Consider the following 115,343-nt stretch of genomic DNA (forward strand, 5'->3'; position numbering starts at 1 on the left):
GAATCAAAAAAGAATAAAACTCAGTCTTGGGGGACTCAGTCCGGTAGAATACCGGACTGAGCATCAAAAAGCCGGTTAACTGAAACTGTCCAGGTTTTGGGGTTCAGTTCAGCAAGCGTCGCATCAGGCATGATGCGCCAATTGCCTACGTTTTTTACTCTTGTGGCCATAACCACGCAGCGCCGCGTACGCCGCTGGAATCACCGTGCTTCGCCTTACGCACCGGTGTTTCACATTCGCCGCCGAAGACAAATTGTTTAATCAACTGCGGAACCGTTTGATATAAACGGTCTACATTGCTCATCCCGCCCCCCAGGACAATCACATCCGGATCGAGAATATTCACGACATGTGCCAGCGATTTTGCCAGCCGCAGCTCGTAGCGACGCAATGCCAGTTCCGCTACCGGATCGCTTTCTTCAACCAGGCGGATAATTTCACTGCCTTTCAGCGCATGTCCGCTCAAACGACGATAATCCGTCGCGAATCCCGTGCCCGAAATAAAGGTTTCAATACAACCTTGTTTACCGCAATAACAAGGGACTTCCTCGCGATAACGCAGTTCGTCTTCGTCCATCCACGGTAGCGGATTGTGTCCCCACTCACCTGCCGTGCCATTGCCGCCGATATGCGCCCGCCCATTGAATGCCACGCCCGCGCCGCATCCCGTGCCGATAATCACGGCAAATACCGTCTGCGCTCCCGCTGCCGCGCCATCTACTGCTTCTGAAACCGCCAGACAGTTGGCGTCATTTGCCAGCCGCACTTCCCGCTGCAACCGCGCGCTTAAGTCTTTATCGAATGGCTGACCGTTGAGCCAGGTTGAATTGGCATTCTTCACCACGCCGGTGTAAGGCGAAATTGAGCCAGGAATGCCCATACCTACCGTTCCGCGCAGCCCTGTCGCCTGCTCCGCCATATCAACCAACGTGGCGATCGTTTCAATAGTCTGCCGGTAATCATCACGCGGCGTGGGCAGACGATGGCGGTACAACTGCTCCCCTGCATCGCCCAGTGCAATCACTTCAGTTTTGGTGCCGCCTAAATCGATACCTATACGCACGGTACTCTCCTTATTTTTTTCAATATCAATAGCGTAGAGACGGACAACTGGATTGGCAATGCAAGGCCGCCGACAATTCGTTATCATGCCCGCTAAATTTAACGACAAGGCCGTGGAAATTATCATGCTGTGGTTCAAAAATTTAATGGTTTACCGTCTTAGCCGCGAGATTTCGTTGCGTGCAGAAGAGATGGAAAAACAGCTAGCCTCGATGGCATTTACCCCATGCGGCAGCCAGGACATGGCGAAGATGGGCTGGGTTCCTCCGATGGGATCGCACAGCGATGCGTTAACGCACGTTGCCAATGGTCAAATTGTTATCTGCGCGCGCAAAGAAGAAAAAATCCTCCCGTCTCCGGTGATTAAACAGGCGCTGGAAGCGAAAATCGCCAAACTGGAAGCGGAACAGGCGCGTAAGCTGAAGAAAACCGAAAAAGATTCGCTGAAAGACGAAGTGCTGCACTCTCTGCTGCCACGTGCTTTCAGCCGTTTTAGCCAGACAATGATGTGGATCGACACGGTTAACGGTTTGATTATGGTGGACTGCGCCAGTGCCAAAAAAGCGGAAGATACGCTGGCATTACTGCGTAAAAGCCTGGGGTCGTTACCGGTTGTACCATTGAGCATGGAAAACCCGATTGAACTGACGCTGACCGAATGGGTACGCTCCGGCAGCGCGGCACAGGGCTTCCAGCTGCTTGATGAAGCCGAGCTGAAATCGCTGCTGGAAGATGGTGGAGTGATCCGCGCGAAGAAACAAGATCTGACCAGCGAAGAGATCACCAATCACATTGAAGCCGGAAAAGTGGTGACTAAACTGGCGCTCGACTGGCAGCAGCGCATTCAGTTTGTGATGTGCGACGATGGTTCGCTCAAGCGTCTGAAGTTCTGCGACGAGCTGCGCGATCAAAACGAAGATATCGACCGTGAAGATTTCGCCCAGCGTTTTGATGCCGATTTCATCCTGATGACTGGTGAACTGGCAGCGTTAATTCAAAACCTGATTGAAGGATTAGGTGGCGAAGCACAACGTTAATTGCTGATTTACCTTTAATGCCGGATGCGACGCCTGCCGCGTCTTATCCGGCGTACGAAGCCACACCAGGCATATAATTATTCGCTACGGCGGGCAATAATTTTTAGCGCAGCAATATTATGCGTTTTACGCTGTAACTTGCTCCATGGGCGTTGTGTCATTGTTTTTCCTCAAGCCGGTGACGCGCTTCACTGCGAATTTTCCGCGTTGCCCCGGTTTTCACTAAATCACGTAACAGCGAAAGATCGGGTTGATCGACAAATAAGAGTAATGATGGATCATCTTTTAACCACATCGTTTTCACATCGGCAGCCAACTGTGGATTATTAATAACCAACGCCCGATCCTGAGGCTCAGTCAATGCCGTTAACAACGACGCCGGGGTATGTGCGTTGCGCAATGCCGTTTGGCGCAAATGATCATTGCGACTTTGCAGCAATGCACGCCACCATTCATCATCTGATTTATCTTTTATCGTCGCCAGTTCCGCAACAATATCTGGAGATCTTCGCTGATATTTATATCAACCTTGATGAATTATGAATATATCGGAAATCGAAAAAATCGCAGCAAAGGAAATATTATTATGGGTTTATGAGAGAACATTTCAGAAAAATGCCCTCCCGTTCAAGGGGAAGGCGAGGAATTACAGATAGCGGCACAGATAAGAGGTGGGTTCGGCAACTTGCAGATGAAACTCACTGTGACCGGGAACATTAAACACCGAACCGGCTTCATACACTTGCCAGTCGGTCGCGTCAGGCAGTAACACATTCAGCGCGCCACTGATTACCGTCATCTCTTCCGGCTCAGCGGTGCTGAAGGTGTATTCGCCTTCAACCATAACACCCACGCTGGCGCGACCAGTGCTGCTGCTGGAAAAGCCGATCGATTTCACTTTGCCGGAAAAGTACTCATTACTTTGAAGCATAAACTGGCCCTGTCTGGTAGTTGAACATCTACTTCACTATAGGGGCCAGAGGCGCTGGCTGTCACGCAAAATTACACCAGTAATTCCGCAGCCAGCCGTGCAATCAATACGTTAGAGAGCAAGACAGGAACATCGAGCTGTTTTTGCAGTAAATCGCGATGACGCTGGTTAAATCCCAAACAATCCAGCATGATGACATCAGCCCCTTTTGCCAGTAATTCTTTCCCGGCATCAATGATTTTTTGTTCTGAATCATGAATGGGGTTACCCAATGAAAATACTGGCGGTTTCTGCAAAATTTGCCATTTTTGCGCCTGAACGGTCAGCAACTCCTCAACCGGTACGATAACCCCCACCTGATGATCTTCAACAATAGAGGAAACCAGCGGTGGCAATATCCGCGACGGCTCAAGAAAGATCGTATTACGCGCGGTCATACTACTAATGTTTGCTGTACTCATTAATATAATGACGTCGTAACCCTGATTATCGAGCACTTCAACCACACCTTGCAGGTCTCGTTCCACTTTACGACGCGAAACATGGGCCAGCTGGTTGTCATTTAATAATGTGAGAATGGTGTCTTCGCCTGCTTCTGGCGCGTACTCCGCCATCACTTCTTCGCGGCTTAACTTCCCCAGCAGGCTATGATGGGAAATATTATCTTCGTCAATGTATTCTGTCAGGAGCGGCAAAACTTCCTGCATAGGTACAATGCCGATGGTTAGAATCGCCAACGACGCACTCATTGTTCTTCCACCTTACTTTTATTTCGTCGTTAATTACCGGGCAAGCGCTAAGCACCACTGCTGACACTTACCTGTGCTACAAATGACAAAAAGCGTAGCAGCAGACCTGCACGGCATAATGTAAAGATTCCAAATGATTCCAGTAATGGATTGTTATTGTTTAATATTCTAATTATTTGAAAAACATGAATTGTGAAAAATGTGACGCAGATCCCTTGTGGTGGCACTCAGAATCCCTTCCGAGCAGTCTGATGCGGTCACTCTTTGTCAGGGTCCTCATAGCGTTTTTTCGCATCCATCGCTTCCTGAGCGGTCGGATGTTCACTGATCAACGAGTCTGGTTTAGGATGATCGGCTCTGAGTTGGTACCAGGTTACCGTCTGTCCTGGCTTTCCTTTTTCAATCGTCACTATATATGCTTCACGAGGATAAGGCGGTTTCGTTGGCATCGTTCTTCCTTATTTCACGGGATGAACGTTAAGTATAGGCGCTCGAAAATCAACAATTGATCGTCTGTGCCAGGGCACTGCGAATTTCAGAAATCACCTGGCTTGGTTCGTTTGTTGCGTCGATGATAATATGCGCAACTTCGCGATATAGCGCATCGCGTTCTTCCAGCACTTCCTGAACTTCTTCGCTCAGCGGTTTCCCCGTTAAGGTTGGCCGTAAATCTTCTTCCGGTGCAGCTTGCAGTCGGTTAACCAGGACTGATACTGGCGCACACAAATAAACCACGATCCCGTTATTTTGCATAAAGTGACGATTAAATTCCGTCAGAATAATGCCGCCGCCCGTGGCGATAACGGTGGATGGCGCAGTTACCGCTTCCAGCGCCGCCGTTTCTCTGGCGCGGAATCCCGCCCACTCTTCCCTTTCGACGATCTCCGCGACCGTCATATTGAGCTGTGATTGCAACCACTGGTCGGTATCGACAAACCGACGGTTAAGCGAATCGGCAAGAGCCATTCCGACCGTTGTTTTACCACAGCCCCGAGGCCCGATCAGAAAAAGAGGTTGTGTCATCGTGGGTTTTCCCCAATAGGTCGCAATGCGGCGAAAGCCGGTGTCATGAGAGTAGCGATCATACCATCAAACTAGTACAATTTCGATTGTAAAGAAAAAATTCCACTTAAAGTGAAAATTTTAATACATCCCTTACTATACCAATAAATTTTCAAGAATGAAGTGTAAATAATAAATTACATTCAGCCACGACTACGTTGCACTTCCAGCCACCACTTCTCCAGCTCCGCGGCAAAGGCCTGGCGGTCACGTTGTGAAAGGCTATCTGGTCCCCCGGTTTGGATCCCACTGGCGCGTAAGGTATCCATAAAATCGCGCATCGTCAGGCGCTCACGAATGGTCGCTGGCGTGTAACGTTCGCCGCGTGGATTAAGCGCCGCCGCGCCTTTCTCGATGGCTTCAGCAGCCAAAGGAATATCTGCGGTGATCACCAAATCGCCAGCTTCACACTGCCGGACAATTTCGTTATCGGCAACGTCGAAACCTGCCGCGACGCGCAGCGTTCGAATAAATCGCGAAGGCGGTACGCGTAAACTCTGGTTTGCTACCAGTACCAGCGGCATCTGCATACGTTCAGCCGCGCGATACAAAATCTCTTTAATTACATTGGGACACGCGTCGGCATCCACCCAAATTGTCATAAAGTCATCCTTTGTTGGGTAATTCTCTATTGTGTCGCGCTTTTGCCTTCCGGCATAGTTCTGTTTATGCTTCTGCCAGCGATTATCAAAACAATGAATTTCACGGCAGGAGTGAGGCAATGGAAAAGAAAATCGGTTTTATTGGCTGCGGCAATATGGGAAAAGCCATTCTCGGCGGTCTGATTGCCAGCGGTCAGGTGCTTCCAGGGCAAATCTGGGTATATACCCCCTCCCCGGATAAAGTCGCCGCCCTGCATGACCAGTTCGGCATCAACGCCGCAGAATCGGCGCAAGAAGTGGCGCAAATCGCTGACATCATTTTTGCCGCCGTTAAACCAGGCATCATGATTAAAGTGCTTAGCGAAATCACCTCCAGCCTGAATAAAGACTCTCTGGTCGTTTCTATTGCAGCAGGTGTCACGCTCGACCAGCTTGCCCGTGCGCTGGGCCATGACCGGAAAATTATCCGCGCCATGCCGAACACTCCCGCGCTGGTTAATGCAGGGATGACCTCCGTAACGCCAAACGCGCTGGTAACCCCAGAAGATACCGCTGATGTGCTGAATATTTTCCGCTGCTTTGGCGAAGCGGAAGTAATTGCCGAGCCGATGATCCACCCGGTGGTCGGTGTGAGCGGTTCTTCCCCAGCCTACGTCTTTATGTTTATCGAAGCGATGGCCGACGCCGCCGTGCTGGGCGGGATGCCTCGCGCCCAGGCGTATAAATTTGCCGCTCAGGCGGTAATGGGTTCCGCAAAAATGGTGCTGGAAACGGGAGAACATCCGGGGGCACTGAAAGATATGGTCTGCTCACCGGGAGGCACCACCATTGAGGCGGTACGCGTACTGGAAGAGAAAGGCTTCCGTGCCGCAGTGATCGAAGCGATGACGAAGTGTATGGAAAAATCAGAAAAACTCAGTAAATCCTGATGACTTTTGCCGGACGTCAGGCCGCCACTTCGGTGCGGTTACGTCCGGCTTTCTTTGCTTTGTAAAGCGCCAAATCTGCCGATTTCAACCACTCACGATAGTGACTCATTTGTGGGTTCAGCGGCGCAACCCCCACACTAATCCGTAAAGTTACCTGTGGCGTATTCGGCAGACGTAATGTATTTAGCCCTTCATGCACTCGTAACATGGCGGTAATGGCGCTCTCAGCTGGCGTACCGGACATGATTACCGCAAACTCATCGCCGCCAAACCGACCAATCACATCGCTACCGCGCAGGGTTATTTGTAACTGTCGGGTAAGCGCCACAATCGCTTCATCGCCCACATCATGGCCCCAGGTATCGTTGATGCTCTTGAAATGGTCGATATCGATAATCAGTAATGTCGCATCGCGGTTATGCCGCCGACAGTTATCAAATTCATTGCGTAACATAGTTTCCCAATGACGTCGGTTATACACGCCCGTCATACCGTCGCGGGTACTCATGACCTGCAACCTGCGTTTATGTTCCGCCAGTTTAGTCGCCGTCTGGTAGCTGACCCAGCCAAACAGCAGAGGATAAATGACGATAATGGGAAGGGAGAGCCACCATTCCAGCGGCGCACTATTGAACGACACGGTGATGCCCGTCAGTTCGAGGGTGACAAGGCAGGAAACCACCATCAACACCAGACCCGCGACAAACAGACGGGGGCCGCCTGCCCCCATCAAATTCAGACACATAATCATCAACATCGCGGTGGAAGGCAGCACGTTTACGCCCATTACGCCTACCCACATTCCCGCTAATACTGCATCGGTTTTTAAGTTGTAAATTTCCCGGCTAAGCGGATCGACGGCCCTGCTCGCTATCTGCCAGGCTAAATGCGGCCAGACGAACGCCCAGCCGACCAACACCAGCCACCACCAGCCCGGCGGCGGGTGCGAAACCAGCGTTGAAGCAATCGGTAAGAACATGCCAGCCAGGCCAACCGCGCGGGGTAGTCTGACGCGACGGGCGAAGCGCAGCCCGGATCGCTGATGATCGTTTTGAGGAGTTAAAGGAGGTTCCTCCCCATGCGCCGCCGCTTTTTTGAAAAAGTTTTCATCATTCATTATTTTTGGGAACATTCAGAAACAATTTTCCCAAATTATAGAGACGGGGCTAAAGGCAGAAGTATGAAATTTCGGGTGAGCCATTTTCGTAGCTCACCCGTTAGCACTATCAGATATCAGGCGGCTTTCTTGAGGCAGGCGCTCATAAACTTATTACGATCATCACCTTTCAGAGATTGTTGCGTTGCTTGATTATTACATTCGCGCATCTTTTGCTGCTGTGGCGTCAAACTTTTTTCACCAGGCGCAGACTTGCTGTTCTTCAGGCAATCACTCATGTAGGTCTTACGAGCATCCCCTTTCAACGCCTGCGCCGTCGCCTGCTGATTACAGGAGGTCATACGCTGTTGTTGCGGGGTTAAGGTTCTCTCGGCAGCGCCGACGGTGGTTAAAAAAACCAGTCCGAAAAGCAAGGTAACCAGTAATGTTATTTTCATAGCACCATCCCTCTTCATGTTTTAACCATGAGCGTTTGCGCCCGTGATCTGCCATTAAGTCTGGTTGCTAACAGCAAAAAAACCACCCGACAGCGAAAATTCACCGCCGGGCGCGGTTTTATTTCAGCCCCAGGGCGGCTTTCATGGTGTAGAAGAGATCGGTCTGGTCGGTCAGTCCAACGACATTGGCAGCATGTGGGCCATACGCCGCAATACGCAACTGACTGCCGGTATGTTCTTGTGAATCCTCTTCGGAGTTCCCGTAACTCATCACCATCACTGCGCCATCTTTGGTATTTAGCGCCTGGGTGAGGCCCGGCGCTTTGGTGTCCGCCGCGACAATCTGGCTGGCGTGGGCGTGATCAGCGGTGACTATGACCAGCGTGTTGCCATCCTTTTTAGCGAATTCCAGCGCACGTTGTACGGCTTCATCGAGATCGACCGTCTCGCCAATTTGCCCACAAGGATTCGCAGCGTGATCCTGTTTATCGATGGATGCACCTTCAACTTGCAGGAAAAAGCCTTTCTCATTTTTACTCAACAATTCAATGGCTTTGTCGGTCATCTGCGCCAGGGTCGGTACACTGTCATTACGTTGCGGATTAGGCGTACAGGTGACTGCGGGCTTATCGATATTGCCGTGGTACGTTGCTTTCGGTCCTAGCCAGCGCACTGGCATATTGCCGTCAGCAAACAGTCCTAGCAGGGGTTTTTGCTGGTTCGCTTCCGTCACCGCATTTAGCGAGGCAGCATCACTCACCAACTGATAACCACGCGCCTGTGCCTGTTCACGCAGCGTTTTTCCCTGCCATTCACCGGCGGTTGCCGTTTCAGCAAAGGTTTTTGCGCCGCCGCCAAGCGTAACATCGGCACGAGCGTTAAGCAGCTGTTCGGTAATCGATCCTTTCCCGCCTTTTTCCAGAGCGTTACCCGTACATTTTTCACTGGTCACGCTCGGACCGTAGCATTTGCGCGAGGTCACATGCGACACCAGCGCAGCGGGCGTAGCATCCTGCAACTCTGCGGTAGAAACGTTACCGGTCGCCAGACCTGCGGCTTTTGCCATTTCCAGAATCGTTGGGTGATCTTTTTCGTGAATATCGACGCCCAGCGCGCCGTTATAGGTTTTGACACCAGTTGACCAGGCGGTTGCTGATGCAGCCGAGTCGGTGACGTAGTCCGGTTTACCGGTTTTTTTATTCAGCGCATAGTGAGTGTATTGCCCGGTAAGCGGTAATGCATCGATACCTTTAAAAAAGCCGCCCGCACCTTCGGCATAATTGCGTGCAGCAGTAATTTCCGAGTCCCCCATCCCATCGCCAATCAGCAAAATAATATTTTTGGCGGGTTTATCGCTAAGAGAATCACGCAGAGCGGCGGTCTGATCACCCGTTAAGCGGCGAGCACCGCCGGGTGCAGTAATATCTCCCTGAGCAGCCCGGTTTTCCAGAACAGGCATTTCTGGTGTCCGGGCTTTTGTCACAGGGGTAAACAGTAACGGTAAGAGTGCCAGTGCAATAGTGCTTTGTTTCACTTTATTTTCTCCATGTACAAATACATTAAAAAATAAAAACAAAGCGACTATAAGTCTCGGCCGTGACAGCTTTATGACAGCTGTTGAAAAGATTAACTTTTTACTGACGAGGATGCTTCAATAACTTCTTTACATAATTGCGCAGCAGCTCCGTATCGTCGTCAGGAATGCTGGCATCGGGCTTTACCTCGTACAGCGCCCCCTCTACCTGATCAATCAACCTTTGTTGGTCATTTTGCGCCATATTGCGAAGCATTGCAGTGACGATAATCTCCAAAGCTTCTACCTGCGCGCACAGTTCTTTCGACTCTTCTTCTTTTTGGGCAAGCTTAAATAACAACTCAGCAATGAGATTTTTCATGTCTGTATTTCCTTATCCAAAGTATGGAGAAGTTAACATTATGTTTCACAACTTCATAGTGTCTGGAAGTATTATTTTTATGACAAAGGAAATACTTTGCGCAAATATTTTTTGTTTGATTACCAGCGAAACGTTTCTCTTATTTTAATAATTACCCACACAAAATATAGGCTTTTAATTATCAACCTTTATTATAAATAAAAGTTATGAAATATATTCTCTTCGTAAACTTATAATTAAGAGAAAAAAACTCACTGCATGGCCATACAAGCCAGGAATAAATTAGCTTCCCGTTCATCATTTTTGTGATCTTGCGCACATCATTGAGATAACGCGCTTTCTTCACCAGTACGTTGCACGCTTTGTCAGCAGAAGATTGCAACATTCTGTCAGAAGGCCGCGAATCCCCCGTTTTGTCGTGGTAATGTATGCACTTTGTGTTAGACGGGATAGGTTTTTAAGATGGAAAAACTGCGGGTAGGAATCGTTTTTGGTGGTAAATCAGCGGAACATGAAGTGTCTCTGCAATCGGCAAAAAACATTGTCGATGCCATTGATAAAAGTCGCTTCGACGTTGTGCTGCTGGGCATTGATAAACAAGGGCAATGGCACGTCAGCGATGCCAGCAATTATCTGCTAAATGCAGACGATCCTGCCCATATTGCGTTGCGCCCTTCGGCGACCAGCCTTGCGCAGGTGCCTGGTAAACATGAACATCAGCTTATCGACGCGCAAAACGGTCAGCCGTTGCCGACGGTGGATGTCATTTTCCCGATTGTCCACGGTACGCTGGGCGAAGATGGTTCCTTGCAGGGAATGCTGCGGGTCGCCAATTTACCGTTTGTAGGTTCTGATGTTCTGGCTTCAGCGGCCTGTATGGATAAAGATGTCACCAAACGTCTGCTGCGCGATGCCGGGCTGAACATTGCGCCATTTATTACCCTGACGCGCGCTAATCGTCACAACATCAGTTTTGCCGAAGTGGAGTCTAAACTGGGGTTACCGCTGTTTGTAAAACCGGCTAATCAGGGCTCTTCTGTTGGTGTCAGCAAAGTAACCAGTGAAGAACAGTACGCAATTGCCGTCGATCTGGCGTTCGAGTTCGACCATAAAGTGATCGTTGAGCAAGGGATCAAAGGTCGTGAGATCGAATGCGCAGTTCTGGGCAACGACAATCCGCAAGCCAGCACCTGTGGCGAGATCGTACTCACCAGCGATTTTTATGCCTACGACACCAAGTACATTGACGAAGATGGCGCGAAAGTGGTAGTTCCGGCAGCCATTGCGCCAGAAATCAACGATAAGATCCGGGCAATTGCCGTTCAGGCTTATCAGACGTTGGGATGCGCAGGCATGGCGCGTGTAGACGTGTTTTTAACCCCAGAGAACGAAGTGGTGATCAACGAGATCAACACACTGCCTGGCTTCACCAACATCAGTATGTATCCGAAGCTGTGGCAAGCCAGCGGTCTGGGTTACACCGACCTGATCACCCGTTTGATTGAGCTGGCGCTGGAGCGTCACGCTGCGGATAACGCATTGAAAACCACAATGTAATATTTAAACGCCCGATAATATTCTTATTGGGCGTTTTCAGTTTCTTCATCGCGACGACGAATAATCAGCCCCGCCAGCCAGAAACTAATCACCCACGTCACCAGACCGACGGCATAGGTCTGCCAACCTTTTGCTTCAAATCCCAGTAACCCCACCACGCCATTAAGAATGAATATAAGGCCAATGGCGAACGCATAGTAGTGCCAGTCACGGCGGATTTTTACAGGCAAGTTCATGGCAGCTCCGTTAACGAAAAACAACATCCTTGCATATTCTGCAACATCCGTCTGTGGCGTAGACAACATTTCCGTAATTGTTAATAAATTTAACTTAAGGTTGTCATTTTGTGACTTACGACGAAGATTCACGCTTCGGGAATATTCCCAACATCAATTTACCATGATTCTGATATTGACAATCTTAATGACCTGTCAGACTTGCCATAAGCCGCTGGTATCACACCAGAAGAGAAGCAGATGACTTCCGGAGGTTTTTATGGCTGATTTCACCCTGTCAAAATCGCTGTTTAGCGGAAAATATCGCAATGCCTCTTCAACGCCTGGCAATATTGCCTATGCGTTGTTTGTGCTGTTTTGCTTTTGGGCTGGGGCGCAATTGCTGAACCTGCTAGTGCATGCGCCCGGCGTCTATGAGCGTTTAATGCAGGTCCAGGAAACAGGTCGCCCACGGGTGGAAATTGGTTTAGGTGTCGGCACCATTTTCGGGCTGATCCCGTTTTTAGTTGGCTGCCTCATTTTTGCAGTAGTGGCGCTATGGCTGCACTGGCGACATCGCCGCCAGTAAGATTTACTTGCCAGATAGGACCTAAAACGCTTTATCTGGCATGACATTCCTGTTTGATCACTGTTTCATACAACGCGCCCGCCGTTCGTCTACGCGCTTCGCAAACCAGGCCGTAGTCAGGTTGCGGGTGATTTTCGGGCTTTCCAGTTGAATGCCAGGCAACATTTCGCGGGGTAGTGATTTACCCGTTTTCGCTTCGGCAAGTTGATAAACTTTCTTGTACAGCGCCGTCTCCTCAAAAGAGAAGCTGTCCCCTTTCTCTAACTGGCGGCGAATTTCACTGTCACTCATCCCCAGTTTTCCCGCCAGTTTGCGCGTTGCCAGTTCGGTTTTCCCGGGCTCTTTACTGTCGTAACGAATTAAATCACCGTCCAGTGCCAGCTTCACGCCGCTGGCTTTACTGACCGCGTTCTGAAACGCGGCATTACGGCTGGCGTACCAGCCAGCGTTAAAATCAGCAAAACGGTATATCGGCGCGCTATAGCTGGCGGGATAATTCAGTAAATGGTAAGTACCAAACCACAACCCGCCGCGACGACTGAAGACTTCCTGACGGACTTTACCGTCCATTTTCCACGGATACCCTTTGGTATGCTGTTCGGCAAAGGCAATGCTGACCTGCATCGGCCCACCGGTGCGCACCGGATTAAGCGAACCAAACAACGTCTGCCCCATTGGCACCATGCTGATCAGATCGTCAAAAATCGCGCTCAATTGCTTTTCTGTACGCACCGAATCTAACCGTTCGCTATAGCTTTTGCCGTTTGGCGATTTGATTTTTAGCGCGGTATGCACCAGAAAAGCAGGAATGTGCATCCGTTCAGCACGACGGTCAATCTCTTGCCAGGCGATCTTGCTTAAGCCCGGAACGGCCGGATCTGCCTGATAATTTGACTCCTGCTGCGCCACCGCCAGCACCGAGCAGACGTTTTCCAGCGTCGGTGCCAGCCCCTGACTTTCAAACGTGGTGGCGAGATCTTTCGCCCAGGCATCGCGGTCTTTCACGCTCGCAGGCATCTTCTGCCGCACGACGCTCGCCACATCTATCGCTTTTTCGCCCTTTTTCAACGGTTGCGGAGCCTGACTACTACACCCCGCTAAAACCAGAACCGCCAACAATGACAGCGAAGATAGATGATTGACGCGCGACATTACTTCTCCTTTTTAGCTCAAGGTATGGGTTACTTCCTGAATTTTGTCACCATCCAGCTCATGTTCAAAGCTGCGCAGACGTTTGTAGATAGACATCAACTCAACCAGTGTGGTCCATGAGTTAATCAGGTACTGGAAAGCTCCGCGAACCTGACCAAAAACGTTGGTAATCTGCGTCATCAGGCCGAGCGTAATCGTACCGGCAACAATTGACGGAAACAGCAAGAACAAACCGAAAACGTTATCGACCTGCAAATAGAGAATGCGGGCGATGTTGAAATACATATAGTGAAAATAGAGGCGGAAATAGTTTTTCCGTACGGCGCTAAACAGCTCGCGTACCGTAGGCGGCGTCGCGCGCGTGGCATCGTCTTCACCATAAACCAGCTCTTTACGGTAGGCAGCCTCTACACGCTGGTTTTTAAACTCCAGCCCCGGCAGTTTGATCCCTACCACTGCCAGCAATCCGGTCCCCATTAGCGACCAGACGATAGCGGCAATCACCAGGCCATACGGAATGTGCCCGACAATCGGCAGCTCCGGCACATGCGCGGAGAGCGTTACCAGCACCGGCAGGAAGGCGATCAACGTCATGATAGCGTTGATAAAGCTGACGCCCATATTCTCCAGCGTTGAAGCAAAACGCATGGTATCTTCCTGCACACGTTGGGCGGCACCTTCGATATGACGCAGTTGTTGCCAGTTCGCCATGTAATATTCGTTCATCGCCGTACGCCAGCGGAACACGTAGTGACTGACAAAGAAGTTGTTCAGCACACTGATCACTACCGCGATCAGCGCAATCCCCAGAAAGACGCCCACTTCGCGGTAAAATTGTTCGATGGTGACTTTATGCGGCGAACTTAGCGCGGTTTGAATCAGATCATAGAACGGCGCATACCAGGCGTTGACGGCGACCCCGACTTCCACCAAAAACCAGGTGACGAAGATGATCAGTGCAGTACCGAGTATTGACCAGTATTGCCAACGATGCGGGCTGTAGATAAACCAGAACAATGCAAAAAGTCCTACACAAACAATGTAGTAAGCGTAAAAAATCAGAAAATCCAACGACCAGAAACGCGCGGCGCTAATCGGGATCTGCCCGGAAGCTCCGGTGATACGCGCCACCCAGTCACCCCCACCTGCTTGCCAGAAGATAACGGCAATCAATGCCCAAACAAAGGCCGAGAGAAAAAACGTTCCCGGCTTTGGGAAAAAAGACTTAAACATATGCACTCCTGCTAACTTCTTATCGTTTTAACAACTGCTGTGTATTAACCGCATGACCGCTACAAAGAGTCAGCCAAATGAAACCGCCCATTGTGACCCATAGCAAGGCGCTTAGTTCGCCAGCCTGAGCATAAGAATTGTTTCGACGGATTTCACAAACCAAAGATTGTTTACATAAGCGGATTAACACGCGCAGGATCACAAATGCAGGCATTGGTGAGCAGGAAAAAGATCGTGTTTACGCGCCGTTACGTTTTTAACACTATTATTGCTCTAATTCGCCCTTTGCAATCCATCAATGAGTAGTATAAATACGCTCAGTTACCTTCATTCAATCTATGGACACCACCGTTGAAACGTAGTCTGCTTTTTTCTGCCGTGCTGTGTGCGGCGTCATTGACCTCCGTCCATGCGGCGCAGCCGATCACTGAACCGGAGTTCGCCTCTGATATTGTCGATCGTTATGCCGATCATATTTTTTACGGCAGCGGTGCCACGGGGATGGCGCTGGTTGTTATCGACGGTAACCAGCGCGTCTTTCGCAGTTATGGCGAAACGCGACCTGGTAATAACGTTCGCCCGCAGCTGGATTCGGTCATACGTATTGCTTCCCTCACCAAGCTAATGACCAGTGAGATGCTGGTGAAATTGCTCGACCAGGGGACCGTGAAGTTAAACGATCCGCTAAGTAAATATGCTCCGCCAGGCGCACGCGTGCCAACCTACAATGGGACGCCCATTACGCTGGTCAATCTGGCAACCCATACCAGCGCCCTGCCCCGTGAACAGCCCGGTGGCGCGGCACATCGTCCGGTGTTTGTCTGGCCAACGCGCGAGCAACGCTGGAAATACCTTTCCACTGCCAAACTAAAAGCCGCGCCGGGCAGCCAGGCCGCGTACTCCAACCTCGCATTCGATCTGCTGGCAGATGCACTGGCGAATGCGTCCGGCAAGCCTTATACCCAGTTGTTTGAAGAGCAGATTACCCGTCCATTGGGGATGAAAGACACCACCTACACCCCCTCGCCGGATCAGTGCCGCCGTTTAATGGTTGCTGAGCGTGGTGCCAGTCCGTGCAATAACACGCTGGCGGCAATTGGCAGCGGCGGCGTCTATTCCACGCCTGGCGATATGATGCGCTGGATGCAGCAGTATTTGTCATCCGATTTTTATCAGCGCAGTAACCAGGCTGATCGCATGCAGACGTTGATTTATCAGCGCGCGCAGTTTACGAAAGTGATTGGCATGGATGTCCCCGGCAAAGCGGATGCGCTTGGTTTAGGCTGGGTATATATGGCCCCGAAAGAGGGTCGTCCGGGGATTATTCAGAAGACAGGTGGTGGTGGCGGTTTCATTACCTATATGGCGATGATCCCGCAGAAGAATATTGGCGCGTTTGTGGTGGTCACTCGTTCGCCGTTGACGCGCTTTAAAAATATGAGCGATGGCATCAATGACCTGGTGACCGAGCTAAGCGGGAATAAACCGTTGGTTATCCCCGCATCCTGATTAATACTCTGAAGGCAAACGGTTGATAGCGACCAGTTTGCCTTTATTCATTTCGATATAGCCGCCTTTACGCAAAGCAGCGAGAACTTCTGCGACGACAGAACGCGATATGCGTGTACGTTGATGGATATAATTCATCACCCCAATACGTGATCGCAATTCTTCATTCCAGTCAATCATTGATAATAACGTCGCGCGGATTTGTTCGTAGGAATTATGCCCAATGAGCTGCACGTCGCGTAATTCCAGAATTCTATTTTGCCAGGCTAACCAGTAAAAAGCATCTCGCCAGAGTTGATTTTGTTCAATAAGGGTAATGGTTTGTTTGGCTGGTAGATGATATCCCGTACAATTTCCTTCTGATATTAATTTGTATGGTATATCGTTTTTCATTAAACCATCAGCCAGTCCCATAATATAAGGAGCCTGGGTAATACCGATAAGTACGTTTTCTTCTCTACGCAGAGAGATAACGCCCTCTAAAATAACGAAAGTATCTTCGCTATTGACATCACTGGAAAATATAACTTGCTTTTCATTATTAAACTCGAAGCGCGTGCCATATCTGGACAAACATTTATCGAGCTTACCAAATTCCTGAAGAGGTTTAACTACAGATAACATTTGCGCGTCCTTTGCAGTAATGCCCGTCAAATCCTTGACGGGCATTATTTAGATTAAATAACCTATTTCTTCAGAGTGAAGAATATTACCAGGTATATTTAACACCCACGTTCGCGGACCAGTCTTGATCTACGTCACCACCACCGAGGTAGTTAGCATCGGTATAGGCGCTGAAGTTCTTGGTGAAGCTGAACTGAGTACCCAGACCAACACGTACCGCAGACCCTTCAGTACCGTTATCGATGGAATCACCGTTCACATCGTTATCGTTGTTAGAGTCGTCGTAGACGTAAGCCAGTTTGAAGTACGGAGTCAGAGCCTGGTCTTCGCTGTAGGTGAAGGTATAACCTGCATCTACACCCAGTTCATAACGCATGCTGTCGTAAGACTGACCGTCAACTTTCATGTTGTTGCTCAGCTGGTAGTCATCACCAGACTGGAACAGACCAGAAATGCTGCCGTAAGGAGTCACGTAACCAGCATCACCCAGTTTGAAGTCGTAACCGGCTTTCAAACCAAAGCCCCAAGCGTCGGAGTTGGTGCTACCGTCAACGTAAGTACCGTTGCTCATGGTTGCAGACAGGTCGTTGTTGAAGTGAGAGTAGCTCAAGCTACCATCAACAAAGACGTTGTTCGCGAAGTGAGCAGAAGAGTAGATGTAGGCAGTCTGGCTGTCTTGATCCACCTGACCAGAACGGTCATTCATGTCACCTTTAGCGAAACCTGCAGCCGCACCGACGATCCACTTAGCGTTGTTACCGTCAATTTTGGTATCAACACCGACCATGATGCCGTTAACATCCTGATCATAGTTGATGGTGCCGTTGTCGCCGTTGAAGTTACCACCGAAGTAGCTTACCCATGCGCCGCCGTTATCAGCCAGGCCATGACGAGAGTTGGTCAGACGAGTACCAACGGTGTCTTGTTCCAGGTTCCAGATATTGGTGTTCGCAGACGGGATGCTCAGCGCCATGTTAGCGTAGTCGGTCAGCTCCATCTGTTGCAGAACAACGGTGTTACCACGCTGCTCAGCCTGATAGGTGTATGCACCCAGGTCAGCTTTGTTAGCAGCAGAGAAGGTCGCGTTGCTGTTTTTGTCGTTAACGTAGATCAGTTCGTTACCGTTGTAGTCAGCGATAGAACCAGCACCAGTAGCGTTGTCGATACGAACTTTGTAGTTACCGGTTGCAGCTGCAACATGGTCACCGTTGTTATCAACTTCGTTCTGACCAGCTTCGATAGAAGCAGTGTTGTCGTTATCGCCGTTACCGTTAATGGTCAGGTGACCATCAGAGTTCATTGCGATTAAACCATAACCGTAGTTTGACTTGGTAGTATCGTTGGTACGGTCGTTGGTCAGGTCGGCATCAAGTACGAAGCGGTTGCTTTCGATGTTGAACACACCAGCGTGAATGTTACCACTGGTATCAGTAGTGCTGGTCAGGTTCAGAGTATCAACCTGCAGAGCATTCGCCGCAGTGTTACCGACATTCAGAATACCGTCGTTAGTCACTTTGATGTTGTTGGCATACAGAGCAGCATCACCTACAGCCCAACCAGCAGAAACTTCATCAGAAATGGTTACGGTACTGTTGTCGACAGTCAGTGAATCAGTTGCAACATGACCATCTTCGTTGATGTTCAGCGCAGAAAGACCTGTCAGAGAGATAGAGTCAGAAATCAGCGTTGAATCAGCAACATTAACCGTTGAACCACTGTTGATGCTCAGAGTATCAATCAGAGAAGTTTTGGTGGTATCCCACTGTGAACCGGTGTTCAGGGTCACATTGAACAGACCGCTCTGGTAAACTTCGTTACCGATGATGTGATCAAATTCGCTGTATTCAGAGTCGCTGTTTTCTACACCAACAGTTGATGAAGGCCACAGGCTGTTAGCTGCGATGTCGATCAGAGTTGCAGTGGCTTCAGTATTGATTCCATATGTATAGGAGTCATTTACACCATCGTCATCAGTATCAACACCAATCTGATGCGCAGACATTGCCGCACCGACCCACTTGCTGCCATTGTTCAGGGTCAGATCCAGGCGATCAGTACCATCCCAACCGTTAGTATCTACATCACCGTCAGCATCACGATAGCTATCACGACCATGCGGGAAGAAGTTCTCATCAAAGTTACTTGAGAAGAATACATCGCCCATCAGTGTGGAATTATCGAATGTTGCAGTGGTTTGCATGGCGTTATCAGCAGCAGGATGTGCAATAACAGCTAATGCGATATCGTCAGCGTTCCAACCTTTACCATTATAATCGCTGGCATTACCTGTATTACCGAACCAACCAGTTGTACCTTCATCAGTCCATGAACCAGAGGTCACGGTTGAATCTTTAACAGTGATGGTGTTATTAAACACTTCGCTGCTGTTTACACCAGTGCTGACAGTGTTGTCGTCGATATCTTCCCACTCATAACCCTGAGTCAGCGTAATACCTGCTACATGAGAGTTATTAGAGATGGACAGATCAACTTCCTGATCCAGAGTGATGGCAGTACCAATGTTAAATACATTTACAACATGAGTGTCAGCGGCATTATTGTAGGTGCCGTTATATGTGTAGTGTTCGTAGTTGTCATCGATCGTTGAATTATCAACGGTCAGCGCCAGACGATCATGGTAGTAGTCATCCGCACGATCAGCACAATCAGTTGTCATGCACTCGGAATAAATCATGCCGTGAATAGTGCTGTTTTTGATTGTCAGGCTATTGGCGTTGGTATTAGTAGAAATACCGTCATCCAGATAGTAGGTAGAAATCACGCCGTTAACGGTAGCGTTATTAATGACCGGATAGATATCGCCGTTGTAATAACTATCAGCGGCATAGTTATTCCAGCCTACATAACCATCATAGTAAACGTCATCAGCATAGGTGGCGTCGTTGTAGTGATGGAAAGTATTGTAAGTTTGACCAGAAATATCGTTGGTCGCTGCATTAGCCTGAGAGGTGATAGCCAGAGTGCAAGCCAATGCTAATTGTGATACTACAAGTTTCTTTTTCCAGGAGTGCATTTGTCATCCCTCCTCAGGGACGTAATAAGTTGATCCATCAATTATCAATGCATAGAAAACATATTATGTTTCGCGTTGACGATTATGCGGCGTTATAGAGGAATGGTTCAATTATTCTTTCCCCTAAGTCCGATTGCGGACATATATAAAGCACGTGAACACACACACAGAAAGAAATAACAAAAACACAATATTTCAATACGTTAATGAAAGCGTTAATTTTAAAACATAGACCATGAAAATATAAAACAACTAAAACAGACAAATAATGTATCAATAAGCAATGAACTTTAAGTTATTCACTTTTTGAAAACGTCACCAAATTCCCAAAAACAATAATCTATGGCTATAAATAAAAATTAAAAATATTTTCAGTGAATATGAAATTATTGCTGCTTCTATTACAAAGATGTCCTGGTCTCTCTTTCATTCTCTTCTTGTCAACATCGCGACAACTTTCGTAAAACATCCCCACCCTGCTTCAGGTATACTATGCCCCTTGATTCCACAAACATCAGGCAGACCATGACAGACTTAATCCAACGCCCTCGTCGCCTGCGCAAAACTCCTGCGCTGCGCGCTATGTTTGAAGAGACAACACTTAGCCTTAACGACCTGGTGTTGCCGATCTTTGTTGAAGAAGAAATTGACGACTACAAAGCCGTTGAAGCCATGCCAGGTGTGATGCGCATTCCAGAGAAACATCTGGCACGCGAAATTGAACGCATCGCCAACGCCGGTATTCGTTCCGTGATGACTTTCGGCATTTCCCACCATACCGATGAAACCGGCAGCGATGCCTGGCGGGAAGATGGACTGGTGGCGCGTATGTCGCGCATCTGCAAGCAGACTGTGCCAGAAATGATCGTCATGTCAGACACTTGTTTCTGTGAATACACTTCTCACGGTCACTGCGGTGTGCTGTGCGAGCATGGCGTCGACAACGACGCGACTCTGGAAAATTTAGGCAAGCAAGCCGTGGTTGCAGCTGCTGCAGGCGCAGACTTCATCGCCCCTTCCGCCGCGATGGACGGCCAGGTACAGGCAATTCGCCATGCGCTGGACGCTGCGGGCTTTAAAGATACGGCGATTATGTCGTATTCGACCAAGTTCGCCTCCTCCTTTTATGGCCCGTTCCGTGAAGCTGCCGGAAGCGCATTAAAAGGCGACCGCAAAAGCTATCAGATGAACCCAATGAACCGTCGTGAGGCGATTCGTGAGTCACTGCTGGATGAAGCCCAGGGCGCAGACTGCCTGATGGTGAAACCAGCTGGAGCGTACCTCGACATCGTGCGTGAGCTGCGTGAACGTACTGAATTGCCGATTGGCGCGTATCAGGTGAGCGGTGAGTATGCGATGATTAAGTTCGCCGCGCTGGCGGGTGCTATAGATGAAGAGAAAGTCGTGCTCGAAAGCTTAGGTTCGATTAAGCGTGCGGGTGCGGATCTGATTTTCAGCTACTTTGCGCTGGATTTGGCTGAGAAGAAGATTCTGCGTTAATGTTCATTATGCCGGGTTATCCAACCCGGCATTTCCCCCTTACCCCGCCCGATAAAACGGTTTATCCCCAAGGATCGTCGCCCGATGCATAATCCGCCGCTGTGGCAGGTAATCCGCATTGGCATAGTGCTGAGTCACGCGATTATCCCAAATCGCAATATCATTCGGTTGCCAGCGCCAGCGCACCTGAAACTCCGGTTTGGTGATATGGGCAAACAAAAAACTTAACAAGGCTTCGCTCTCTTTCTCGCTGACATCAACAATTCGCGTAGTAAAGCCTTCATTCACAAACAGCGCCTGTTTACCGCTCACCGGATGCGTTCGCACCACCGGATGTAGCAACGGCGGATTTTTCGCGACCGCCTCGCGCCAGCGTTGATGCTCCTCCTCGGTTTTGCGATATTTGTATTCCGGGAACGATTTACGGAAATCATGCTCCGCACGCAACCCGCTCAGCAGCTGGCGGAAGGGAACAGAGAGCGCCTCATAGGCCGCAATACCGCTGGTCCAGAGCGTATCGCCGCCGGTCGAGGGTAACTCTTTTGCCGCCAGAATCGCCCCTGCGGGTGGCGTTTCAATAAATGTCACATCGGTATGCCAGTTGTCGTTATCCGGCGGATTATCGTTATGAGTATCCAGCACGATGATCTCGTCAACCCCTTCGGCATGAGGGTAAACAGGATGAATATGCAGCTCGCCAAAACGTTGGGCCAGCGCGCGTTGCTGCAGCGGCGTAATGGCCTGTTCACGCAGAAACACCACCTGATGACGCAGTACCGCATGGTAAAGCTGTTCAAACTGGTTATCACTTAACGGGCGCGTCAGGTCGGCACCCGAAATTTGTGCGCCGATATACGGCCCCAGCGAGGTAATGCTCAGACGTTCACTCATTGTACTTCTCCATGCCAGGGCGTCAGGCGGCGCTGTAACGCGCGCAGACCCAGTTCTAAAAGAAAGGCGATAATCGCAATCACCGCGATCCCCGCCAGCACCACGTCAGTCGCGAGAAATTCACCCGCTGACTGGACCATAAAACCCAAACCGCGCGTCGCGGCAATCAGCTCCGCCGCCACCAGGGTAGACCAGCCCACACCCAGACCAATGCGTAATCCGGTGAGAATTTCCGGCAGCGCACCGGGTAAAATAACAAACCACAGCACCTGCGCACGGCTGGCACCCAGCGACTGGGCGGCACGAATGCGAACCTGCTGCGCGCTTTTCACCCCCGCCAGCGCCGACATCGCCACAGGTGCAAAAATCGCTAAATAGATCAGTAAGATCTTCGAGGTTTCACCAATACCAAACCAGATCACCATCAGCGGCAAATACGCCAGCGGCGGCACCGGGCGATACAATTCAATTACCGGATCCAGAATGCCGCGCACCGTCGGGCTTAGTCCCATGGCGATCCCGACCGGAATGCCGATCAACACCGCCGCAAGTAGCGCCAGCACAATGCGCGTCAGGCTGGCTGCCAGATGCTGCCACAAGGTGGCGTCCATAAATCCTTGAGGTCCGGCAATAGTAAGCAGTTTTGCCAGTACCTGTTGCGGCGGCGGTAAAAACAGCGGGCTAATCAGTTGCAGCGCCGCCACTGCCCACCATACAGTGAGTAAAATCGCTAACGTGCCAATGCTTAAGGTCACCTGACGCGAGAGCGGCCAGCGCCATTTCAGCCGACGCGAATGCAGTTTTTCATTAATGAGCACACTCATGAGAATGCCTCCCGTTGCTCAAATACGCGGCTTAAAACATATTCGCGCATGGCGATGAATTGTGGATCGGACTTGATGCTGCGGCTCGGTTCCCCGGCAACAAAGCGGCGGGCGAAGTTGAGCGGCAGCCGCTCCAGCACGCGGCCTGGGCCGGGTGAAAGCAGAACCAGTTCAGTCGCCATAAACACCGCTTCTTCTATATCGTGGGTAATCAACAGCACCTGCTTGCCCGTCTCCTGCCAGAGTTTCAGCAGCAGGGTTTGCATCTGGTCGCGGGTGAAGGCGTCCAGCGCACCAAACGGTTCATCGAGTAATAACAGCTGGGGATTTGCCGCCAGCGCGCGGGCAATCCCCACCCGCTGACGTTGACCGCCGGAAAGCTGCCAGATGTAGCGTTTTTCTGCCCCTTCCAGCCCCACTTTTTTCAGCATCTGGTGCGCGATTTCCAGTCGCTGCATTTTCTCAACACCTGCCAGTTGCAGGCCGAACGCCACGTTGTCCCGTACATTGCGCCACGGTAGCAGCCCTTCATTCTGAAAAACCACGCCCCGCTCTGCGCCCGGTCCCTCAATGCACTTACCCGCCAGTTGAATGCTGCCATGCTGATAAGGCACAAAACCGGCAATCAGATTCAGCAGGGTGGTTTTACCGCAGCCGGACGGCCCCAGCACCACCAGTAGCTCACAGCTTTCCAGCGTCAGGTTGATATCTTCCAGTGCCGGTTTGCCGCCATAATCGGCGTAAAGATGAGAGATTTGCAGCATCTGCGCCTCCTTTTATTGCACGAAGCGCGAGGTCACGTACTGGCTGTAATCATTCGCTACAGCCGGGACTTTGCCCTGCTCTTTCAAAGACTGCGCGGTGTCGATGATCGCTTTGTTCACCGGTCCGGTCAGTTCTGCCGTTTGCTGCTGCGGCGTCAGATAGGTATTCCCCTTCACCAGCCCCGGAACGTCACCTTCAGGTACGCCGCTTAAACGTGCCAGTTTGCTGATGTTTTCCGGCTGTTTCAGCCACGCGTCTGGATTAGCAATGTACGGTTGTTGAGCATCGATGGCGCTTTTAGCGAACGCTTTCACGACCTCTGGATGTTTCTCGGCAAAATCTTTGCGCACCACCCAGACGTCCAGTGTCGGCGCGCCCCACTGCCCGACCTGTTCAGAATCGGTCAGCACCTTGCCGTCTTTTTCCAGGGCGTTAACCGCCGGTGCCCAGACATAAGCACCATCAATGTCTCCCCGTTGCCATGCGGCGATAATCGCGGGCGGCTGCAGGTTCACTATCTCCACTTGTCCGGGTTTTATACCCCAGTGTTTCAGCGCCGCCAGCAGGCTGTAGTGGGTGGTGGAGATAAACGGTACGGCGATGCGTTTGCCAATGAGATCTTCCGGTTTGCTGATAGTTTTCTTTACCACCAGCGCTTCGGAGTTACCCAGTTTTGACGCCAGTAAGAAGACTTCAATCGGCACCTGTTGGCTGGCTGCCACCGCTAATGGGCTGGAACCGAGGTTACCGATTTGGACATCGCCTGAAGCCAGCGCCCGCACGATGCTGGCTCCGCTGTCAAACTTACGCCAGTCCACCGTCGCCCCGCTCTCTTTAGCAAAGGTGTTATCAGCCTGAGCCACTTTCGCCGGTTCAGCGGAGGTTTGATAGGCCACGGTGACGTTCACCGCCTGTGCCTGAAAAGCGATGAATGCCAGTGCGGCAAGAAGTGTGTTACGCGATGAAATTGCCATGATTGTCTGCTCCCCTGTCTTGTTATAGGAGCAGTATTCAGGAATAAAAACATTCATTAAAAGAATTAGTCGTTATCGCACAGATGATTTTATTCTTAGCAAAAAAGCGGCAAAGGAAAGATTAAATATGCAATTACACCCACTCTGACAATTCAGTAAGTTACTGCACTTCATTTTTATTAATGCATAAACAAGCAGAACATAATGTCTTTTATTTTATTAACAGCAATGCATATAATGAAATCATTATATTCACATTGCATATATAACTGTATCATTCTCAATCAACCACATAATACATTCACATAATGTATATAATCCATATTTGTGCCTAGAACATATTTTTAATATGTAATTAATTGACAAACTAAATCACATCTAAATACAATATATAAAACAAAATAACTATACAAACCAAACACACAAACACTTAACATATGAACTACATAAAAGATTACGCAGTCGTATCCCCGTACTTGAAAGCCCCTTATTTTTCAGCTATCAGTAATTTTTAACACTTAAAAATTAGCATCTGTCTGTGCCAGAGATTACGTCTCTGCGGGCATCGTTGTGCTTGTAGTATAATAAATAAAATGGAGTGTCATTAAGTGGATAAGGTTTTAGATTCAGCCATCCTTTCTTCGGCAAATAAAAGAAAGGGTATCCTTGCTATTGGCGCACATCCTGACGATATAGAATTGGGCTGTGGCGCGTCGCTTGCTCGTCTTGCGCAAAAAGGAATTTATATCGCAGCCGTGGTGATGACTACCGGCAACTCTGGCACAGATGGAATAATCGATCGCCATGAAGAATCGCGCAACGCCCTAAAGATATTAGGGTGCCACCAAACTATTCATCTTAATTTTGCTGACACCCGCGCGCATTTGCAGCTCAATGATATGATTTCCGCCCTGGAAGACATCATTAAAAATCAAATTCCTTCTGATGTTGAAATCATGCGGGTATATACCATGCATGATGCCGACCGCCATCAGGATCATCTTGCTGTTTATCAAGCTTCAATGGTTGCCTGCCGCACTATTCCACAAATTCTCGGCTACGAAACCCCGAGTACCTGGCTTTCATTTATGCCTCAGGTTTTTGAATCCGTTAAAGAAGAATATTTCACAGTCAAACTTGCTGCATTAAAAAAACATAAAAGCCAGGAACGACGCGATTATATGCGTCATGATCGCCTGCGTGCAGTTGCACAATTTCGCGGGCAACAGGTCAATAGCGATCTGGGTGAAGGCTTTGTAATTCATAAAATGATTCTTTGAGCAAATTGCATGAAAACCTGGATATTTATATGTATGGCCGTAGCAATATTGCTATGGTTCCTGAGTACGTTAAGGCGTAAGCCCAGCCCAAAAAAAGGTTGTATTGACGCCATTATACCTGCGTATAACGAAGGCCCGTGTCTGGCACAGTCACTGGATAATCTACTGCGTAACCCTTATTTTTGCCGGGTAATTTGCGTTAACGACGGCTCCACGGACAATACCGAAGCGGTCATGGCGGAAGTCAAACGCAAATGGGGCGACCGCTTTATTGCCGTCACGCAAAAAAATACCGGTAAAGGTGGTGCGCTGATGAATGGCCTCAATTACGCCACCTGCGACCAGGTTTTTTTAAGTGATGCCGACACCTATGTTCCGCCCGATCAAGACGGAATGGGCTATATGCTGGCAGAAATAGAGCGCGGTGCTGATGCCGTAGGCGGCATTCCCTCTACTGCGTTGAAAGGCGCGGGTCTGTTACCGCACATCCGCGCGACCGTAAAGTTGCCGATGATTGTTATGAAGCGCACGCTACAGCAGCTCCTGGGCGGCGCACCGTTTATTATCAGCGGTGCCTGCGGGATGTTCCGTACTGATGTATTGCGTAAGTTCGGTTTCTCTGATCGTACTAAAGTCGAAGACCTTGATCTCACCTGGACATTGGTGGCAAACGGCTATCGTATTCGGCAGGCGAATCGCTGCATCGTATACCCACAGGAATGCAACAGCCCGCGTGAGGAATGGCGTCGCTGGCGGCGTTGGATTGTGGGCTACGCGGTCTGTATGCGCCTGCATAAAAGGCTTTTATTTAGCCGCTTCGGTATCTTCAGTATATTTCCTATGCTGTTGGTTGTGCTTTATGGCGTTGGGATTTATCTCACTACCTGGTTTAATGAATTCATCACCACCGGGCCGCATGGTGTGGTGTTGGCAATGTTTCCGCTTATCTGGGTCGGCGTAGTTTGTGTTATTGGTGCTTTTAGCGCCTGGTTTCATCGTTGCTGGTTGTTGGTGCCTTTAGCGCCGCTTTCCGTTGTGTATGTATTATTAGCTTATGCCATCTGGATTATTTATGGACTTATTGCCTTTTTTACTGGACGCGAACCTCAGCGCGACAAACCCACCCGCTATTCCGCACTGGTGGAAGCGTCAACCGCTTATTCCCAACCTTCTGTCACAGGAACTGAAAAACTTTCTGAAGCTTAATGTTAAAGAGAAAAATATTCAGATTGCAGACCAGGTAATTATTGATGAAACTGCAGGTGAAGTTGTTATCGGCGCGAATACCCGTATTTGTCACGGTGCCGTTATTCAGGGTCCGGTAGTGATTGGCGCAAACTGCCTGATAGGTAATTATGCGTTTATTCGTCCTGGCACAATAATCAGCAATGGCGTAAAAATTGGTTTTGCCACCGAAATTAAAAATGCGGTTATTGAAGCGGAAGCAACGATTGGTCCGCAATGCTTTATCGCCGACTCGGTAGTTGCAAACCAGGCATATTTGGGCGCACAAGTACGTACCAGTAATCATCGTCTGGATCAACAGCCCGTGTCTGTTCGAACTCCAGAGGGAATTATCGCTACCGAATGCGATAAATTAGGTTGTTATATCGGGCAGCGTTCACGCCTTGGCGTACAAGTTATTATTTTGCCTGGGCGAATTATTTCCCCGAACACGCAACTTGGCCCGCGCGTGATTGTAGAACGTAATTTACCTACCGGAACTTATTCACTCCGACAAGAACTTATCCGTACAGGAGATTAAAATGATAAAACGGACGTTATTAGCGGCAGCAATTTTTAGCGCATTGCCCGCTTATGCCGGGTTAACTTCCATTACCGCGGGCTACGATTTTACCGATTATTCTGGCGATCATGGCAACCGTAATTTAGCGTATGCTGAACTGGTGGCGAAAGTTGAAAACGCAACGCTGCTTTTTAATCTTTCCCAGGGGCGTCGTGATTATGAAACTGAACATTTCAATGCCACTCGCGGTCAGGGTGCGGTCTGGTATAAATGGAATAACTGGCTGACAACCCGAACGGGTATTGCCTTTGCGGATAATACGCCGGTCTTTGCCCGCCAGGATTTTCGTCAGGATATTAACCTGGCACTGTTGCCAAAAACGCTTTTCACGACCGGTTATCGCTACACGAAATATTACGATGATGTCGAAGTCGATGCCTGGCAAGGCGGCGTATCACTCTATACTGGCCCGGTGATCTCCAGCTACCGCTATACCCATTATGACTCCAGCGATGCAGGTGGTAGTTACAGCAATATGATTTCCGTGCGTCTGAATGACCCGCGCGGCACTGGTTATACGCAACTATGGCTAAGCCGCGGAACAGGCGCTTACACCTATGACTGGACGCCAGAAACACGCTACGGCAGCATGAAGAGCGTCAGTTTGCAACGTATTCAACCGCTGACTGAGCAACTTAATCTCGGGCTGACGGCAGGTAAAGTGTGGTACGACACCCCAACTGATGATTATAACGGTCTGCAATTTGCAGCCCATCTGACCTGGAAATTCTGATTGCTTCTGCCGCCCGCTATCCGGGGCGGCCTTCCCTGTCGATTAGGCCCCTCTTTACTTTTTGTTATCCGACTACATTCACCGGATAAATTTTATTCTCCAGTGTTATATACTATAGGGGGGTATGCATTGACATATAGCATACCCCCCTATAGTATATTGCGTGCAGATGATGAGGTGCGAAATGCCCAGTACTCCGGAAGAGAAGAAAAAGGTCCTTACTCGAGTTCGTCGTATTCGGGGGCAGATTGATGCTCTGGAACGGTCGCTGGAGGGTGATGCCGAATGCCGTGCCATACTCCAACAGATCGCTGCCGTTCGGGGCGCGGCTAACGGGCTGATGGCAGAAGTGCTTGAAAGCCATATCCGGGAAACGTTTGACCGAAATGACTGCTACAGCCGCGAAGTCAGCCAATCCGTTGACGACACTATTGAACTGGTTCGTGCCTATCTTAAATAGCTGAATCTATTACCATATTGAGGAAGAGCGAGAGATGAAATCACGTGCTGCCGTTGCATTTGCTCCCGGTAAACCGCTGGAAATCGTTGAAATTGACGTTGCACCACCGAAAAAAGGTGAAGTGCTGATTAAAGTCACCCATACCGGCGTTTGCCATACCGACGCATTTACCCTCTCCGGCGATGACCCGGAAGGTGTATTCCCGGTAGTTCTCGGTCACGAAGGGGCCGGCGTTGTGGTTGAAGTCGGTGAAGGCGTAACCAGCGTCAAACCTGGCGACCATGTGATCCCGCTTTACACCGCAGAGTGCGGCGAGTGTGAGTTCTGTCGTTCCGGCAAAACCAACCTCTGTGTTGCGGTTCGCGAAACCCAGGGTAAAGGCCTGATGCCAGACGGCACCACCCGTTTTTCTTACAACGGGCAGCCGCTTTATCACTACATGGGATGCTCTACATTCAGTGAATACACCGTGGTCGCGGAAGTGTCTCTGGCCAAAATTAATCCAGAAGCAAACCACGAACACGTCTGCCTGCTGGGCTGTGGCGTGACCACCGGTATTGGCGCGGTACACAACACGGCTAAAGTCCAGCCAGGTGATTCTGTTGCCGTATTTGGTCTTGGCGCGATTGGTCTGGCAGTGGTTCAGGGCGCGCGTCAGGCGAAAGCGGGACGGATTATCGCTATTGATACCAACCCGAAGAAATTCGATCTTGCGCGTCGATTCGGTGCTACCGACTGCATTAACCCGAATGACTACGACAAACCGATTAAAGATGTCCTGCTGGATATCAACAAATGGGGTATCGACCATACCTTTGAATGCATCGGTAACGTCAACGTGATGCGTGCGGCGCTGGAAAGTGCGCACCGCGGCTGGGGTCAGTCGGTGATCATCGGGGTAGCTGGTTCTGGTCAGGAAATCTCCACCCGTCCATTCCAGTTGGTCACCGGTCGCGTATGGAAAGGTTCCGCGTTTGGCGGCGTGAAAGGTCGTTCCCAGTTACCGGGTATGGTTGAAGATGCGATGAAAGGCGATATCGATCTGGAACCGTTTGTCACGCATACCATGAGCCTGGATGAAATTAATGACGCCTTCGACCTGATGCATGAAGGCAAATCCATTCGAACCGTAATTCGTTACTGATTTCCCGCAGGTTTTACCCCGTCCAGTTCAGGCGGGGTTCTTAATACTCTCCCCGGGCAGCCGTCCGGGGGATTAACCGTGAGATAATGACTGATGGAACTCATTGAAAAACATGCCAGCTTTGGCGGCTGGCAAAATGTGTATCGGCATTATTCCCAATCACTGAAATGTGAAATGAATGTCGGCGTCTATCTCCCACCAAAAGCCGCAAGTGAAAAATTGCCGGTGTTGTACTGGCTTTCGGGCCTGACCTGCAACGAGCAGAATTTCATTACTAAATCAGGGATGCAACGTTACGCGGCGGAGCACAACATTATTGTTGTTGCGCCAGACACCAGTCCGCGAGGCAGTCATGTCGCAGATGCCGACCGTTACGATCTCGGGCAAGGTGCCGGGTTTTACCTGAACGCAACGCAAGCGCCGTGGAATGAACATTACAAAATGTATGACTATATCCGCAACGAACTGCCGGATTTAGTGATGCAACATTTTCCGGCAACGGCCAGAAAGTCTATCTCAGGTCATTCTATGGGCGGGCTGGGCGCACTGGTGCTGGCGTTACGTAATCCAGATGAATATGTCAGCGTCTCGGCGTTTTCGCCCATTGTCTCCCCATCGCAAGTACCGTGGGGACAGCAAGCCTTTACCGCATATCTTGGTGAAAATAAAGAAGCCTGGTTGGATTACGATCCGGTGAGTCTTATTTCACAAGGTCAACGCATTGCGGAAATAATGGTTGATCAGGGGTTGAGTGATGATTTTTACGCAGAACAGCTGCGGACTCCAAATCTTGAAAAGATCTGCCAGGAGATGAATATCAAAACGTTAATCCGTTATCACGAGGGTTATGATCACAGCTATTATTTTGTCTCCAGTTTTATTGGCGAGCATATTGCCTACCACGCCAATAAACTGAATATGCGTTAATAATAGTGCACGACTGCCGGATGCGGCGTGAACGCCTTATCCGCCTACATTTCGCCCGCAGGCCGTAGGCATGATAAAACGCGCATAGCGTCGCATCAGGCATCTGCGCACAACTTATCTATGTTTACCACATCAAATCATCAGGCACTTTGAAGTCGGCATACGGGTCGTCTTCATCCTGCTCTTCGGCGCTGAGCGCGCTGTGCAACACAATACTGCTGGCATCACGCTGAGCAATTTTATCGGCAACGCTGGCGGGAATAATGGCGTATTCACCTTCGCTATTGTTATCGATCAACAAGCGGGCAATCGCCAGACGACCATTAATTAACTGCGCTTGCGTGAGCTTATCGACAAAGATTTTCTTAATCAGATTACCGTCAGTGAAGTTAAAACCAATATCGCCATTAGCAATGGTGATTCGGTTCATTTCAATGAGCTGCTTCACCTGGGCTTTATATTCTTTCGCCAACGCCGCTTGTTTTTGCTGCTCGCTAAGCTGTTTATCACGCTCAAGCTGTGCCTTTTTGTTTTCTTCTACCGCCGCCCGAGCTTCACGCGCCTGAACACGCGATTTTTTCGCCGTTCTCTCGACCTTCGCCGCTTTTTTGCTGGTGACTAATCCTGCTTTGAGCAACTGCTCTTGTAAGGTAAGTTTTGCCATCTTTGTTTCCAAACCCGCTGAATAATTTTTAGCGAGTATACCTGTAAACGCCGTAGGTGTATTGGGGGCAAGTCCCTTTCGCCCCTACTTAATAAGGCGCGTCAGGCATCGGCGCACGGCTGCATTCGTGATCTCCGGCTCATCAAAATAAACACTGCCAGGCCAGCAACAAGAATACCCGGCGCAGAAGCGGCCATTACGCCAACCGTGCCAGTGCCTAATGCCAGCATTTTCCCGGCCAGTAACGGACCGCTCATAGCCCCCAGACGCCCTACCGCCACGGCTGTTCCCACACCTGTTGCGCGGATCTGCGAACTGTAAAACAACGGTGCCAGGGCATACAAAACGCTTTGCCCACCTGTCGCAAACAACCCCGCGACGAATCCCGCCAGCAGCATACCGTTAAATGACGACACTGTTCCCAGCGCCAGCAGCGAAGCTAACATGCCGCTATAAATCAGTAGCGACATGGTTACTGGACGCAGCTTATCCATCAATGCGCCCAACATTAACGTCCCGCTTGCCGCCCCCATTTGCAGTGCAAACATCACCCCTGCCGCCTGCGATGGCTGGAATCCTTGCTCCACCAAAAGCAGCGGCAGCCAGTTGATCAACATGTAGACCACCAGCAGAGTGAAGAAATAACACAACCACAGCAGCAGCGTCGCGGTTGCCGTTTCTGGCGCAAATAACGCACGCAGTGGAGGCGCGGCCTGTTTTTCGCCAGCGAAAACCGCCGACTCCGGCAGCCAGCGCATTAATAGTGGCACCAGAATCAACGGCACTACACCACCGACCCAAAACACCGTTTGCCAGGCTAAGTTTGCCCCCGTGAAACCCAGTGTCGCCGCCAGCGCCGCGCCAATGGGAACACCGCAATACATCAGGCTCACTGCCGTCCCACGAAAACGTGGACCCGCGGCTTCAGACGTCAGGGCGATAAGATTCGGCAACGCCGCCCCCAGCCCGACACCGGTCATCAGCCGCGCAAAGACCAGTGAGGGGAAATCCCAGGCAATCGCCGTTGCCAGTGAGAACAAACCAAACAGCGCAACTGAGCTAATTAAAATACGCTTACGACCATAACGGTCCGCCAGCATTCCGCCAACCAGCGCGCCGGGTAGCAAACCGAGTATTCCGGCGCTGAATATCCAGCCCATTTGCATTTTATCGAGTGCGAAAGCCTGGGCGATGCCACCCGCCGCAATGCCAGCCGCCTGAAGATCCAGTCCTTCCATCAGAGCGACCAAAAAACAAAGCCCGATGGTCAGCATCAGGCGGGATGAAGATGATGAAGGGATACGAGTCGACATAAGATGAACCTCGTTGCGAGAGCAGGTGAATCGCGGCTGATACATTGCCAGCCGCGTAATCAGAACCATTTAATGACTGCCTACAGGCGAAGAAAATGTAGGCCGAACAAGGCGTTTACGCCGCATCCGGCAGTCGTGCTGGGATGGGCATACAAAATGCACGTTCTCGGCAGTCATCATTATTTGTTGTTGCGCAGATCCAGCGCCACGTCGACGATCATATCCTCCTGGCCGCCAACCATCCGGCGTTTGCCCAGCTCAACGAGAATATCCACCGCGCTTAAGCCATAACGCGCCGCCGCCGTTTCACAGTGACGCAGGAAGCTCGAGTAAACACCAGCGTATCCCAGCGCCAGCGTTTCGCGATCGACTCGTACCGGTCGATCCTGCAACGGACGCACCAGGTCGTCAGCGGCATCCATTAACGCATAGAGATCGGTCCCATGCTGCCAACCCAGTTTATCCGCGGCGGCAATAAAAACTTCCAGCGGCGCGTTACCTGCGCCCGCGCCCATTCCCGCGAGGCTGGCGTCGATTCGGTCGCAGCCCTCTTCCACCGCCGCGATAGAGTTCGCCACGCCAAGACTCAGGTTATGGTGAGCGTGCATGCCGGTTTGCGTTTCTGGTTTCAGCACTGCTTTCAGGGCGCGGAAACGGTCACGGATATCGCTCATGTTCATCGCACCGCCAGAATCCACCACATAAATACAGGTCGCACCGTAGCCTTCCATCAGCTTTGCCTGCTTTGCGAGATTCTCCGGCGTGGTCATATGGCTCATCATCAGAAAACCAACGGTGTCCATTCCGAGCTCGCGGGCATACTGAATATGCTGGGCGGAAACATCAGCTTCGGTACAGTGCGTTGCCACACGAACCACCCGCGCGCCAGCCTGCCAGGCATTTTTCAGATCGTGAATAGTGCCGATTCCAGGCAGCAACAACGTCGCGATTTTGGCGTGCTTCACCACATCCGCCGCCGCTTCAATCCATTCTAGGTCGCTATGTGCGCCGAAACCATAGTTAAAGCTGGAACCTTGCAAACCGTCGCCGTGGGCCACTTCAATCGAATCCACGCGGGCATCATCCAGTGCTTTGGCAATCTGGCGGACATTTTCCAGCGAATACTGATGACGAATGGCGTGCATACCGTCACGCAACGTGACGTCCGAAATATAAAGTTTTTTACCGTTCATGCCGCTTCTCCTGCCTTGCGCACCAGTGACTGGGCCATTTTTTCCGCTGTCGCCAGCGCACTGGAAGTCATAATGTCGAGGTTGCCCGCATAGGCAGGCAGATAATGCGCTGCGCCTTCGACTTCCAGCCAGACCGCCGTTTTCAGCCCGGAGAACTGCCCCACGCCCGGCAAATTAACCGGTTTATCCTGCGGGATAACTTCAAACTGCACGCGCTGTTTCAGGCGATAACCCGGTACGTAAGCCTGCACCGCCTCAGCCATTTCATTGATTGAGGCTTCGATATCATCTTGTGAAGCTTCGTCGCTCAATACATACACCGTGTCACGCATCATCAACGGTGGCTCTGCTGGGTTAAGCACGATAATTGCCTTCCCTTTTGCCGCGCCGCCCACCACTTCAATGGCGCGCGAAGTGGTTTCCGTAAATTCATCGATATTGGCACGCGTGCCAGGTCCGGCAGATTTACTGGCGATAGAAGCGATAATTTCGGCGTAATGAACACGCGCCACGCGTGAAACTGCCGCCACCATTGGAATGGTGGCCTGGCCGCCGCAGGTGACCATGTTGACGTTCAGTTGATCGACGTTCTCCTCGAGGTTAACCACCGGCACGCAGTAAGGGCCGATGGCAGCAGGCGTCAGGTCAATTAAGCGAATATCCGGTTTCGCTTCGCGCAAAGCGGCATCGTTTTTCACATGCGCGCCCGCGCTGGTCGCATCAAATACAATGTCGATATCAGCAAATTCAGGCATGTTCATCAGCCCGATCACCCCTTCATGGGTGGTGGCGACGCCCATACGTCTGGCACGCGCCAGACCGTCGGACTGAGGATCAATGCCGACCATCACCGCCATCTCCAGATGCTGACCGTGACGCAAAATTTTAATCATCAGATCGGTGCCAATGTTGCCAGAACCGATAATGGCGACTTTACGCTTACTCATGACAGACTTCCTTTTGGGGCTGCGCTTGAAAATGTCGCAGCAACTGAACCTATGCCTTCGATATGGGCTTCAAAACGATCGCCCGCATTCACCGCCACCATCGGACCTAATGCCCCGGTAAGAATGATATCTCCGGCGCGCAGCGGTTCACCCAGACTGGCCATTTTGCGTGCCAGCCAGACGGCGGCATTGAGCGGATGTCCCAGGCATTCGCTGCCGCGCCCGCTGGAAACCTCTTCGTTATTACGCGTCATCTTCATGGCGCAGTTTTTCAGGTCTAACCCCGCCGGACGTTGCGCCGGACCGCCGATGACATACACCCCACAGGAGGCGTTATCTGCCACGGTATCGACAAACTGAATCGACCAGTCGCGAATGCGGCTCCCCACCACTTCCAGCGCCGGAAGTACCCATTCAATGGCGTTATACAATTCGTCGAAGGTGATATCGGTTGCGGGTAGATCGCGGTTCAACACCAGTGCAATCTCCGCTTCAATGCGGGGTTGCAGAACACGGGAAAAAGGAATGGTTTCGTTATCGCCATAACACATGTCGGCAAATAATGTCCCGAAATCCGGTTGATCAACGCCCAGTTGTTGCTGCACTTTCGGATGCGTCAGCCCCACTTTGCGCCCCACCACTCGCCGTCCCTGAGCGACGTCATGTTGCACATTGATGCGCTGAATGGCGTAGGCCGCTTCAGCGTTTTCAATACCAATCAGATCGCGCAGCGGCGCAATCGCTTCGCCCTGCTCTGCGGCGCGGCGTAAATCCGCCGCCAGTTGCTCAAGAGTATGCTTCGTCATGACCGTTCCTTAAGGGCGTGCGAGGAAATTCAGCACCAGTTGATTGAAAGCGTCGGCATGTTCCCACTGCGCCCAGTGACCACAGTCGCGGAAGATATGCAGTTCAGAACCGGCAATGCCGGACAGCAGACGCAGACCCGCATCCATCGGTACAAAGCGGTCGTTGCGCCCCCAGACAATCAGGGTTTGCGCTTTGATTTCCGCCAGACGTGGGCCAAAATCCGGGAACTGTTTCGGATTGGCTTCCAGGCTCTTAACGAAGTTTTCCAGGTGATCGCGGCGCGACAGCATATTATTCAGGCGCGCTTCAAACAGGGCGTCGGTCAAATCGCTGGTATCAAAAACGAAGATATCCATCATCAGCTTCAGGTTTTCGATAGTCGGCTGACGATAAAGCTGATTCAGTCGCTTAATACCTTCGGTTGGCATCGGCGTAAACAAACTCATACCGCCCGTACCGCCGCCCATCAGCACCAGTTTGCCGACGCGCTCCGGCCAGTTAAGAGTGAACGCCACAGAACTGTGGCCGCCCATCGAGTTGCCCAGCAGGTGGATTTTGGCGATATCCAGTTGATCCACCACGCTTTTCAGGATTCGCGCATTAAGATCCGATCGCGAACCACTATTAACGATCGAATCGCTCTTACCCCAACCCGGACAATCCAGCAGGATCACCCGATAGCCCGCCTCTACCAGCGGATCGATATTGCGGCTGAAGTTCGCCCAGCCAGTAGCACCCGGGCCGGAACCATGCAGCAGGACAACAGTTTCGTCGCCTTGTCCGCAGTCATTAAAATGGATGCGCAGCGTTTTACCCGCTTCTTCTACATTCAGAAAACGGCTGGTGGCGGCTTCGGTTTGTGGCTGATAACTCATCATCTTCTCCTGCATATTCAGTTCTCTGTTCTGGCGCTTAACGAGCCAAATCCGGCAATCCACTCCGGGATTGGGCGGTAATAACGCCCTTCGCTACGCCAGTTGCCAAACGCAGAAATAGCGGCAAAAGCGGCGACCCAGGTTTTGATTTCATGTGTCGACTTTCCGGCAATGGCGGAAAGCTCTTCGTTACTGACGGCATCCAGTTCCTGTATGCGTCCCTGCTCCAGCAAAGTCATGAACTGGTTATCCCAAATCGGGTTGAGGGGATGCAGCGTTCTCTGATCCTCAACAAACTTCTCAGCGGCGCTAATCACCCGTTGCTGACGCAATTCGCGCTCACTGGCGGGTAAATCTTTCCCGCTCCCCAACAGACGGTCGCGCATATGGGCATCGGCTTTCGCCAGTTCTGGCACCGGCGGCTGATGGGAAAGCCCACCGGAACCCAGGAACAGCACGCGTTTATTGAGAGTACTGGTGAAACGTCCAATGGCTTCACCCAACATGCGGGTACGCTGGAAACCGGGCAACGGCGTGGCGACACCGTTGATGAACACAGGCAAAACCGGCACCTTATCCAGCCCGCCGAGCAGGAACTCCAGCGGCTGGGCGAACCCGTGGTCCACCTGCATACAGTAAGAAACGGCAAGATCGATCCCGCTCTTCATGACGGCATGCGCACAGGCCTCCGCCAGCTCCACAGGTACGGGCAGCTCTCCTGCCGCACTACCGAAATCACCAATTGCCGTCGCCCCAACGCCTAAACAGAACGGTGGCATCACGTCATAGAAAAAGCCGTTGTAGTGATCTGGCGCAAACAGCACCACCAGTTCAGGGGAGAAAGCCGCAATACGCTCGCGGGCGCTGGCAATCACGCCATTGACCTCATCGAGCACCTCTTGCGCCGGGTCGACATACCCCACCAGCGGCGAGTGGGAAAGACAGTGAAGATAAGCGTGCATATCAGGCTACCTTTTCGACAGAAACATCGGCATCAGGGCGGGTCAGCGTCATCACCGACGCCAGTTTATTCAGGGTCTTGCCCAGGGTTTGCGGAATGGCGGTGGCGGCAACAAAGCGATCCGGGCGCATCACCACCAGCGAAGCATTGTGTTGCGCGAACCAGCTACGCAGGCGACCTTGCGTATCGCCCACGCGTAGTACGCCGTCGTGGTTATCCTGTGCGGTATGAATTTGCACTTCCGGCACCACCTGAATGAAGCGTGTGCCCAACGCGCGCCACTGCTGGATTTGCTCGTCGCTCATCCCCCACAGTGGATTGCATCCCCAGCCAATTACCGCGAAGTTCGCGCCGATCGCGTTATCGAGCAGCGTCACGTCGCCGTTTTCCAGCGTGACTTTCGGCTGAATAAACATCTTGCCGACCGGAGAGTGCTTCGCTTCGCCCTCACGCACCAGCGCACCGCCGTAATATTGCGGCATCGGCTTGAAGCGCATTTCGAGGAAGTAGCGTTTTACTGGCGGCAGATAATTCAACAGCCAGGAAACGCCGTCACGTAACGTACCCTGCCAGCGTTTCGGCGGAGCCAGCACGTTGCCCGCCGTCACGGACAGGTCAATCATCGCTTTGGCGTGATCGCGACGTTCTTGTTGATAGGTATCGAGCAGCGCATCACGGGCTTTCCCCTGGATAACCAACGCCAGTTTCCATGCGAGGTTAAAGGCGTCGCGCATACCACTGTTATAGCCCTGCCCCTGCCACACCGGCATGATGTGCGCGGCATCGCCCGCCAGCAGTACGCGATCAATACGGAAACGTTGCGCCAGTCGCGCGTTGTGGGTGTAGACACGCTGGCGAATCAATTCAACATTGTCCGGATTAGGCAACACTTTGCTTAACAGCTTGCGCATATTTTGCGGCTCACGCAGCTGTTCTTCGGTTTCTCCCGGCATCACCATAAATTCAAAGCGACGTACCGCATGAGGCAGCGCGGCAGAAACATACGGGCGCACCGGATCACAACACAAATAGATATGGGGCGTACTTAACGGATCGTTGGCGATATCTACCACAATCCACTGATTTGGCGCAGTTTTACCTTCAAACGGCACATTCAGAGTGCGACGGACAAAACTTGCCCCACCATCACAGGCCACCAGCCACTGGGCTTTGACCGTTTCCCGCTGCCCTTCTGCCGTTTTCAGGTGCAAGGTCACTTCGTCATCTTGCTGGCTGAAGGCCTCCAGCTCGCGGGAAAACAGGCAGCGCACATTCGGAAAACGCGACAATCCTTCCAGCATCACCGCATCGACCTGCGGCTGAATAAAGGCGTTACGGCGCGGCCAGCCAAATTCATCGGTCATTGGCTGAATATCAGCAAAACAGCGACCTTTTGGGGTGAGAAAACGCATCGCGTGCCACGGCGTAGTGTGCGGCAGAACATTATCGACCAGGCCAACCGACTGCATGGTGCGCAGCGCCTCGTCATCAATACCAATCGCCCGCGGGTAGTCGATCAACTTATCGAGTTTCTCCACCACCAGCACGTCAATGCCCATCTGGCCGAGATAGTTCGCCATCATCAGCCCGACCGGACCGGCACCAGCGATCGCCACCTGAACGCTATGGTTAACAGCAGGCTGGATGTCAGGGTGTTGTATTGCCATTTCAGTACCTCACGACTCGGACAAAATGCCGTTGCGCGCACAGTACAGCGCAACTTATTTTGTTAAAAACATGTAAATGATTTTTTATTGTGCGCTCAGTATAGGAAGGGTGTTTTCGGCTACAATCAAAACATGCCCGAATGTGCACCAGGTGCACAACGTTGTTTTAACTATAGAAATGTCAATTAATATGCAGAACAATGAGCAGACGGAATACAAAACCGTGCGCGGCTTAACCCGCGGTCTAATGTTATTAAATATGTTAAATAAACTTGACGGCGGTGCCAGCGTCGGGCTGCTGGCGGAACTCAGCGGCCTGCATCGCACCACTGTGCGGCGACTGCTGGAGACGCTGCAGGAAGAGGGATATGTCCGGCGTAGTCCCTCCGATGATAGTTTTCGTCTGACCATCAAAGTGCGGCAATTAAGCGAAGGATTTCGTGACGAACAGTGGATTTCTGCACTGGCGGCCCCGCTGCTGGGCGATCTGTTGCGCGAAGTGGTTTGGCCAACAGATGTGTCCACCCTGGATGTTGATGCAATGGTGGTACGCGAAACCACCCACCGTTTCAGCCGCTTATCCTTTCACCGGGCAATGGTCGGGCGACGGTTACCGCTTCTGAAAACCGCCTCGGGCCTGACCTGGCTGGCCTTTTGCCCGGAACAAGAACGCAAGGAATTAATCGAAATATTAGCCACCCGTCCCGGTGATGACTATCAACTGGCACGGGAACCGTTAAAGCTGGAAGCCATTCTGGCGCGCGCGCGCAAAGAGGGGTACGGACAGAACTACCGCGGCTGGGATCAAGAAGAAAAGATCGCCTCTATTGCCGTACCGCTGCGCAGTGAACAACGGGTGATTGGCTGTCTGAATCTGGTGTATATGGCGAGCGCAATGACCATTGAACAGGCAGCGGAAAAGCATCTTCCGGCGCTACAACGGGTGGCAAAACAGATCGAAGAAGGGGTTGAATCGCAGGCTATTCTGGTAGCGGGAAGGCGAAGCGGCATGCATTTACGTTGACACCATCGAATGGCGCAAAACCTTTCGCGGTATGGCATGATAGCGCCCGGAAGAGAGTCAATTCAGGGTGGTGAATGTGAAACCAGTAACGCTATACGATGTCGCAGAGTATGCCGGTGTCTCTTATCAGACCGTTTCCCGCGTGGTGAACCAGGCCAGCCACGTTTCTGCGAAAACGCGGGAAAAAGTGGAAGCGGCGATGGCGGAGCTGAATTACATTCCCAACCGCGTGGCACAACAACTGGCGGGCAAACAGTCGTTGCTGATTGGCGTTGCCACCTCCAGTCTGGCCCTGCACGCGCCGTCGCAAATTGTCGCGGCGATTAAATCTCGCGCCGATCAACTGGGTGCCAGCGTGGTGGTGTCGATGGTAGAACGAAGCGGCGTCGAAGCCTGTAAAGCGGCGGTGCACAATCTTCTCGCGCAACGCGTCAGTGGGCTGATCATTAACTATCCGCTGGATGACCAGGATGCCATTGCTGTGGAAGCAGCCTGCGCTAATGTTCCGGCGTTATTTCTTGATGTCTCTGACCAGACACCCATCAACAGTATTATTTTCTCCCATGAAGACGGTACGCGACTGGGCGTGGAGCATCTGGTCGCATTGGGTCACCAGCAAATCGCTCTGTTAGCAGGTCCATTAAGTTCTGTCTCGGCACGTCTGCGCCTGGCGGGCTGGCATAAATATCTCACTCGCAATCAAATTCAGCCGATAGCGGAACGGGAAGGCGACTGGAGTGCCATGTCCGGTTTTCAACAAACCATGCAAATGCTGAATGAGGGCATCGTTCCCACTGCGATGCTGGTTGCCAACGATCAGATGGCGCTGGGCGCAATGCGCGCCATTACCGAGTCCGGGCTGCGCGTTGGTGCGGATATCTCGGTAGTGGGATACGACGATACCGAAGACAGCTCGTGTTATATCCCGCCGTTAACCACCATCAAACAGGATTTTCGCCTGCTGGGGCAAACCAGCGTGGACCGCTTGCTGCAACTCTCTCAGGGCCAGGCGGTGAAGGGCAATCAGCTGTTGCCCGTCTCACTGGTGAAAAGAAAAACCACCCTTCCGCCCAATACGCAAACCGCTTCTCCCCAGGCGTTGGCAGATTCTTTAATGCAGCTGGCGCGACAAATTTCCCGACTCGAAAGCGGGCAGTGAGCGCAACGCAATTAATGTGAGTCAGCTCACTCATTAGGCACCCCAGGCTTTACACTTTATGCGTCCGGCTCGTATGTTGTGTGAAATTGTGAGCGGATAACAATTTCACACAGGATACAGCTATGACTATAATTACGGATTCACTGGCCGTCGTATTACAACGTCGTGACTGGGAAAACCCTGGCGTTACCCAACTTAATCGCCTTGCGGCACATCCCCCTTTCGCCAGCTGGCGTAATAGCGAAGAGGCCCGCACCGATCGCCCTTCCCAACAGTTGCGCAGCCTGAATGGCGAATGGCGCTTTGCCTGGTTTCCGGCACCAGAAGCGGTGCCGGAAAGCTGGCTGGAGTGCGATCTTCCTGAGGCCGATACTGTCGTCGTCCCCTCAAACTGGCAGATGCACGGTTACGATGCGCCCATCTACACCAACGTGACCTATCCCATTACGGTCAATCCGCCTTTTGTTCCCGCGGAGAATCCGACGGGTTGTTACTCGCTCACATTTAATATTGATGAATGCTGGCTACAGGAAGGCCAGACGCGAATTATTTTTGATGGTGTTAACTCGGCGTTTCATCTGTGGTGCAACGGGCGCTGGGTCGGTTACGGCCAGGACAGCCGTTTGCCGTCTGAATTTGACCTGAGCGCATTTTTACGCGCCGGAGAAAACCGCCTCGCGGTGATGGTGCTGCGCTGGAGTGACGGCAGTTATCTGGAAGATCAGGATATGTGGCGGATGAGCGGCATTTTCCGTGACGTCTCGTTGCTGCACAAACCGACCACACAAATCAGCGATTTCCATGTTGCCACTCGCTTTAATGATGATTTCAGCCGCGCGGTACTGGAGGCGGAAGTTCAGATGTACGGCGAGCTGCGCGACGAGCTGCGGGTGACGGTTTCTTTGTGGCAGGGTGAAACGCAGGTCGCCAGCGGCACCGCGCCTTTCGTCGGTGAAATTATCGATGAGCGTGGTGGTTATGCCGATCGCGTCACACTACGTCTGAATGTCGAAAACCCGAAACTGTGGAGCGCCGAAATCCCGAATCTCTATCGTGCGGTGGTTGAACTGCACACCACCGACGGCACGCTGATTGAAGCAGAAGCCTGCGATGTCGGTTTCCGCGAGGTGCGGGTTGAAAATGGTCTGCTGCTGCTGAACGGCAAGCCGTTGCTGATTCGCGGCGTTAACCGTCACGAGCATCATCCTCTGCATGGTCAGGTCATGGATGAGCAGACGATGGTGCAGGATATCCTGCTGATGAAGCAGAACAACTTTAACGCCGTGCGCTGTTCGCATTATCCGAATCATCCGCTGTGGTACACGTTGTGCGACCGCTACGGCCTGTATGTGGTGGATGAAGCCAATATTGAAACCCACGGCATGGTGCCAATGAATCGTCTGACCGATGATCCGCGCTGGCTACCGGCGATGAGCGAACGCGTAACGCGAATGGTGCAGCGCGATCGTAATCACCCGAGTGTAATCATCTGGTCGCTGGGGAATGAATCGGGCCACGGCGCTAATCACGACGCGCTGTATCGCTGGATCAAATCTGTCGATCCTTCCCGCCCGGTGCAGTATGAAGGCGGCGGAGCCGACACCACGGCCACCGATATTATTTGCCCGATGTACGCGCGCGTGGATGAAGACCAGCCCTTCCCGGCTGTGCCGAAATGGTCCATCAAAAAATGGCTTTCGCTGCCTGGAGAACTGCGCCCGCTGATCCTTTGCGAATATGCCCACGCGATGGGTAACAGTCTTGGCGGCTTCGCTAAATACTGGCAGGCGTTTCGTCAGTACCCCCGTTTACAGGGCGGCTTCGTCTGGGACTGGGTGGATCAGTCGCTGATTAAATATGATGAAAACGGCAACCCGTGGTCAGCTTACGGCGGTGATTTTGGCGATACGCCAAACGATCGCCAGTTCTGCATGAACGGTCTGGTCTTTGCCGACCGCACGCCGCATCCGGCGCTGACGGAAGCAAAACACCAGCAGCAGTTTTTCCAGTTCCGTTTATCCGGGCGAACCATCGAAGTGACCAGCGAATACCTGTTCCGTCATAGCGATAACGAGCTCCTGCACTGGTCGGTGGCGTTGGATGGCAAGCCGCTGGCAAGCGGTGAAATGCCTCTGGATGTTGCTCCACAAGATAAACAGTTGATTGAACTGCCTGAACTACCGCAGCCGGAGAGCGCCGGACAACTCTGGCTTACGGTACACGTAGTGCAACCGAACGCGACCGCATGGTCAGAAGCCGGACACATCAGCGCCTGGCAGCAGTGGCGTCTGGCGGAAAACCTCAGCGTGACACTCCCCGCCGCGCCCCACGCCATCCCGCAACTGACCACCAGCGAAACGGATTTTTGCATCGAGCTGGGTAATAAACGTTGGCAATTTAACCGCCAGTCAGGCTTTCTTTCACAGATGTGGATTGGCGATGAAAAACAACTGCTGACGCCGCTGCGCGATCAGTTCACCCGTGCACCGCTGGATAACGACATTGGCGTAAGTGAAGCGACCCGCATTGACCCTAACGCCTGGGTCGAACGCTGGAAGGCGGCGGGCCATTACCAGGCCGAAGTGGCGTTGTTGCAGTGCACGGCAGATATACTTGCCGACGCGGTGCTGATTACGACCGCTCACGCGTGGCAGCATCAGGGAAAAACCTTATTTATTAGCCGGAAAACCTACCGGATTGATGGTAGTGGTCAAATGGCGATTACCGTTGATGTTGAAGTAACGAGCGATACACCGCATCCGGCGCGGATTGGCCTGACCTGCCAGCTGGCGCAGGTCGCAGAGCGGGTAAACTGGCTCGGATTAGGGCCGCAAGAAAACTATCCCGACCGCCTTACTGCCGTCTGTTTTGACCGCTGGGATCTGCCATTGTCAGACATGTATACCCCGTACGTCTTCCCGAGCGAAAACGGTCTGCGCTGCGGGACGCGCGAATTGAATTATGGCCCACACCAGTGGCGCGGCGACTTCCAGTTCAATATCAGTCGCTACAGCCAACAACAACTGATGGAAACCAGCCATCGCCATCTGCTGCACGCGGAAGAAGGCACATGGCTGAATATCGACGGTTTCCATATGGGGATTGGTGGCGACGACTCCTGGAGCCCGTCAGTGTCGGCGGAATTCCAGCTGAGCGCCGGTCGCTACCATTACCAGTTGGTCTGGTGTCAAAAATAATAATAACCGGGCAGGCCATGTCTGCCCGTATTTCGCGTAAGGAAATCCATTATGTACTATTTAAAAAACACAAACTTTTGGATGTTCGGTTTATTCTTTTTCTTTTACTTTTTTATCATGGGAGCCTACTTCCCGTTTTTCCCGATTTGGCTACATGACATCAACCATATCAGCAAAAGTGATACGGGTATTATTTTTGCTGCTATTTCTCTGTTCTCGCTATTATTCCAACCGCTGTTTGGTCTGCTTTCTGACAAACTCGGGCTGCGCAAATACCTGCTGTGGATTATTACCGGCATGTTAGTGATGTTTGCGCCGTTCTTTATTTTTATCTTCGGGCCACTGTTACAATACAACATTTTAGTAGGATCGATTGTTGGTGGTATTTATCTTGGCTTTTGTTTTAACGCCGGTGCGCCAGCAGTAGAGGCATTTATCGAGAAAGTCAGCCGTCGCAGTAATTTCGAATTTGGTCGCGCGCGGATGTTTGGCTGTGTTGGCTGGGCGCTGTGTGCCTCGATTGTCGGCATCATGTTCACCATCAATAATCAGTTTGTTTTCTGGCTGGGTTCTGGCTGTGCACTCATCCTCGCCGTTTTGCTCTTTTTCGCCAAAACGGATGCGCCCTCTTCCGCCACGGTTGCCAATGCGGTAGGTGCCAACCATTCGGCATTTAGCCTTAAGCTGGCGCTGGAACTGTTCAGACAGCCAAAACTGTGGTTTTTGTCACTGTATGTTATTGGCGTTTCCTGCACCTACGATGTTTTTGACCAACAGTTTGCTAATTTCTTTACTTCGTTCTTTGCTACCGGTGAACAGGGTACGCGGGTATTTGGCTACGTAACGACAATGGGCGAATTACTTAACGCCTCGATTATGTTCTTTGCGCCACTGATCATTAATCGCATCGGTGGGAAAAACGCCCTGCTGCTGGCTGGCACTATTATGTCTGTACGTATTATTGGCTCATCGTTCGCCACCTCAGCGCTGGAAGTGGTTATTCTGAAAACGCTGCATATGTTTGAAGTACCGTTCCTGCTGGTGGGCTGCTTTAAATATATTACCAGCCAGTTTGAAGTGCGTTTTTCAGCGACGATTTATCTGGTCTGTTTCTGCTTCTTTAAGCAACTGGCGATGATTTTTATGTCTGTACTGGCGGGCAATATGTATGAAAGCATCGGTTTCCAGGGCGCTTATCTGGTGCTGGGTCTGGTGGCGTTGGGCTTCACCTTAATTTCCGTGTTCACGCTTAGCGGCCCCGGTCCGCTTTCTCTACTGCGTCGTCAGGTGAATGAAGTCGCTTAAGCAATCAATGTCGGATGCGGCGCGAGCGCCTTATCCGACCAACATATCAGGACGGATGATCGCAATGAACATGCCAATGACCGAAAGAATAAAAGCAGGCAAGCTATTTACCGATATGTGCGAAGGCTTACCGGAAAAAAGACTTCGTGGGAAAACGTTAATGTATGAGTTTAATCACTCGCATCCATCAGAAGTTGAAAAAAGAGAAAGCCTGATTAAAGAAATGTTTGCCACGGTAGGGGAAAACGCCTGGGTAGAACCACCCGTCTATTTCTCTTACGGTTCCAACATCCATATAGGCCGCAATTTTTATGCAAATTTCAATTTAACCATTGTAGACGACTACACGGTAACGATCGGTGATAACGTATTGATTGCACCCAATGTTACTCTTTCCGTTACGGGACACCCTGTACACCATGAATTGAGAAAAAACGGTGAGATGTACTCTTTTCCGATAACGATTGGCAATAACGTCTGGATCGGAAGTCATGTGGTTATTAATCCAGGCGTCACCATCGGGGATAATTCTGTTATTGGCGCGGGTAGTGTCGTCACAAAAGACATTCCACCAAACGTCGTGGCTGCTGGCGTTCCTTGTCGAGTTATTCGCGAAATAAACGACCGGGATAAGCACTATTATTACAAAGATTATAAAGTTGAGCCTTCAGTTTAAATAAGCACTGAAATAAATGTCGGATGCGCCATTGGGCACATCCGACAATAATTCACTCTTCCATTATCTGGCGAAACAAGCGTCGCATCATGCCTCTTTGACCCACAGCTGCGGAAAACGTGCTGGTGCAAAACGCAGGGTTATGATCATCAGCCCAACGACGCACAGCGCATGAAACGCCCAGTCCATCAAGTAATTGCCACTGATACTACGCAGCACGCCAGAAAACCAGGGAGCAAGCCCGGCGATGATAAAACCGATCCCCTGCATAAACGCCACCAGTTTGCCAGCAATAGCCGGTTGCGCAGAGTGATCGAGCGCCAGCAGCAAACAGAACGGAAATGCGCCGCCCAGACCTAATCCACACACCATTGCCCACAATACCGGCAATTGCAGCGGCAGCCAGATAAAGCCGCAGAACCCCACCAGTTGTAACGCCAGCGCCAGCATCAAAAGTTTCCGCCGATCATGATGGCGAGCCATAGCAGGCATCAGCAATGCCCCTGCTGCTTGCCCAAGCGTCATCAATGCCAGCAAGGAACCGCTGTACTGCGCGCTGGCACCAATCTCAATATAGAAAGCGGGTAACCAGGCAATCAGGCTGGCGTAACCGCCGTTAATCAGACCGAAGTAAACACCCAGCGTCCAGGCGCGGGGAGTAAATACCACGCGAACCGGAGTGGTTGTTGTCTTGTGAGAAGAGGCGACCTCGCGGGCGCTTTGCCACCACCAGGCAAAGAGCGCAACAACGGCAGGCAGCGCCCACCAGGCGAGTGTTTGATACCAGGTTTCGCTATGTTGAACTAACCAGGGCGTCAGGGCAGCACCAAGGCCACCGCCGCCCATCAGAGCCGCGGACCACAGCCCCATCACCAGTGGCGTACGGTGCTGAAACCGCCGCTTAATTACCGAAGGCATCACTGCCTGAATGATGCCGATCCCCACTCCACCAAGCAGTGCGCTGCTAAGCAGCAGCGCACTTTGGGGGTAAAGCTCACGCATCAATGCACCGACGGCAATCAGTAACAAACTGATGGCGACGCTGCGACGTTCGCTGACATGCTGATGAAGCCAGCTTCCGGCCAGCGCCAGCCCGCCCATGGTAACCACCGGCAGAGCGGTCAACAGGGCAGCCACGCTAAAGCTCATTCCGCTTGCCTGGCGCAATTGCGGTAGCAGTGGCCCGACGGAGGTGAGCAGTGGTCGCATATTAAGACCAATCAGCACCAGAACCAGCAGCATCGTGAACGTCTTTTGATGGTTGCGCATGGCTGTCAGAACGGTTTGGTCGGCAGATATTTACCATCTAAGGTGATAACCGCACGTTCGCCACCCTCCGGGTCCGCCACTTTCTTAACGTCGAGTTTGAAGTTAATCGCGCTGATAATGCCATCGCCAAACTTCTCATGAACCAACGCTTTCAGGGTTGTGCCGTACACCTGCAACATTTCATAGAAACGATACATCGTTGGGTCGGTTGGAATACGGTCATCAATGCAGCCACGCAGTGGAATCATCTGCAACAGTAGAATAGCGTCTTCGTCGAGATCCAGCTTCGCTCCGACCAGGCGGGCGGCGTCGGCAGGAAGCGCCTGCTGACCCAGCAAAGCCGCGGTTACGAAGGCTTCTGCCAGACCGGTGCCGTCGGCAATCTCGGCAAATGAGAGATCTTTTTTAGCTTTGCTGAGCAAAATGGCATCGGCAAGATCAAGACGAATATTGCGGTTAATTTGCGACTGAATCATGGTGGATCTCCTGATGGTTTAAAAATAAGGTTACGCTGCGGTCGGTTGGCGTAGCGGTATGGCACAAACGCGAGGATTAGCGGCCAGTGGCACAAACTGGCGGGTTGCGCCGTCAAAAGCTGCGATGCTGCCGCTTTCAATGTCGTAGACCCAGCCGTGCAGGGCGATCCGCCCCTCTTCGAGCGCCAGGCGCACCGATGGATGAGTTTGCAAATTAGCCAACTGAGCAATGACGTTTTCACGTACCATCGCCGCAGCTTTTGACGGTAAATCGGGATGCGGGCGCGCCTCATTAACGACGCGGGCTGAATCGGCATAACGCAGCCAGTGGGAGACGGCAGGCATATGGTCCATGCACTGACAGCTGGCAATGGAGGTCATCGCGCCACAGTTGGAATGACCGCAAATCACAATGTCAGATACCCGAAGCGCAGCGACGGCGTACTCCACCGAAGCAGAAACGCCACCGGGTTCCGGCCCGTAGGAAGGGACGATATTGCCCGCGTTGCGAATAACGAACAGATCGCCAGGCTCACGTTGCGTCACCAGCTCAGGGACCAGACGGCTGTCGGAGCAGGAGATAAAAAGTGTGCGCGGGCTTTGCTGTGTCGCCAGCTGTTTAAACAAGGCTTCCCGCTTCGGAAATGCCTCGCGCTGGAATTTAAGGAATCCATCAATAATCTCTTTCACCGTTAACCTCTGTCTGTCTCTGGAATGAGAGGCAGACTACTCGCCGATTGTCATAAGGTAAAAGACTCATTTATGATGAGTTCTATTGGATTTACTTATAGGTTGGCGAATGCTCTCTCGACATATCAATTATTTTCTTGCCGTGGCTGAACATGGCAGCTTCACCCGTGCAGCCAGTGCGTTGCACGTCTCCCAGCCAGCACTTTCCCAGCAGATTCGCCAGTTAGAGGAAAGTTTAGGCGTGCCGCTGTTTGACCGTAGTGGGCGAACGATTCGTCTCACTGATGCAGGAGAAGTCTGGCGACAGTACGCCAGCCGGGCGTTACAGGAACTGGGGGCGGGTAAACGGGCGATTCATGATGTTGCCGATCTGACGCGAGGATCGCTGCGTATCGCCGTCACTCCCACCTTTACAAGCTACTTTATCGGCCCTTTAATGGCGGATTTCTATGCGCGCTACCCCGGCATCACGCTCCAGCTACAGGAAATGTCGCAGGAGAAAATCGAAGATCTGCTTTGTCGCGACGAGTTGGACGTTGGGATTGCCTTCACGCCTGTGCATTCGCCGGAGCTGGAGGCAATTCCTTTACTGACAGAAAGTTTAGCGTTAGTCGTGGCGCAACATCATCCGCTGGCTGCCTGTGAACAGGTGGCGTTGAGTCGCTTGCATGATGAAAAACTGGTCCTGCTCAGCGCGGAATTTGCCACCAGAGAGCAAATTGACCACTACTGCGAGAAAGCGGGGCTACATCCACAGGTGGTCATTGAGGCGAACTCAATTAGCGCGGTTCTGGAGCTGATTCGCCGCACTTCCCTTTCCACATTGTTGCCAGCAGCGATTGCCACACAACATGACGGGCTTAAAGCTATATCCCTTGCCCCACCGTTACTGGAGAGAACGGCGGTTTTGTTGCGGCGGAAAAATAGCTGGCAGACAGCCGCCGCGAAGGCATTTTTACACATGGCGTTGGAAGAATGTGCGGATGTTGGCGGGCATGAATCACGGTAGCCACTGACACAGGTCAGTGGCTCTTCAACGCAGAGGAAATTACCGTTTGTAATCGATGGCTTCTGGCTGCTCCAGATATACGGTGGTTTGTGCTGGTTGGGTGCTGGCAATCACCTTACCGCCACGTACCGAATAGCGCACCGGAACCTGACGGCGCAGCGCGTCAAACCCATTTTCAGCCGGCAGGATAATCAGGTTGGCGCTGTTTCCGGCGGCAATGCCGTAATCCTGCAAATTCAACGTCCTGGCGCTATGGTGGGTGATTAAATTCAGGCCATCGTTAATCTGCCCGTAGCCCATCAGCTGGCAAACATGCAGCCCCATATGCAGCACTTGCAGCATATTCGCCGTTCCCAGCGGATACCACGGATCGAAGACATCATCGTGACCAAAGCAGACGTTAATGCCGGACTCCAGCATCTCTTTAACGCGCGTGATGCCGCGACGTTTTGGGTACGTATCGAAACGTCCTTGTAGATGAATATTGACCAACGGGTTGGCGACAAAGTTAATACCGGACATTTTCAGCAAGCGGAACAGGCGTGAGGTATACGCCCCGTTATAGGAGTGCATTGCCGTGGTGTGGCTGGCGGTGACTCGCGCGCCCATGCCTTCACGGTGCGCCAGGGCTGCAACGGTTTCGACAAAGCGCGACTGTTCGTCATCAATCTCATCACAGTGAACGTCGATGAGACGGTCGTATTTTTGCGCCAGGGCGAAGGTTTTATGCAGCGACTCCACGCCGTATTCACGGGTAAATTCAAAATGCGGAATCGCCCCCACTACATCTGCCCCTAAGCGTAACGCCTCTTCCAGCAACGCTTCACCGTTGGGATACGACAAAATCCCTTCCTGCGGGAAGGCGACGATTTGCAGATCAATCCACGGCGCGACTTCCTGCTTCACTTCCAGCATTGCTTTCAGCGCAGTCAGCGTTGCATCCGAAACATCGACATGGGTACGCACATGCTGAATGCCGTTGGCAATCTGCCATTTCAGCGTTTGCCAGGCGCGTTGTTTCACATCGTCATGGGTTAATAACGCTTTGCGCTCGGCCCAGCGTTCAATGCCTTCAAACAGCGTGCCGGACTGATTCCAGTTCGGTTGTCCGGCGGTTTGCGTGGTGTCCAGGTGAATATGTGGCTCCACAAACGGCGGTATAACTAAACCTTGTTCGGCATCCAGGCTGTTTTCAGTTACGGGCATCACCCCGGATTGCGCATCAATGGCGCTGATTTTTCCGTCCAGCAGATGAATCTGCCACAGCCCCTCTTTGCCGGGTAACCGGGCGTTAATAATTGTCTGTAAAGCGTTATTCGACACTGTTAGCCTCCACATGCGTCATTGCAGCCGTCGTTTTGCGATTCAAAATCGGGTTAAGGATCAGATAGCTCAGCGCGCCACCTAATACCGCGTTGACCGGAACAATACCCGGTAACCAGTGGCCTGCGGCAATCCCCAAGGCGACCGCCAGAATCGCCACCCAATTGACACTCATCATACGCGTGGTCGCAAAGTGCTCATAGCGGCGACGGTTCATCAGATAGTCAGCGATGATCACGCCCCCTACCGGAGGAATAGCTGCCGAAAGGAAGGTCAGCCAGCCGACAAAATTGTTATACAGCCATAGTGCGCAGACCGTACCGATAATACCGTTGATTACCGAAAGGGTTTTGCTCGACATCCCGGTAATGTTGGCGAAACCTAAGCCCGACGCATAGAGCGCGTTATCGTTGGTGGTCCAGATATTCAGCCCCAGCACCACAATCGCAGGCAGCAGCAGACCCTGAGCAATCATCACATCAGAGATATCCGCCATCCCCAGTGCCGCCGCGCCCGCTGCACCGAAAATAAACATCAACGAGTTGCCGAGGAAAAAGGCCACCATCGCCACCAGCACCGCCAGTTTGGCATTACGACCAAACCGGACAAAGTCAGCGGTGAGCGTGCCCGCACTGATAAATGACCCCACAACCAGCGCCAGCGCGACATTGAAATCTAACGGTTGTGCGGGAACGACCGCTTTTAATGCGTCCAGGCCGCCCATGCCGTTAACGGCCAACCACACGGAATAACCGCCAAGACAGGCGATAGCCGGAACTGCAATCACCGAAAGAACCGTCAGCGCCGAAATGCCAAAGAAGACGGTGACGGTCATCAGTAAACCGGAGACGGCAATCAGCAAATTAATATCCAGCCCGGTTGCCTTGCCCACCGGAATAGCAAACATCGCCACGCCAACGCCAAACCAGCCGACCTGAGTGCCGCCCAGCAGCAGTGAAGGCAGCCATGAGCCTTTAACACCAAACGAGAAGCGAGCAAGAAGATGAGTGGTCAGGCCGGTTTTTGCGCCAATGTAACCAAGAAATGAAGTGTAAATACCGAGGAGAAGATTACCGATGAGAACTGCGAGGAAGAAATCATGATAGCTAAGACCGGTTCCGAGAGTGCCGCCGGTCCACATACTGGCGGAAAAGAAGGTTAATCCCAGCATGACGAACGTCAATGCCAATACCCCTTTCCGCGCCGACTGCGGGACTGGCCCCTGGCTAAAGTTGTTATCTTGCGACACGAAATTCCCCCTTTTTGCTGTTTGAAACCCAAAAAATCCGCCGCATTCTATTCATCTGAAGATAAAAAGCAATCGTTTTCGTGGGGAAATATATTTTTTATATGAATGAATGCAAAAAGGTGGGGGAAAAATTATCGGTGTAAAAACAGTGGGTAGCCATAATAAGACGCGGTAAGCGTCGCATCAGGCATCGGCGCATGGTGTCGGATGCGCCAGGCGACGCATCCGACAATAACCTACTCTTCCATCGCCTGGCGGATCTGATCCAACGACGCAGGATCATCAATGGTCGTCAGATCCCCTGGATCGCGTCCTTCGCAAATCGCCTGGATCGTGCGGCGCAGCATTTTTCCGGATCGCGTTTTCGGTAATTGCGAGACAAACCAGACGTGCGCCGGGCGACCAAAGTTGCCAATCTGGCTGTCCACCAGCGCCATAATCGCCTTCTCTTGCGAGTGCGCCACCTCGCGATCTTCCAGGCTGTCGCTCTCTTTCGGAATGACAAACGCCACCGCCACCTGCCCTTTCAGCGCATCTTTCACCCCAACCACTGCCACTTCGGCAACGCCCGGATGACTGGAGATACTCTCTTCAATCTCGCGCGTCCCCAGCCGATGCCCGGCAACGTTAATCACATCGTCAGTGCGCCCGAGAATAAAGTGATAACCGTCAGCATCGCGGATCCCCCAGTCAAAAGTGGCGTACACCGGACGGGAAAACAGCGACCAGTACGTCTTCACAAAGCGGTCGTCGTCGCCCCAAATGGTCTGAATACACCCCGGCGGCAGCGGCCCTTCCACCACCAGCATCCCTTTCTCGTTGACGCCGCACGGTTCGCCGGTGACTTCATTGAGCAACTGCACGTTATAGCCATACATCGGCACGCCGGGGCTACCCAGACGCGTCGGCCTGTCGTCCAGACCGCGAGCAATCGCCATAATCGGCCAGCCGGATTCGGTCTGCCAGTAGTTGTCGATGACCGGCACATCCAGCGTATTGCTCACCCAACTGGCGGTCGGCTCGTCCAGCGGCTCCCCCGCCAGATAGAGCACTTCCAGCGACGAGAGATCGTGTTTGCGAATTTCAGCGGTAGGGAATTTTTTCAGCACGCGAATGGCGGTCGGCGCTGAGAACATCCGGCTAACCTGATATTTCTCGACGATTTTCCACCACACACCGCAGTCCGGCCAGGTCGGCAATCCTTCGTAAACGATAGTCGCCATCCCCGCCAGCAGCGGCGCGTAGACGATATACGAATGCCCCACCACCCAGCCAATATCCGAAGCACAAAAGAACACACCGCCCGCTTTGCCGCCAAAAATGGTTTCCATCGAGGTCGCCAGCGCCACCGCATATCCGCCAACGTCACGCTGCACGCCTTTAGGTTTGCCGGTCGTGCCGGAGGTGTAGAGAATGCAGGAGGTTTCGTTGGATTCCAGCCACGCCACCGGTACCCGCGCGCCGATGTGTTGATGGCGCAACGACGCGAAATCGACATCCCGCCCGCTGACGCGTGCCATTTTCGCCAGCCCGCGATCCACCAGCAAAACATGGCGTGGCTGGTGCTGCGCCTGACTTATCGCATCGTCGAGTAATTTTTTATAGGGAATGATTTTGCCACCGCGCGCTCCGGCATCAGCCGAGACAATCAGCACCGGTTTAGCATCATCAATTCGCGCCGCCACGCTGTGCGAGGCAAATCCACCAAACACCACCGAGTGAATAGCGCCAATGCGCGCGCAGGCCAGCAGAGTAATATGCGCTTCGGCAATCATCGGCATATACACCAGCACCCGATCGCCACGCTGCACGCCCAATGAACGCAACATTGAGGCCACCGCGTTCACTTCGTCATGCAGCTGACGAAAGGTAAAGGTGCGCTCTTCTTCTGTTTCCGAAGAGACGGCAATCAGCGCCAGCGCCTCTGGCTGTTTCTCCAGCCAGCGGTCGATAGCGTTGTGACACAAGTTGGTTCGGCCTTCACAAAACCAACGGGCAAACGGCGGATTGCTGTGATCGAGCGTTTGCGTAAAGGGCGTCTGCCAGTCAATACGCCGGGCCTGCTCGGCCCAGAACTGCTCCGGTTCGTTAATCGAACGCTGATAAAATTCGCTAAAAGACATAATGCTCTCCTGTTGAACTTACGCCTTACCGCTGTTTGCTTAAATGACGTACAGGTCGAGATACTCATTGACCGGCATCTGTTCCAGGCGAGCTCTGTCGAGAGAAACGTCCAGAATGCGCTGCTGTTGGCGAGTCGGGAACTGGCGCGCGAGATTGATTTTGAATTTATCGACCAGCTTCGGAATGCCATCCTGACGGCGGCGAGCATGACCAATTGGGTACTCCACCACCACTTCTTCAAATCGCGTGCCGTCGGTGAACTCAAGGGTTATGGCATTGGCGATGGCGCGTTTTTCCGGGTCGTGGTAGTCAGCAGTAAATGCCGGATCTTCAAAGCAATTGATCTTCTCGCGCAGGGCGTCAATGCGTTTATCTTGCGCAACGTTGTCCTCGTAATCTGCCGCCGTTAAGCGCCCGAATAGCAGCGGGATCGCCACCATGTACTGAATGCAGTGATCGCGGTCTGCCGGGTTATTGAGCGGCCCTTTTTTGTCGATGATGCGAATACAGGCTTCGTGGGTGCGAATGGTCACTTTTTCGATATCTGCCGCCGTTTTGCCTGCTGCCTGCATCTGTTCATAGAGCGTCATCGCTGCTTCAACTGCCGTCTGGGAGTGGAACTCCGCCGGGAAGGAGATTTTGAACAGCACATTTTCCATGACGTAAGAACCGTACGGGCGCTGGAAGCGGAACGATTCACCTTTGAAGGAGACGTCGTAGAAGCCCCACACAGGCGCAGTCAGGGCTGACGGGTAACCCATTTCGCCCGTTTTCGCCATCAGTGCCAGACGTACCGCGCGGGAAGTGGCATCGCCCGCCGCCCAGGATTTACGCGTGCCGGTGTTCGGCGCATGGCGATAGGTGCGCAGCGACTGACCGTCCACCCACGCCAGCGAAACAGCGTTGAGGATTTCCTCGCGGGTCAGGCCGAGCATTTCGGCGACCACGGCGGTGGAAGCCACTTTCACTAACAGAACGTGGTCGAGGCCGACGCGGTTAAAGGAGTTTTCCAGCGCGATGCAGCCCTGAATTTCATGGGCTTTGATCATTGCGGTCAGCACCTGTTTCATGGTCAACGGCGCTTTGCCGCTGGCGACCGCGTTGCGCGAAAGCCAGTCCGCCGTTGCCAGAATGCCGCCGAGGTTGTCGGAAGGATGGCCCCACTCCGCCGCCAGCCAGGTATCGTTGAAATCAAGCCAGCGGATCATCGCGCCAATGTTAAATGCCGCCTGGACGGGGTCGAGCTGGAACTGAGTTCCGGGGACGCGCACGCCGTTAGGGACGACAGTGCCAGGAACAATTGGCCCCAGCAGTTTTTTACAGGCCGGGTATTCGAGAGCTTCCAGACCGCAGCCGAGCGTGTCGAGCAGGCAGTAATGTGCGGTGTCGTAGGCCACTTTAGAGCTAATTTCGTAGTTCATCACGTAATCGACGATATCAACGATTTCACGATCAAATTCCGGGCGGATGTTGTTGATTTGAGCTGACATTGGGTACGTTTCCTTATTGTTATTCGTAGAGGTTTACTGGCGCTTATCCAGCGCGACAAACTGGCGGTCTTCCGGTCCAACATAATTGGCGGAAGGACGGATAATTTTGTTGTCCTGACGTTGTTCGATAATGTGCGCCGCCCAGCCAGTGACACGGGCGATAACAAACAGTGGTGTGAACATCTCGGTGGGAACGCCCATCATGTTGTAGGAAACAGCGGAGAACCAGTCGAGATTGGGGAACATCTTTTTGCTCTCCCACATCACCGTTTCCAGGCGATCGGCGATGTTGTACATCTTCAGCGAGCCGCCTTCCTGCGAGAGCTGCTTCGCCACACGTTTGATCACCTGATGACGCGGGTCGGCGATGGTATAAACCGGATGACCAAAACCAATGACCACTTCTTTGTTTTCCACCCGCTTGCGGATATCGGCTTCGGCTTCGTCCGGCGTTTCGTAGCGTTGCTGGATCTCCAGCGACACTTCATTCGCCCCGCCGTGCTTCGGCCCGCGCAGTGCACCAATCGCGCCAATAATCGCGGAATACATATCAGAGCCGGTGCCCGCAATCACCCGGCTGGTAAAGGTGGAGGCGTTAAACTCGTGTTCGGCGTACAGCACCAGCGAAATATGCATCGCCTTTTCCCAGCTTTGCGATGGCTTTTCGCCGTGCAGCAGATGCAGGAAGTGACCACCGATGGAGTCGTCATCGGTTTCCGGCTGGATGCGTTCGCCGTTGTGGCTGTAGTGATACCAGTAGAGAAGAATCGAGCTAAGTGACGCCAGCAGTTTGTCGGCAATATCCCGCGCGCCAGAGACGGTATGCCCCTCTTTTTCTGGCAGCGTGCAGCCGAGCGCGGAAACGCCGGTGCGCATAACATCCATCGGGTGCGACGCCGCCGGTAAGGCTTCCAGCACGGTACGCACATTAGCTGGTAAACCACGCAGGGCTTTCAGTTTCGTTTTGTAAGCGGCGAGTTCGTCACGGGTCGGCAGTTTGCCGTGGATCAGCAGATGCGCCACTTCTTCAAATTCGCAATGTTCCGCCAGATCAAGAATGTCGTAGCCGCGGTAATGCAAATCATTGCCGCTTTTACCCACGGTGCAGAGCGCCGTATTGCCCGCCGGAACGCCAGAAAGTGCTACCGATTTTTTCGGTTTAATGACATGGGTACTGTTTTGCAGGATCGTTGTGTCGCTCATGATGTCCTCGTCATTTGTAGGGTCGAGATATTTTTCGTTGTGTTTTATTTCACCTGGCTACGGGCAAACAGCTCGTCGAGCTTCTCTTCGTACTGGTAGTAGTTGATGCTTTCGTACAGCTCGTTGCGGGTCTGCATGGTGTCGATGACGCTTTTCTGCGTCCCTTCCTGACGCAGGACGTTGTAGACATGCTCAGCGGCGCGGTTCATGGCGCGGAACGCTGAAAGTGGGTACAGCGCCATTGCGACATGGGCGCTGCGTAATTCGTCGGTGGTAAACAGCGGTGTTGCGCCAAATTCGGTGATGTTGGCGAGGATCGGCACCTGCACCGCATCGGCAAACTGGCGGTACATGGCGAGTTCGGTAATCGCCTCCGGGAACAACATCTCGGCACCCGCTTCAACATAGGCCTGCGCACGCTCAATCGCCGCATCCAGCCCCTCTACCGCCAGCGCATCGGTGCGCGCCATGATCACAAAATCAGGATCGGTTTTCGCATCCACCGCCGCGCGGATCCGATCCACCATCTCCTCTTTCGAGACGATCGCTTTGTTCGGACGATGACCGCAGCGTTTCGCACCAACCTGATCTTCAATATGCAGTCCTGCCGCACCGGCTTTAATCATCGATTTCACGGTGCGCGCCACGTTAAAAGCAGAAGAACCAAAACCGATATCCGCATCCACCAGCAGCGGCAGCGAACAAACGTCGGTGATACGACGAATGTCGGTCAGCACATCATCAAGGGTAGAAATACCGAGATCGGGCAGCCCCAGCGACCCTGCCGCCACGCCACCGCCGGAAAGATAAATTGCCTGATATCCGGCACGCTGCGCCAACAGCGCATGGTTAGCGTTGATGGTGCCAACAATCTGCAATGGATTTTCTTTAGACAGTGCAGCGCGAAACGCTTTACCTGGAGAGTGTAGAGACATAGCCCATCCTTTGTTATCAACTTGTTATTTGCGTTGATAAAGACAAAGCAAGGGGTGTGCCACAATTGATCGAATAAAATTAAATGTTTAATTTCAATTTGTTATAAATAAAGTCATGAAGTAATCCGCAAATATGCGTTTCAGTTAACGTTTCAGTCAATGTTTCACCGCGTTTCATTGCAACAATTATGAAACAAGACTAAACCCAATATTCGGTTTCTTAACTTTGCGGTGCGCTATGGCACATCCACCACGGCTGAATGACGACAAACCGGTTATCTGGACGGTATCTGTAACGCGCCTGTTCGAGCTGTTTCGCGATATCAGCCTCGAGTTTGATCATCTGGCGAACATTACCCCTATCCAGCTTGGCTTTGAAAAAGCGGTGACCTACATCCGCAAAAAACTGGCAAACGAACGCTGTGACGCCATCATCGCTGCTGGCTCTAACGGCGCGTACCTGAAAAGCCGCCTGTCAGTGCCAGTTATTTTGATTAAACCGAGCGGCTACGATGTGTTACAGGCACTGGCAAAAGCCGGAAAACTCACCTCTTCTATCGGCGTTGTCACTTATCAGGAAACCATTCCAGCGCTGGTGGCGTTTCAAAAAACCTTTAATTTGCGCCTCGACCAACGTAGCTACATTACCGAGGAAGACGCACGCGGGCAGATTAACGAGCTAAAAGCTAACGGCACCGAAGCGGTGGTCGGCGCGGGGCTGATTACCGATCTGGCAGAAGAAGCCGGAATGACCGGAATTTTTATCTATTCCGCCGCCACCGTGCGCCAGGCGTTCAGCGATGCGCTGGATATGACGCGCATGTCGTTACGCCATAACACTCACGATGCCACCCGCAACGCCCTGCGTACTCGTTACGTGCTGGGCGATATGCTCGGTCAATCACCACAGATGGAACAGGTACGGCAGACTATTTTGCTGTATGCCCGCTCCAGTGCAGCGGTGTTGATTGAAGGGGAAACGGGGACGGGCAAAGAGCTGGCGGCCCAGGCGATTCATCGGGAATATTTTGCCCGCCACGATGCGCGACAGGGCAAAAAGTCGCATCCGTTTGTTGCCGTCAACTGCGGGGCGATTGCCGAATCGTTGCTGGAAGCAGAGCTGTTTGGCTATGAGGAAGGGGCGTTCACCGGCTCGCGACGCGGAGGTCGCGCCGGGCTGTTCGAAATTGCCCACGGCGGTACGCTGTTTCTGGATGAGATTGGCGAAATGCCGCTACCTTTGCAGACTCGCCTGTTACGGGTGCTGGAAGAAAAAGAGGTCACCCGCGTCGGCGGGCATCAGCCTGTTCCGGTGGATGTGCGAGTCATTAGCGCCACTCACTGCAATCTGGAAGAAGATATGCGGCAAGGGCAGTTTCGCCGTGACCTGTTTTATCGGCTGAGCATTTTACGCCTGCAACTGCCACCACTGCGTGAGCGGGTGGCAGATATTCTGCCGCTGGCGGAAAGCTTTTTGAAAGTGTCTCTGGCTGCACTTGCTGCCCCGTTTTCTTCCGCATTACGCCAGGGATTACAGGCAAGCGAAACCGTGCTGGTGCACTACGACTGGCCGGGCAATATTCGAGAACTGCGCAATATGATGGAGCGACTGGCGCTGTTTTTAAGTGTGGAACCGACGCCGGATTTAACGCCGCAGTTTTTGCAGCTGCTACTGCCGGAGCTGGCGCGCGAGTCGGCGAAAATTCCCGCTCCACGCTTACTGACACCACAACAGGCACTGGAGAAATTTAAAGGCGATAAAACAGCAGCGGCGAATTATTTAGGCATAAGCCGGACGACGTTCTGGCGGCGGCTGAAAAACTGAACTGCCGAATGCAGCGCGAACGCTTTATCCGGCATAAATTTCAATAGATGATGATCACCGATAAACTTACGCATCGGGGATGTTTACATAGGTTTCAGAATTACTTCTTCTTATAAATATTTGCCGTGCCGTGAATCTTATTGTCAGTTTGACCAGAGGTCAGCACCAACACATCAGCCCCTTTTTCATCGGCTTTTTTGATTAAATCTTCTTTTGCATCTGCAGTCGACATTTCATTACTGGTTGAAATATCACCTATTTTTTCATATTGCGATTCAACTTTTTCAAATTCCGCTTTGGTCATCAATTCAGCGGCATAGACATTGGTAACGGCAAACGCTAACGCACCGACTAACATTTTAGAGATTATTTTCATATTACGGCTCCAGAGTTGTTATCACACTATCACCCACCGACATTATTGGGTTGATTAATAATTAGTTCAGTCAGGGCATAAACGCCAGTAACCGGAAATAAGACACTTTGTGATCTCTCTCGCACCCGATTATTTTTGGTAGAAATATGATGCAGTTAGTTCACTTATTTATGGATGAAATCACTATGGATCCTTTGCATGCCGTTTACCTGACCGTAGGACTGTTCGTGATTACTTTTTTTAATCCGGGAGCCAATCTCTTTGTGGTAGTACAAACCAGCCTGGCTTCCGGTCGACGCGCAGGGGTGCTGACCGGGCTGGGCGTGGCGCTGGGCGATGCATTTTATTCCGGGTTGGGTTTGTTTGGTCTTGCAACGCTAATTACGCAGTGTGAGGAGATTTTTTCGCTTATCAGAATCGTCGGCGGCGCTTATCTCTTATGGTTTGCGTGGTGCAGCATGCGCCGCCAGTCAACACCGCAAATGAGCACACTACAACAACCGATTAACGCCCCCTGGTATGTCTTTTTTCGCCGCGGATTAATTACCGATCTCTCTAACCCGCAAACCGTTTTATTTTTTATCAGTATTTTCTCAGTAACATTAAATGCCGAAACACCAACATGGGCACGTTTAATGGCCTGGGCGGGGATTGTGCTCGCATCAGTTATCTGGCGCGTTTTTCTTAGTCAGGCGTTTTCTTTGCCCGCAGTGCGTCGTGCTTATGGGCGTATGCAACGCGTTGCCAGTCGGGTTATTGGTGCAATTATTGGTGTATTCGCGCTACGCCTGATTTACGAAGGGGTGACGCAGCGGTGAGCAGATAATTTACTCTCTACGTAATCAACCTGATTTGCCGAATCCCGACCATCGGCGATGATAGCCCCCGTAATGCGTGGTCCTTATTTCCGATAAGTTTACTTGAGTCTTTAGCTTCCCATTTCAGCCCACTCTCCCCTGTGTGGGCTTTTTTCATTGCTCTGACCCGTCCTGAATAGCCAAACAATGGTAATGTTCCACTTTGCAGGGATGATAATAAGGGGAGCTGATTCAGAAGAGTTATGAAAAGTTGGACCGCCATCGAGGCCTCGAACCCCGTACCATACAACAATCCTGGTTGTCGTCTGCTCTTCCTGATGAGCTAATGGCGGTTTTTGATATGAGCCTTACAGCATATTTTCTGTCAGGCTTGAGTGCGATGCGTAAGATACAGAAAAGACCCCACACAAACATGATGGAATTATGATTTTTTTAATATGAATGTCAACCCACACATTCACAAAACATCTGCATGAGATCATTTTTTATACACCGTATAGCTGCGAAACCACTGCTGATGCTTTTTTAAGCGAAGTGTCGCCGATCACAACAAAATATCGGCGAAAAAGGCGGTGGAATGCCATTTGGCATACGGATATACAGATGAAATGATCACCTGCTTTGCGATTCACTCTCTGGTGGAATAACAACTCGCAGGTGGAACCCTTTCTGAACTAAAGAGTGTAGCGGATTTTAACGTGCTTATTTACAGGATAATATCTGTCACCTAATTCCTGCACTCTATTAGATATCCATTGATTTAATCGCGCATCATCTCTGTATGTTTTTACGTCCAGAACAGAGAGCAATAACATCACCAGTGATTCAGGAAAAACAGGGTAGATATTTTTTAAGTGTAATAATAATCCATGCGCAAGCGCCTGCTTAATGGGTGCGTCGGTCTCCGGAATAGACGACATTTCGCGAAGCCATTTTTCCACATGCATACACTCTTTCCCTTTAGGGAAAAGTCTCAGCAAAGGCATATGGTGTTCAAGAAGAATACATTTGCAATCTGTTCGCACTGAATCGATAAACTGCACTAATTTCTTAAGCCCGGTAAAGCGTCCAGCCTGCACGTTTGCTTTAATATCAAGAAACGCATCGTCCTGGTCATATACCCAAACTGTCCCTTTTTGATTTTCAAGTATGCGAAAAACAAACTTAACCGGGTGATCAGGGTAATCCATCCAGTCATAAAATCCAGGGAAATCATTAAACTGCACATTTATGGTGAGTGCGTTATCGTCTGACCACTCACAGTCTCGTACGGCAGCCATGAGATGAATGAGTTTGTCGTCATCGACTAAATCATCACGACAATCATAGGGATAATCATAATATTGTTTAATCAAAACCTTGAATATATCGACACAGGAGACCAGGGAGCTTTTGATATCCTCTGGTAACTGATTGTTTTTTTACTGTATTAAGTATGCTTTGTTGCGTATATGGCATCAAATTATTGTGCGGAGCTTTTAATGATATCATCGCGATCTCTCTTAAATAAAAATAAACGTCGCAGATAATAAAGCCCTGATTAAACCAGGCACTATCAGAAATCGCTCATAACTAACGTGTGAAGTATTGTGTACTGGAGGGAGTTAATTTAACAATTTGAATTTACGTTATAGGTTTTACTGCTACTTTGATATTATTTCGCTCTCCTTAACTAAAAAGTTAAGTGGAGAGCGAAGTTAATATGTTAAACCACAGGGTATTTATTAATTTTTTCAGTCTGTTAGTGTGCGATTATCGATAACAAAACGATATTTCACATCTCCTCGCAGCATTCGCTCATAGGCTTCATTAATTTGATCGGCCCGAATCATCTCTATATCAGCCACGATGCCATGTTCGGCGCAAAAATCGAGCATCTCCTGAGTTTCTGGAATGCCGCCAATCATAGAACCGGCTATCGCACGGCGTTTCATGATCAGGTTGAAAACTTCCGGCGATTTATGCGGTGTCGCAGGCGCACCAACCAGCGTCATGGTGCCATCACGCTTCAGCAAGGTGGTAAAATCGTCGAGATTATGTGGCGCAGCTACTGTATTCAAAATGAAATCGAAACTCTTCACATGAGCCGCCATCTCATCGGCATTGCGTGAGTTAACAACTTCATCGGCCCCCAGGGCTTTTGCCGCTTCGCGTTTTGACTCAGAAGTGGTAAATGCCACCACATGCGCCCCCATCGCGTGGGCCAGCTTAATCCCCATATGTCCCAGACCGCCGATGCCGACCACGCCCACTTTTTTACCCGGACCGACCTGCCAGTGACGTAGCGGCGAATACGTGGTGATCCCTGCACACAACAAAGGTGCCACCGCCGCCAGCTGCTCTTGCGGGTGACGAATACGCAGAACATATCGCTCATGAACGACGATCTGTTGTGAGTAGCCGCCCAGAGTATGGCCCGGTTCGTCCGGCGTCGGCGAGTTATAGGTGCCGGTCATGTGATCACAGTAGTTTTCCAGCCCGTCTTCACACTCTTCGCAATGTTTACAACTGTCGACAATACAGCCGACACCGACCAGATCGCCCGGCGCATATTTTTCTACCTGATCACCAACGGCTACCACGCGCCCTACAATTTCATGGCCCGGCACGCAGGGATAAACCGTCCCCGCCCACTCGGAACGGACCTGGTGGAGATCGGAATGGCAGACGCCACAGTAAGCGATTTCAATTTTGACATCATGCGGTCCCGGTTCACGCCGGGTGATATCCATCGGTTCAAGTGGTTGTTTAGCGGAATATGCACCAACAGCTTTGATCTTCATTGTGTTTACTCCTGATTAGCTATGTGTATTTGGCGATGCCTGATATGTCATCGCGGCAAAACGCGTCCATTGAATATAGCCAATATTTAAACCACCCGATCCAGCCCCAACATGCCGCGAGCCTGAATGAAACAGAGCAGCAACGTTCCCCATAAGGCCATCGTCAGGTAGGGGCTTATACCGAGAATATTGAAGCCGCTTTCAATAATTTGCAGAAGAAACAGCGCCAGCACCATACCAATTATCCGCCCGCTGCCGCCGTCCGGATTAACCCCGCCGAGTACTGCCGCGAGGATTGACACCAGCAAGTACGATTCGCCATAAGAGGCCTTAGCCGAGTTGAGTTTCGACATCATCAAAAATGCCGCTACCGCACAAAGCAAGGCGGAAATGACATAAACCCAAATCAGCACCCGACGAGTGTTAATGCCGGAGTAAAGTGTTGCTCGTTCGTTAGAACCAATCAGATAAATGGATTTACCGAGCGGCGTTTTCTCCAGCAATATCCACAGCCCCAGCGCCACTGCGGCAAACAACCACATCGGTAGCGGAATACCGAACCACTGTGCATGATTCAACCACAGCACCCATGAGGGATAATTGGCAATGGCGCTACCGCCTGTCACCAGAATATTTACCCCTTTGAGCAACGTCATCATCCCGAGTGTTGCAAGAATTGGCGACACTCGAATACCAGCAATCAATACGCCGTTACATAAACCGATTATCACCGCCGCGCCAGCGCCCGCCAGCAGCGTAGCGACAACCGTAGCAATACCCGGTGGATACTGAGTCGCCACCCACGCCATCACCAGTGAACAGGCGTTAGCAGTGGCTATAATTGACAAGTTAATGCCACCGCAAAGCATGGTCACCGCCATAGCCAACGCCAGAATGCCCAGCACGGGCATTTGCGAAGCGACGGACTGGAAATTACTTATCGACCAGAAAATCTCCGGCATAGTAATGCTGAACGCGGCAACAGTTAGCACCAGCAGGCCGATCAAGTAAAACTCAACGTTATTACGCCACGATTTTTTCATAGCAGACTCCGGTTCTGATGCTGACTCCACGCCGTGGCGCTAATGCTGGCAACGATGATGATGCCGGTGATCAATGTTTGCCAGTAAGACGAGACTCCCAATAAATTTAGCCCGTTTTGCATCACTGCCAACAACACCACGCCGAGCAAAGTACCGGTTAACGTGCCGCGCCCGCCGAGCAAACTAGTGCCGCCAAGCACCACCGCAGCCAGTACTGTCAGCTCATAACCCAGAAGAGAATCGGGGGCGACAGTCATCACCGTCCACGACTGCACTACACCCGCAGCGCCAGACATCAATCCCATATAGCCGTAGACGAAAAGTTGCAGTTTCAGCACGCTAAAGCCGATGCGACTGGCGGATTCACGGTTCCCGCCAAGGGCATAAATTTTGCGCCCTACACTGGTGAAATTCATGATAAACGCTGTCAGCAGCACCACCGTAATCATGGCGATCAGCGGCAGACCAAGGCCATAGTCATAGCCGTCAGCATCGGTGTACTTGAACAACATTACCCCCTGCTCAAACCACGGCGGAAAGTCGTACAGCCACACACCTTTACTCAACCATAACAGCAGGCCATAGAAAATATTCAGCGTCGAAATGGTGATGATGATAGACGGCACCCGTAGGCGATTAACCAGTAAGGCGTTAATTAAGCCAAGTAAAATGCCGATGCCGCCCGCCAGGGCAAACGCAACAGCAAAGTTGCCACCAATTTTTTGCAGCAGCAGCACCATGCCGTATTGCGCAATGATGGTCATTGCCGGAAACGAAATATCAATCCCACCGGAAATTAACACCACAAACAAACCACAGGCGAGAATAGTCAACATGGCATAGTTATTGGCGAGATCGTACAAATTACCGAATGTCAGAAACTCGTCGCTGCGCCAGGCAAGGCCAACAAACAGCACCACAATCAGTAATGCCAGCCAGAATTCATGGCGTTTTTTCAGTTCAGCCATTTACCACCTCCGCAATCCTGGCCTGAGAACTGCTGTCAGGCAGGAAGCTATGGGTGATCTGACCTTTTTGCATTACCAAAATCCGGTGGCTTTGATACCACGCTTCTTCAATTTCATCGCAGATCATCAATACCGCAATGCCATGAGCCGCCAGATCGCTGATAATGCCGTATATTCCTGCTTTGTTGGCGATATCAACACCGACAGTCGGGCTATCGAGAATCAACAGTCGTGGCCCAATCGCCAGCCATTTGGCGATCGATACTCGCTGCGCGTTACCCCCAGAAAGCGTATTCACCGGGAGATGTGGGTCAGAGACTTTGATGGTCAATGCCTTGATTAGCCTGTCCACCAGGTCACGCACTTTAGCTTCACTCAGAAAGCCGAAGCGATCTTTTACCTTGTGAAAAACAGTGCTAATGATGTTGTCTTCAATAGATTGCGCCATCACCAAACCGCGCGACATGCGATCTTCCGAAACATAACCAATACCGTGGCGGATGGCGTCCTGGTTACTATGCAGTGTAACCAGCTGGCCGTTGATGAGGATCTCGCCAGCATCCGGTCGGGTCATACCAAACAGACTCAGACATAATTCCGTGCGCCCCGCACCAAGCAGGCCAACAATCGACACCACTTCGCCCGCTTCCACCCGCAAGTTAATATTTTGATATTCCCCATGACGACTTAAATTACGCACCTCCAGCACTGGGATGCTGGATTTTCCCTGCCACAACTCTCGCACCTGATATTCAAACTCCTGGCCGGTCATCAGGAAACCGAGTTGTTTTGTGGTCATCTCTGCAGCCGGAAAGGTCCCGACCAGCTCACCATCTTTCAGCACTGAAATACGGTCGGAAACTTCCATCACTTCTTCCAGACGATGACTGACGAAGACCACGCAGATCCCGCGTTCCCGCAATTGATGCACCACCTGTAATAACCCTTGCACTTCCTGATGGGTCAGCGAAGCGGTTGGTTCATCCATCACGATCAACCGTGCGTCCTGCGCCAGTGCACGGCAAATTGCCACCAGCTGACAGCGGGCAATTGAAAGCTCAGAAACGAGCGTATCCAGTGGCAATGTGACGTTAATACTGGTCATTGCCGCCTGCGCCACCTCACGCAGACGACGGCGGTTAACAAACAGACCGTGGTGATAGTGATTCACGGCGATATTCTCCCAGACACTCAGGTTAGGAAATAAAGAGAGGTCCTGATAAATCACCTGAATCCCCTGCGCCACCGAAGCGGCGGGTGTCAGCTTTGACCAGTTTTTCCCACCAAGCGTAATTTCCGCCCCCTCATCCGGGCGATAAACACCGGACATAATTTTAATCAACGTCGATTTACCACAGCCGTTTTGCCCGGCAAGGCAGTGCACCTCACCCGACATAAAGTCGAGAGAAACATCGCGCAGCGCTCGCGTGGCATGAAACGTTTTGTTGATATGACGAAGGGAAAGGAAGGTTTCCATAGCATCCCCTGGCAATAAGAATCGGGGCTTTCGCCCCGAAGAAATGGATTAATAAAGTGAGTCGATATTGTCTTTGTTGACCAGTAATACCTTATGGAAACGGATAATTCGCTTATCCATATCTACGTCGGCCTTACCGAGATTCTCCATTTCTAATCCAGGTTTGATCTCTTCACCCTTCAGCAACGTGCTGGCGACGGCCGCGAGTGCGTAACCTGCAGAGGCCGGATCGTAAGTAATCCCTTCGGTGATATCACCACTTTTAATCAGTGATGCCGCCTGTGAAGGGATCATCATGCCATAGACTGCGACTTTATTTTTCGCCCGTTTCTCTTTCACTGCACGTCCCGCGCCAATCGGACCGTTTGAACCAAAGGAGACAACCGCTTTCAAGTCAGGATAGGTTTTCATGAGGTCCAGTGTGGTACGACGTGAGTCATCCACACTCTCGGCAACCGGCATGCGGCGGGTAACTTCATGCATATCCGGGTAATGCTCTTTCTGGTATTTCACCAGCAAGTCAGCCCATAAGTTATGCTGCGGCACGGTCAAACTACCCACGTAAATCACATAACCGCCCTTGCCACCCATGCGTTTCGCCATATGCTCAACATATTCAGCGGCAAATTTTTCGTTATCAATGATTTCGATATCCCAGTTAGCACTTGGCTGACCGGGGGATTCGTTGGTCAGAACCACAATTCCGGCATCTCGCGCTTTTTTGAATACCGGTTCCAGCACGTTGGCATCGTTTGGCACAATTGTAATTGCATTAACCTTACGGGCGATTAAATCCTCAATAATTTTAACTTGTTGCGGAGCATCAGTACTTGAAGGCCCCACCTGTGACGCATTAACACCAAAGGCTTTACCCGCCTCAACCACACCTTCGCCCATGCGATTAAACCACGGCATACCATCGACTTTAGAGATATTCACCACGACTTTTTCCGCTGCCTGGAGCGGCGCAGAAATTAGCGCAGCGCCTAATAACAGCGAAGACACCATATTGATAACAAAACGTTTATTCATCATTTCAGCCTCATTGCAGGGTAGTCAGGAAGTGTTCGCCCAAATTAGCGCGCTGGAGAGAATAAGAATTTTCGAATATTTTTATGCAGAATAAACAGCCCTATTTCAGGCAGCTATTAAAAATTTGGTTATAAATATGGACAAAACGGGCAGTAACAATAAGTGTGACAATCATCACGTAAAAAACAGCAAAATAAACAAAATTAGCGATGCTTTATGTTTGTGAGCTTATTTCGCGTAGAAAAATAGTTATCTACACAACGTCAATAAGGGCATATTCTTCAAAGATAACGTCCATTTCTGGTGAATAGCATCCTTCTGCCTGGAAAAAACGACGGTGTTCATTACGCCAATATTCAAGACTGAGGTCACCTTCACCTTCCTTACGGGCAAGCTCTGCGGTGACATCAGAAAAGCGCAGTAAATGCAGGCCAATCACTCTGATAACACAGACAGGCTCACCACGGCTATTTTCTACAATCTTATACTCACCAATCAGCGGAAATGCGTTGTCTTCAATACATCCCGCCAGCGAACCACAGGAAGCTGTTTTAACACCAGTCGCAATCAACGTTGCGAGGTGATCGGCCAACACTGCTGAATCGCCAAAAGTACAAAAGGAAGCATGGGGATATTTTTGTGAGATTTTTTCTTTTATGGTCATGAGAATATTTTCGCGATTACGGAAAAACAAATCACATCTTAATTACTGTTGATAACCATCAGCAAGAAGATCATTGGTTTTTCGATGCTTAATCTTTTTTATCCAAAGCAGGTCACATTTATGGCTTGATAAATACCTTTGTTAAAACTCACTTTTGTGTATTTCTCTCAAATAATCCCCTGGAAATTATGCCGGGAGATTATAAAGTTCAGGATCATTCATTAGCAAACCATTGCTGCCCCACTCCCTGGGGCTTAAATCTCTTACTATTCACCGTTGCAGGCGTTTCAAATGCGTATCAACCTGCCACACTCCCCCACACCAGTTGCCCTTTATGGAACGTCGCCGTTCTCGGCGAGATACGCGCCACCGCCTCGGCGGAACAGGAGGCGTCCACCAGCACAAAGCTGGCATCATCCTGCGCTTTGGGCCACACGCGCTCGCCTTTTTCGTTGAGCGGCAATACATCGCCAGTGGCTAAAAACAGCGAGCGGGAGAGGTTCTGTTCGTTAGGACGAATATAGAGCTGCGCGTACAGATTGGCTTTTTCCAGCATGTCGCCCAGGCCGTAAGGCGACCAGTGGTCGATAACGCTGTCGGTGCCGGTCATCACTTTTACGCCTTTGTCGTGCAACTGTTTGAGCGGCATATGCAACGTGCCAATCGGCACCGTCGAGGCGATAGAAATTTGCTGCGCCGCCATCCGGTTCGCCAGTTCATCTACCTGTTGTTCGTTGAGCGTTGCCAACGCAAAGGCGTGGCTGATGGTTAGCTTGCCTTTCAGTTGCGGCGTTTTCTCTACCGTTTCAACCATATAATTGATGGCTGCCACGCCTGCCGGAGTGGTTTCGTGCAGGTGAATATCGACGCCTTTGTCGTAGTCCAGCGCAATCTGGAACATGGTGTCGAGGGATTTTTCCATCGCGCCATCGACACTGGTCGGGTCCAGCCCGCCGACGTAATGCGCCCCCGCCTGCATCGCTTCGCGCATTAAGGGTTCCGATTTCGACAGCAGCAAACCGTGCTGCGGGAAGGCGACGATTTCACACTCGAAGCCCGCCTGACGTCGCGCCAGTACCGCCTGCAAATTTTGCAGATTTTTTAGGCCGGAAACCGGTTCGATATTGCAGTGACTGCGGGCAATGGTGGTGCCTTTCGATTGCAATAAATCGATCAGTTTTTCCGCCCGTTCCTGAGTGTACGGTTGCAACTCCGGCAGCATTTTCTGCTCAAGTTTGATCATGTCCTGGATGGTGGTGCCTGCCGGACGATTGAGCGAGCGCCACGGCCCGCCGTAAAAGGTTTTGTCGAGATGAATATGCATGTCGCGGGTAGTGGGCAGCATCAGCTTACCGCCAGCGTCATAGTGCGGCAGCGTGGCGTCCGGATGCTGATTGTTCTCGCGCAGTGCAACAATTTTGCCGTTCTGAATTTCCACAGTCTGGCGCGCCGTGCGGGTCTGCACCGCCACGCCATTTTCGTAGTCAAAACCGGTTTCCAGCAACACGTTGTCGAGATAGTAGTGCGGGTCAGTGATTTTCATGGTGTTATTCGCGTCGCAGTGGGTTGTGCCAGAGACTGCCGCATGGGCGAGCGGCACAGAGGTACCAAACAGCGCGGCGGCGGTGACCATCTTACCGCTCTGGCTCAGAAACTCACGGCGGCTATTGCTTTCTTTCATCTTACGTCCTTACGTTTTAATAATATGGGTGCCCGTTTCACCGCGCAGCGCCGCAGGCAGGCATTCCGGCGTGGTGATAATCACTTCTTTGCCGCCCTGTTCCAGGAACGTCAGGCTGGCGATGATTTTTGGCAACATGCTGCCGGGTGGGAAATGCCCTTCCTGCATATAGCGGGTCATGGTGGCAATATCCACCCGATCCAGCGCCTGTTGCTGCGGTTTGCCAAAGTGAATACACACTTTTTCGACGCCAGTGGTAATCACCAGAATGTCGGCGTGAATTTCACGGGCCAATAGCGCGGTAGAGAGATCTTTGTCGATAACCGCGTCCACGCTTTGGTAATTCCCCGCTTCACTGCACACCACCGGAATTCCGCCACCGCCCGCGCCAATCACCACAAAGCCTTGTTGGATCAGCGCCTTAATGGCAGGTGCTTCTACAATACGTTGCGGTTCCGGCGAGGCGACCACGCGGCGATAGCCCCGTCCGGCATCTTCAACAAAACGCCAGTCAGGGTTTGCCTTTTGTAATTCGTCACGCTGGCTTTCACTAAAGAATGCGCCGATGGGCTTGGTGGGATGGGCAAACCCCGGATCGTTTTTATCCACTTCCACCTGAGTCACCACGGTGACGGCTTTTTTCTCGCCGTGGCGGGCCAGCCGGTTGTTCAGCGCCTGTTGGATCAGATAGCCAATGCCGCCTTGCGTATCCGCCACACAGTTCGCCAGCGGCGTTAAGGGCAGCCCTTCGCGCTCGTGGGCTATCTCCGCGCGGCGTAAATCCAGACCGACCTGCGGCCCGTTGCCGTGGGTCAGCACAATGTCGTAATCGGAAGCCAGCATTTCCAGCACCGTATCGGCGACGGCTTTCACCGCCTCCGCCTGATGCTCAATCGACTGGCTGGCGTTATCTTTGATAATGCTGTTGCCACCAATGGCAACGACCACAAGCTCTTTCATGTTGTTATGTCCGCTACAGAGGGTGATGGTGTTATGAGAGTGAGGTTGCCCCTCTCCCCAGAAGGGAGAAGGGATCGTAAGGTGCAGTTGGAGGGTCAGACGCCGTAACGTTCGCACCAGCCAAGAATGGCTTTCTCGAAGCAGGCGAATGGTGGATGCACAATGCCCGCGCCAATCATGCCGACGCCCGCATCTTTATGGGCGATGGCGGTGTTGATCACCGGCAGAATGCCGCTACTGCCCACGCGGGTTATGTCGATTGCCGACGGCACGCCCATAAAACCGAGCAGCGGAATGGTGACGTTGGGATTTTCGCCGAGAGTGATTTCGCGCATCTGGCGGGAGAAATCGATGGCCTCTTCCACCGTACCGCCCACCAGCGCGACGATTGCAGGCGCGGTCGCCATAGCAAATCCACCAATGCCGTAGGTTTCGGTGATGGCGCTGTCGCCAATATCCAACCCAGAATCTTCCGGCTTATAACCGGCAAACATCGGGCCGATGACCTGCTGCGCCGGACCGGTAAACCATTGCCCCGGTAATCCGCTGACCCGCAGGCCGAACTCGACGCCGTTACGCGCCATGGTGGTCACCACAGTGCTGTATTCGATGCCGTGCGCCGCATCCATCGCCGCTTTACACATCGCCATCCACGTCGGGCCGGAGAAGTAGTCACTGCTGGCGACAAACTCAAACACTTCGCGCTGTTGCTCGACGGAGTAGCCCGCCTGAATAATCCCCGGCGTCAGCGCCTGAATCAGCAGCGTCGTCCCGGCGTTATTGCGGTTATGGCACTCATCGCCCATATGCAGCGCCTGCGCCAGCATTAAGCGCAGATCGATCTCGCCGATAATTTTCATCGCATCGCGCAGCATTGGCCCCTGCACATCACGCATCCAGTTGAGTCGGTCGATCACGCTCTGGTCGTTAGCGCCCATACGCAAAATCTTTGCCATCTGCTCGCTCATATTGGTGTAAGCGATGTTGCCGTAGGTTTTGTTTTTCACGATGTGCATAAACATCGAGGCCGAGGTAACACCCGCCATCGATCCCACGCAGTCATGTTCGTGGCACGGCGAGAAGGTGATCTCCCCGGAGGCCGCCAGTTCAGCCGCCTCATCGAGATCTTTCGCCAGCCCTTCGAACACCAGCGCTCCGGTGACCGCGCCTTTCATCGCGCCACACATTTTTTCCCAGGTGATCGGCGGTCCGGCGTGAAGAATGGTTTTCGGCGTCATACCCGGCACCACGTTAATCGCCTGATCAAAACCAATCAGCACCGGATGCGACTGGATAATGCGCTCCAAAGCCTGCTGGTTAGCGGCGGCGATTTTGTCTGCCAGCGGCGAATCGGCAATGTTATCCAGCGCCTGCACCACCTGCATATTGCCCTGCCCCGGCGGCGTCCAGTCGAGTTGAGTCACTTCTACATGCTGCTTTTTCAGGTCATCGCTAAACATGGCGATGCCGACGTTAATAACGTTCAACGGTTGGCTAAACAGTGACTGGCTCATCAGGCTTCCTCCCCTTTGCAGATAAATTCACGCGCCAGCAATCCGGTATTGGTGCTGCTGCTTGCCAGAATTACCCCAGCATCAAGCAGCATCTGGCTTTGTTGTTCTAATGATGGCGTATCAAGATCGGTACCCAGCACATAGGCGAGAATGATCAACTCACGTCCTTCGGCAGCGGCGATCGCTTTCGCTTCTTTGATCGCATCGATGGTGGAGCCGACCGGATCTTCATGCGATCCAAATCCGAGCACAAAATCCATCACGATCACCGCCACTTCTGGATCGCGCGCTTCTTCGATCAAGCGACTGATGCGGTTGGTCGGGTCAATCATTGGATGCGGCTTGCCGTTGGTGAAGTCGTCATCACCAAAGTCGAGGAAGGTGTGTTTGATGCTGCGGCTGATATCTTGCAGGCGGAATTCCGGATCGGGCTGAATGTTGCTGTAGACATCGCCGTGTTTTTCCATCACCGCGAACATCGTTTCGTCGCACAGCGTGCCGCCGCAGAACAGGCCACGAATGTATTTCTGTTGCGGTTGCAGGCGAGCGCGCACGTCAGCAATCAATGGCTGGTTCAGGGTATGCAGGTCGAGATGTTCCTGTTTCACGCCGGAGAGCATTACCGCTTTCAGCGCCGCCTCTTTACTGCCGCGGGCAAACTGTAGCCCCTGCTCATCCACCGGCGTTTCGCCACGACCGAGGAAGCAAACCACCACTGGCTTGCGGCAGGCACGCGCGCGTTCCAGCACTTTGCGGGCCACCGCAGGCGCAGGCGGTTTGGAGATAAGCACAATGATTTCAGTTTGCGGATCGTTTTCCAGCATCCCGATGGCGTCGAGCATCATCAGGCCGCCGATTTTCTCGCTCAGGTCGCGCCCGCCGGTGCCGATCAGTTGCGAAACGCCGCCGCCAAATTCATGGATACGGACGCTCAGTTCCTGGCTACCGGTGCCGGATGCGCCAACAATACCGATGTTGCCGCGACGCACGGCGTTACCAAAGCAGAGCGCCGCGCCGTTGATAATCGCCGTACCACAGTCTGGCCCCATCATCAGCAGCCCTTTTTCGTGGGCCAACTGTTTGAGCGCCAGTTCATCTTCAACTGAGACGTTATCGGAAAACAGCATCACGTTAAGATCGTTTTGCAGCGCCTGACGCGCTTCGCGAGCGGCAAACAGACCGTTGACCGAAATCACCGCCAGGTTACTTTCCGGGATATGCTTTTTGGCGCTGGCAATAGTGGCGTAACGCGCCTCGTGCGAGCCACTTTGCGCTTTGGTGTTGAACAGTTCTTCAATCTCCACCAGCAACTGCTCGTTGTCCACACCCGATTTACCATTGATGACAATCATCAGGTCGCCGTTTTTCGCCTGCTCCAGCTCCGGCGTCAGCAGTCCTAAATTCTTCAGCACGCCTTTGTTCATTTCGGTCGCCATCGCCACAAATGCCTGCTCGACGCCGTCGAGTTTATTTGCACGCGTGGAGATAGACATCAGCGAGACAGAATCAAAATAGGTATTCGGTTTAATGACTATTTTAACTGACATAATTCCCTCCGTAGGTTTGGCTCAGCGCACAACCATCGGCCATGCCATACAGCATGTCGCAGCCGGAACTGGAGCCAATATGTTTAATTTTTTCTATTGCCTGAGTTGCGTTCCCAGGGATGTCATAAATAATGTTATGAATAAAACGATGAATATTTTCCCGGCAGCGTTGTTGTAATGCGGCTTCCAGCGTTATGGCACTTAATAACGTGGTATTATTTCTGCCGCGTTGCAGACCGCGATAAAATTCCTCTTTGTATTTTTCTGCCGGATGCCCGGAAATAAATAAAATAAGCGCCAGACCTGTTAAATAATCATCGGCTGATGGCGTAAGGCCAATCCCTAAGCCCATCATACTGGCGACTGCTGAGGCGATATTTTGTTTATCGTTTACTGCCTGAATAACTGCCCGACGTTTAATATGTAGTGCTTTATTTAACGCCTGATAAAACGGATTATCGCCGCGATAATTAAACAGGGTTTCATTTTCCCCCAGGTGCTGATGAATAATGTCATGCCACTGTTGCCAGGCGATAAGGTGAAAATTCACAGCGGCCATTTGCAAGGTTGGGGACAGCCAACACCGACAACTACTCATCTCTATATGAAGATGTTGACCAATCGTAATGCCTTGATCGTCAAACTGAACCTTATCACCATGCCGGAACAGACCATCAAAGTGAGTGAGTGCCAACCGACAACTGTTTGGCGCATTGTCGTACTCTTCACAAAGCAGCGTCAGCAACTGCTGGCGGGCCGGAAGTGCGATATTTACCGCTCTGGCAAAGACCTGTTCAACCTGTCCTTGCCCCCGCTGCGCCAGAAAATCAGCATCCGCAGTTAGCGCCCACACACACCGTCTTTCTGGTGTGTTGATAGCAAGCCTCCCGGTTTATGCACCTGCGGCAATCAGTAACTGCGCAATCTCTTCAAAGCCCCGTTCTCGCGCCAGTTCCAGCGGCGTTTTGCCATATTTATCCGTCATGTGCGGGCTGGCACCGTGTTCCAGCAATAACTGGACAATCGCCTGCTGTTTAATCCCGCCATCATTAAGCACAATTGCTTCCAGTAGCGGCGTCCAGCCAACATGGTTGGTCTGGTTAACGTTAATCTCCGTATGCGCCAAAAGCTCTTTTACAATATTTAAATGGCCTTTTTCACAGGCAGGCGTCAGGCCGACACCGCCAAAACGGGTTACGCAATTAAGATCGGGTTTAGCCGGTAAAATAATCCGTAACAGGGTTAAATCGCCGGTCAGGCAGCTAATTAAAAAAGGATTTGAACATATCTGATCTTGCTTATTAATATCCGCTCCGGCATCAATTAATGCCTGAACGCAAGCATATTGCTGATATAAACTTGCCAGCGTAATTGCCGTTTTCCCCTGACGATCGCAGGTATTAATATCGACACCCAGCGCAAGGCAGGTTTTTACTTTATCGATATCACCCTGTTGCGCAGCCAATAAATAGTCGGCAGGTAGATTTTTTATAGTCATTCACATTCCCCTGTTTTTTGTGGCTGTTTTCGATGAATTGAGAATAGCAACGATAATCTGATAAAAGAACCCGCTTAAATTTAATTCGCCGTATTTCGCCTTTTTGTTGAATGATGTTCAACAATCTTTTCGCAGTGTGCGGTAGTGCAATATTTGTTTCTTTGACCCGATACCCTTTCACTCAATCAGGTTTTATTTCTCTATAGTCTGCACATGTAAGAGTAGCTTTCGTCCATGTCTAACCAGAGGGGAACAAGATGAACGGACTCACGGCAACGGGTGTCACCGTCGGTATTTGTGCAGGGCTTTGGCAGTTAGTGTCTTCACATGTCGGGCTCTCTCAGGGATGGGAATTATTAGGAACCATTGGCTTCGTCGCCTTTTGCAGTTTTTATGCCGCAGGCGGCGGTAAAACGGGGTTTATCAGAAGCCTGGCGGTTAATTATTCCGGGATGGTGTGGGCGTTTTTCGCCGCGCTGGCTGCCGGTTGGCTGGCCTCGGTGAGTGGATTGTCCACGTTCTGGGCGAGCGTGATTATGACTGTACCCTTCTCGGCGGTAGTGGTCTGGCAAGGACGTTTCGGTTTATTGTCTTTTATTCCCGGAGGCTTTCTCGGCATGACGCTATTTTTTGCCAGCGGGATGAACTGGACGGTGACATTACTGGGTTTTCTGGCGGGTAACTGCGTGGGGATAATTTCAGAATATGGCGGACAAAAATTAAGCGAAGCGACGACTAAACGCGACGGGTATTAAAAGTTATTCAAAAATGATTATCTATCTTTAACCGATACCTCTACAGTCATGGCTGGAGAAATTCATAGTAGATAATGGCGGGAATGGTTTAATGAACTCAATTTTTACCGAAGAGAATCTGTTGGCATTTACTACCGCTGCGCGTTTTGGCAGCTTCAGTAAAGCCGCAGAAGAGTTGGGTTTAACCACTTCCGCCATTAGCTACACCATCAAGCGAATGGAAACAGGGCTGGATGTGGTGCTGTTCACTCGCAGTACCCGAAGCATTGAGTTAACGGAGTCCGGGCGTTATTTTTTCCGCAAAGCTACCGACCTGCTGAATGATTTTCACGCCATCAAACGCAGCATCGATACTATTTCGCAGGGTATAGAAGCACGGGTGCGCATTTGTATTAACCAACTGCTTTATACGCCCAAACACACCGCACGCTTATTACAGGTACTGAAAAAGCAGTTTCCAACCTGCCAGATTACCGTGACGACCGAAGTGTATAACGGCGTCTGGGATGCGATTATTAATAATCAGGCGAATATTGCTATCGGCGCGCCCGACACACTGCTGGACGGCGGCGGCATTGATTACACGGAGATTGGCGCAATTCGCTGGGCTTTTGCTATCGCCCCGGATCACCCATTAGCCTTTGTGCCGGAGCCGATCGCCGAAAGCCAACTGCGTCTCTATCCTAATATCATGGTGGAGGACACCGCGCATACGATTAATAAAAAAGTGGGCTGGTTGCTGCATGGGCAGGAGTCGATTCTGGTGCCAGATTTCAACACCAAATGTCAGTGCCAGATTTTAGGTGAAGGGATTGGTTTTTTGCCGGATTACATGGTCCGTGAGGCGATGGCGCAATCCCTGCTGGTTACCCGACAAATCCATAATCCGCGCCAGGATTCACGCATGTTACTCGCAACTCAGCATTCTGCTACGGGTCAGGTGACGCAGTGGATTAAAAAACAATTTTCGCCAAATGGCATATTAACGGGGATCTATCAGGATTTACTGCATCGGGAGAATTAATCGCTGCCAACCTCCCGATGCGCTGTGAATAGCGGTTTACATCAACCACCTGCTTTCATTACCCATTCAGAGATAAATTTATTACCCGGTACTGGCGGAGAGTACAAATAGCCCTGCAAAAAGTGAACGCCTTTGCCGATCATTAAATCCGCCTGCTCCTGGGTTTCTACCCCTTCCGCCACGATACTCAGACCAGGCTTACGCGCCAGTTCGACAATATTGTCCACAATATGACCGGATATTTCGTCCACGCTCGCCATTTGCACAAATGACTTATCGATCTTAATAAAATCGACCGGGAACGCCTGCAAGTAACGATAGGTCGCATAACCCGTACCAAAGTCATCCAGCGCAAAGGTAATGTTGTGCTGATGAAGGCTGTCAAATATCGCTCTGGCTTCTGGCGTTACCGGAATAGGGTTACGTTCCGTTAGCTCGAGAACCAGTTTGATTTTATCGTTACCTAATTTCTTAACCAGGTTCAGGCATTCTTTTTCAAATCCCGCAGCCAAAAAACAACCCGCCGAGACGTTGATGCCAATATGGAAATTGTCCGGCAGCAAATGTTTTACCGGCATCAGAATATCCGCAGTCTGTTTCATCAACTGGCGAGTCATTATGACGATAAGACCAGATGACTCCGCCAGAGGAATAAACTGATCCGGTGGGATAATTCCCGTTTGTGGATGTTCCCAGCGGACAAGCACCTCACAGCCCGTCAGTACCCCAGTCTGCGCGCAGAAAACCGGTTGGATCCACGGTTTGAATTCGTGGTTTTCCAACGCCAGACTGATGGCTTCAGGCGTGACGATATGGTGATAGTGATTATCATTAATATATTTGTGACTATTATTACCCGTGGCGGATATGATCTCCGGATTGTACTGAAAGAAAATATCCCGCCAGAAAGTAATATCGCTCTGAATCCCCAGTTTCTCAAAGAGCTGTTTCTTTTGATGTGAAATGGTCTTTGCACTGCGATTTCTGTACTGTGATATTTCTGTTACAGACATTCCCTGCATCAGCAGCTTGAGTAGCAGTCGTTCTTTCTCGGATACGCTACCAGGCAATGACAAATGAACCGTTGTACCGAACTCTTGCAGAAAAACACGAAAATCACATGAATTCATGAACACACCTTTATCTTTTATCGCTGTTCAGTATGAGTGATTACCTGTGGATTCCTGAGCACACATAAGGGGTAACCATAAACATCAGCGATGCCATACGCATAACATCCCACATCACTATCAAAAAGATTATCTTTACCTCTGATGCTCGCTCAAAAACAGTTACGCTAAATACCTTAAAAAGGTAATCACAAGTCAAACTCAGGAGATAATCACGCAAGAATGCAATATTAAAATTCAGATACTCATTTTTGGTAATAAAGAAGTAGTTGGACTATTTCAATATTTATAATTTCCCACTACGTATTGACGCCCATTCATGAGTAAAGGCGCATTATATGAATTTAACAATCCAGATCAACTGAAAATACCTCAACCTCATAAACACATAGCGTCAACATTCAATGACATAATGAGTAAAGATGTTGGTTATGCATACACGTCATTACTCTATGCCTATCCCTTAACAACCTGCTTTTTAAGGCTGAATCCATTCAGCAATAGATAGCCAACATTATAACAATGACAATAAAAACAATATTTAAAACAATCAATAAAATATCAGACACAGACAATTAAACCTTAAACAACAAACAGTTACATTGATTTTAGTTGATTTGCGCTACGCGTTTCCCATGAATAAAGCGTCATTTCAAATTAGCACCAATATTTACATTAAATAAGACTAAGCTTATTGAACATTCACAACAGTCCAAGCGTAGGTTTTGGGCTTCAATAGTTCTTTTCTTTTTTATTATCTGTTGCCTGGCAATCATCAATCGATACTAAGGGCTTAACTGTACACAGATATAACGTATCAAGAGGTAAGAGAAACCGCGCCATATGCAGACATGGCGCGGTTTTATGCAATAACAATCACGCGTCCGGGAACATCACGCTATGGCCCGGCGCTTCACGATGGAGATGGATAAAGTTAAGGTGCCGCTCGTACTGATCGAGAATATCGGTGATCACCTGCTCTTTGCTGTAGTCCATCAGGTCGTTGCCCTGGCTGCCTTCTAACAGGAAGGTTTCCAGCCGGTAGTAGGTCGATTTCCCGCTACGTGCGCGGTAGGTAAAGCCCGGCACCGAGTATTGCTGCGGCCAAATCTGATAGACAAAGTTTTGCTCTTCGCCCATATGCACCAACAAATCCAGATGCCCCAACTGTTGTCCCTCTTCCGGCGGCAGGTTTTTTAGCTCCACGTACGCGCCGCGCAACCGCAGCTCCTGCGCCACTTCTTCCATTGCCGGGTAACAGACCGTCTCCATCATCTGTTTAGTGTAACGCGTGCCTGGATAATTCATCAGGCGCGAGAGACGTTTTTTCCAGCTCAGGCGATCCTGAAGCCCCAGCGGTCGCGGCGCGGTATCACGGTTGGCACTTTCACGGCGGTAATCTTCTACCTTCAGAGATTTATACAACCCCGCCATCACGAAGAAAATCACAAAGCTGAACGGCAGACCCATAATCACCGTGGTGTTTTGCAGCGCGGATATCCCGTTGGTCATCAGCATGCCGAGCGTCAGCAGGCCAATCGCCACCGACCAGAAGACGCGCAGCCAGCCGGGGGCGTCGCTGTTGATATCTTTAAGCTGCGAGGTGAAATTCCCCAGCACCAGCGCCCCGGAGTCCGCCGAGGTCACATAAAACAGCAGGCCAGTAATGGTGGCGACGGAGGCGCTAAAGGTAAACGCCGGATACTGCGCCAGCAGGCTGTAGAAGCCGCGCTCCGGATGGACCATCGCTTCCTCGGCAAATGCCGCGCCGCCGTGGATGATTTCATACAGCGCGCTATTGCCGAACACCGAGAGCCATAACAGCGTGAAGGTAAACGGAATAATCAACGTGCCCAGCACGAACTGGCGAATGGTACGCCCACGCGAGATACGCGCCAGGAACAAGCCGACAAACGGCGACCATGCCACCCACCATGCCCAGAAGAAGAGCGTCCAGTTATTCATCCACTCAACCGGACGGTCGAAGGCAAAACTGTTGAGCGTCATGCCCATAAAGCGATTCACATAGTCGCCAACGTTCAGCACCAGCGCATTAAGCAGGAACGAGGTGTCGCCCATAAACAGCACGAACAGGATCAACCCCAGCGCCAGCGCAACGTTGAGTTCCGATAACACGCGAATGCCCTTATCGACACCGGAGGTGACAGAGATTGTTGCGATGATCACCGACAAGGCGATCAGTGCCGCTTTCGCCGCCATCGAATCAGGAATATCAAACAGTACGCTCAAGCCATAGTTAAGCTGCACCACACCGATACCGAGCGTAGTGGCAATACCGAAGATGGTGCCGATTACCGCTGCAATATCCACTGAATGACCAATCGGCCCGTTAATCCGTTTACCGAAGATCGGGTACAGCGCCGAGCGGATGGTGAGCGGCAAATTATAACGATAGCTAAAGTATCCGAGCGCCATGCCCATCAGCGCATACATCGACCAGCCGGTTAAGCCGTAGTGAAACAGCGTCCAGACCATCGCCTGACGCGCAGCCTCAATCGTCTGACCCGCGCCTTCCGGCGGCTGCATATACTGCGTTACCGGTTCGGCTACGGAGAAGAACATCAGGTCGATACCGATCCCGGCAGCAAACAGCATCGCCGCCCAACTCAGCAGACTGAATTCCGGTTTGGATTGTTCTGGCCCGAGCTTCACCGAACCAAAACGCGAACAAGCGATACAGACCACAAAGACAATATAGAGCGTTGCCGCCAGCAGATAGTACCAACCGAAGGTTTTAGAAACCCAGTCCAGCGTGCGGCCAATCCACAGGGCCGAGAAGTCGCGAAACAGGATCGTTGTCAGGGAAAACAACAAAATCAGTCCGGCGGAGGTGTAAAACACCACCGGATTGATTTTGTCCTTTTCCCTGCTGTGTGAAAGGTCTGTCATCCAGTATCCCCACTGTTATTGTTACCATTTAAAATCAAATTCGTAACAATTAAGACACATTTTATATTGAACGTCCAATCAATAACCGCTTTAATAGATAAACAACGCTGATGAATGGAGTGGCGAAAATGCCCAAATTGGGGATGCAGTCGATCCGGCGCAGACAACTGATCGACGCCACGCTGGAAGCAATAAATGAAGTGGGCATGCACGATGCAACGATCGCGCAGATCGCCCGCCGTGCAGGCGTTTCTACGGGGATCATCAGCCACTATTTCAGGGACAAAAATGGTCTGCTGGAAGCAACCATGCGCGATATCACCAGTCAGCTGCGTGACGCGGTTTTGAATCGATTACATGCACTTCCGCAGGGCAGTGCAGAGCAGCGATTACAGGCGATTGTTGACGGGAATTTCGATGAAACGCAGGTCAGTAATGCTGCGATGAAAGCCTGGTTGGCGTTTTGGGCCAGCAGTATGCATCAGCCAATGCTTTACCGTTTGCAGCAGGTGAGCAGCCGCCGCTTGTTGTCGAATCTGGTGAGCGAATTTCACCGCGAGTTACCGCGCCAACAGGCACAGGAAGCGGGCTACGGCCTTGCCGCGCTGATTGACGGATTATGGCTGCGCGCGGCACTGAGCGGCAAACCGCTGGATAAACCTCTCGCACACTCGCTGACCCGTCACTTTATTACTCAGCATTTACCCACCGATTAACCGAGGAAACGTGATGTCCCGAATGGCAGAACAGCAGCTTTATATACATGGTGGTTATACCTCCGCCACCAGCGGTCGCACCTTCGAGACCATTAACCCGGCCAACGGTAACGTGCTGGCGACCGTGCAGGCCGCCGGGCGTGAGGATGTCGATCGCGCCGTGAAGAGTGCCCAACAGGGGCAAAAAATCTGGGCGGCGATGACCGCTATGGAGCGCTCGCGTATTCTGCGTCGGGCCGTTGATATTCTGCGTGAACGCAATGACGAACTCGCAAAACTGGAAACCCTCGACACCGGAAAAGCGTATTCGGAAACCTCAACCGTCGATATCGTTACCGGCGCGGACGTGCTCGAGTACTACGCCGGGCTGATCCCGTCGCTGGAAGGCAGCCAGATCCCATTGCGTGAGACGTCATTTGTTTATACCCGCCGCGAACCGCTGGGCGTAGTGGCAGGGATTGGCGCATGGAACTACCCGATCCAGATTGCCTTGTGGAAATCCGCACCGGCGCTGGCGGCAGGCAACGCGATGATTTTCAAACCGAGCGAAGTCACCCCGCTTACCGCGTTAAAGCTGGCCGAAATTTACAGCGAAGCGGGCCTGCCGGACGGCGTATTTAACGTGCTGCCGGGCGTAGGTGCGGAAACCGGGCAGTATCTGACCGAGCATCCGGGCATTGCCAAAGTGTCATTTACCGGCGGTGTCGCCAGCGGCAAAAAAGTGATGGCTAACTCGGCGGCTTCCTCCCTGAAAGAAGTGACCATGGAGCTGGGCGGTAAATCACCGCTGATCGTTTTCGACGATGCGGATCTCGATCTCGCCGCTGATATCGCCATGATGGCGAACTTCTTCAGCTCCGGTCAGGTGTGTACCAACGGCACCCGCGTGTTTATTCCGGCGAAATGCAAAGCCGCATTTGAACAAAAGATTCTGGCGCGCGTTGAGCGCATTCGCGCGGGCGACGTTTTCGATCCGCAAACTAACTTCGGCCCGCTGGTCAGCTTCCCGCATCGCGATAACGTGCTGCGTTACATCGCCAAAGGCAAAGAGGAAGGCGCGCGCGTACTGTGCGGCGGCGATGTATTGAAAGGCGATGGCTTCGATAACGGCGCATGGGTTGCACCGACCGTGTTCACCGATTGCCGCGACGAAATGACCATCGTGCGCGAAGAGATCTTCGGTCCGGTGATGTCGCTTCTCACTTATGAATCTGAGGACGAAGTGATTCGCCGCGCCAATGATACCGACTACGGCCTGGCGGCGGGCATCGTGACGGCGGACCTGAACCGCTCGCATCGCGTCATTCATCAGCTGGAAGCGGGTATTTGCTGGATCAACACCTGGGGCGAATCCCCGGCAGAGATGCCCGTTGGCGGCTACAAACACTCCGGCATTGGTCGCGAGAACGGCGTGATGACGCTCCAGAGTTACACCCAGGTGAAGTCCATCCAGGTTGAGATGGCTAAATTCCAGTCCATATTCTAACCAGGAGGTTTATTTGCAATTTGACTACATCATTATTGGTGCCGGCTCAGCCGGCAACGTTCTCGCTACCCGTCTGACTGAAGATCCGAATACCTCCGTGCTGCTGCTTGAAGCGGGCGGCCCGGACTATCGCTTTGACTTCCGCACCCAGATGCCCGCAGCGCTGGCGTTCCCGCTACAGGGTAAACGCTACAACTGGGCCTATGAAACGGAACCTGAACCGTTTATGAATAACCGCCGCATGGAGTGCGGACGCGGTAAAGGTCTGGGTGGATCGTCGCTGATCAACGGCATGTGCTACATCCGTGGCAACGCGCTGGATCTCGACAACTGGGCGCAAGAACCTGGCCTGGAGAACTGGAGTTATCTCGACTGCCTGCCCTACTACCGCAAGGCCGAGACTCGCGACGTGGGCGAGAACGACTACCACGGCGGTGATGGCCCGGTGAGCGTCACCACCTCCAAACCCGGCGTCAATCCGCTGTTTGAAGCGATGATTGAAGCGGGCGTGCAGGCGGGCTACCCGCGCACGGACGATCTCAACGGCTATCAGCAGGAAGGTTTTGGCCCGATGGATCGCACCGTCACGCCGCATGGCCGTCGCGCCAGCACCGCGCGTGGCTATCTCGATCAGGCCAAATCGCGCCCTAACCTGACCATTCGTACTCACGCCATGACCGATCACATCATTTTTGACGGCAAACGCGCGGTGGGCGTCGAGTGGCTGGAAGGCGACAGCACCATTCCGACCCGCGCGGCGGCGAATAAAGAGGTGCTGTTATGTGCAGGCGCGATTGCCTCACCGCAGATCCTGCAACGTTCCGGCGTGGGTAGCGCTGAACTGCTGGCGGAGTTTGATATTCCGCTGGTGCATGATTTACCCGGCGTCGGCGAAAATCTTCAGGATCACCTGGAGATGTATCTGCAATATGAGTGCAAAGAACCGGTTTCCCTCTACCCTGCCCTGCAGTGGTGGAATCAGCCGAAAATCGGTGCGGAGTGGCTGTTTGGCGGCACCGGCGTTGGTGCCAGCAACCACTTTGAAGCAGGCGGATTTATTCGCAGCCGTGAGGAATTTGCGTGGCCGAATATTCAGTACCATTTCCTGCCAGTGGCGATTAACTATAACGGCTCGAACGCAGTGAAAGAGCACGGCTTCCAGTGCCACGTCGGATCGATGCGCTCGCCAAGCCGTGGGCATGTGCGGATTAAATCCCGCGACCCGCACCAGCATCCAGCGATTCTGTTTAACTACATGTCGCACGAGCAGGACTGGCAGGAGTTCCGCGACGCAATTCGCATCACCCGCGAGATCATGCATCAACCGGCGCTGGATCAGTATCGTGGCCGCGAAATCAGCCCCGGTGTCGAATGCCAGACGGATGAGCAGCTCGATGAGTTCGTGCGTAACCACGCCGAAACCGCCTTCCACCCGTGCGGTACCTGCAAAATGGGTTATGACGAGATGGCAGTGGTTGACGGCGAAGGCCGCGTACACGGGCTGGAAGGCCTGCGCGTGGTGGATGCGTCAATTATGCCGCAAATTATCACCGGCAATTTGAACGCCACGACGATTATGATTGGCGAGAAAATAGCGGATATGATTCGCGGGCAAGAAGCGTTGCCGAGGAGCACGGCAAGATATTTTGTGGCAAATGGGATGCCGGTGAGAGTGAAAAAATGAGTCGTTATGTGAACTGACTCAGGAACCGATTAGATTGAGAGTTACCGTTCTACTATGAGGACCGAATCCTTATATAAAACACTGAGGTAACTCTCATGCTTCATATCCAGTATTCATGATGCTGGTTTTTTGCTGATATTTAACCCGAACACTCCTGATACAGACTATTAATTCATTTATCTGCGGCAGATTTTATTTTCTGGATATATTATGAGTGAACAAATCAAACAGGATATCGATCTGATTGAGATTTTATTTTATCTGAAGAAAAAGATTCGTATTATCCTTTTTATTATAACTATCTGTATGGCAATGGTGCTGTTGTTTCTGTATATCAATAAAGATAATATAAAAGTGAGTTACAGCCTAAAAATAAACCAGACAACACCAGGCATACTTGTTAGCTGTGATAGCAATAATAACTTTGCCTGTCAGACCACAATGACTGAAGATGTTATTCAGCGAATTACTACATTTTTTCAGACCAGCCCAGATGTCAAGAACAGAGAAATAAAGCTGGAATGGTCAGGAGATAAGAGAGATTTACCAACTGCTGAAGCGGAAATATCTCGCGTGCAGGCGTCTATTATCAAATGGTATGCGTCAGAATACCATAATGGCAGGCAAGTTCTCGATGAGATACAAACACCTTCAGCAATTAACAGTGAGCTTTATACAAAAATGATATACCTGACCAGGAACTGGTCATTGTATCCGAACGGTGATGGCTGTGTAACTATAAGCTCACCGGAAATAAAAAGTAAATATCCTGCTGCCATTTGCCTGATTCTGGGATTTTTTCTAAGCATTGTGATTTCTGTAATGTTTTGCCTTGTCAAAAAAATGGTAGATGAATACCAACAAAACTCTGGGCAGTAATAAACAGCATTCTGATAGAGAGTGCCTGTATAAAGCTGAAGTGACAATGACCGGGAAGGGAACCCGTTTTCAGGAATGGATGCCTGTCTTTTTCACTGTAAATATCCTGGCATTACTAATGCCAGGATATTTACAGAAGAGCAGCATAACCATGACGGAACGGGGTTAAGTCAGGTTGTCCTTAACGCTATTCACAACCTCGTATGCTGCCTTCAGGTTTATGTCCAGACTTCATATCTCTCTCAGCAATCCTCAATAATCAGATACACCGCTTTCACCGGGCCATGAACCCCGACGACTTTGATAAGCTCAATATCCGCCGTTGAACTAGGGCCGCTAATGATGTTAATGCAGGACGGCATTCGTTCACCGGCCTGCGCTTTCTGATGCAATTTTTCTGCGAGTTGCGCTACACGCGGCAGGATTGTGCTTTTACGCAGGATAAAAAGAGAAGATTCCGGGAGCAGGCTCAATGAACGCCCGCGCTCGGCGGCGGAAAAAAGAACCACGCCTCCCGATTCGGTTAAACCATATTCAGCATACACGACACCCACTTTAGCCTGCTCTGCCTGTGAGATATTCTCGGCACCTTTCGCCGGATCCCAAACAACGACATTGCATTCCTGCTGCAAACGTTCGCTAATCCCCAATTCCTCCAGCCTCGTGTCACCGCTAATCACGACCGACTGATCTCCCAGCTCTTTACACAGACGTATTGCAGCTTCTGCCGCCTTCGCCTCGCTGGTCAGTTCACAGCGCGTCAACATAACATCGCTGGCAAACTGAATAAACGCGTCACAACGCTGCTGTTGGGTAAGTTGGGTAAGCCGCTCGTTAGCATAGTTGTTAAGCGGCGCATCTTCTGCTTGCGGTTCAAGTCGCAGCGGGCGACCCAGTGCCTGAGCAACGTTATTCAAAAATTCGCTCCGATTATCCATTCTTTTTCTCCTGCGCCTGATGTTTCTTAAACCAACTACGGAAACTCTCTCCGTCAGCTTCAGGAAGATCGCGTGCTTCCATCCAGTCGCTAATCGCGCCAAATTTGAGTGGTGTTTTGCCGCCATTGATAAACCAGCTTGCCGCATGAGCACCAGCCATCATCCCGACTTTCCACAATCCTGGATGACTATTGGCATAAGCGAACATTTTTATCGCCCGTTGCTCTGCTTTTGCGGTGATCCCTTTTTCAGCCATCACCCGACGATGACGCAAAATCAGTTTTGACAGCGGAATACGCACCGGACACACGCTGTCACAAGCGGTGCATAAAGAGCAGGCGTAGGGTAAATCTTTAAAATCTTTATAGCCGCCAAGTAGCGGAGAAATCACCGCACCAATTGGCCCTGGATAAATAGAGCCATATCCATGACCGCCAATATGGCGATATGCCGGACAAGTATTCATACAAGCCCCGCAGCGAATACAGCGCAGCACATCCCGAAATTCAGAGGCCAGCACCTCAGAACGCCCGTTATCGACAATAACCAGATGAAACTCTTCAGGACCATCAACGTGCCCCGCTTCGCGCGGTCCTGTCAGCCAGGTGTTGTATCCCGTCAAACGTGCACCAACGGCACTGCGCGCCAGCATGGTGATCAATACATCTACCTCGGCAAACGTGGGGGCAATACGCTCCATTCCCATCACTGCAATATGCGTTTTAGGCAGCGTGGTACACATTCGCGCATTACCTTCATTGGTCACCAGGCATACCGAACCGGTCTCTGCCACCGCGAAATTACAGCCGGTAATACCTATTTCAGCACTGAGGAAATCTTCGCGGATTTTTTGCCGGATGAATAAGGTCATTGCTTCAGGCGTTTCCGACCCCTCATAGCCCAGACGTTCGTGTAGCACCCGACGGATCTGATGGCGATCTTTATGAATTGCCGGGACCACAACATGAGAGGGCGGATCTTGATCCAGCTGGAGAATGTATTCACCCAGATCGGTTTCAATCACCTGAATGCCAGCATCCTGCAACACATGATTGACACCAATCTCTTCGGTCACCATCGATTTAGATTTCACCACCTTCCGGGCATTTTTGCGTTGGGCAACCTGTAAAATGTAGCGAGTGGCGTCTTCTTTAGTTTTTGCAAAATAGACGTGACCGCCGTTTTGCGTCACTTTTTCTGAGAGCTGGTACAGATAAGCGTCGAGATTACTCAGAACATGATCACGTATCTGGGCGGCCCGATCGCGCCACTCCTCCCAGTGCCCCAATTCATCGACCATTTTTTGCCGATTTGCCCCGATACGCTGCTGCGCGTTTGCCACCGCTTTGCGCATGATCGGATCTTCAATTTGCTGACGGATGCGTGTCTTAAAATCTGTATTACTGGTTTTGATCGACATCTTTATATCCTCAGCGGCTCATCAGCACTTCAGCAATATGCATTACTTTGACTTTCTGCCCTTCCCGTTGTAATCGCCCACTGATGTTCAGCAGGCAACTCACGTCAGCACCAATTAAATACTCAGGGCGGACTTCCATCAGGTGCGCAACCTTTTCTTTCACCATCTCGCCGGATATTTCGGCCATTTTGACCGAGAACGTGCCGCCAAATCCGCAGCAGGTATCCTGTTCAGCAAAGGTCAACAGCTCCAGTCCACGCACATTTTTCAGCAGCATAAGTGGCTCGTCCTTCACCCCCAGCTTACGGGCCAGGCTACAAGATGGGTGATACACCGCTCTCCCTTGCAAACTGGCACCTACATCGACTACCCCTAATGTATTAACAATAAAAGAGGTGAGATCCTGCATACGCGCGGCAACCTTTTCGGCACGTGATGCCCATTCAGGCTCATCCGCCAGATACGTTGGGTAACTTTTTACGGCATAGGTACAGGAGCCAGCCGGTGAAATAATGGGATCGTCGTTATCCTCCAGTGCGGCGATCAGATTTTTCATCCCTGGAATCGCTTCTTTGATATAACCACTATTGATCGCAGGCTGACCGCAGCATCCCTGTTTCTCCGGGAAATTTACGCGACAGCCGAGTTTTTCCAGTAGCAGCACGGAGTCTCGTGCCATTCTTGATTTCAGGGCGTCACCAATACAGGTGACAAAGAAATTGACATTCACAACTAATACTCCATTACTTCATGCCCATTTATGCCCGATGGTTCCCCCCTTCCGGGGGATCAATCATCAATAAATATGGCGTTCTTTTTTAATTGGCTAGCAACATACCACCCCTCATTTGTATGACAAATGATAATCTTTCATCCAAACTTCAAATGCAATAACTAATTTTATTTCTTTCGGCATCGCTCACATTTTATAGGGAAATCGACGATCATTTTTGGCATAAGAAATCCATTTAAAAAGGCTACATCCCTTATACCTATTCAGTGCTACTTATTCAGGGGTTATTGAGATATACACTGATGGTGTACAAACAAAATCACCAACAATAATTACGTATCAAGTAATAATCGGCATTTTATTTAATTGAAGCAATTTAGTTTGCATTTTTATTTAAAAACTGAGCTAGAGTCCATCAGAAAAAAATATATAAAGCCCAAACCACCGTTGGAAATAGAAATAGTTGAAAGGCTCACAACTCCCGGAATGCGGATTATCTTTGACCTGATTTCTGGCGGTTTTATTCAGGGTGCAAGCTGTCTGACCCTTTCCCGATATTCTCCCGGAGTACAACCAAACTCGCGGACAAACGCCTTGTGAAAAGATGATTCACTGGCATAGCCTACTGACTCAGCGATCACCACAACAGGGAGCATTTCCCGGGAAAACATCTGGGCCGCTATTTGTAGACGCAACTTTGTTAATACAGCTAGCGGCGTGGTTCCGGAAACATCACGGAAAAGCTGGGCAAAACTTGCCCGGGACATGTGGGCGATGCTGGCCAGCGATTCGACGGTCCAGGCGTGTCCTGGCATTTCCAGCATTTGCTGTATTACCGCACCAAGACGTGGATGCAGAAGCAAACTGAGAATGTTTTTCTCTGTATTAACCTGTGCAATCCACTCACGCACCGCGAGGGTAAAGAATGTAGCGCAGATCTGGCTACACAGAGCATCCACTCCCGGCATTGCCGATCTGGATTCCTGTTGTAAAAACGGGATCGCCTCCCTCAGCCAGTTATATTCCACGCTATGGTTCACTGGTGCTACAAACAGCGTTTCCGGCAAAGACGTTAAAAAATAACGCGCCGAATGTTGCAGCCGAAGAGTGCCACAGACAATACAGGTCGATTCATTATCGACATGACTCAGGCGATGAGCTGAATTTTGTGGTAGCAGGACCACATTTCCCGGGCGTAATGTAAAAATCTCTCCCGTCGGCATTTCCAGCTTCGCCGCTCCTTGCGTTAACGCATGCCAACGAATAACCGACAATTCCCCGGCACCATGTGGAAGTTGCCAGTCACTTCCTAACACGCAATTCTTATCGATCGTTCCTTGTGGAGCGTTAAGCATCAACAAACGGCTAAGAGCATCCATATCAGACTCCTGAGTAGTTTTTTGATTACAAACACCAACTATCTTAGTCAATAATTAATCTAATACCATCAAATAGTTAATCATGATTTTTGTTTTGTGATTCTGATTAAGAAAAAGAAAATACCAGACGATAAGACAAAATATCAAGCGTTGTGAAGAAATGTTATTTGCTCTTTTGCGTCTATAGTCATGATGTCAAATGAACGCGTTTCGACAGGAAATCATCATGAATAAATATCAGGCAGTTATTATTGGTTTTGGCAAGGCTGGAAAAACATTAGCCGTCACGCTGGCAAAAGCAGGTTGGCGTGTGGCTCTCATCGAACAATCAAATGCAATGTATGGCGGGACCTGTATTAATATCGGCTGTATCCCAACCAAAACATTGGTTCATGACGCACAGCAGCACACAGATTTTGTCCGTGCCATACAGCGTAAAAATGAAGTGGTTAATTTTTTACGTAATAAGAATTTTCATAATCTTGCGGATATGCCCAATATCGACGTGATCGACGGCCAGGCGGAGTTTATCAATAATCATAGCCTGCGTGTTCATCGGCCTGAGGGAAATCTGGAAATTCATGGCGAGAAAATTTTTATTAATACCGGTGCACAAACCGTGGTTCCGCCAATTCCTGGAATTACCACCACGCCAGGAGTATATGACAGCACCGGATTACTTAATCTAAAAGAATTGCCTGGGCATTTAGGTATTTTAGGCGGCGGATATATTGGCGTTGAGTTCGCCTCTATGTTCGCTAATTTTGGCAGCAAGGTAACCATTTTAGAAGCAGCTTCGCTGTTTTTGCCTCGGGAAGATCGGGATATTGCTGATAATATCGCGACGATTTTACGCGATCAGGGCGTCGATATTATCCTCAATGCCCATGTGGAGCGAATCAGTCACCATGAAAATCAAGTGCAAGTGCATAGCGAGCACGCCCAACTGGCGGTGGATGCACTGTTAATAGCTTCCGGTCGTCAACCGGCTACCGCTTCGTTACATCCAGAAAATGCCGGTATCGCAGTAAACGAGCGCGGGGCAATTGTCGTTGACAAGCGATTACATACCACCGCAGACAATATTTGGGCGATGGGAGATGTTACCGGCGGGCTGCAATTTACTTATATTTCACTGGATGATTACCGCATTGTACGTGATGAGTTACTGGGTGAAGGCAAACGTAGTACTGATGATCGGAAAAATGTGCCTTATTCCGTATTTATGACACCGCCCCTGTCCAGGGTTGGTATGACAGAAGAACAAGCCAGAGAGAGTGGTGCTGATATTCAGGTGGTGACATTGCCTGTAGCTGCAATTCCGCGCGCCAGAGTGATGAACGATACCCGTGGGGTATTAAAAGCGATTGTTGATAATAAAACCCAACGTATATTAGGGGCATCACTGCTGTGTGTTGACTCCCACGAGATGATTAATATAGTGAAAATGGTGATGGATGCCGGGCTGCCTTATAGCATATTACGCGATCAGATATTTACTCATCCGTCGATGAGCGAATCACTCAATGATCTATTTTCATTAGTCAAATAAACTCAAAATCAGACGCCAGAACAAATATTCTGGCGTCTCAGAGAAAAGAATCTTATTAATTCTCTGTTACTCTATAACTTCTTAATCACTTCATTGATGGTATTTTATATGTTTAAAAAATCTGTTTTATTTGCAACACTATTATCTGGCGTTATGGCATTTTCCACCAATGCAGATGATAAAATAATTCTGAAACATATCAGCGTCTCGTCAGTATCAGCATCACCGACAGTTCTTGAGGATGCCATTGCTGATATAGCCAGAAAATATAATGCTTCATCCTGGAAAGTCACATCGATGCGAATTGATAATAATTCAACCGCAACAGCAGTATTGTATAAATAAGGATGTTCACAATGGAAAAATACCTGCACCTGTTAAGTCGGGGAGATAAAATTGGCCTGACATTGATTCGTCTGAGTATTGCGATTGTTTTTATGTGGATTGGGTTATTAAAGTTTGTCCCTTACGAGGCAGACAGCATTACACCATTCGTCGCAAACAGTCCACTAATGTCGTTCTTTTATGAACACCCGGAAGACTATAAACAGTATCTGACTCACGAAGGCGAATACAAACCAGAAGCAAGGGCATGGCAAACGGCCAATAATACCTATGGTTTTTCCAACGGTCTTGGCGTCGTGGAGGTGATTATTGCTCTGCTGGTTTTGGCTAATCCTGTCAATCGCTGGTTAGGTTTATTGGGAGGGCTGATGGCATTTACCACACCGTTGGTAACACTCTCATTTTTAATCACCACCCCGGAGGCATGGGTACCCGCATTGGGTGACGCTCATCATGGTTTCCCTTATTTATCCGGTGCTGGTCGCCTGGTATTGAAAGATACTCTGATGCTGGCAGGTGCTGTCATGATAATGGCAGATTCGGCGCGGGACATTCTTAAACAACGCAGTAATGAATCCAGTTCAACGTTAAAAATTGAATATTGATAATCCGAACACTGTCTGTTGTTCACCTTTTCAGGCGTCAGGCCCCCTTTCTGATGATGAAGCCTGACGCCATATTACCGGAGATATGACAGAGTGAAGATCAATATCACTCCCCTGTTAAAAGATTCTTGTCGTCTCAGGTAAAATACATGATTAATATCAATCATGTATTTTTACAGCAAGACAACCACGAACAAACTCAGGATTAAAATGTTTTACCGATTCCCCAACATAACCCAAATCAAGCGAACTAATTTGCGCCATTTCTTTCTCTGTCAGTGAGAAATCCCAAATAGCAAAATTTTCTTCGATACGCTGTTGATGTGTCGATTTCGGAATAACGACCACTCCCCGTTGAATATTCCAACGCAGAATGACTTGAGAAATCGATTTTTGATGGGCATCTGCAATACTCTGAAGCAGATTATTTTCAAAGGGTTTATGTCGTCCACCACCTAACGGAGCCCATGCTTCAGGCTGCACGTTATAATACTTCATGGTTGCCAGCGCCTCTGGTTGGGCAAAATAGGGATGCAACTCGACCTGGTTGACCATCGGTTTAACTCTTACCGTTTCACAAAAGTTCGCCAGAACATGAGGATAGAAATTGGAAACCCCAATCGCTTTTAATTTGCCCTCTTCATAGGCATCTTCGAGTGCACGCCACGCACTGAAATAATCGCGCATAGCCTGGTGCAATAAATAGAGGTCGAAGTATTCTAGTCCCGATTTTTTTAATGACGCTTCAATACCTGCTTTTGCCGTATCCTGATTCAACATATCCTGCACCCACAATTTAGACGTTATAAATAACTCTTCTCGGGTACATAAACCTTCAGATATGGCTTCACGAACGGCTTCACCGACGGCATCTTCATTACCGTATACCGCTGCAGTGTCGATGAGTCGATAACCCGTGCGGATAGCATTCAGCACTGACTGTTTGCACACGTCTTTATCGGTAACCTGAAAAACACCAAATCCCATCATCGGCATTTTCAGATTGTTACTTAATACGGAAAATTCCACTGTCAGTCCCTCCATTAGGCATGAACAATGAGTCTACGTTAAAACGTAACCTCAAATTAGTATGTGGATTTTGATATCACTTATGCAAAAAATTCATTAATAATGTAGGACTGAAACCTCTCTATTTTCGGGGACAACGAAGCAGACGCTACCAGTGCTTTTGCCTTCGCCCTTGCTGTTTTTGATACACTTAGGGCCCAGGGCATAACGAAAATGTGCGATATGACAAAGAATTAACGGAGAATGTGATGATCAGGCAGAAGATTCTACAGCAGCTCCTGGAGTGGATTGAGTGCAATCTTGAGCACCCTATTTCAATCGAAGATATCGCACAGAAATCTGGCTACAGCAGACGCAACATCCAGCTTCTGTTCCGAAATTTCATGCATGTGCCTTTGGGAGAATACATTCGCAAACGAAGGCTTTGTCGCGCAGCCATTCTTGTCCGGCTCACCGCGAAATCTATGCTTGATATTGCACTCTCTTTGCATTTTGATTCACAGCAGTCATTCAGCCGCGAATTTAAAAAGTTATTCGGCTGCTCTCCCCGTGTATACCGCCACCGTGATTATTGGGATCTCGCAAATATCTTCCCTTCTTTTTTAATACGTCAACAGCAAAAGACGGAGTGTAGATTAGTCAACTTTCCTGAGACACCTATTTTTGGCAATTCATTTAAATATGATATTGAAGTGTCGAATAAATCACCGGATGAAGAAGTCAAACTGCGACGTCATCATTTAGCCAGATGTATGAAGAATTTTAAGACGGATATCTATTTCGTCTCCACGTTCGAACCGTCAACAAAATCGGTCGATTTGCTCACAGTTGAAACTTTTGCCGGTACGGTATGCAAACAAACCGATTCAGAGATGTCGAAAGAGTGGACAATTAACCGAGGACTGTATGCCTCTTTCCGCTATGAAGGTGAGTGGGAGCACTACCCTGAATGGGCGCGAAACCTCTATCTGATGGAATTACCCGCCAGGGGGTTAGCCAGAGTGAACGGCAGTGATATTGAGCGGTTTTATTACAATGAAAATTTCGCCGAAATTGATAGCAATAACATTGTTTGCGAAATTTTTATCCCCGTTCGTCCGGTTTAGCCTGTAAATCCATCACATAAGATTTACCCTACCCTGCCACCGTCTAATCGGTACCAGGGTAGGTATTCAGTAAATAATGGCGCTGCGCATGTCAACGCCATTATTATTTATTACATCGTCGTTTTTATTTCTCCTCAGCACCTTCAGTATCTGCAGGAACGGCGTTAATTGTCACAGTCACTGGTTTCATTTCATACCCTCCATATGTCAAAGAGTTGAATGTGAATGTGTATGTACCTGGCTTGTTGGTACTAAATGTACGCGTGATTTTCCCGCTCGCGAAATGGTCATTTTTCGACGGCAGGAACTGATAATCCGCCTCTGTCACCCCTTCCGGAGCCTCAATGTCGACCCACATGGTTCCTCCTACGGGGTTGACACCCGACATCAGAGTAACCGTCAGTGTTGCAGTAGTCTTCCCGTCCGCCACCAGAGAATCTACACGCTCTGGAGATGCAGCGAGCTCCGCGTTTTTATCATCCGCGACGAATTTAGATTCGGCAGTTTTCGTCGATTCCTGACCGTCGGCCTGTTCCACTTTCGCCGTGAGTGTATATGTCGCTGCGACAGTGGTCGTGGCGGTGAAAATAGCCTGTCCTTGCTCATTCGTTGTCGCCGTCCCATCGGGATCCAGAGCTAAATTTGCCGGGCTAGCAGTCAGCGTCACCTCGCTATCTTTCAACAGGTTGTTATTGGCATCAGTCACCGTAACTTTATACGTCTGTTTGGCTTTGCCATCCGCCAGTGCATAGTTGCCAATCACCTCAATACCGGAGACGGTTGCGGTCGCCTTATCGGCCACAAACGTTATAGTCTGCGCATCCGAAGGCTGGTCATTTCCTGCCGATGCCGTGATCTCATAGGTTCCGGCAGTCACGGAAACCACCTGCAACTCTGCTTTCCCCTCATCGTTGGCTTTCACCCAGACATTATCGCCAGTAAGCGGCTTGACACCCCGGGGCAGATTAAAGGTCACCAGAGTGCCTGGAACAGGGTTACCGTTTTTATCCTCAACGGTCGCCGTCAGCGTAAAGGCATCTTTGCCGTTTGCCACTTTTTGAACGGCGGTGTCAACCTGCAGGTTTGCCTGACCGGTGCTGGCATCCGCGTTGAATTTCACCGTGACCGTCTTCTGAGAGTTTTTCACCGCGGCCGCGATTTCAAGTTCCCCTGCAACGGTTGATATCAACTCAATATCCGCTTTACCTGCCGCATTGGTTGTTACTGTATTCCCCGTCTTGCTAGTCACACCCTGCGGTAAAGTCAGCGTAACTTCTTGCCCCTGCAACGGGTTACCATAGCTGTCCACGACGGTCAGGGTTATCTGGTTAGCAGACTGTCCATTAGCCAGTTGGTTATTAACCTTCACTGTCATATCACGAATCTCAGCCTGAGAAGCGTCCCCTGCAACGTTCAGCACCAGTGGCTGAGCAACAGCATTTTGGCCGTTCACTCGCGGCATCACAGACAACTGACCCGCGGCAGATCCCAGCGTTAAGGTCGACACGTAGACCCCATTACCTTTCTCTGTCCAGTTTCCTGCTGAAGGACGCTCACTCCCCGTGCTGGCGGCACCGCTAAACACTGGTGCATCTGGCTTCAGCCCGGTGACCGGATTCCCGTACGCATCCTTCACGGTGAAGGTGAGTTCCGTCGTCGTTTTAACCGTTGGAGTTTTATTGTCCGCAACAAGCGTAGAATTCGCTGATGACATCTCTCCGGCAATAACAGTCAGCTGCGCGGCTTCGGTGGCTGCTGGCTGGCCGTTGAAGAGCGGCATGACACGAAGCTCGCCCGTCTTTCCGCCTGTAGTTAACGTAGCAACATAGGAACCGTCACCTTTTTCGGTCCAACTGGAAACGGTCGCCCCTTCAGAGGCGGTCCCCGTCAAACTTGCCGACAACGAAAGACCACTGATAGCGTTGCCATGTGCATCTTTCGCCACCAACGTCACGGTTGTGCTTTCGCCGGCTTTTACGTGATCTTCCGCGACAGAGACTTTCGACTGGTTTGAAGATAACGCATCAGCCACCACGGTTACTTTTGCCGCATTTGCTGCCGCATCCTGTCCATTTAGCTTCGGCATAACTTCTAATTCACCCGCCGTAGAGCCGAGAGTAATCTGCGCAGTCCACGTCCCATCACCATTATTTGTCCAGCCAGATGCCGTAGAACCAACAGCAGCGGCACCCGCTAATGACGGCGCTTCCGGCGTGAGGCTGGTCACAGGGTTGTCATTGGCATCTTTTGTCGACCAGATTGCCGTAAGCGTACCGCCGACCACCGGTTTATCAGGATTCAGGGTGATGGACGAATGTGCTGCATCAAGCGGCCCGGCAACAAACTTCAGCGTTTGTTGTAATGTGCCCAGCTGATACTGCTCGCTGAAGGCGCGCACAACAACGTTTCCGGCACGGGTCGAAGAAACCGTGGCGCTGTAAACCCCTGGTTTTATTTCCGAAATGGCACCAACGGTAACACCATTAGTGTCTTGCGGAACAAGTCGCAGGCGGCTGGCTTCTCCCGTCACCGGATTACCCTCGGAGTCCACCGCAGTCAGCGTCAGCGTGTAGGCTTGCTGACCATCAGCAACCACGTCACCTGACGGCTCGTTAGCGCTCAGGGTGGAGTTTGCCACATCCATCATCGTGGCCCGCAGTTCTGCAGTGACGGTTTTGCTCATGCCATCAACGCTAACAGTAATCGTTGCCTCACCTGACTGCGTTCCGGTCGTAAAGACAGACTGGTACACCCCTGCTTCAGTTTCGGTGAACTCACCCAGTGTGGGCTGTGCCTGTGATTTAGTGGCCTTCAGGGTACGAGTCACAATATTTCCAGCCGGTTTGAAGGTTAGTTCAGTCTTGATCTGCTCCTTCATGCCCGTGACTGGCTGACCCTCGGCGTCGCGCAGAGACAGCACCAGCGGCTTTTGCTCATTACCGTTAGCAAGCATTTGAATACGGCTCTGACCGTCAAGCGTTAACGCCGTGCGATCGGCGCTCATACCAGCTCCGGTAATAACCACTTCTGTCTGCACACGTTTCGAGGCATTGCCTTTGTTATCGTAGGCAACTGCTGAAATCGCATAATAATTGTCTTTGCCTGGACGATAAGCCGGGAGCGTTACTTGCCACTGACTACCCTGACCGGTAATTTTGCCACCTTCAGCCAGTAATGACGGCGCTTCCCACTGCACATTTTTCAGTCCGTGTGTTGCTTTGCTGACCACAAGCCCCAGGGAAACCGTCTGACCGCCCTTACCTTCAATACGCTCAGGCAGAGCAATACGGATCACTTCAGATTTGCGGTACTCAAGAACGATGTTGTTATTACGCTCAACCAGGTCATAGCGGCTGCCTGCCAGCATTCGACGCTCGCGAATGCTGTCTGTATCGAGTTGTTTTTGCAGAGGTTCGCCAATCCGATAATTAACTTCCAAGCCAAAGCGAGTGTCATTCTCACCACTCTTGCCCTGCTTATGCCCGGCACTCAGGGTCAGAAGAGGCACTGGCGTGTAATTCACTTCAGCGGTAATCGCATGTGGATCTTTCTGGCGTTTATCTTTGCCAAACAGCCCGACTTCATCGCCATAATACTGCTCATACATCAGGCTTGCGCCAAGCTGCGGCCAGGCGGGTAAATAGCCCTCAGCACGAATATCCCAGCCATTCGCCGGGCGTTCCTGATAATCCTCAACATCCGGCGATTTTTTCCAGCCAGAAGCCCGGATATAACCATTGGCGCTCAATTTCAAATAATCACGCCAGTATTCCGCACCAACACCAATGCGGGTATGACTACGGGATAAATCATGGTCGATAAAGGTGTTCACCCCCGCCATCCAGTCATTTCCTGAAAAATGACGCCAGCCAAAACCAATATTTGACTGAGTACGATCGTCGGTACGATGTATTGCTCCCTGAGTGAACAACATATTTGTCGGCGTATCATAAATCGGATAAAGCATTTCCAGCGAAGAATCCTTCAGCGAGAATTCTTTATCGACATTCAGTTTGACGCGCGCAGTACCATATTTCCCGAGCCACTCCTGTATTTCCTGGTTAGCTTTAGCTGTGGCCATTCCGGTAATAAAGTTACGTGTCGCATCGCTATCTGGCTGACTGCTTAAAAATGTCCCGGCATTTGCGGCAAACGACGCGACATTTTTCTCCACATTATTATCAGCAGCTACTGTGGTATTTTCCATGCTCAAACGTGGCTGAACCGTATGCTGCGCACGTGCTGCCATTACTGGCGTAAAGGTGACAGCGAGTGGAAAAAGAACCTGAACAGAGATATTTGCCCACGCCACGCAGCGGGCCAGAACTGAATAACGAAATCGTGGTTGTTTATGACCTGTTTTATAACGTGACATTGAGATAATTTCCTGATGAACGAATTAACGAACATAGGCAGACACAAATAATGGCGTCTGCTTGTCAGAAAAACCGGGGATTTCCCGGTTTCCTTTTCCGCAGAAAAGGAAATACCTTTATGTAAGAAAGTACACCGCCACCTAATATATCCAGTGTCTGTAGCCACTCATCAGGTGGTTGGGCGCGGGATTATATTTTTATTTATGGGTAAAAATTTAGCTTTTTGTGCAAGTTATTAAATAGATACTTAAGTTATATTTCTTACTCTGCGGGCAGTGAATAATTCATTATTAAGAGTGAATAATAATGACCCGTCTTTAATTAACTGCTATTGGGAGTACGTCGAAGTGAGTATATACGCCAGGATAAACCAATATATTTTTTATGGACATTCATTTATATTCATCGGACTGTAAATTCCGGGGATATCGAACTTGCACGACTAATCTCAACCCTCAAACAGATTTATGAATTTTGTTCATAACCCCTGACAAATCCTGCCGTCTAATCGAGCTTTTCCCTTTACGTTATGCTTCTCATGAACGATAACGGAAGGATAACACCATGCAAAAAGTAAAACTGAACAACGGTATTGAAATGCCCCTGTTGGGCTTTGGTGTATTTCAGATGACCGATGCCGCCGAATGCGAAAGAGCGGTCATTGACGCTATTAACAGCGGTTATCGACTGATTGACACCGCCGCCTCTTATCAAAATGAAATCCAGGTCGGAAACGCACTGAAACAAAGCGGTATCGCCCGTAACGAACTCTTTGTCACCACGAAACTCTGGTTGCAGGATACCAGTTACGAAGGGGCCAAAGCCCAGTTCGAACGCTCTCTGAATCGACTGCAACTTGATTACGTTGACCTGTACTTGATTCACCAGCCATATGGCGATGTCCACGGAGCCTGGCGTGCCATGGAAGAGCTGCAACAGGCCGGTAAAATTCGCGCTATTGGCGTCAGTAACTTCCATCCTGACCGACTGGCTGACCTTATCGCCTTTAATAACGTCGTTCCGGCGGTAAACCAGGTTGAAGTTAACCCTTTCAATCAGCAGCTACAGGCCGTTCCGTGGATGCAAAGTCGTGGTATTCAGCCAGAAGCCTGGGCACCGTTTGCGGAAGGGAAAAATGGTCTGTTCCAGCATCCTGTTCTCACGGCAATTGGCGAGAAGTATGGCAAAAGCGTAGGCCAGGTTGTTCTGCGCTGGATCTACCAACGAGGCATTGTTTCGCTTGCAAAATCAGTACGCAGAGAACGCATGGAAGAGAACATCAACATTCTCGATTTTGAACTCAGTCCTGAAGATATGCTGCAAATTACCGCCCTGGATACCGCAACCAGCGCGTTCTTCTCTCACCGCGATCCCGCAATGGTGGAATGGCTGACTGGCCGCAAACTTGATGTTTAAGCCGCGATAAAAGAGGTATTCATTCAATGCAAAAACGTTATCTGGGTAAATCCGGACTCGAAGTCTCCGCCCTTGGGCTCGGTTGCATGGGCTTAAGCCACGGCTACGGCCCGGCGACCGATACCCGTCAGGCTATCGAACTTATTCGTGCTGCGGTTGAACGTGGCGTCACCTTCTTCGATACCGCCGAAGTGTATGGTCCGTATCTGAATGAAGAAGTGGTCGGCGAAGCCTTAAAACCGTTTCGTGACCGCGTGGTGATCGCCACTAAATTCGGTTTTACCTTCGGCGATGATAATAAGCAGCAGATTTTAAACAGCCGTCCGGAACATATCCGTGAAACCGTTGAAGGATCATTACGTCGTCTGAAGACAGATGTTATTGACCTGCTGTACCAACACCGTGTTGATCCGGATGTTCCTATTGAAGATGTTGCAGGAACGGTGAAAGACCTCATCGCAGAAGGTAAGGTCAAACATTTCGGTCTGTCCGAGGCTGGCGCACAAACCATTCGTCGTGCACATGCGGTACAACCTGTCACCGCCCTGCAAAGCGAATATTCCATGTGGTGGCGTGAGCCTGAACAGGAAATTCTGCCGTTGCTGGAGGAACTGGGAATTGGTTTTGTCCCCTTCAGCCCACTAGGTAAAGGTTTCCTGACAGGGGCGATTAAGCCGGGAACCACTTTCGGCAAAGATGATTACCGCAGCACCGTACCGCGTTTCGCAGCACAAGCCATTGAAGCCAATGAAAAACTGGTCACCTTGTTAGGTAAACTGGCTGCGGAGAAAGGGGTAACGTCTGCACAAATCGCACTGGCATGGCTATTAGCACAAAAGCCGTGGATTGTTCCCATCCCTGGCACCACTAAACTGAACCGGCTGGAAGAAAACCTGGCCGCTGCTGACATTGTTCTTTCGCAGAAAGATACGCAGCAGATAACCGAGGCGCTGGAAACAATTAAAATCGTCGGTGAACGTTACTCGCCTGAACATCAGGCACGCGTAGGCCGCTAATACCCAAACGGGTCCAGGATAAAGGACCCGTTATTCGGTGTAGCGAAGCGCATCGATCAACAGCGCAAAAGCTGGCGGATGCTGCTTGCGGCTGGGGTAGTAAAGATAATACCCAGGAAAAGTTGGACACCACTCCTGTAACACCTGAATAAGCTTGCCTGACTTTATATACTCCTGAACCATGTCTTCAGGGACACAAGCGATCCCAAACCCTGATAAGGCGGCATCAATTCTTTCTGGCAACGGACTACACGTCAGCTGCCCATCAACCTTAACGCGAAGCGGTTTCCCTTCTCGCTCGAACTCCCAGTGGTAAAGCCCACCGGCAGTTGGCAAACGCATGTTGATGCAGCGATGATTTTGTAGCTCGTGAGGCGTTTCAGGCGCAGGGTTTGCAGCAAAATACGCCGGAGCTCCCACCACAGCCATCCGCATATCTGGTCCAATCCTGACAGCAACCATATCTTTATCAACATTTTCACCCAGTCGTATCCCGGCATCAAAACGGCCTTCAACAATATCGACAAAACCGTTATCCACCACCAGTTCTACATTGATTTCGGGATACTCTCTGAGAAAAGGTTTTAGCTTCGGCCAGACCAGACTTCGCGCGGCATGTTCCCCGGCAGATAACCGAATATTCCCGGAGGGCGTGCCGTTCTGTTGAATAAGTGACTCCAGTTCCTGTTCAAGCTCGTCAATACGCGGTTCAAGGCAGGCAATGATTCTCTCCCCCGCTTCTGTGGGAGCCACACTGCGGGTAGTCCGTGTCAGGAGGCGGATATTGAGCCTTTCCTCCAGAGCCTTCATTGCATGGCTAAGTGCAGACTGAGAGACGCCGAGTTTGCCCGCTGCTTTGGTAAAACTTCGCTCTCTTGCCACCACAAGAAAGATTTGCAGTTCGTTGAAGTTTTCTTTGAGCATTGGCGATTTCCTTGTAGAAGCATCCTCTTCACAGACACTCATGAAGGGGGGCATAGATGCTATTATTTTAACCACATTATTAGTAACAATGATAATCTGGCTGTATCGAAAATAATTCTAAACTTTCAGGAGATTTATTATGAATAAACGTATCCTCACGATTGCGCCATTCTTCTTACCGATATTCTGACACACATCATTAACTTTCTATTTTTACTCTTTTCTCCACCATAAAATCAATAAAAGCACGAACTTTAGAGGGCATTCTCACCCGTGATGAAACATATATATAAAATCCAGGAAATGAAACGGCCCAATCCTCAAGAATCGGCTGTAACTTGCCCGCATTGATATGTTCAGCGATTGCAAAATCCAGATGTTGAATGATACCCGTTCCATTCAGCGCCATTCGTATCATGCTTTCGTCATCATTAGAAATATACTTACCTGAAACCTCTATTTCGAACTCTTCATTACCCCCCACAACATTAGAAAACTCCCATGCAGAGAGTGCACCGCTACTTTTATGCCGCAACCGAAGGCAATTATGGTTACTCAGTTCCTGAGGCGTTTCAGGAATACCGTGTTCTTTTAAATAATCTGGCGATGCCACAGTAACCAGTTTAATAAGCGGAGAAACAGGAACGGCAGTCATATGCTCATCCAGTCCTTGCTCAAGACGTATGCCCACATCACAGCCGTCCGCAATAATGTTAGATAAACCGTCATCCATAATGAGTTCTATCTTTGTTTTGGGGTAACGAGTAAGAAACTCGCCAATATGAGGCTCAACAAGCATCCGTGCTGCAACACGGGAGGAATTTATTCTCAACAGGCCTGTAGGTTCAAGTTGGGTATCACCAACATCTTTCAAAGCATCATCAATTTGCCCCAAAGCCGACACCAGCACTTCATACAGACGCTGTCCTTCCTCAGTAAGCGACATATTGCGGGTCGTACGGTATATCAGCTTGGTGTTAAGACGTTCCTCAAGAGATTTTAAATTCTGGGACAATGCGGCCCGCGTAATACCCATTTCAGAAGCGGCTCTGGAAAAACTGCCGGCACGAACAATAAGCGCAAACCAGGCAAGAGAAGGCAAAATTGAAGGCTCTATTTTCATCATTGTAAACCTTAACTTAACACTGTGATAGATATTAGACCATTGATGATAACCAATACAAGTCATACTATTACGCCGTTCTCGATATGAACACGAATGCCAGTTGCGGATAATAGAAATGATATTTAAATCTGTTTAGGCAAATCCCCGGAGCTTGAAATGAAAACTGTTTCGATAAAACATACTTACTGGGATATAGCTGCTGATATCTATTTCCCTGACGATTTTAATAGTGAAAAAAAGTATCCTGCCATTATCAGCGCCCATCCAATTGGAAGCTGCAAAGAACAGACATCGGGTAGTGTGTATGGTGCCGCCCTGGCAAAAGCTGGCTTTATCGTCATTGCTTTTGATGCCAGTTTTCAGGGAAGCAGCGGTGGAGAACCGCGTTATCTGGAAGATCCAACAATGCGAGTAAAAAACTTCAGCATTGTCGTTGATTACCTTACCACCTTACCTTACGTTGATGCCGGGCGTATTGGTGTACTGGGTATTTGTGGTGGAGGTGGATATGCCATTAATGCCGCAATGACAGAACGTCGAATTAAAGCTATTGGTACTGTCACGGGTGCAAACTACGGGCGTCTTATGCGTGAGGGATTTACAGCGTTTAATCCTATCGGAGCACTCGAAGCGATGGCGCAACAAAGAACAGACGAAGCTAACGGCGCAAAACTTCGCGTAGATGATTTACTCCCCTCTTCTCCGGATGCAGCTCTTGAAGCGGGATTAACAGAAATAGACCTTTTTGAAGCCACAAAATATTATCGTTCGCCACGAGGCTGTGCACCTAATGGGGTAAATCGTTCGCTATTCTCACATCAGACTGTTGCCGTGGGTTGGGATGCATTTCATCTTGCAGAAGTCCTGTTAACTCAACCAATAATGGTTGTGGTGGGCGATAGAGTGGGCGCATTTGGTGCCTACCGTGACGGCTGCGAAATTATTGGCCGCGCTGCCTCAAAACATAAAGAGCTGGTCGTGGTTGAAGGTTATTCACATTACGACCTGTATGATAAGCCAGAACCTGTGAAACAGGCACTCGAAAAATTAATTCCTTTTTATAAAACACATTTGTAATAATCTTACAGGGAGATTCCTTATCTCCCTGACATTTATCCTTTATTGACTACACAACAATAATAAAATTACTCAAAAAGAATTCTATTAAAGGAAAAAAAGCATCAAAAAGTAGCAACTCAACTTATTAAGATTATACGCATTAAAATCAGATAAACATTTGAGGTATTGTTATGACAAATAAACACCCATCATTGTTTTCTCCTTTTATGCTGACAGAAAAAATAAAGCTACGTAATCGTATCGTTATGGCTCCTATGACAACCTGGTCAGCTAATCCTGATGGAACCATCTCTGAGCAAGAACTCGAATTTTATAAACGTCGCTCACAAAATGTTGGTTTAGTAATAACAGGATGCACCTATGTCACGCCAAGCGGCATTGGGTTTACTCATGAATTTGCCGCGTATGACGACCGTTTCATTAACAGCCTTGAAAAGTTAGCAGCTGCAGCCAAAAGTGGCGGTGCTCCGGCTATTTTGCAGATTTTCCACGCTGGTAATAAAGCCATCCCGGAGCTTGTGCCAAATAACGATGTTATTAGTGCCAGCGCATCAAGCGTAAAATCTGGTGACTTTATGAAGAGAGTGGTACAAAGCAGGGAAATGACTGAAAACGAAATTCAGGAAACCATTAGAGCATTCGGAGATGTCACAAAAAGGGCGATTAAAGCAGGTTTTGATGGCGTTGAACTTCATGGTGCGCACGGATTCCTTCTGCAGAATTTCTTCTCCCCTCTATTTAACCAGCGTAATGACCGATGGGGAGGAGATCTTGAAGGACGTATGCGCTTCCCGCTGGCCGTATTACAGGAAGTAAAAAATGTAGTCTATGAATATGCGACAAAGCGCTTTGCTATCGGTTACAGAATATCTCCTGAAGAATCTGTAACAGGGGGGCTGCGGATAGAGGATACTTATAAACTCCTTGATCGACTCATTTCATCCGGTATTTCGTATATACATACCTCGCTGGTCAGTATTAACGATAGCTACCCTGTTGAGTCGCCAAATGGCCCCCGAACTATTGAATTGATTTTAAATCATATTGCAGGCAGAGTGCCGGTAATCGCTGCAGGTAAAATACGCACACCGTCTCAGGCTCAAGAAGCAATTTCCGCTGGCCTGCCACTTGTTGCGATCGGTAAAGGGCTGGTGATAAATCCAGAATGGGTGACTTTAGCTGAATCAGGTAGAAGCCATGAAATTCAAACAACCCTTAATCCACAACTTGTTCCTGAATTAACCATTCCGGATAAACTATGGGATCAAATTCAGGCATCGAAAGGAACTGGCTGGTTTCCGTTAATGGATTAAATATCTATTACTCTCCCGAGAGTAAAACTATTAAACCAATGAGTAACCGATACAGCCTCGCAAATTCTTTCAGATAATTAACTCGTCACTGCGGCACGTTCTCTCGTAAGGCGTGCCTGCTGTGTAATCCAGTATGTATCCGGCATAGTTGACGGTTTAATAGAACTCAATTCCTCTCCCAGGTCACCAACAACGATATCTTGTATAACACCCCAGGAGATACGACATTATGATGAGATGCGATATGCTCCTCAGCGCCAATCAACGCCCGGGCTGGGCCAGTTTTGAGATCAGACTCATTCCCGGACTGACTTCAGGCGACATATATCAATGACGTTGGGGCAATAAAAGATAGCCGATGTAATACATCTATTCAAATTTGTGATACATGTCAAAAAATTGGTTGACCAAACTCGTTATTTATATAAGGGCACTTACGAAGTGCACTCTTTTTTAAAGCGAGGAAGTACCAATGAAAGAGAATAAAGTACAACAAATCAGTCATAAACTGATTAATATCGTTGTTTTTGTCGCAATTGTAGAATACGCCTATTTATTTCTCCATTTCTATTAATAACGGCAATAAACTGTTCACTTCAGTGATATTAAAAAATATGCATCCTCTCCCTTTTTTGTAAGTAATTATTATATCCGTGGGAGAGGAATACACGCTGTCCGGCAATCAAACTGCGATAAATCATCGGCCAGTAAAATGGAGATAGCCTCCATTCTCGAAAAATTCATACTCTCAGCGAAACCATCACTCATCAAGGCGTTTATGGGAGCGTCGCCAATGGCTGCTAACAATGCCAGACTTCCCCGTTGCCGAAATTCCACATACCACAAATGGTCACAGGGATTGGGTGTTGAAATGATCCGGATGAGCATGTATCTTTATGGTTATGTTATAACATAACAGGTAAAAATGATGAAGCCCAATATCCATCCTGAGTATCGTACTGTGGTGTTCCACGACACCAGTGTTGATGAGTACTTTAAAATCGGCTCGACTATCAAAACAGACCGTGAGATTGAGCTGGATGGCGTAACGTATCCGTACGTGACAATTGATGTCTCTTCTAAATCGCACCCGTTCTATACAGGGAAGCTGAGAACAGTGGCATCAGAAGGAAATGTTGCACGATTCACCCAACGTTTTGGTCGTTTTGTTAGCACGAAAAAGGGGGCATGATGAAAGTCCTTAACTCTCTGCGTACCGCAAAAGAACGCCATCCAGACTGTCAGATTGTGAAGCGAAAAGGACGGCTATATGTGATTTGTAAATCTAATCCACGTTTTAAGGCCGTTCAGGGTCGTAAGAAAAAACGTTGATTCAAAATTCGACGAATTAACGATATTTGTCTGATTAATAATCAGACCGGATTAATGTTGGTGTATTTATTACACCAGCATTAATTTTCCTGGGGATGTATCTTCCTGTTCATTTAAGGTCAACTGCCTGACGTTTCTCTCCGAATATTCCATTATATTAATGTTGACTTGTTGACCAGGTGCGCCCTGTATGCTGGCATCAACTCTCTTTTAGACTGAACACGCCACTCAGTTTCCTCCCTTTGCGACGCAGCCTGCATTTACACTCAAACGGTTAAGATGATAAATGTGGTAAATCTGTTGGTACTGACATAAAAACGTTTACGCCACAGGAACGGCCTGATCCACCGGTAACCCCATCGCCGACGTTCGAGTGCCAGTTAGAGTAACGCGCACAGATGACTGAATGCAGTGCCCTGGCAAAGAGGCCATCGTTCCTGTGACAACTGGCAGTCTTCGTTTAACTTCACTTAATTTGGCTCTTAGGGGGCTTACCGGACAGATGACGTACTTACACCTGTTTAATTTTTCATCACTTATTGGGATGAACACCCATAACCATTTTGTGCGGCATGTTAATCCATTAAAACACCTTACTGATTGGCAAATCATCTTTAATTATAACTCATGATAGTTTTATATTCTATTTCTTATCATTTAAACTTGTTTTTTTACTAGTCCATTACACAACACATTAAGACTATTCCTAACACCTCAGGGCAAAGTTCCTGGCTAATATAAAATGCAAGTAAGAATTGAACGTTATATTGCCAATAACCTTATGAAACTGAATGTCTTTTTCTTCTTATCAAAAAAGCAATATTTTCATTTTTTGTAAATATTGACTTAACCATGGAATTCCTTTTCTGTTCACATATTGACACTCATCAGGAAAAAAACATAAATTTAAACCTAATCGAAATAATTAAAACTTAATCTCGTTTAACCTATATTGATATGTGCTACGTATCTTATTTACTTCCGATTTACTAAAGAAACTGAATGTACCTGTAAAAATTACAGGTTTGGAAAGTAGTGACATGGCAAAATGATTACAGCAGGGACTATGAGGTTAAAAATCATATGGAATGTCAAAACCGTTCTGATAAATACATCTGGTCTCCCCATGACGCCTACTTCTATAAAGGACTATCTGAACTGATTGTGGATATCGACAGATTAATTTATCTATCGCTGGAGAAAATCAGAAAAGATTTCGTGTTTATCAATCTCAATACGGATTCTTTAACTGAGTTTATAAACCGTGATAATGAGTGGTTATCCGCGGTAAAGGGGAAACAGGTCGTATTGATTGCGGCCAGAAAGTCAGAAGCCTTAGCAAATTATTGGTATTACAACAGCAATATTAGGGGCGTGGTATACGCTGGACTGAGTCGTGATATTAGAAAAGAACTGGCCTATGTGATTAATGGCAGGTTCCTGAGAAAAGATATTAAGAAAGATAAAATCACTGACCGGGAAATGGAAATTATCCGCATGACGGCTCAGGGAATGCTGCCTAAATCGATTGCCAGAATTGAAAATTGTAGTGTGAAGACAGTGTATACCCATCGGCGTAATGCTGAGGCCAAGCTGTACTCAAAAATATATAAGTTGGTTCCGTAAACTCCAGGCAAGTTAGTTTTAAAAAATGACTCACAGGGACATCACGTCCTCAATTCAACTCGGGAAGAAAAGCAATGAAAAAAAAGGTTCTGGCAATAGCTCTGGTAACGGTGTTTACCGGTACAGGTGTGGCGCAGGCTGCTGACGTAACAGCTCAGGCTGTAGCGACCTGGTCAGCAACAGCCAAAAAAGACACCACCAGTAAGCTGGTTGTGACGCCACTCGGTAGCCTGGCGTTCCAGTATGCCGAAGGCATTAAAGGTTTTAACTCACAGAAAGGTCTATTTGACGTGGCTATCGAGGGTGACTCAACGGCTACCGCCTTTAAACTGACCTCACGTCTTATCACCAACACCTTAACCCAGTTGGATACCTCAGGTTCCACACTGAATGTGGGCGTGGATTATAACGGCGCGGCAGTCGAAAAAACTGGCGATACCGTGATGATCGATACCGCCAACGGCGTACTGGGCGGCAACCTTAGCCCACTGGCTAACGGTTACAATGCCAGCAATCGTACCACCGCACAGGATGGTTTCACTTTCTCCATCATCAGCGGCACCACCAATGGTACCACCGCAGTAACCGATTACAGCACTCTACCGGAAGGCATCTGGAGCGGCGACGTTAGCGTACAGTTCGACGCGACCTGGACCAGTTAATCTCTCTGATGTACCAGCAGGGGTAGCCCCCCTGCTTTATTCCTGGACGGAATTGTTATGAAAAAGCACCTTCTGCCTCTCGCTCTGCTGTTTTCCGGAATATCTCCGGCCCAGGCGCTGGATGTCGGCGATATATCATCGTTTATGAACAGTGACAGCAGCACGCTGAGCAAAACGATCCAAAACAGTACCGACAGTGGCCGCCTCATCAATATCCGTCTCGAACGGCTCTCTTCACCGCTTGACGACGGGCAGGTTATCGCAATGGACAAGCCGGATGAGTTGCTACTCACTCCCGCTAGCTTGCTGCTACCCGCCCAAGCCAGCGAAGTGATCCGCTTCTTCTATAAGGGACCAGCAGATGAAAAAGAGCGCTACTACCGCATTGTCTGGTTCGATCAGGCCCTCAGTGATGCGCAGCGCGATAATGCCAACCGCAGCGCTGTAGCCACTGCTTCCGCCCGCATCGGCACCATTCTGGTCGTCGCCCCCCGCCAGGCGAACTACCGCTTTCAGTACGCCAACGGCTCCCTGACAAATACAGGAAATGCGACGCTGCGGATCCTCGCCTACGGCCCCTGCCTGAAAGCCGCCAATGGTAAGGAGTGTAAAGAGAATTACTACCTGATGCCGGGCAAGTCGCGTCGTTTTACCCGCGTGGACACGGCGGATAACAAAGGACGGGTTGCACTTTGGCAGGGTGATAAGTTCATTCCCGTGAAATAGATAGCTGTGCAGATGGATAACGACAATGCCTTTACGACGGTTCTCCCCAGGACTGAAAGCCCAGTTTGCCTTCGGCATGGTCTTTTTGTTCGTTCAGCCCGATGCCAGCGCTGCTGACATAAGTGCGCAGCAAATAGGTGGGGTGATTATTCCGCAGGCCTTCAGTCAGGCGCTCCAGGACGGCATGAGCGTCCCGCTTTATATTCATCTCGCCGGTAGCCAGGGTCGCCAGGACGATCAGCGAATCGGCAGCGCTTTTATCTGGCTGGATGATGGACAGCTACGCATCCGGAAAATACAGCTGGAAGAGAGTGAAGATAACGCCAGTGTCAGCGAACAAACTCGACAGCAGCTGATGGCTCTGGCGAACGCCCCGTTCAATGAGGCCCTTACCATCCCCCTGACTGACAACGCGCAGCTGGATCTCAGCTTGCGCCAACTGCTGCTGCAGCTAGTGGTCAAGCGCGAAGCGCTGGGCACCGTACTACGCTCACGTAGCGAAGACATCGGGCAGTCCAGTGTTAACACCCTCAGCAGTAATCTGAGCTATAACTTCGGCGTCTATAACAACCAGTTGCGTAACGGCGGGAGCAACACATCCAGCTATCTGTCGCTGAATAACGTTACTGCACTGCGCGAACATCACGTGGTGCTCGACGGCTCGCTGTACGGGATCGGTAGCGGTCAACAGGACAGTGAATTATATAAAGCGATGTATGAACGCGATTTTGCCGGTCACCGATTTGCCGGTGGAATGCTCGACACCTGGAACTTGCAGTCCTTAGGGCCGATGACCGCCATTTCAGCAGGGAAGATTTACGGCCTTTCCTGGGGAAACCAGGCCAGCTCCACCATCTTCGACAGCAGCCAGTCAGCCACGCCAGTGATCGCCTTTTTACCGGCGGCGGGCGAAGTACATCTCACCCGTGATGGGCGGCTATTAAGCGTTCAGAACTTCACCATGGGCAATCATGAAGTGGATACCCGAGGTCTACCGTACGGTATTTACGATGTGGAAGTTGAGGTGATCGTTAACGGTCGCGTGATCAGCAAACGCACTCAACGGGTCAATAAGCTGTTTAGCCGGGGGCGCGGCGTCGGTGCACCACTGGCGTGGCAGATATGGGGCGGTAGCTTTCATATGGATCGCTGGTCGGAAAACGGGAAAAAGACGCGACCAGCTAAAGAGAGTTGGCTGGCAGGTGCCTCGACCTCCGGCTCACTGAGTACGCTTAGCTGGGCGGCAACGGGATATGGATACGATAATCAGGCAGTGGGCGAAACCCGTCTGACGCTGCCGCTTGGGGGGGCGATCAACGTTAACCTGCAAAACATGCTGGCCAGTGACAGCTCATGGAGCAACATCGCCAGCATCAGCGCCACTCTACCTGGAGGCTTCAGTTCGCTGTGGGTTAACCAGGAAAAAACCCGCATTGGCAATCAATTGCGACGTAGCGATGCCGACAACCGTGCAATCGGCGGCACACTCAACCTGAACTCACTGTGGTCGAAGCTGGGCACATTCAGCATCAGCTACAATGATGACCGCCGTTACAACAGCCATTATTACACGGCAGATTACTATCAAAATGTCTACAGCGGTCCCTTTGGTTCGCTTGGCCTGCGGGCCGGTATTCAGCGCTATAACAACGGCGACAGCAGCGCCAATACAGGGAAATATATCGCTCTCGATCTCTCGCTACCACTGGGCAACTGGTTTAGCGCAGGGATGACCCATCAAAACGGCTACACCATGGCAAACCTGTCAGCACGCAAACAGTTTGATGAAGGAACCATTCGCACTGTTGGTGCCAATCTGTCACGAGCCATCTCCGGCGATACCGGTGATGACAAAACCCTCAGCGGTGGGGCGTATGCACAGTTCGACGCTCGTTACGCCAGCGGAACGCTGAACGTCAATAGCGCGGCGGACGGCTACATCAATACCAATTTGACCGCCAACGGCAGCGTCGGCTGGCAAGGTAAAAACATCGCTGCCAGCGGGCGGACCGATGGCAATGCTGGGGTGATATTCGACACTGGCCTGGAGAACGATGGTCAGATCAGCGCCAAAATCAACGGGCGGATTTTCCCGCTTAACGGCAAGCGTAACTATCTCCCGCTCTCTCCCTATGGAAGATATGAGGTGGAGTTACAGAACAGCAAAAACTCACTCGACAGTTACGATATCGTCAGCGGTCGCAAAAGCCATCTGACTCTCTATCCAGGCAATGTCGCTGTCATTGAGCCAGAGGTGAAGCAGATGGTTACCGTCTCCGGTCGTATCCGTGCGGAAGACGGCACACTGCTGGCTAACGCACGGATTAACAACCATATCGGCCGAACCCGAACCGATGAAAACGGCGAGTTTGTCATGGACGTGGATAAGAAATACCCCACTATCGATTTTCGCTACAGTGGCAATAAAACCTGCGAAGTGGCACTGGAACTCAACCAGGCGCGCGGTGCCGTCTGGGTCGGTGATGTGGTCTGCAGCGGCCTCTCATCGTGGGCGGCGGTGACGCAGACAGGAGAAGAGAATGAGAGTTAACCTACTGATAGCGATGATAATCGTTGCGCTAATCTGGCCTGCAACCGCGCTCAGAGCGGCAGTGAGCAAAACCACCTGGGCGGATGCTCCGGCACGCGAGTTTGTGTTTGTCGAAAACAACTCAGACGACAACTTTTTCGTCACTCCTGGCGGGGCGCTGGATCCGCGCCTGACCGGTGCCAACCGCTGGACCGGTTTAAAATACAATGGTTCAGGAACCATCTATCAGCAAAGCCTCGGCTACATTGATAACGGTTACAACACCGGCCTTTATACCAACTGGAAGTTTGATATGTGGCTGGAAAATTCACCAGTTTCATCTCCTTTAACTGGCTTGCGCTGCATCAACTGGTACGCTGGGTGTAATATGACCACCAGTCTTATCCTGCCGCAAACCACCGACGCCAGTGGATTTTATGGCGCGACGGTGACCAGCGGCGGCGCGAAGTGGATGCACGGCATGTTGTCAGACGCCTTTTACCAGTATCTGCAACAAATGCCCGTCGGCAGCAGCTTTACAATGACCATCAATGCCTGCCAGACCTCTGTGAACTATGACGCCAGCAGCGGCGCACGCTGTAAGGATCAGGCCTCCGGCAACTGGTATGTTCGCAACGTCACCCATACGAAAGCAGCAAATCTACGGTTGATAAATACCCACTCGCTGGCGGAGGTGTTTATCAACAGCGACGGAGTACCGACTCTGGGCGAAGGGAACGCCGA

At 50.6% G+C, this 115,343-nt stretch carries 106 protein-coding genes and 3 pseudogenes (1 of these 109 running past the window's edge); 44 read left to right on the forward strand and 65 right to left on the reverse strand.

All coding sequences use genetic code 11. The features are described from left to right. A partial coding sequence (locus tag ACJHWK_RS10055; RefSeq protein ID WP_323498327.1) for an IS3 family transposase occupies positions 1-79 on the forward strand: 79 nt, incomplete at its 5' end. A 75-nt stretch (positions 80-154) separates the two neighbouring features. Here the strand turns inward: ACJHWK_RS10055 and mak are convergent. Then, complete coding sequence (mak, locus tag ACJHWK_RS10060; protein WP_001521988.1) at positions 155-1,063, reverse strand: fructokinase; 909 nt, start codon at positions 1,061-1,063, stop codon at positions 155-157. Between the two features lie 124 nt (positions 1,064-1,187). On the opposite strand from mak, the gene rdgC reads away from it, so the two are divergent. Further along, positions 1,188-2,099: a recombination-associated protein RdgC gene (rdgC, locus tag ACJHWK_RS10065; RefSeq protein ID WP_001298537.1), complete on the forward strand. Its 912-nt coding sequence runs from the start codon at positions 1,188-1,190 to the stop codon at positions 2,097-2,099. Between the two features lie 77 nt (positions 2,100-2,176). Here the strand turns inward: rdgC and ACJHWK_RS10070 are convergent, their stop codons facing one another. The 7 genes and pseudogenes from ACJHWK_RS10070 to ACJHWK_RS10100 all read right to left on the reverse strand — a co-directional run bounded on the left by ACJHWK_RS10070 (position 2,177) and on the right by ACJHWK_RS10100 (position 5,443). Continuing rightward, positions 2,177-2,260 carry a protein YkiD gene (locus ACJHWK_RS10070; protein WP_120795376.1) on the reverse strand — a complete coding sequence of 28 codons (84 nt, stop codon included), beginning with the start codon at positions 2,258-2,260 and terminating at the stop codon, positions 2,177-2,179. Beyond that, positions 2,257-2,598 (reverse strand): annotated as a pseudogene (locus ACJHWK_RS10075) (DUF2773 domain-containing protein); the annotation flags it as partial. The gene ACJHWK_RS10070 and the pseudogene ACJHWK_RS10075, both read right to left, overlap by 4 nt. Before the next feature lie 147 nt (positions 2,599-2,745). After that, complete coding sequence (gene ppnP / locus ACJHWK_RS10080; protein WP_000941942.1) at positions 2,746-3,030, reverse strand: pyrimidine/purine nucleoside phosphorylase; 285 nt, start codon at positions 3,028-3,030, stop codon at positions 2,746-2,748. Positions 3,031-3,101: 71 nt separating this feature from the next. After that, complete coding sequence (locus tag ACJHWK_RS10085) at positions 3,102-3,779, reverse strand: AroM family protein (RefSeq protein WP_001276411.1); 678 nt, start codon at positions 3,777-3,779, stop codon at positions 3,102-3,104. Positions 3,780-4,036: 257 nt separating this feature from the next. Continuing rightward, on the reverse strand, positions 4,037-4,228 hold the full coding sequence (gene yaiA / locus ACJHWK_RS10090) for a protein YaiA (RefSeq protein ID WP_001142439.1): 192 nt from the start codon (positions 4,226-4,228) through the stop codon (positions 4,037-4,039). Between the two features lie 49 nt (positions 4,229-4,277). After that, entirely contained in the window at positions 4,278-4,802 is a 525-nt protein-coding gene (aroL, locus tag ACJHWK_RS10095; RefSeq protein ID WP_000193393.1) for a shikimate kinase AroL, read from the reverse strand. A 182-nt stretch (positions 4,803-4,984) separates the two neighbouring features. Further along, entirely contained in the window at positions 4,985-5,443 is a 459-nt protein-coding gene (locus tag ACJHWK_RS10100; protein ID WP_000158159.1) for a YaiI/YqxD family protein, read from the reverse strand. A 119-nt stretch (positions 5,444-5,562) separates the two neighbouring features. Between ACJHWK_RS10100 and proC the strand changes: the two genes are divergently transcribed. Continuing rightward, the gene (proC, locus tag ACJHWK_RS10105; RefSeq protein WP_001295331.1) at positions 5,563-6,372 is read left to right on the forward strand and encodes a pyrroline-5-carboxylate reductase; all 810 of its coding nucleotides are present in this window, start codon (positions 5,563-5,565) and stop codon (positions 6,370-6,372) included. A gap of 16 nt (positions 6,373-6,388) precedes the next feature. Here the strand turns inward: proC and adrA are convergent, their stop codons facing one another. From adrA to ACJHWK_RS10130, 5 genes are all read right to left on the reverse strand, one after another. Further along, positions 6,389-7,504: a diguanylate cyclase AdrA gene (gene adrA / locus ACJHWK_RS10110; RefSeq protein WP_001521984.1), complete on the reverse strand. Its 1,116-nt coding sequence runs from the start codon at positions 7,502-7,504 to the stop codon at positions 6,389-6,391. Between the two features lie 101 nt (positions 7,505-7,605). Further along, positions 7,606-7,926, reverse strand: a complete 321-nt coding sequence (gene psiF / locus ACJHWK_RS10115; RefSeq protein WP_001295332.1) for a phosphate starvation-inducible protein PsiF — start codon at positions 7,924-7,926, stop codon at positions 7,606-7,608. Positions 7,927-8,044: 118 nt separating this feature from the next. After that, on the reverse strand, positions 8,045-9,460 hold the full coding sequence (gene phoA / locus ACJHWK_RS10120) for an alkaline phosphatase (RefSeq protein ID WP_001521983.1): 1,416 nt from the start codon (positions 9,458-9,460) through the stop codon (positions 8,045-8,047). Between the two features lie 100 nt (positions 9,461-9,560). Continuing rightward, a complete protein-coding gene (iraP, locus tag ACJHWK_RS10125) occupies positions 9,561-9,821 on the reverse strand; it encodes an anti-adapter protein IraP (RefSeq protein ID WP_000792975.1) in 261 nt (86 codons plus the stop codon). A gap of 181 nt (positions 9,822-10,002) precedes the next feature. Next, on the reverse strand, positions 10,003-10,206 hold the full coding sequence (locus tag ACJHWK_RS10130) for a hypothetical protein (RefSeq protein WP_000942026.1): 204 nt from the start codon (positions 10,204-10,206) through the stop codon (positions 10,003-10,005). Between the two features lie 77 nt (positions 10,207-10,283). Here ACJHWK_RS10130 and ddlA point away from each other — a divergent pair, with 77 nt between their 5' ends. Next, the gene (gene ddlA / locus ACJHWK_RS10135) at positions 10,284-11,378 is read left to right on the forward strand and encodes a D-alanine--D-alanine ligase (protein WP_000413677.1); all 1,095 of its coding nucleotides are present in this window, start codon (positions 10,284-10,286) and stop codon (positions 11,376-11,378) included. Between the two features lie 23 nt (positions 11,379-11,401). On the opposite strand, the gene ACJHWK_RS10140 is transcribed toward ddlA, so the two are convergent. Beyond that, entirely contained in the window at positions 11,402-11,614 is a 213-nt protein-coding gene (locus ACJHWK_RS10140; RefSeq protein ID WP_001295334.1) for a DUF2754 domain-containing protein, read from the reverse strand. 259 nt (positions 11,615-11,873) lie between these two features. On the opposite strand from ACJHWK_RS10140, the gene ACJHWK_RS10145 reads away from it, so the two are divergent. After that, complete coding sequence (locus ACJHWK_RS10145; protein WP_000763151.1) at positions 11,874-12,182, forward strand: YaiY family protein; 309 nt, start codon at positions 11,874-11,876, stop codon at positions 12,180-12,182. Between the two features lie 57 nt (positions 12,183-12,239). On the opposite strand, the gene yaiW is transcribed toward ACJHWK_RS10145, so the two are convergent. Next, on the reverse strand, positions 12,240-13,334 hold the full coding sequence (yaiW, locus tag ACJHWK_RS10150; RefSeq protein ID WP_001521982.1) for a surface-exposed outer membrane lipoprotein YaiW: 1,095 nt from the start codon (positions 13,332-13,334) through the stop codon (positions 12,240-12,242). Between the two features lie 12 nt (positions 13,335-13,346). Further along, on the reverse strand, positions 13,347-14,567 hold the full coding sequence (gene sbmA, locus ACJHWK_RS10155) for a peptide antibiotic transporter SbmA (RefSeq protein ID WP_001304845.1): 1,221 nt from the start codon (positions 14,565-14,567) through the stop codon (positions 13,347-13,349). Between the two features lie 351 nt (positions 14,568-14,918). Here sbmA and ampH point away from each other — a divergent pair, with 351 nt between their 5' ends. Continuing rightward, on the forward strand, positions 14,919-16,076 hold the full coding sequence (ampH, locus tag ACJHWK_RS10160) for a D-alanyl-D-alanine-carboxypeptidase/endopeptidase AmpH (protein ID WP_000830732.1): 1,158 nt from the start codon (positions 14,919-14,921) through the stop codon (positions 16,074-16,076). On the opposite strand, the gene iprA is transcribed toward ampH, so the two are convergent. Together iprA and ehaB are read right to left on the reverse strand one after the other, a co-directional pair. After that, positions 16,077-16,700, reverse strand: a complete 624-nt coding sequence (gene iprA, locus ACJHWK_RS10165; RefSeq protein WP_001295817.1) for a hydrogen peroxide resistance inhibitor IprA — start codon at positions 16,698-16,700, stop codon at positions 16,077-16,079. It lies immediately after the preceding gene. Between the two features lie 85 nt (positions 16,701-16,785). Then, the gene (ehaB, locus tag ACJHWK_RS10170) at positions 16,786-19,734 is read right to left on the reverse strand and encodes an autotransporter adhesin EhaB (RefSeq protein ID WP_001521980.1); all 2,949 of its coding nucleotides are present in this window, start codon (positions 19,732-19,734) and stop codon (positions 16,786-16,788) included. Between the two features lie 525 nt (positions 19,735-20,259). Here ehaB and hemB point away from each other — a divergent pair. Further along, positions 20,260-21,234 (forward strand): porphobilinogen synthase, encoded by a 975-nt coding sequence (gene hemB, locus ACJHWK_RS10175; protein WP_001521979.1) that lies wholly within the window; start codon positions 20,260-20,262, stop codon positions 21,232-21,234. A gap of 39 nt (positions 21,235-21,273) precedes the next feature. On the opposite strand, the gene tauD is transcribed toward hemB, so the two are convergent. The 4 genes from tauD to tauA are packed head-to-tail and all read right to left on the reverse strand — an operon-like array spanning position 21,274 to position 24,688. Next, on the reverse strand, positions 21,274-22,125 hold the full coding sequence (gene tauD / locus ACJHWK_RS10180) for a taurine dioxygenase (protein ID WP_001521978.1): 852 nt from the start codon (positions 22,123-22,125) through the stop codon (positions 21,274-21,276). After that, complete coding sequence (tauC, locus tag ACJHWK_RS10185) at positions 22,122-22,949, reverse strand: taurine ABC transporter permease TauC (RefSeq protein WP_001521977.1); 828 nt, start codon at positions 22,947-22,949, stop codon at positions 22,122-22,124. The genes tauD and tauC overlap by 4 nt, the downstream gene beginning before the upstream one ends. Continuing rightward, entirely contained in the window at positions 22,946-23,713 is a 768-nt protein-coding gene (gene tauB / locus ACJHWK_RS10190; protein ID WP_001521976.1) for a taurine ABC transporter ATP-binding subunit, read from the reverse strand. Before tauB ends, tauC begins: the two co-directional genes overlap by 4 nt. A gap of 12 nt (positions 23,714-23,725) precedes the next feature. Then, positions 23,726-24,688, reverse strand: coding sequence for a taurine ABC transporter substrate-binding protein (tauA, locus tag ACJHWK_RS10195; RefSeq protein WP_170886254.1), 963 nt, complete (start codon positions 24,686-24,688; stop codon positions 23,726-23,728). 608 nt (positions 24,689-25,296) lie between these two features. On the opposite strand from tauA, the gene ACJHWK_RS10200 reads away from it, so the two are divergent. The 7 genes from ACJHWK_RS10200 (at position 25,297) to fghA (ending at position 31,039) form a co-directional block, all read left to right on the forward strand. Continuing rightward, a complete protein-coding gene (locus tag ACJHWK_RS10200) occupies positions 25,297-25,968 on the forward strand; it encodes a PIG-L deacetylase family protein (protein WP_000362012.1) in 672 nt (223 codons plus the stop codon). A 9-nt stretch (positions 25,969-25,977) separates the two neighbouring features. Next, a complete protein-coding gene (locus ACJHWK_RS10205) occupies positions 25,978-27,174 on the forward strand; it encodes a glycosyltransferase (protein WP_001521974.1) in 1,197 nt (398 codons plus the stop codon). Continuing rightward, positions 27,152-27,733 (forward strand): acetyltransferase, encoded by a 582-nt coding sequence (locus ACJHWK_RS10210; protein WP_072170828.1) that lies wholly within the window; start codon positions 27,152-27,154, stop codon positions 27,731-27,733. The genes ACJHWK_RS10205 and ACJHWK_RS10210 overlap by 23 nt, the downstream gene beginning before the upstream one ends. A 1-nt stretch (position 27,734) precedes the next feature. Further along, positions 27,735-28,508 carry a YaiO family outer membrane beta-barrel protein gene (locus tag ACJHWK_RS10215; RefSeq protein ID WP_000596081.1) on the forward strand — a complete coding sequence of 258 codons (774 nt, stop codon included), beginning with the start codon at positions 27,735-27,737 and terminating at the stop codon, positions 28,506-28,508. Between the two features lie 184 nt (positions 28,509-28,692). Next, the gene (frmR, locus tag ACJHWK_RS10220) at positions 28,693-28,968 is read left to right on the forward strand and encodes a formaldehyde-responsive transcriptional repressor FrmR (RefSeq protein ID WP_001141271.1); all 276 of its coding nucleotides are present in this window, start codon (positions 28,693-28,695) and stop codon (positions 28,966-28,968) included. A gap of 34 nt (positions 28,969-29,002) precedes the next feature. Then, positions 29,003-30,112, forward strand: coding sequence for an S-(hydroxymethyl)glutathione dehydrogenase (gene frmA / locus ACJHWK_RS10225; RefSeq protein ID WP_000842102.1), 1,110 nt, complete (start codon positions 29,003-29,005; stop codon positions 30,110-30,112). 93 nt (positions 30,113-30,205) lie between these two features. Further along, positions 30,206-31,039 carry an S-formylglutathione hydrolase gene (fghA, locus tag ACJHWK_RS10230; protein ID WP_001521972.1) on the forward strand — a complete coding sequence of 278 codons (834 nt, stop codon included), beginning with the start codon at positions 30,206-30,208 and terminating at the stop codon, positions 31,037-31,039. A 124-nt stretch (positions 31,040-31,163) separates the two neighbouring features. On the opposite strand, the gene ACJHWK_RS10235 is transcribed toward fghA, so the two are convergent. The 8 genes from ACJHWK_RS10235 to ACJHWK_RS10270 all read right to left on the reverse strand — a co-directional run bounded on the left by ACJHWK_RS10235 (position 31,164) and on the right by ACJHWK_RS10270 (position 39,466). After that, the gene (locus ACJHWK_RS10235; protein WP_001521970.1) at positions 31,164-31,703 is read right to left on the reverse strand and encodes a DUF2058 domain-containing protein; all 540 of its coding nucleotides are present in this window, start codon (positions 31,701-31,703) and stop codon (positions 31,164-31,166) included. Between the two features lie 101 nt (positions 31,704-31,804). Further along, complete coding sequence (gene mhpT / locus ACJHWK_RS10240; RefSeq protein ID WP_001521968.1) at positions 31,805-33,016, reverse strand: 3-(3-hydroxy-phenyl)propionate transporter MhpT; 1,212 nt, start codon at positions 33,014-33,016, stop codon at positions 31,805-31,807. A gap of 179 nt (positions 33,017-33,195) precedes the next feature. Beyond that, the gene (gene mhpE / locus ACJHWK_RS10245) at positions 33,196-34,209 is read right to left on the reverse strand and encodes a 4-hydroxy-2-oxovalerate aldolase (RefSeq protein ID WP_001013507.1); all 1,014 of its coding nucleotides are present in this window, start codon (positions 34,207-34,209) and stop codon (positions 33,196-33,198) included. After that, on the reverse strand, positions 34,206-35,156 hold the full coding sequence (gene mhpF / locus ACJHWK_RS10250; RefSeq protein WP_001521966.1) for an acetaldehyde dehydrogenase: 951 nt from the start codon (positions 35,154-35,156) through the stop codon (positions 34,206-34,208). The genes mhpE and mhpF overlap by 4 nt, the downstream gene beginning before the upstream one ends. After that, entirely contained in the window at positions 35,153-35,962 is an 810-nt protein-coding gene (gene mhpD, locus ACJHWK_RS10255) for a 2-keto-4-pentenoate hydratase (protein ID WP_000160741.1), read from the reverse strand. The genes mhpF and mhpD overlap by 4 nt, the downstream gene beginning before the upstream one ends. Positions 35,963-35,971: 9 nt before the next feature. Next, positions 35,972-36,838 (reverse strand): 2-hydroxy-6-oxonona-2,4-dienedioate hydrolase, encoded by an 867-nt coding sequence (mhpC, locus tag ACJHWK_RS10260; RefSeq protein ID WP_000121898.1) that lies wholly within the window; start codon positions 36,836-36,838, stop codon positions 35,972-35,974. A gap of 17 nt (positions 36,839-36,855) precedes the next feature. Then, positions 36,856-37,800, reverse strand: a complete 945-nt coding sequence (gene mhpB / locus ACJHWK_RS10265) for a 2,3-dihydroxyphenylpropionate/2,3-dihydroxicinnamic acid 1,2-dioxygenase (RefSeq protein WP_000543457.1) — start codon at positions 37,798-37,800, stop codon at positions 36,856-36,858. Between the two features lies 1 nt (position 37,801). After that, on the reverse strand, positions 37,802-39,466 hold the full coding sequence (locus tag ACJHWK_RS10270) for a bifunctional 3-(3-hydroxy-phenyl)propionate/3-hydroxycinnamic acid hydroxylase (protein WP_001007419.1): 1,665 nt from the start codon (positions 39,464-39,466) through the stop codon (positions 37,802-37,804). A 190-nt stretch (positions 39,467-39,656) separates the two neighbouring features. Between ACJHWK_RS10270 and ACJHWK_RS10275 the strand changes: the two genes are divergently transcribed. The 5 genes from ACJHWK_RS10275 to lacA all read left to right on the forward strand — a co-directional run bounded on the left by ACJHWK_RS10275 (position 39,657) and on the right by lacA (position 46,827). After that, entirely contained in the window at positions 39,657-40,490 is an 834-nt protein-coding gene (locus ACJHWK_RS10275) for a DNA-binding transcriptional regulator (protein WP_212735818.1), read from the forward strand. A 76-nt stretch (positions 40,491-40,566) separates the two neighbouring features. Continuing rightward, entirely contained in the window at positions 40,567-41,649 is a 1,083-nt protein-coding gene (gene lacI / locus ACJHWK_RS10280; protein ID WP_000805887.1) for a DNA-binding transcriptional repressor LacI, read from the forward strand. 122 nt (positions 41,650-41,771) lie between these two features. Further along, positions 41,772-44,846 (forward strand): beta-galactosidase, encoded by a 3,075-nt coding sequence (gene lacZ / locus ACJHWK_RS10285; RefSeq protein WP_001521962.1) that lies wholly within the window; start codon positions 41,772-41,774, stop codon positions 44,844-44,846. A 51-nt stretch (positions 44,847-44,897) separates the two neighbouring features. Beyond that, a complete protein-coding gene (lacY, locus tag ACJHWK_RS10290) occupies positions 44,898-46,151 on the forward strand; it encodes a lactose permease (protein WP_000291549.1) in 1,254 nt (417 codons plus the stop codon). A 64-nt stretch (positions 46,152-46,215) separates the two neighbouring features. Next, a complete protein-coding gene (lacA, locus tag ACJHWK_RS10295) occupies positions 46,216-46,827 on the forward strand; it encodes a galactoside O-acetyltransferase (RefSeq protein ID WP_001521961.1) in 612 nt (203 codons plus the stop codon). A gap of 87 nt (positions 46,828-46,914) precedes the next feature. Here lacA and cynX read toward each other — a convergent pair whose 3' ends face one another. From cynX to cynT, 3 genes are read right to left on the reverse strand one after another with little or no spacing between them, the layout of a single operon-like run. Next, the gene (cynX, locus tag ACJHWK_RS10300) at positions 46,915-48,096 is read right to left on the reverse strand and encodes a cyanate transporter CynX (protein WP_021523013.1); all 1,182 of its coding nucleotides are present in this window, start codon (positions 48,094-48,096) and stop codon (positions 46,915-46,917) included. A 5-nt stretch (positions 48,097-48,101) separates the two neighbouring features. Continuing rightward, positions 48,102-48,572 (reverse strand): cyanase, encoded by a 471-nt coding sequence (cynS, locus tag ACJHWK_RS10305; protein ID WP_000616241.1) that lies wholly within the window; start codon positions 48,570-48,572, stop codon positions 48,102-48,104. 30 nt (positions 48,573-48,602) lie between these two features. Beyond that, complete coding sequence (cynT, locus tag ACJHWK_RS10310; protein ID WP_001521957.1) at positions 48,603-49,262, reverse strand: carbonic anhydrase CynT; 660 nt, start codon at positions 49,260-49,262, stop codon at positions 48,603-48,605. Positions 49,263-49,371: 109 nt separating this feature from the next. Between cynT and cynR the strand changes: the two genes are divergently transcribed. Then, entirely contained in the window at positions 49,372-50,271 is a 900-nt protein-coding gene (gene cynR, locus ACJHWK_RS10315; RefSeq protein WP_000952490.1) for a transcriptional regulator CynR, read from the forward strand. Positions 50,272-50,310: 39 nt separating this feature from the next. Here cynR and codA read toward each other — a convergent pair whose 3' ends face one another. From codA to prpB, 6 genes are all read right to left on the reverse strand, one after another. Then, entirely contained in the window at positions 50,311-51,594 is a 1,284-nt protein-coding gene (gene codA / locus ACJHWK_RS10320; protein ID WP_001314516.1) for a cytosine/isoguanine deaminase, read from the reverse strand. Beyond that, positions 51,584-52,843: a cytosine permease gene (gene codB, locus ACJHWK_RS10325; protein ID WP_000076233.1), complete on the reverse strand. Its 1,260-nt coding sequence runs from the start codon at positions 52,841-52,843 to the stop codon at positions 51,584-51,586. The genes codA and codB overlap by 11 nt, the downstream gene beginning before the upstream one ends. A 236-nt stretch (positions 52,844-53,079) precedes the next feature. Further along, entirely contained in the window at positions 53,080-54,966 is a 1,887-nt protein-coding gene (gene prpE / locus ACJHWK_RS10330; protein ID WP_001521955.1) for a propionate--CoA ligase, read from the reverse strand. A 39-nt stretch (positions 54,967-55,005) separates the two neighbouring features. Then, a complete protein-coding gene (gene prpD, locus ACJHWK_RS10335; protein ID WP_001275858.1) occupies positions 55,006-56,457 on the reverse strand; it encodes a 2-methylcitrate dehydratase in 1,452 nt (483 codons plus the stop codon). Between the two features lie 33 nt (positions 56,458-56,490). Continuing rightward, a complete protein-coding gene (gene prpC / locus ACJHWK_RS10340; protein WP_001285909.1) occupies positions 56,491-57,660 on the reverse strand; it encodes a 2-methylcitrate synthase in 1,170 nt (389 codons plus the stop codon). A gap of 44 nt (positions 57,661-57,704) precedes the next feature. Continuing rightward, positions 57,705-58,595 carry a methylisocitrate lyase gene (prpB, locus tag ACJHWK_RS10345; protein ID WP_001521952.1) on the reverse strand — a complete coding sequence of 297 codons (891 nt, stop codon included), beginning with the start codon at positions 58,593-58,595 and terminating at the stop codon, positions 57,705-57,707. Positions 58,596-58,833: 238 nt separating this feature from the next. On the opposite strand from prpB, the gene prpR reads away from it, so the two are divergent. Beyond that, on the forward strand, positions 58,834-60,420 hold the full coding sequence (gene prpR / locus ACJHWK_RS10350; RefSeq protein ID WP_000941048.1) for a propionate catabolism operon regulatory protein PrpR: 1,587 nt from the start codon (positions 58,834-58,836) through the stop codon (positions 60,418-60,420). A gap of 100 nt (positions 60,421-60,520) precedes the next feature. On the opposite strand, the gene yahO is transcribed toward prpR, so the two are convergent. Further along, positions 60,521-60,796 carry a DUF1471 family periplasmic protein YahO gene (yahO, locus tag ACJHWK_RS10355; protein WP_000691953.1) on the reverse strand — a complete coding sequence of 92 codons (276 nt, stop codon included), beginning with the start codon at positions 60,794-60,796 and terminating at the stop codon, positions 60,521-60,523. 146 nt (positions 60,797-60,942) lie between these two features. Here yahO and ACJHWK_RS10360 point away from each other — a divergent pair, with 146 nt between their 5' ends. After that, a complete protein-coding gene (locus ACJHWK_RS10360) occupies positions 60,943-61,614 on the forward strand; it encodes a LysE family transporter (RefSeq protein ID WP_000983408.1) in 672 nt (223 codons plus the stop codon). Between the two features lie 16 nt (positions 61,615-61,630). Here ACJHWK_RS10360 and yahM read toward each other — a convergent pair whose 3' ends face one another. From yahM to ACJHWK_RS10430, 14 genes and pseudogenes are all read right to left on the reverse strand, one after another. Continuing rightward, positions 61,631-61,876: a protein YahM gene (gene yahM, locus ACJHWK_RS10365; protein WP_000290603.1), complete on the reverse strand. Its 246-nt coding sequence runs from the start codon at positions 61,874-61,876 to the stop codon at positions 61,631-61,633. 412 nt (positions 61,877-62,288) lie between these two features. Continuing rightward, positions 62,289-63,105, reverse strand: a pseudogene (gene yahL, locus ACJHWK_RS10370) (protein YahL). Positions 63,106-63,347: 242 nt separating this feature from the next. Then, a complete protein-coding gene (gene yahK / locus ACJHWK_RS10375) occupies positions 63,348-64,397 on the reverse strand; it encodes an NADPH-dependent aldehyde reductase YahK (RefSeq protein WP_001521951.1) in 1,050 nt (349 codons plus the stop codon). A gap of 86 nt (positions 64,398-64,483) precedes the next feature. Continuing rightward, complete coding sequence (locus ACJHWK_RS10380) at positions 64,484-65,440, reverse strand: ABC transporter permease (protein WP_000750344.1); 957 nt, start codon at positions 65,438-65,440, stop codon at positions 64,484-64,486. Beyond that, positions 65,437-66,408: an ABC transporter permease gene (locus ACJHWK_RS10385; protein ID WP_000818902.1), complete on the reverse strand. Its 972-nt coding sequence runs from the start codon at positions 66,406-66,408 to the stop codon at positions 65,437-65,439. Before ACJHWK_RS10385 ends, ACJHWK_RS10380 begins: the two co-directional genes overlap by 4 nt. After that, positions 66,401-67,885 carry a sugar ABC transporter ATP-binding protein gene (locus ACJHWK_RS10390; protein ID WP_000447328.1) on the reverse strand — a complete coding sequence of 495 codons (1,485 nt, stop codon included), beginning with the start codon at positions 67,883-67,885 and terminating at the stop codon, positions 66,401-66,403. The genes ACJHWK_RS10385 and ACJHWK_RS10390 overlap by 8 nt, the downstream gene beginning before the upstream one ends. Positions 67,886-67,933: 48 nt before the next feature. After that, positions 67,934-68,917 (reverse strand): autoinducer 2 ABC transporter substrate-binding protein, encoded by a 984-nt coding sequence (locus ACJHWK_RS10395; protein ID WP_001042105.1) that lies wholly within the window; start codon positions 68,915-68,917, stop codon positions 67,934-67,936. A 253-nt stretch (positions 68,918-69,170) separates the two neighbouring features. Beyond that, positions 69,171-69,581: an ASCH domain-containing protein gene (locus tag ACJHWK_RS10400; protein WP_001521948.1), complete on the reverse strand. Its 411-nt coding sequence runs from the start codon at positions 69,579-69,581 to the stop codon at positions 69,171-69,173. Between the two features lie 298 nt (positions 69,582-69,879). Beyond that, positions 69,880-71,262 (reverse strand): amidohydrolase family protein, encoded by a 1,383-nt coding sequence (locus ACJHWK_RS10405; RefSeq protein WP_001521947.1) that lies wholly within the window; start codon positions 71,260-71,262, stop codon positions 69,880-69,882. Positions 71,263-71,271: 9 nt separating this feature from the next. Beyond that, on the reverse strand, positions 71,272-72,222 hold the full coding sequence (locus ACJHWK_RS10410; RefSeq protein WP_001521945.1) for a carbamate kinase family protein: 951 nt from the start codon (positions 72,220-72,222) through the stop codon (positions 71,272-71,274). 95 nt (positions 72,223-72,317) lie between these two features. Next, positions 72,318-73,736, reverse strand: a complete 1,419-nt coding sequence (locus ACJHWK_RS10415; RefSeq protein WP_000083445.1) for a DUF1116 domain-containing protein — start codon at positions 73,734-73,736, stop codon at positions 72,318-72,320. Next, a complete protein-coding gene (gene fdrA / locus ACJHWK_RS10420) occupies positions 73,736-75,283 on the reverse strand; it encodes an acyl-CoA synthetase FdrA (protein ID WP_001521943.1) in 1,548 nt (515 codons plus the stop codon). The genes ACJHWK_RS10415 and fdrA overlap by 1 nt, the downstream gene beginning before the upstream one ends. Beyond that, complete coding sequence (locus ACJHWK_RS10425) at positions 75,273-76,136, reverse strand: DUF2877 domain-containing protein (RefSeq protein WP_410234831.1); 864 nt, start codon at positions 76,134-76,136, stop codon at positions 75,273-75,275. Before ACJHWK_RS10425 ends, fdrA begins: the two co-directional genes overlap by 11 nt. 39 nt (positions 76,137-76,175) lie before the next feature. Beyond that, a complete protein-coding gene (locus ACJHWK_RS10430) occupies positions 76,176-76,781 on the reverse strand; it encodes an ankyrin repeat domain-containing protein (RefSeq protein ID WP_001521940.1) in 606 nt (201 codons plus the stop codon). Positions 76,782-77,038: 257 nt separating this feature from the next. Here ACJHWK_RS10430 and ACJHWK_RS10435 point away from each other — a divergent pair, with 257 nt between their 5' ends. Continuing rightward, positions 77,039-77,536, forward strand: a complete 498-nt coding sequence (locus ACJHWK_RS10435) for a DUF1097 domain-containing protein (RefSeq protein WP_001013896.1) — start codon at positions 77,039-77,041, stop codon at positions 77,534-77,536. A 91-nt stretch (positions 77,537-77,627) separates the two neighbouring features. Beyond that, positions 77,628-78,560, forward strand: coding sequence for a LysR substrate-binding domain-containing protein (locus tag ACJHWK_RS10440; RefSeq protein WP_001084390.1), 933 nt, complete (start codon positions 77,628-77,630; stop codon positions 78,558-78,560). A 41-nt stretch (positions 78,561-78,601) separates the two neighbouring features. Here the strand turns inward: ACJHWK_RS10440 and pdeL are convergent, their stop codons facing one another. Together pdeL and betT are read right to left on the reverse strand one after the other, a co-directional pair. Then, positions 78,602-79,690: a DNA-binding transcriptional activator/c-di-GMP phosphodiesterase PdeL gene (gene pdeL, locus ACJHWK_RS10445; RefSeq protein WP_001305451.1), complete on the reverse strand. Its 1,089-nt coding sequence runs from the start codon at positions 79,688-79,690 to the stop codon at positions 78,602-78,604. A gap of 876 nt (positions 79,691-80,566) precedes the next feature. Beyond that, complete coding sequence (betT, locus tag ACJHWK_RS10450) at positions 80,567-82,600, reverse strand: choline BCCT transporter BetT (RefSeq protein ID WP_000131040.1); 2,034 nt, start codon at positions 82,598-82,600, stop codon at positions 80,567-80,569. A gap of 128 nt (positions 82,601-82,728) precedes the next feature. On the opposite strand from betT, the gene betI reads away from it, so the two are divergent. The 4 genes from betI to ykgH all read left to right on the forward strand — a co-directional run bounded on the left by betI (position 82,729) and on the right by ykgH (position 87,365). Continuing rightward, positions 82,729-83,316: a transcriptional regulator BetI gene (gene betI, locus ACJHWK_RS10455; protein WP_001376735.1), complete on the forward strand. Its 588-nt coding sequence runs from the start codon at positions 82,729-82,731 to the stop codon at positions 83,314-83,316. A gap of 13 nt (positions 83,317-83,329) precedes the next feature. After that, the gene (betB, locus tag ACJHWK_RS10460; RefSeq protein ID WP_410234832.1) at positions 83,330-84,802 is read left to right on the forward strand and encodes a betaine-aldehyde dehydrogenase; all 1,473 of its coding nucleotides are present in this window, start codon (positions 83,330-83,332) and stop codon (positions 84,800-84,802) included. 13 nt (positions 84,803-84,815) lie between these two features. Continuing rightward, a complete protein-coding gene (gene betA, locus ACJHWK_RS10465) occupies positions 84,816-86,486 on the forward strand; it encodes a choline dehydrogenase (RefSeq protein WP_001521934.1) in 1,671 nt (556 codons plus the stop codon). A 210-nt stretch (positions 86,487-86,696) separates the two neighbouring features. Continuing rightward, complete coding sequence (ykgH, locus tag ACJHWK_RS10470) at positions 86,697-87,365, forward strand: protein YkgH (RefSeq protein ID WP_001521933.1); 669 nt, start codon at positions 86,697-86,699, stop codon at positions 87,363-87,365. A 242-nt stretch (positions 87,366-87,607) separates the two neighbouring features. Here the strand turns inward: ykgH and ACJHWK_RS10475 are convergent, their stop codons facing one another. The 4 genes from ACJHWK_RS10475 to rclR all read right to left on the reverse strand — a co-directional run bounded on the left by ACJHWK_RS10475 (position 87,608) and on the right by rclR (position 91,835). Continuing rightward, on the reverse strand, positions 87,608-88,303 hold the full coding sequence (locus ACJHWK_RS10475; protein ID WP_001366460.1) for a lactate utilization protein C: 696 nt from the start codon (positions 88,301-88,303) through the stop codon (positions 87,608-87,610). Further along, positions 88,296-89,723: a LutB/LldF family L-lactate oxidation iron-sulfur protein gene (locus tag ACJHWK_RS10480; protein WP_000023924.1), complete on the reverse strand. Its 1,428-nt coding sequence runs from the start codon at positions 89,721-89,723 to the stop codon at positions 88,296-88,298. The genes ACJHWK_RS10475 and ACJHWK_RS10480 overlap by 8 nt, the downstream gene beginning before the upstream one ends. A 10-nt stretch (positions 89,724-89,733) precedes the next feature. Beyond that, positions 89,734-90,453 carry a (Fe-S)-binding protein gene (locus ACJHWK_RS10485; RefSeq protein WP_001102122.1) on the reverse strand — a complete coding sequence of 240 codons (720 nt, stop codon included), beginning with the start codon at positions 90,451-90,453 and terminating at the stop codon, positions 89,734-89,736. Positions 90,454-90,980: 527 nt separating this feature from the next. Then, positions 90,981-91,835 (reverse strand): reactive chlorine-specific transcriptional regulator RclR, encoded by an 855-nt coding sequence (gene rclR, locus ACJHWK_RS10490; RefSeq protein ID WP_000339603.1) that lies wholly within the window; start codon positions 91,833-91,835, stop codon positions 90,981-90,983. Positions 91,836-92,061: 226 nt separating this feature from the next. Between rclR and rclA the strand changes: the two genes are divergently transcribed. The 3 genes from rclA to rclC all read left to right on the forward strand — a co-directional run bounded on the left by rclA (position 92,062) and on the right by rclC (position 94,337). Next, complete coding sequence (rclA, locus tag ACJHWK_RS10495) at positions 92,062-93,387, forward strand: reactive chlorine resistance oxidoreductase RclA (RefSeq protein WP_001046306.1); 1,326 nt, start codon at positions 92,062-92,064, stop codon at positions 93,385-93,387. A 108-nt stretch (positions 93,388-93,495) separates the two neighbouring features. Further along, complete coding sequence (rclB, locus tag ACJHWK_RS10500; RefSeq protein ID WP_000474077.1) at positions 93,496-93,732, forward strand: reactive chlorine resistance periplasmic protein RclB; 237 nt, start codon at positions 93,496-93,498, stop codon at positions 93,730-93,732. An 11-nt stretch (positions 93,733-93,743) separates the two neighbouring features. Further along, on the forward strand, positions 93,744-94,337 hold the full coding sequence (gene rclC, locus ACJHWK_RS10505) for a reactive chlorine species resistance protein RclC (RefSeq protein WP_001521928.1): 594 nt from the start codon (positions 93,744-93,746) through the stop codon (positions 94,335-94,337). Positions 94,338-94,496: 159 nt separating this feature from the next. Here the strand turns inward: rclC and ACJHWK_RS10510 are convergent, their stop codons facing one another. Continuing rightward, entirely contained in the window at positions 94,497-95,366 is an 870-nt protein-coding gene (locus tag ACJHWK_RS10510; protein ID WP_021516948.1) for an aldo/keto reductase, read from the reverse strand. A 248-nt stretch (positions 95,367-95,614) separates the two neighbouring features. On the opposite strand from ACJHWK_RS10510, the gene ACJHWK_RS10515 reads away from it, so the two are divergent. Continuing rightward, a complete protein-coding gene (locus tag ACJHWK_RS10515; RefSeq protein ID WP_001521926.1) occupies positions 95,615-96,472 on the forward strand; it encodes a helix-turn-helix domain-containing protein in 858 nt (285 codons plus the stop codon). A 124-nt stretch (positions 96,473-96,596) separates the two neighbouring features. Here ACJHWK_RS10515 and fdeC read toward each other — a convergent pair whose 3' ends face one another. After that, positions 96,597-100,847 carry an inverse autotransporter adhesin FdeC gene (gene fdeC / locus ACJHWK_RS10520; RefSeq protein ID WP_001521925.1) on the reverse strand — a complete coding sequence of 1,417 codons (4,251 nt, stop codon included), beginning with the start codon at positions 100,845-100,847 and terminating at the stop codon, positions 96,597-96,599. A 565-nt stretch (positions 100,848-101,412) separates the two neighbouring features. Between fdeC and ACJHWK_RS10525 the strand changes: the two genes are divergently transcribed. Next, positions 101,413-102,264, forward strand: a complete 852-nt coding sequence (locus tag ACJHWK_RS10525; protein ID WP_001521924.1) for an aldo/keto reductase — start codon at positions 101,413-101,415, stop codon at positions 102,262-102,264. A gap of 26 nt (positions 102,265-102,290) precedes the next feature. Then, a complete protein-coding gene (locus tag ACJHWK_RS10530) occupies positions 102,291-103,280 on the forward strand; it encodes an aldo/keto reductase (protein WP_170886244.1) in 990 nt (329 codons plus the stop codon). 30 nt (positions 103,281-103,310) lie between these two features. Here ACJHWK_RS10530 and ACJHWK_RS10535 read toward each other — a convergent pair whose 3' ends face one another. Both ACJHWK_RS10535 and ACJHWK_RS10540 read right to left on the reverse strand, forming a co-directional pair. After that, complete coding sequence (locus tag ACJHWK_RS10535) at positions 103,311-104,204, reverse strand: LysR family transcriptional regulator (RefSeq protein ID WP_001521923.1); 894 nt, start codon at positions 104,202-104,204, stop codon at positions 103,311-103,313. 199 nt (positions 104,205-104,403) lie between these two features. Continuing rightward, positions 104,404-105,330, reverse strand: coding sequence for a LysR family transcriptional regulator (locus tag ACJHWK_RS10540; RefSeq protein ID WP_001328123.1), 927 nt, complete (start codon positions 105,328-105,330; stop codon positions 104,404-104,406). 156 nt (positions 105,331-105,486) lie between these two features. Here ACJHWK_RS10540 and ACJHWK_RS10545 point away from each other — a divergent pair, with 156 nt between their 5' ends. From ACJHWK_RS10545 to ykgO, 5 genes are all read left to right on the forward strand, one after another. Then, positions 105,487-106,407, forward strand: coding sequence for an alpha/beta hydrolase (locus tag ACJHWK_RS10545; RefSeq protein ID WP_410234833.1), 921 nt, complete (start codon positions 105,487-105,489; stop codon positions 106,405-106,407). Between the two features lie 173 nt (positions 106,408-106,580). Next, positions 106,581-107,723, forward strand: a complete 1,143-nt coding sequence (locus ACJHWK_RS10550) for an NADH-dependent flavin oxidoreductase (RefSeq protein ID WP_000182342.1) — start codon at positions 106,581-106,583, stop codon at positions 107,721-107,723. A gap of 472 nt (positions 107,724-108,195) precedes the next feature. Next, positions 108,196-108,297, forward strand: a complete 102-nt coding sequence (gene ykgR / locus ACJHWK_RS10555; RefSeq protein WP_000662258.1) for a small membrane protein YkgR — start codon at positions 108,196-108,198, stop codon at positions 108,295-108,297. Between the two features lie 354 nt (positions 108,298-108,651). Further along, a complete protein-coding gene (locus tag ACJHWK_RS10560; protein WP_000803998.1) occupies positions 108,652-108,915 on the forward strand; it encodes a type B 50S ribosomal protein L31 in 264 nt (87 codons plus the stop codon). After that, complete coding sequence (ykgO, locus tag ACJHWK_RS10565; protein WP_000866436.1) at positions 108,915-109,055, forward strand: type B 50S ribosomal protein L36; 141 nt, start codon at positions 108,915-108,917, stop codon at positions 109,053-109,055. The genes ACJHWK_RS10560 and ykgO overlap by 1 nt, the downstream gene beginning before the upstream one ends. A gap of 34 nt (positions 109,056-109,089) precedes the next feature. On the opposite strand, the pseudogene ykgL reads toward ykgO, so the two are convergent. Continuing rightward, positions 109,090-109,315: pseudogene (gene ykgL / locus ACJHWK_RS10570) on the reverse strand (protein YkgL). An 823-nt stretch (positions 109,316-110,138) separates the two neighbouring features. Between ykgL and ecpR the strand changes: the two are divergent. From ecpR to ecpD, 5 genes are all read left to right on the forward strand, one after another. Continuing rightward, positions 110,139-110,681, forward strand: coding sequence for an ECP biosynthesis operon DNA-binding transcriptional regulator EcpR (gene ecpR / locus ACJHWK_RS10575; protein WP_001305433.1), 543 nt, complete (start codon positions 110,139-110,141; stop codon positions 110,679-110,681). A gap of 74 nt (positions 110,682-110,755) precedes the next feature. Further along, the gene (gene ecpA / locus ACJHWK_RS10580; protein WP_000730982.1) at positions 110,756-111,343 is read left to right on the forward strand and encodes a common pilus major fimbrillin subunit EcpA; all 588 of its coding nucleotides are present in this window, start codon (positions 110,756-110,758) and stop codon (positions 111,341-111,343) included. 57 nt (positions 111,344-111,400) lie between these two features. Beyond that, entirely contained in the window at positions 111,401-112,069 is a 669-nt protein-coding gene (ecpB, locus tag ACJHWK_RS10585) for a fimbrial chaperone EcpB (RefSeq protein WP_001521922.1), read from the forward strand. A gap of 25 nt (positions 112,070-112,094) precedes the next feature. Beyond that, on the forward strand, positions 112,095-114,620 hold the full coding sequence (ecpC, locus tag ACJHWK_RS10590) for a fimbrial usher EcpC (protein ID WP_001131068.1): 2,526 nt from the start codon (positions 112,095-112,097) through the stop codon (positions 114,618-114,620). Continuing rightward, positions 114,610-115,343, forward strand: the 5' portion of a protein-coding gene (gene ecpD / locus ACJHWK_RS10595; RefSeq protein WP_001521920.1) for a fimbrial adhesin EcpD. It continues 910 nt past the right edge of the window; only the first 734 of its 1,644 coding nucleotides appear in the window; the start codon lies at positions 114,610-114,612; the stop codon falls past the right edge of the window. Before ecpC ends, ecpD begins: the two co-directional genes overlap by 11 nt.

It is taken from the genome of Escherichia sp. WS547, assembly GCF_046486065.1.
GTDB lineage: Bacteria > Pseudomonadota > Gammaproteobacteria > Enterobacterales > Enterobacteriaceae > Escherichia > Escherichia coli.

Excerpts from the sequence above, each read along its gene's own strand:
- rdgC (WP_001298537.1), top strand. The coding sequence starts at position 1,188 with ATGCTGTGGTTCAAAAATTTAATGGTTTACCGTCTTAGCCGCGAGATT.
- ACJHWK_RS10070 (WP_120795376.1), bottom strand. The coding sequence starts at position 2,260 with ATGACACAACGCCCATGGAGCAAGTTACAGCGTAAAACGCATAATATT.
- ppnP (WP_000941942.1), bottom strand. The coding sequence starts at position 3,030 with ATGCTTCAAAGTAATGAGTACTTTTCCGGCAAAGTGAAATCGATCGGC.
- ACJHWK_RS10085 (WP_001276411.1), bottom strand. The coding sequence starts at position 3,779 with ATGAGTGCGTCGTTGGCGATTCTAACCATCGGCATTGTACCTATGCAG.
- yaiA (WP_001142439.1), bottom strand. The coding sequence starts at position 4,228 with ATGCCAACGAAACCGCCTTATCCTCGTGAAGCATATATAGTGACGATT.
- aroL (WP_000193393.1), bottom strand. The coding sequence starts at position 4,802 with ATGACACAACCTCTTTTTCTGATCGGGCCTCGGGGCTGTGGTAAAACA.
- ACJHWK_RS10100 (WP_000158159.1), bottom strand. The coding sequence starts at position 5,443 with ATGACAATTTGGGTGGATGCCGACGCGTGTCCCAATGTAATTAAAGAG.
- proC (WP_001295331.1), top strand. The coding sequence starts at position 5,563 with ATGGAAAAGAAAATCGGTTTTATTGGCTGCGGCAATATGGGAAAAGCC.
- adrA (WP_001521984.1), bottom strand. The coding sequence starts at position 7,504 with ATGTTCCCAAAAATAATGAATGATGAAAACTTTTTCAAAAAAGCGGCG.
- psiF (WP_001295332.1), bottom strand. The coding sequence starts at position 7,926 with ATGAAAATAACATTACTGGTTACCTTGCTTTTCGGACTGGTTTTTTTA.
- iraP (WP_000792975.1), bottom strand. The coding sequence starts at position 9,821 with ATGAAAAATCTCATTGCTGAGTTGTTATTTAAGCTTGCCCAAAAAGAA.
- ACJHWK_RS10130 (WP_000942026.1), bottom strand. The coding sequence starts at position 10,206 with ATGTTGCAATCTTCTGCTGACAAAGCGTGCAACGTACTGGTGAAGAAA.
- ddlA (WP_000413677.1), top strand. The coding sequence starts at position 10,284 with ATGGAAAAACTGCGGGTAGGAATCGTTTTTGGTGGTAAATCAGCGGAA.
- ACJHWK_RS10140 (WP_001295334.1), bottom strand. The coding sequence starts at position 11,614 with ATGAACTTGCCTGTAAAAATCCGCCGTGACTGGCACTACTATGCGTTC.
- ACJHWK_RS10145 (WP_000763151.1), top strand. The coding sequence starts at position 11,874 with ATGGCTGATTTCACCCTGTCAAAATCGCTGTTTAGCGGAAAATATCGC.
- yaiW (WP_001521982.1), bottom strand. The coding sequence starts at position 13,334 with ATGTCGCGCGTCAATCATCTATCTTCGCTGTCATTGTTGGCGGTTCTG.
- sbmA (WP_001304845.1), bottom strand. The coding sequence starts at position 14,567 with ATGTTTAAGTCTTTTTTCCCAAAGCCGGGAACGTTTTTTCTCTCGGCC.
- iprA (WP_001295817.1), bottom strand. The coding sequence starts at position 16,700 with ATGTTATCTGTAGTTAAACCTCTTCAGGAATTTGGTAAGCTCGATAAA.
- ehaB (WP_001521980.1), bottom strand. The coding sequence starts at position 19,734 with ATGCACTCCTGGAAAAAGAAACTTGTAGTATCACAATTAGCATTGGCT.
- hemB (WP_001521979.1), top strand. The coding sequence starts at position 20,260 with ATGACAGACTTAATCCAACGCCCTCGTCGCCTGCGCAAAACTCCTGCG.
- tauD (WP_001521978.1), bottom strand. The coding sequence starts at position 22,125 with ATGAGTGAACGTCTGAGCATTACCTCGCTGGGGCCGTATATCGGCGCA.
- tauC (WP_001521977.1), bottom strand. The coding sequence starts at position 22,949 with ATGAGTGTGCTCATTAATGAAAAACTGCATTCGCGTCGGCTGAAATGG.
- tauB (WP_001521976.1), bottom strand. The coding sequence starts at position 23,713 with ATGCTGCAAATCTCTCATCTTTACGCCGATTATGGCGGCAAACCGGCA.
- tauA (WP_170886254.1), bottom strand. The coding sequence starts at position 24,688 with ATGGCAATTTCATCGCGTAACACACTTCTTGCCGCACTGGCATTCATC.
- ACJHWK_RS10205 (WP_001521974.1), top strand. The coding sequence starts at position 25,978 with ATGAAAACCTGGATATTTATATGTATGGCCGTAGCAATATTGCTATGG.
- ACJHWK_RS10215 (WP_000596081.1), top strand. The coding sequence starts at position 27,735 with ATGATAAAACGGACGTTATTAGCGGCAGCAATTTTTAGCGCATTGCCC.
- frmR (WP_001141271.1), top strand. The coding sequence starts at position 28,693 with ATGCCCAGTACTCCGGAAGAGAAGAAAAAGGTCCTTACTCGAGTTCGT.
- frmA (WP_000842102.1), top strand. The coding sequence starts at position 29,003 with ATGAAATCACGTGCTGCCGTTGCATTTGCTCCCGGTAAACCGCTGGAA.
- fghA (WP_001521972.1), top strand. The coding sequence starts at position 30,206 with ATGGAACTCATTGAAAAACATGCCAGCTTTGGCGGCTGGCAAAATGTG.
- ACJHWK_RS10235 (WP_001521970.1), bottom strand. The coding sequence starts at position 31,703 with ATGGCAAAACTTACCTTACAAGAGCAGTTGCTCAAAGCAGGATTAGTC.
- mhpT (WP_001521968.1), bottom strand. The coding sequence starts at position 33,016 with ATGTCGACTCGTATCCCTTCATCATCTTCATCCCGCCTGATGCTGACC.
- mhpE (WP_001013507.1), bottom strand. The coding sequence starts at position 34,209 with ATGAACGGTAAAAAACTTTATATTTCGGACGTCACGTTGCGTGACGGT.
- mhpF (WP_001521966.1), bottom strand. The coding sequence starts at position 35,156 with ATGAGTAAGCGTAAAGTCGCCATTATCGGTTCTGGCAACATTGGCACC.
- mhpD (WP_000160741.1), bottom strand. The coding sequence starts at position 35,962 with ATGACGAAGCATACTCTTGAGCAACTGGCGGCGGATTTACGCCGCGCC.
- mhpC (WP_000121898.1), bottom strand. The coding sequence starts at position 36,838 with ATGAGTTATCAGCCACAAACCGAAGCCGCCACCAGCCGTTTTCTGAAT.
- mhpB (WP_000543457.1), bottom strand. The coding sequence starts at position 37,800 with ATGCACGCTTATCTTCACTGTCTTTCCCACTCGCCGCTGGTGGGGTAT.
- ACJHWK_RS10270 (WP_001007419.1), bottom strand. The coding sequence starts at position 39,466 with ATGGCAATACAACACCCTGACATCCAGCCTGCTGTTAACCATAGCGTT.
- ACJHWK_RS10275 (WP_212735818.1), top strand. The coding sequence starts at position 39,657 with ATGCAGAACAATGAGCAGACGGAATACAAAACCGTGCGCGGCTTAACC.
- lacZ (WP_001521962.1), top strand. The coding sequence starts at position 41,772 with ATGACTATAATTACGGATTCACTGGCCGTCGTATTACAACGTCGTGAC.
- lacY (WP_000291549.1), top strand. The coding sequence starts at position 44,898 with ATGTACTATTTAAAAAACACAAACTTTTGGATGTTCGGTTTATTCTTT.
- lacA (WP_001521961.1), top strand. The coding sequence starts at position 46,216 with ATGAACATGCCAATGACCGAAAGAATAAAAGCAGGCAAGCTATTTACC.
- cynX (WP_021523013.1), bottom strand. The coding sequence starts at position 48,096 with ATGCGCAACCATCAAAAGACGTTCACGATGCTGCTGGTTCTGGTGCTG.
- cynS (WP_000616241.1), bottom strand. The coding sequence starts at position 48,572 with ATGATTCAGTCGCAAATTAACCGCAATATTCGTCTTGATCTTGCCGAT.
- cynR (WP_000952490.1), top strand. The coding sequence starts at position 49,372 with ATGCTCTCTCGACATATCAATTATTTTCTTGCCGTGGCTGAACATGGC.
- prpE (WP_001521955.1), bottom strand. The coding sequence starts at position 54,966 with ATGTCTTTTAGCGAATTTTATCAGCGTTCGATTAACGAACCGGAGCAG.
- prpD (WP_001275858.1), bottom strand. The coding sequence starts at position 56,457 with ATGTCAGCTCAAATCAACAACATCCGCCCGGAATTTGATCGTGAAATC.
- prpC (WP_001285909.1), bottom strand. The coding sequence starts at position 57,660 with ATGAGCGACACAACGATCCTGCAAAACAGTACCCATGTCATTAAACCG.
- prpB (WP_001521952.1), bottom strand. The coding sequence starts at position 58,595 with ATGTCTCTACACTCTCCAGGTAAAGCGTTTCGCGCTGCACTGTCTAAA.
- prpR (WP_000941048.1), top strand. The coding sequence starts at position 58,834 with ATGGCACATCCACCACGGCTGAATGACGACAAACCGGTTATCTGGACG.
- yahO (WP_000691953.1), bottom strand. The coding sequence starts at position 60,796 with ATGAAAATAATCTCTAAAATGTTAGTCGGTGCGTTAGCGTTTGCCGTT.
- ACJHWK_RS10360 (WP_000983408.1), top strand. The coding sequence starts at position 60,943 with ATGATGCAGTTAGTTCACTTATTTATGGATGAAATCACTATGGATCCT.
- yahM (WP_000290603.1), bottom strand. The coding sequence starts at position 61,876 with ATGGCGGTCCAACTTTTCATAACTCTTCTGAATCAGCTCCCCTTATTA.
- yahK (WP_001521951.1), bottom strand. The coding sequence starts at position 64,397 with ATGAAGATCAAAGCTGTTGGTGCATATTCCGCTAAACAACCACTTGAA.
- ACJHWK_RS10380 (WP_000750344.1), bottom strand. The coding sequence starts at position 65,440 with ATGAAAAAATCGTGGCGTAATAACGTTGAGTTTTACTTGATCGGCCTG.
- ACJHWK_RS10385 (WP_000818902.1), bottom strand. The coding sequence starts at position 66,408 with ATGGCTGAACTGAAAAAACGCCATGAATTCTGGCTGGCATTACTGATT.
- ACJHWK_RS10390 (WP_000447328.1), bottom strand. The coding sequence starts at position 67,885 with ATGGAAACCTTCCTTTCCCTTCGTCATATCAACAAAACGTTTCATGCC.
- ACJHWK_RS10395 (WP_001042105.1), bottom strand. The coding sequence starts at position 68,917 with ATGAATAAACGTTTTGTTATCAATATGGTGTCTTCGCTGTTATTAGGC.
- ACJHWK_RS10400 (WP_001521948.1), bottom strand. The coding sequence starts at position 69,581 with ATGACCATAAAAGAAAAAATCTCACAAAAATATCCCCATGCTTCCTTT.
- ACJHWK_RS10405 (WP_001521947.1), bottom strand. The coding sequence starts at position 71,262 with ATGAAAGAAAGCAATAGCCGCCGTGAGTTTCTGAGCCAGAGCGGTAAG.
- ACJHWK_RS10410 (WP_001521945.1), bottom strand. The coding sequence starts at position 72,222 with ATGAAAGAGCTTGTGGTCGTTGCCATTGGTGGCAACAGCATTATCAAA.
- ACJHWK_RS10415 (WP_000083445.1), bottom strand. The coding sequence starts at position 73,736 with ATGAGCCAGTCACTGTTTAGCCAACCGTTGAACGTTATTAACGTCGGC.
- fdrA (WP_001521943.1), bottom strand. The coding sequence starts at position 75,283 with ATGTCAGTTAAAATAGTCATTAAACCGAATACCTATTTTGATTCTGTC.
- ACJHWK_RS10430 (WP_001521940.1), bottom strand. The coding sequence starts at position 76,781 with ATGACTATAAAAAATCTACCTGCCGACTATTTATTGGCTGCGCAACAG.
- ACJHWK_RS10435 (WP_001013896.1), top strand. The coding sequence starts at position 77,039 with ATGAACGGACTCACGGCAACGGGTGTCACCGTCGGTATTTGTGCAGGG.
- ACJHWK_RS10440 (WP_001084390.1), top strand. The coding sequence starts at position 77,628 with ATGAACTCAATTTTTACCGAAGAGAATCTGTTGGCATTTACTACCGCT.
- pdeL (WP_001305451.1), bottom strand. The coding sequence starts at position 79,690 with ATGAATTCATGTGATTTTCGTGTTTTTCTGCAAGAGTTCGGTACAACG.
- betT (WP_000131040.1), bottom strand. The coding sequence starts at position 82,600 with ATGACAGACCTTTCACACAGCAGGGAAAAGGACAAAATCAATCCGGTG.
- betI (WP_001376735.1), top strand. The coding sequence starts at position 82,729 with ATGCCCAAATTGGGGATGCAGTCGATCCGGCGCAGACAACTGATCGAC.
- betB (WP_410234832.1), top strand. The coding sequence starts at position 83,330 with ATGTCCCGAATGGCAGAACAGCAGCTTTATATACATGGTGGTTATACC.
- ykgH (WP_001521933.1), top strand. The coding sequence starts at position 86,697 with ATGAGTGAACAAATCAAACAGGATATCGATCTGATTGAGATTTTATTT.
- ACJHWK_RS10475 (WP_001366460.1), bottom strand. The coding sequence starts at position 88,303 with ATGGATAATCGGAGCGAATTTTTGAATAACGTTGCTCAGGCACTGGGT.
- ACJHWK_RS10480 (WP_000023924.1), bottom strand. The coding sequence starts at position 89,723 with ATGTCGATCAAAACCAGTAATACAGATTTTAAGACACGCATCCGTCAG.
- rclR (WP_000339603.1), bottom strand. The coding sequence starts at position 91,835 with ATGGATGCTCTTAGCCGTTTGTTGATGCTTAACGCTCCACAAGGAACG.
- rclA (WP_001046306.1), top strand. The coding sequence starts at position 92,062 with ATGAATAAATATCAGGCAGTTATTATTGGTTTTGGCAAGGCTGGAAAA.
- rclB (WP_000474077.1), top strand. The coding sequence starts at position 93,496 with ATGTTTAAAAAATCTGTTTTATTTGCAACACTATTATCTGGCGTTATG.
- rclC (WP_001521928.1), top strand. The coding sequence starts at position 93,744 with ATGGAAAAATACCTGCACCTGTTAAGTCGGGGAGATAAAATTGGCCTG.
- ACJHWK_RS10515 (WP_001521926.1), top strand. The coding sequence starts at position 95,615 with ATGATCAGGCAGAAGATTCTACAGCAGCTCCTGGAGTGGATTGAGTGC.
- fdeC (WP_001521925.1), bottom strand. The coding sequence starts at position 100,847 with ATGTCACGTTATAAAACAGGTCATAAACAACCACGATTTCGTTATTCA.
- ACJHWK_RS10525 (WP_001521924.1), top strand. The coding sequence starts at position 101,413 with ATGCAAAAAGTAAAACTGAACAACGGTATTGAAATGCCCCTGTTGGGC.
- ACJHWK_RS10530 (WP_170886244.1), top strand. The coding sequence starts at position 102,291 with ATGCAAAAACGTTATCTGGGTAAATCCGGACTCGAAGTCTCCGCCCTT.
- ACJHWK_RS10535 (WP_001521923.1), bottom strand. The coding sequence starts at position 104,204 with ATGCTCAAAGAAAACTTCAACGAACTGCAAATCTTTCTTGTGGTGGCA.
- ACJHWK_RS10540 (WP_001328123.1), bottom strand. The coding sequence starts at position 105,330 with ATGATGAAAATAGAGCCTTCAATTTTGCCTTCTCTTGCCTGGTTTGCG.
- ACJHWK_RS10545 (WP_410234833.1), top strand. The coding sequence starts at position 105,487 with ATGAAAACTGTTTCGATAAAACATACTTACTGGGATATAGCTGCTGAT.
- ACJHWK_RS10550 (WP_000182342.1), top strand. The coding sequence starts at position 106,581 with ATGACAAATAAACACCCATCATTGTTTTCTCCTTTTATGCTGACAGAA.
- ykgR (WP_000662258.1), top strand. The coding sequence starts at position 108,196 with ATGAAAGAGAATAAAGTACAACAAATCAGTCATAAACTGATTAATATC.
- ACJHWK_RS10560 (WP_000803998.1), top strand. The coding sequence starts at position 108,652 with ATGAAGCCCAATATCCATCCTGAGTATCGTACTGTGGTGTTCCACGAC.
- ykgO (WP_000866436.1), top strand. The coding sequence starts at position 108,915 with ATGAAAGTCCTTAACTCTCTGCGTACCGCAAAAGAACGCCATCCAGAC.
- ecpR (WP_001305433.1), top strand. The coding sequence starts at position 110,139 with ATGGAATGTCAAAACCGTTCTGATAAATACATCTGGTCTCCCCATGAC.
- ecpA (WP_000730982.1), top strand. The coding sequence starts at position 110,756 with ATGAAAAAAAAGGTTCTGGCAATAGCTCTGGTAACGGTGTTTACCGGT.
- ecpB (WP_001521922.1), top strand. The coding sequence starts at position 111,401 with ATGAAAAAGCACCTTCTGCCTCTCGCTCTGCTGTTTTCCGGAATATCT.
- ecpC (WP_001131068.1), top strand. The coding sequence starts at position 112,095 with ATGCCTTTACGACGGTTCTCCCCAGGACTGAAAGCCCAGTTTGCCTTC.